The 115,343-nt window shown below is 40.7% G+C and carries 101 protein-coding genes and 2 tRNA genes (2 of these 103 running past the window's edge); 73 read left to right on the top strand and 30 right to left on the bottom strand.

Annotated elements, in window-relative coordinates; genetic code table 11:
* The 7 genes from NYF15_RS16645 to NYF15_RS16615 form a co-directional block, all read left to right on the top strand.
* Positions 1-1,341 carry the 3' portion of an alpha-amylase family glycosyl hydrolase gene (locus tag NYF15_RS16645; RefSeq protein ID WP_371354221.1) on the top strand. The gene continues 537 nt to the left of window position 1, outside the view, so the window shows 1,341 of its 1,878 coding nt (coding positions 538-1,878); the start codon falls outside the window, past its left edge; its stop codon occupies positions 1,339-1,341.
* On the top strand, positions 1,331-2,815 hold the full coding sequence (locus tag NYF15_RS16640; RefSeq protein ID WP_371354166.1) for an MFS transporter: 1,485 nt from the start codon (positions 1,331-1,333) through the stop codon (positions 2,813-2,815). Before NYF15_RS16645 ends, NYF15_RS16640 begins: the two co-directional genes overlap by 11 nt.
* A gap of 12 nt (positions 2,816-2,827) precedes the next feature.
* Positions 2,828-5,227 carry a glucan 1,4-alpha-glucosidase gene (locus NYF15_RS16635; protein ID WP_371354165.1) on the top strand — a complete coding sequence of 800 codons (2,400 nt, stop codon included), beginning with the start codon at positions 2,828-2,830 and terminating at the stop codon, positions 5,225-5,227.
* Positions 5,228-5,333: 106 nt separating this feature from the next.
* A complete protein-coding gene (locus NYF15_RS16630; RefSeq protein WP_237118672.1) occupies positions 5,334-5,774 on the top strand; it encodes a hypothetical protein in 441 nt (146 codons plus the stop codon).
* A 26-nt stretch (positions 5,775-5,800) separates the two neighbouring features.
* Positions 5,801-6,103, top strand: a complete 303-nt coding sequence (locus NYF15_RS16625) for a hypothetical protein (RefSeq protein ID WP_371354164.1) — start codon at positions 5,801-5,803, stop codon at positions 6,101-6,103.
* Positions 6,104-6,246: 143 nt separating this feature from the next.
* Positions 6,247-6,825 (top strand): DUF1287 domain-containing protein, encoded by a 579-nt coding sequence (locus NYF15_RS16620; RefSeq protein ID WP_237118670.1) that lies wholly within the window; start codon positions 6,247-6,249, stop codon positions 6,823-6,825.
* A 125-nt stretch (positions 6,826-6,950) separates the two neighbouring features.
* Complete coding sequence (locus NYF15_RS16615) at positions 6,951-7,871, top strand: hypothetical protein (RefSeq protein ID WP_371354163.1); 921 nt, start codon at positions 6,951-6,953, stop codon at positions 7,869-7,871.
* A 63-nt stretch (positions 7,872-7,934) separates the two neighbouring features.
* Here the strand turns inward: NYF15_RS16615 and NYF15_RS16610 are convergent, their stop codons facing one another.
* Both NYF15_RS16610 and NYF15_RS16605 read right to left on the bottom strand, forming a co-directional pair.
* A complete protein-coding gene (locus tag NYF15_RS16610; protein WP_371354162.1) occupies positions 7,935-10,121 on the bottom strand; it encodes an OsmC domain/YcaO domain-containing protein in 2,187 nt (728 codons plus the stop codon).
* 203 nt (positions 10,122-10,324) lie between these two features.
* Positions 10,325-11,344: a LacI family DNA-binding transcriptional regulator gene (locus tag NYF15_RS16605; protein ID WP_237118667.1), complete on the bottom strand. Its 1,020-nt coding sequence runs from the start codon at positions 11,342-11,344 to the stop codon at positions 10,325-10,327.
* A 427-nt stretch (positions 11,345-11,771) separates the two neighbouring features.
* Here NYF15_RS16605 and glk point away from each other — a divergent pair, with 427 nt between their 5' ends.
* The 9 genes from glk (at position 11,772) to NYF15_RS16560 (ending at position 20,322) form a co-directional block, all read left to right on the top strand.
* Complete coding sequence (glk, locus tag NYF15_RS16600; protein WP_371354161.1) at positions 11,772-12,770, top strand: glucokinase; 999 nt, start codon at positions 11,772-11,774, stop codon at positions 12,768-12,770.
* 25 nt (positions 12,771-12,795) lie between these two features.
* Entirely contained in the window at positions 12,796-13,809 is a 1,014-nt protein-coding gene (locus NYF15_RS16595) for a LacI family DNA-binding transcriptional regulator (RefSeq protein ID WP_371354160.1), read from the top strand.
* A 430-nt stretch (positions 13,810-14,239) separates the two neighbouring features.
* Positions 14,240-16,090 carry a phosphogluconate dehydratase gene (gene edd / locus NYF15_RS16590; RefSeq protein WP_130150092.1) on the top strand — a complete coding sequence of 617 codons (1,851 nt, stop codon included), beginning with the start codon at positions 14,240-14,242 and terminating at the stop codon, positions 16,088-16,090.
* Between the two features lie 34 nt (positions 16,091-16,124).
* A complete protein-coding gene (locus NYF15_RS16585) occupies positions 16,125-16,745 on the top strand; it encodes a bifunctional 4-hydroxy-2-oxoglutarate aldolase/2-dehydro-3-deoxy-phosphogluconate aldolase (RefSeq protein WP_371354159.1) in 621 nt (206 codons plus the stop codon).
* An 18-nt stretch (positions 16,746-16,763) separates the two neighbouring features.
* Positions 16,764-17,768, top strand: coding sequence for a type I glyceraldehyde-3-phosphate dehydrogenase (gene gap, locus NYF15_RS16580; RefSeq protein ID WP_062568934.1), 1,005 nt, complete (start codon positions 16,764-16,766; stop codon positions 17,766-17,768).
* A gap of 138 nt (positions 17,769-17,906) precedes the next feature.
* Positions 17,907-18,251, top strand: a complete 345-nt coding sequence (locus NYF15_RS16575) for a hypothetical protein (RefSeq protein ID WP_371354158.1) — start codon at positions 17,907-17,909, stop codon at positions 18,249-18,251.
* A gap of 21 nt (positions 18,252-18,272) precedes the next feature.
* Entirely contained in the window at positions 18,273-18,716 is a 444-nt protein-coding gene (locus NYF15_RS16570) for a hypothetical protein (protein ID WP_371354157.1), read from the top strand.
* Positions 18,717-18,754: 38 nt separating this feature from the next.
* Positions 18,755-19,114: a hypothetical protein gene (locus NYF15_RS16565; protein WP_371354156.1), complete on the top strand. Its 360-nt coding sequence runs from the start codon at positions 18,755-18,757 to the stop codon at positions 19,112-19,114.
* Between the two features lie 65 nt (positions 19,115-19,179).
* Positions 19,180-20,322, top strand: coding sequence for a sterol desaturase family protein (locus NYF15_RS16560; RefSeq protein ID WP_371354155.1), 1,143 nt, complete (start codon positions 19,180-19,182; stop codon positions 20,320-20,322).
* A gap of 26 nt (positions 20,323-20,348) precedes the next feature.
* Here NYF15_RS16560 and NYF15_RS16555 read toward each other — a convergent pair whose 3' ends face one another.
* Complete coding sequence (locus NYF15_RS16555) at positions 20,349-21,062, bottom strand: YebC/PmpR family DNA-binding transcriptional regulator (protein WP_054561631.1); 714 nt, start codon at positions 21,060-21,062, stop codon at positions 20,349-20,351.
* Between the two features lie 74 nt (positions 21,063-21,136).
* On the bottom strand, positions 21,137-22,879 hold the full coding sequence (locus NYF15_RS16550; RefSeq protein WP_371354220.1) for an ABC transporter ATP-binding protein/permease: 1,743 nt from the start codon (positions 22,877-22,879) through the stop codon (positions 21,137-21,139).
* 209 nt (positions 22,880-23,088) lie between these two features.
* Here NYF15_RS16550 and NYF15_RS16545 point away from each other — a divergent pair, with 209 nt between their 5' ends.
* From NYF15_RS16545 to NYF15_RS16505, 9 genes are all read left to right on the top strand, one after another.
* The gene (locus NYF15_RS16545; RefSeq protein ID WP_371354154.1) at positions 23,089-24,135 is read left to right on the top strand and encodes an NAD(P)-dependent alcohol dehydrogenase; all 1,047 of its coding nucleotides are present in this window, start codon (positions 23,089-23,091) and stop codon (positions 24,133-24,135) included.
* Positions 24,136-24,356: 221 nt separating this feature from the next.
* A complete protein-coding gene (locus tag NYF15_RS16540; protein WP_371354153.1) occupies positions 24,357-24,728 on the top strand; it encodes a hypothetical protein in 372 nt (123 codons plus the stop codon).
* A gap of 73 nt (positions 24,729-24,801) precedes the next feature.
* On the top strand, positions 24,802-26,613 hold the full coding sequence (gene secD / locus NYF15_RS16535) for a protein translocase subunit SecD (protein WP_371354152.1): 1,812 nt from the start codon (positions 24,802-24,804) through the stop codon (positions 26,611-26,613).
* Positions 26,610-27,530, top strand: a complete 921-nt coding sequence (secF, locus tag NYF15_RS16530) for a protein translocase subunit SecF (protein ID WP_371354151.1) — start codon at positions 26,610-26,612, stop codon at positions 27,528-27,530. The genes secD and secF overlap by 4 nt, the downstream gene beginning before the upstream one ends.
* Before the next feature lie 76 nt (positions 27,531-27,606).
* Positions 27,607-28,083, top strand: coding sequence for a transcription elongation factor GreAB (locus NYF15_RS16525; protein WP_371354150.1), 477 nt, complete (start codon positions 27,607-27,609; stop codon positions 28,081-28,083).
* A 361-nt stretch (positions 28,084-28,444) separates the two neighbouring features.
* Positions 28,445-29,839, top strand: coding sequence for a RimK family protein (locus NYF15_RS16520; protein ID WP_371354149.1), 1,395 nt, complete (start codon positions 28,445-28,447; stop codon positions 29,837-29,839).
* Positions 29,839-30,942, top strand: a complete 1,104-nt coding sequence (locus tag NYF15_RS16515) for a peptidase C39 family protein (protein WP_371354148.1) — start codon at positions 29,839-29,841, stop codon at positions 30,940-30,942. Before NYF15_RS16520 ends, NYF15_RS16515 begins: the two co-directional genes overlap by 1 nt.
* 18 nt (positions 30,943-30,960) lie before the next feature.
* Entirely contained in the window at positions 30,961-31,455 is a 495-nt protein-coding gene (locus tag NYF15_RS16510) for an MgtC/SapB family protein (protein ID WP_130149754.1), read from the top strand.
* 44 nt (positions 31,456-31,499) lie between these two features.
* Complete coding sequence (locus tag NYF15_RS16505; RefSeq protein WP_371354147.1) at positions 31,500-31,958, top strand: GNAT family N-acetyltransferase; 459 nt, start codon at positions 31,500-31,502, stop codon at positions 31,956-31,958.
* Here NYF15_RS16505 and NYF15_RS16500 read toward each other — a convergent pair.
* Together NYF15_RS16500 and NYF15_RS16495 are read right to left on the bottom strand one after the other, a co-directional pair.
* The gene (locus NYF15_RS16500) at positions 31,951-33,150 is read right to left on the bottom strand and encodes an ATP-binding protein (RefSeq protein ID WP_371354146.1); all 1,200 of its coding nucleotides are present in this window, start codon (positions 33,148-33,150) and stop codon (positions 31,951-31,953) included. The genes NYF15_RS16505 and NYF15_RS16500 overlap by 8 nt on opposite strands.
* 123 nt (positions 33,151-33,273) lie before the next feature.
* Complete coding sequence (locus NYF15_RS16495; protein WP_371354145.1) at positions 33,274-34,284, bottom strand: GlxA family transcriptional regulator; 1,011 nt, start codon at positions 34,282-34,284, stop codon at positions 33,274-33,276.
* 127 nt (positions 34,285-34,411) lie between these two features.
* Between NYF15_RS16495 and NYF15_RS16490 the strand changes: the two genes are divergently transcribed.
* On the top strand, positions 34,412-36,310 hold the full coding sequence (locus tag NYF15_RS16490; protein ID WP_371354144.1) for a beta-ketoacyl synthase: 1,899 nt from the start codon (positions 34,412-34,414) through the stop codon (positions 36,308-36,310).
* Between the two features lie 59 nt (positions 36,311-36,369).
* Here the strand turns inward: NYF15_RS16490 and NYF15_RS16485 are convergent, their stop codons facing one another.
* Positions 36,370-36,786: an MgtC/SapB family protein gene (locus tag NYF15_RS16485; protein WP_130149759.1), complete on the bottom strand. Its 417-nt coding sequence runs from the start codon at positions 36,784-36,786 to the stop codon at positions 36,370-36,372.
* Between the two features lie 220 nt (positions 36,787-37,006).
* Here NYF15_RS16485 and NYF15_RS16480 point away from each other — a divergent pair, with 220 nt between their 5' ends.
* The 3 genes from NYF15_RS16480 (at position 37,007) to NYF15_RS16470 (ending at position 39,229) form a co-directional block, all read left to right on the top strand.
* Positions 37,007-38,500 carry a BCCT family transporter gene (locus NYF15_RS16480; protein WP_371354143.1) on the top strand — a complete coding sequence of 498 codons (1,494 nt, stop codon included), beginning with the start codon at positions 37,007-37,009 and terminating at the stop codon, positions 38,498-38,500.
* Between the two features lie 74 nt (positions 38,501-38,574).
* Positions 38,575-38,916 (top strand): hypothetical protein, encoded by a 342-nt coding sequence (locus NYF15_RS16475; protein ID WP_371354142.1) that lies wholly within the window; start codon positions 38,575-38,577, stop codon positions 38,914-38,916.
* A complete protein-coding gene (locus NYF15_RS16470; RefSeq protein ID WP_371354141.1) occupies positions 38,909-39,229 on the top strand; it encodes a hypothetical protein in 321 nt (106 codons plus the stop codon). Before NYF15_RS16475 ends, NYF15_RS16470 begins: the two co-directional genes overlap by 8 nt.
* Here NYF15_RS16470 and fghA read toward each other — a convergent pair.
* Entirely contained in the window at positions 39,226-40,062 is an 837-nt protein-coding gene (fghA, locus tag NYF15_RS16465) for an S-formylglutathione hydrolase (RefSeq protein ID WP_341804244.1), read from the bottom strand. The two genes, NYF15_RS16470 and fghA, sit on opposite strands and share 4 nt — an antisense overlap.
* A gap of 55 nt (positions 40,063-40,117) precedes the next feature.
* Positions 40,118-41,239, bottom strand: coding sequence for an S-(hydroxymethyl)glutathione dehydrogenase/class III alcohol dehydrogenase (locus NYF15_RS16460; RefSeq protein ID WP_062568960.1), 1,122 nt, complete (start codon positions 41,237-41,239; stop codon positions 40,118-40,120).
* A 110-nt stretch (positions 41,240-41,349) separates the two neighbouring features.
* Here NYF15_RS16460 and NYF15_RS16455 point away from each other — a divergent pair, with 110 nt between their 5' ends.
* From NYF15_RS16455 to NYF15_RS16435, 5 genes are all read left to right on the top strand, one after another.
* Positions 41,350-42,231 carry a LysR family transcriptional regulator gene (locus NYF15_RS16455; protein WP_237118644.1) on the top strand — a complete coding sequence of 294 codons (882 nt, stop codon included), beginning with the start codon at positions 41,350-41,352 and terminating at the stop codon, positions 42,229-42,231.
* Between the two features lie 89 nt (positions 42,232-42,320).
* Entirely contained in the window at positions 42,321-43,538 is a 1,218-nt protein-coding gene (locus tag NYF15_RS16450) for a lipoprotein-releasing ABC transporter permease subunit (RefSeq protein WP_130149764.1), read from the top strand.
* Entirely contained in the window at positions 43,531-44,229 is a 699-nt protein-coding gene (lolD, locus tag NYF15_RS16445; RefSeq protein WP_371354140.1) for a lipoprotein-releasing ABC transporter ATP-binding protein LolD, read from the top strand. The genes NYF15_RS16450 and lolD overlap by 8 nt, the downstream gene beginning before the upstream one ends.
* Complete coding sequence (locus NYF15_RS16440) at positions 44,219-45,463, top strand: lipoprotein-releasing ABC transporter permease subunit (RefSeq protein WP_371354139.1); 1,245 nt, start codon at positions 44,219-44,221, stop codon at positions 45,461-45,463. The genes lolD and NYF15_RS16440 overlap by 11 nt, the downstream gene beginning before the upstream one ends.
* 91 nt (positions 45,464-45,554) lie before the next feature.
* Positions 45,555-46,001, top strand: a complete 447-nt coding sequence (locus tag NYF15_RS16435; RefSeq protein WP_062568965.1) for a DUF4826 family protein — start codon at positions 45,555-45,557, stop codon at positions 45,999-46,001.
* A 55-nt stretch (positions 46,002-46,056) separates the two neighbouring features.
* On the opposite strand, the gene NYF15_RS16430 is transcribed toward NYF15_RS16435, so the two are convergent.
* From NYF15_RS16430 to NYF15_RS16375, 12 genes are all read right to left on the bottom strand, one after another.
* Positions 46,057-46,515 (bottom strand): GNAT family N-acetyltransferase, encoded by a 459-nt coding sequence (locus tag NYF15_RS16430; RefSeq protein WP_130149767.1) that lies wholly within the window; start codon positions 46,513-46,515, stop codon positions 46,057-46,059.
* A gap of 12 nt (positions 46,516-46,527) precedes the next feature.
* Positions 46,528-47,673: a JmjC domain-containing protein gene (locus tag NYF15_RS16425; RefSeq protein ID WP_371354138.1), complete on the bottom strand. Its 1,146-nt coding sequence runs from the start codon at positions 47,671-47,673 to the stop codon at positions 46,528-46,530.
* Between the two features lie 73 nt (positions 47,674-47,746).
* On the bottom strand, positions 47,747-49,117 hold the full coding sequence (purB, locus tag NYF15_RS16420; protein ID WP_054561603.1) for an adenylosuccinate lyase: 1,371 nt from the start codon (positions 49,115-49,117) through the stop codon (positions 47,747-47,749).
* A 33-nt stretch (positions 49,118-49,150) separates the two neighbouring features.
* Positions 49,151-49,753: a high frequency lysogenization protein HflD gene (gene hflD / locus NYF15_RS16415; protein ID WP_371354137.1), complete on the bottom strand. Its 603-nt coding sequence runs from the start codon at positions 49,751-49,753 to the stop codon at positions 49,151-49,153.
* Entirely contained in the window at positions 49,753-50,853 is a 1,101-nt protein-coding gene (gene mnmA, locus NYF15_RS16410) for a tRNA 2-thiouridine(34) synthase MnmA (RefSeq protein ID WP_054551934.1), read from the bottom strand. Before mnmA ends, hflD begins: the two co-directional genes overlap by 1 nt.
* An 87-nt stretch (positions 50,854-50,940) precedes the next feature.
* Positions 50,941-51,375 carry an NUDIX hydrolase gene (locus NYF15_RS16405; protein ID WP_371354136.1) on the bottom strand — a complete coding sequence of 145 codons (435 nt, stop codon included), beginning with the start codon at positions 51,373-51,375 and terminating at the stop codon, positions 50,941-50,943.
* On the bottom strand, positions 51,368-52,015 hold the full coding sequence (locus NYF15_RS16400; protein WP_371354135.1) for an rRNA large subunit pseudouridine synthase E: 648 nt from the start codon (positions 52,013-52,015) through the stop codon (positions 51,368-51,370). Before NYF15_RS16400 ends, NYF15_RS16405 begins: the two co-directional genes overlap by 8 nt.
* Complete coding sequence (gene tusE / locus NYF15_RS16395) at positions 52,015-52,344, bottom strand: sulfurtransferase TusE (RefSeq protein ID WP_062568972.1); 330 nt, start codon at positions 52,342-52,344, stop codon at positions 52,015-52,017. Before tusE ends, NYF15_RS16400 begins: the two co-directional genes overlap by 1 nt.
* Positions 52,345-52,347: 3 nt before the next feature.
* A complete protein-coding gene (locus tag NYF15_RS16390) occupies positions 52,348-52,614 on the bottom strand; it encodes a DsrH/TusB family sulfur relay protein (protein WP_371354134.1) in 267 nt (88 codons plus the stop codon).
* Positions 52,611-52,967 (bottom strand): sulfurtransferase complex subunit TusC, encoded by a 357-nt coding sequence (tusC, locus tag NYF15_RS16385; RefSeq protein ID WP_371354133.1) that lies wholly within the window; start codon positions 52,965-52,967, stop codon positions 52,611-52,613. The genes NYF15_RS16390 and tusC overlap by 4 nt, the downstream gene beginning before the upstream one ends.
* Complete coding sequence (gene tusD, locus NYF15_RS16380) at positions 52,964-53,317, bottom strand: sulfurtransferase complex subunit TusD (protein ID WP_130149774.1); 354 nt, start codon at positions 53,315-53,317, stop codon at positions 52,964-52,966. Before tusD ends, tusC begins: the two co-directional genes overlap by 4 nt.
* 57 nt (positions 53,318-53,374) lie before the next feature.
* Positions 53,375-54,040, bottom strand: coding sequence for a Bax inhibitor-1/YccA family protein (locus NYF15_RS16375; RefSeq protein ID WP_130149775.1), 666 nt, complete (start codon positions 54,038-54,040; stop codon positions 53,375-53,377).
* A gap of 259 nt (positions 54,041-54,299) precedes the next feature.
* On the opposite strand from NYF15_RS16375, the gene NYF15_RS16370 reads away from it, so the two are divergent.
* The 21 genes from NYF15_RS16370 (at position 54,300) to NYF15_RS16270 (ending at position 83,302) form a co-directional block, all read left to right on the top strand.
* Positions 54,300-54,390 (top strand) — tRNA-Ser (locus tag NYF15_RS16370).
* A gap of 44 nt (positions 54,391-54,434) precedes the next feature.
* Positions 54,435-54,525: transfer RNA gene (locus NYF15_RS16365), tRNA-Ser, on the top strand.
* A 145-nt stretch (positions 54,526-54,670) separates the two neighbouring features.
* Positions 54,671-55,066, top strand: coding sequence for a hypothetical protein (locus NYF15_RS16360; RefSeq protein WP_371354132.1), 396 nt, complete (start codon positions 54,671-54,673; stop codon positions 55,064-55,066).
* Between the two features lie 125 nt (positions 55,067-55,191).
* On the top strand, positions 55,192-55,650 hold the full coding sequence (locus NYF15_RS16355) for a GAF domain-containing protein (protein WP_371354131.1): 459 nt from the start codon (positions 55,192-55,194) through the stop codon (positions 55,648-55,650).
* Positions 55,650-55,928, top strand: coding sequence for a hypothetical protein (locus NYF15_RS16350; RefSeq protein ID WP_130149778.1), 279 nt, complete (start codon positions 55,650-55,652; stop codon positions 55,926-55,928). Before NYF15_RS16355 ends, NYF15_RS16350 begins: the two co-directional genes overlap by 1 nt.
* A 14-nt stretch (positions 55,929-55,942) precedes the next feature.
* Positions 55,943-56,593 carry an RNA chaperone ProQ gene (gene proQ, locus NYF15_RS16345; RefSeq protein ID WP_130149779.1) on the top strand — a complete coding sequence of 217 codons (651 nt, stop codon included), beginning with the start codon at positions 55,943-55,945 and terminating at the stop codon, positions 56,591-56,593.
* 26 nt (positions 56,594-56,619) lie between these two features.
* Complete coding sequence (gene prc, locus NYF15_RS16340) at positions 56,620-58,644, top strand: carboxy terminal-processing peptidase (RefSeq protein ID WP_371354130.1); 2,025 nt, start codon at positions 56,620-56,622, stop codon at positions 58,642-58,644.
* Between the two features lie 169 nt (positions 58,645-58,813).
* A complete protein-coding gene (gene nhaC / locus NYF15_RS16335) occupies positions 58,814-60,292 on the top strand; it encodes a Na+/H+ antiporter NhaC (protein ID WP_371354129.1) in 1,479 nt (492 codons plus the stop codon).
* Between the two features lie 42 nt (positions 60,293-60,334).
* A complete protein-coding gene (gene pepN, locus NYF15_RS16330) occupies positions 60,335-62,929 on the top strand; it encodes an aminopeptidase N (RefSeq protein WP_371354128.1) in 2,595 nt (864 codons plus the stop codon).
* Entirely contained in the window at positions 62,929-63,150 is a 222-nt protein-coding gene (locus NYF15_RS16325) for a DUF2835 domain-containing protein (protein ID WP_062568984.1), read from the top strand. The genes pepN and NYF15_RS16325 overlap by 1 nt, the downstream gene beginning before the upstream one ends.
* Positions 63,151-63,460: 310 nt before the next feature.
* Entirely contained in the window at positions 63,461-65,545 is a 2,085-nt protein-coding gene (locus NYF15_RS16320; RefSeq protein ID WP_371354127.1) for a DUF1302 domain-containing protein, read from the top strand.
* Between the two features lie 12 nt (positions 65,546-65,557).
* Complete coding sequence (locus NYF15_RS16315) at positions 65,558-66,922, top strand: DUF1329 domain-containing protein (protein WP_193988957.1); 1,365 nt, start codon at positions 65,558-65,560, stop codon at positions 66,920-66,922.
* A gap of 120 nt (positions 66,923-67,042) precedes the next feature.
* Positions 67,043-68,050, top strand: a complete 1,008-nt coding sequence (locus tag NYF15_RS16310; RefSeq protein WP_371354126.1) for a YCF48-related protein — start codon at positions 67,043-67,045, stop codon at positions 68,048-68,050.
* Positions 68,050-70,374 (top strand): RND family transporter, encoded by a 2,325-nt coding sequence (locus NYF15_RS16305; RefSeq protein ID WP_371354125.1) that lies wholly within the window; start codon positions 68,050-68,052, stop codon positions 70,372-70,374. Before NYF15_RS16310 ends, NYF15_RS16305 begins: the two co-directional genes overlap by 1 nt.
* Positions 70,375-70,586: 212 nt before the next feature.
* Positions 70,587-75,425, top strand: coding sequence for an NAD-glutamate dehydrogenase (locus tag NYF15_RS16300; protein ID WP_371354124.1), 4,839 nt, complete (start codon positions 70,587-70,589; stop codon positions 75,423-75,425).
* Between the two features lie 116 nt (positions 75,426-75,541).
* Positions 75,542-76,552, top strand: a complete 1,011-nt coding sequence (pyrD, locus tag NYF15_RS16295) for a quinone-dependent dihydroorotate dehydrogenase (RefSeq protein WP_130149787.1) — start codon at positions 75,542-75,544, stop codon at positions 76,550-76,552.
* Between the two features lie 121 nt (positions 76,553-76,673).
* Positions 76,674-77,204: a cell division protein ZapC domain-containing protein gene (locus tag NYF15_RS16290; protein ID WP_371354123.1), complete on the top strand. Its 531-nt coding sequence runs from the start codon at positions 76,674-76,676 to the stop codon at positions 77,202-77,204.
* Between the two features lie 78 nt (positions 77,205-77,282).
* Positions 77,283-79,400, top strand: a complete 2,118-nt coding sequence (gene rlmKL, locus NYF15_RS16285; protein WP_371354122.1) for a bifunctional 23S rRNA (guanine(2069)-N(7))-methyltransferase RlmK/23S rRNA (guanine(2445)-N(2))-methyltransferase RlmL — start codon at positions 77,283-77,285, stop codon at positions 79,398-79,400.
* Positions 79,393-79,626, top strand: coding sequence for a glutaredoxin family protein (locus tag NYF15_RS16280; RefSeq protein WP_341804263.1), 234 nt, complete (start codon positions 79,393-79,395; stop codon positions 79,624-79,626). Before rlmKL ends, NYF15_RS16280 begins: the two co-directional genes overlap by 8 nt.
* Positions 79,627-79,640: 14 nt before the next feature.
* On the top strand, positions 79,641-81,551 hold the full coding sequence (locus NYF15_RS16275) for an ABC transporter ATP-binding protein (protein ID WP_371354121.1): 1,911 nt from the start codon (positions 79,641-79,643) through the stop codon (positions 81,549-81,551).
* A gap of 11 nt (positions 81,552-81,562) precedes the next feature.
* Entirely contained in the window at positions 81,563-83,302 is a 1,740-nt protein-coding gene (locus NYF15_RS16270) for a DUF3466 family protein (RefSeq protein WP_371354120.1), read from the top strand.
* A gap of 117 nt (positions 83,303-83,419) precedes the next feature.
* Here NYF15_RS16270 and NYF15_RS16265 read toward each other — a convergent pair whose 3' ends face one another.
* A complete protein-coding gene (locus tag NYF15_RS16265) occupies positions 83,420-83,926 on the bottom strand; it encodes a DUF2062 domain-containing protein (RefSeq protein WP_062568995.1) in 507 nt (168 codons plus the stop codon).
* Here NYF15_RS16265 and NYF15_RS16260 point away from each other — a divergent pair.
* Genes NYF15_RS16260 through tcdA form a run of 7 tightly spaced genes read left to right on the top strand, consistent with a single transcriptional unit; the run spans position 83,906 to position 91,363 of the window.
* Positions 83,906-86,176 carry a DNA internalization-related competence protein ComEC/Rec2 gene (locus tag NYF15_RS16260; protein ID WP_371354119.1) on the top strand — a complete coding sequence of 757 codons (2,271 nt, stop codon included), beginning with the start codon at positions 83,906-83,908 and terminating at the stop codon, positions 86,174-86,176. The two genes, NYF15_RS16265 and NYF15_RS16260, sit on opposite strands and share 21 nt — an antisense overlap.
* A gap of 59 nt (positions 86,177-86,235) precedes the next feature.
* Entirely contained in the window at positions 86,236-87,978 is a 1,743-nt protein-coding gene (gene msbA, locus NYF15_RS16255) for a lipid A export permease/ATP-binding protein MsbA (RefSeq protein WP_062568997.1), read from the top strand.
* Positions 87,978-88,955: a tetraacyldisaccharide 4'-kinase gene (gene lpxK, locus NYF15_RS16250; protein ID WP_237118622.1), complete on the top strand. Its 978-nt coding sequence runs from the start codon at positions 87,978-87,980 to the stop codon at positions 88,953-88,955. The genes msbA and lpxK overlap by 1 nt, the downstream gene beginning before the upstream one ends.
* Entirely contained in the window at positions 88,945-89,142 is a 198-nt protein-coding gene (locus NYF15_RS16245) for a Trm112 family protein (protein WP_036968654.1), read from the top strand. The genes lpxK and NYF15_RS16245 overlap by 11 nt, the downstream gene beginning before the upstream one ends.
* Positions 89,130-89,885, top strand: a complete 756-nt coding sequence (gene kdsB / locus NYF15_RS16240; protein WP_371354118.1) for a 3-deoxy-manno-octulosonate cytidylyltransferase — start codon at positions 89,130-89,132, stop codon at positions 89,883-89,885. Before NYF15_RS16245 ends, kdsB begins: the two co-directional genes overlap by 13 nt.
* 14 nt (positions 89,886-89,899) lie before the next feature.
* Positions 89,900-90,565 (top strand): TIGR01621 family pseudouridine synthase, encoded by a 666-nt coding sequence (locus NYF15_RS16235; protein WP_371354117.1) that lies wholly within the window; start codon positions 89,900-89,902, stop codon positions 90,563-90,565.
* Complete coding sequence (tcdA, locus tag NYF15_RS16230; RefSeq protein ID WP_371354116.1) at positions 90,566-91,363, top strand: tRNA cyclic N6-threonylcarbamoyladenosine(37) synthase TcdA; 798 nt, start codon at positions 90,566-90,568, stop codon at positions 91,361-91,363. It abuts the gene before it with no gap.
* A 6-nt stretch (positions 91,364-91,369) separates the two neighbouring features.
* Here tcdA and NYF15_RS16225 read toward each other — a convergent pair whose 3' ends face one another.
* The 3 genes from NYF15_RS16225 to NYF15_RS16215 all read right to left on the bottom strand — a co-directional run bounded on the left by NYF15_RS16225 (position 91,370) and on the right by NYF15_RS16215 (position 94,411).
* A complete protein-coding gene (locus NYF15_RS16225) occupies positions 91,370-91,783 on the bottom strand; it encodes a SufE family protein (protein ID WP_130149797.1) in 414 nt (137 codons plus the stop codon).
* Between the two features lie 13 nt (positions 91,784-91,796).
* Complete coding sequence (locus tag NYF15_RS16220) at positions 91,797-93,011, bottom strand: aminotransferase class V-fold PLP-dependent enzyme (RefSeq protein WP_371354115.1); 1,215 nt, start codon at positions 93,009-93,011, stop codon at positions 91,797-91,799.
* A gap of 113 nt (positions 93,012-93,124) precedes the next feature.
* Complete coding sequence (locus tag NYF15_RS16215) at positions 93,125-94,411, bottom strand: citrate synthase (RefSeq protein WP_062569004.1); 1,287 nt, start codon at positions 94,409-94,411, stop codon at positions 93,125-93,127.
* A 409-nt stretch (positions 94,412-94,820) separates the two neighbouring features.
* Between NYF15_RS16215 and sdhC the strand changes: the two genes are divergently transcribed.
* The 9 genes from sdhC to argA all read left to right on the top strand — a co-directional run bounded on the left by sdhC (position 94,821) and on the right by argA (position 106,216).
* Positions 94,821-95,198 carry a succinate dehydrogenase, cytochrome b556 subunit gene (sdhC, locus tag NYF15_RS16210; protein ID WP_082401567.1) on the top strand — a complete coding sequence of 126 codons (378 nt, stop codon included), beginning with the start codon at positions 94,821-94,823 and terminating at the stop codon, positions 95,196-95,198.
* Positions 95,189-95,536 carry a succinate dehydrogenase, hydrophobic membrane anchor protein gene (gene sdhD, locus NYF15_RS16205; RefSeq protein ID WP_062569005.1) on the top strand — a complete coding sequence of 116 codons (348 nt, stop codon included), beginning with the start codon at positions 95,189-95,191 and terminating at the stop codon, positions 95,534-95,536. The genes sdhC and sdhD overlap by 10 nt, the downstream gene beginning before the upstream one ends.
* Positions 95,537-97,309, top strand: a complete 1,773-nt coding sequence (gene sdhA, locus NYF15_RS16200) for a succinate dehydrogenase flavoprotein subunit (protein ID WP_130149799.1) — start codon at positions 95,537-95,539, stop codon at positions 97,307-97,309.
* 10 nt (positions 97,310-97,319) lie between these two features.
* On the top strand, positions 97,320-98,036 hold the full coding sequence (locus NYF15_RS16195) for a succinate dehydrogenase iron-sulfur subunit (RefSeq protein WP_062569007.1): 717 nt from the start codon (positions 97,320-97,322) through the stop codon (positions 98,034-98,036).
* A gap of 86 nt (positions 98,037-98,122) precedes the next feature.
* A complete protein-coding gene (locus tag NYF15_RS16190; protein ID WP_130149800.1) occupies positions 98,123-100,942 on the top strand; it encodes a 2-oxoglutarate dehydrogenase E1 component in 2,820 nt (939 codons plus the stop codon).
* A 3-nt stretch (positions 100,943-100,945) separates the two neighbouring features.
* Positions 100,946-102,466, top strand: coding sequence for a 2-oxoglutarate dehydrogenase complex dihydrolipoyllysine-residue succinyltransferase (gene odhB / locus NYF15_RS16185; RefSeq protein ID WP_371354114.1), 1,521 nt, complete (start codon positions 100,946-100,948; stop codon positions 102,464-102,466).
* Positions 102,467-102,643: 177 nt separating this feature from the next.
* Positions 102,644-103,810, top strand: a complete 1,167-nt coding sequence (sucC, locus tag NYF15_RS16180; protein ID WP_062569010.1) for an ADP-forming succinate--CoA ligase subunit beta — start codon at positions 102,644-102,646, stop codon at positions 103,808-103,810.
* The gene (gene sucD / locus NYF15_RS16175) at positions 103,810-104,682 is read left to right on the top strand and encodes a succinate--CoA ligase subunit alpha (protein WP_062569011.1); all 873 of its coding nucleotides are present in this window, start codon (positions 103,810-103,812) and stop codon (positions 104,680-104,682) included. Before sucC ends, sucD begins: the two co-directional genes overlap by 1 nt.
* 193 nt (positions 104,683-104,875) lie before the next feature.
* Positions 104,876-106,216 (top strand): amino-acid N-acetyltransferase, encoded by a 1,341-nt coding sequence (argA, locus tag NYF15_RS16170; RefSeq protein WP_371354113.1) that lies wholly within the window; start codon positions 104,876-104,878, stop codon positions 106,214-106,216.
* Positions 106,217-106,266: 50 nt separating this feature from the next.
* On the opposite strand, the gene NYF15_RS16165 is transcribed toward argA, so the two are convergent.
* The gene (locus tag NYF15_RS16165) at positions 106,267-107,337 is read right to left on the bottom strand and encodes a DUF3083 family protein (protein ID WP_371354112.1); all 1,071 of its coding nucleotides are present in this window, start codon (positions 107,335-107,337) and stop codon (positions 106,267-106,269) included.
* Between the two features lie 228 nt (positions 107,338-107,565).
* On the opposite strand from NYF15_RS16165, the gene glnS reads away from it, so the two are divergent.
* Positions 107,566-109,233, top strand: coding sequence for a glutamine--tRNA ligase (gene glnS / locus NYF15_RS16160; protein WP_371354111.1), 1,668 nt, complete (start codon positions 107,566-107,568; stop codon positions 109,231-109,233).
* Positions 109,234-109,331: 98 nt separating this feature from the next.
* On the opposite strand, the gene NYF15_RS16155 is transcribed toward glnS, so the two are convergent.
* Complete coding sequence (locus NYF15_RS16155; RefSeq protein WP_371354110.1) at positions 109,332-111,737, bottom strand: TonB-dependent receptor; 2,406 nt, start codon at positions 111,735-111,737, stop codon at positions 109,332-109,334.
* A 156-nt stretch (positions 111,738-111,893) separates the two neighbouring features.
* On the opposite strand from NYF15_RS16155, the gene NYF15_RS16150 reads away from it, so the two are divergent.
* Positions 111,894-112,421: a YaeQ family protein gene (locus tag NYF15_RS16150; protein WP_371354109.1), complete on the top strand. Its 528-nt coding sequence runs from the start codon at positions 111,894-111,896 to the stop codon at positions 112,419-112,421.
* Here the strand turns inward: NYF15_RS16150 and yfaE are convergent.
* The 3 genes from yfaE to nrdA all read right to left on the bottom strand — a co-directional run.
* Positions 112,418-112,690 carry a class I ribonucleotide reductase maintenance protein YfaE gene (gene yfaE / locus NYF15_RS16145; RefSeq protein WP_130149807.1) on the bottom strand — a complete coding sequence of 91 codons (273 nt, stop codon included), beginning with the start codon at positions 112,688-112,690 and terminating at the stop codon, positions 112,418-112,420. The genes NYF15_RS16150 and yfaE overlap by 4 nt on opposite strands.
* Complete coding sequence (gene nrdB / locus NYF15_RS16140) at positions 112,690-113,820, bottom strand: class Ia ribonucleoside-diphosphate reductase subunit beta (RefSeq protein WP_062569018.1); 1,131 nt, start codon at positions 113,818-113,820, stop codon at positions 112,690-112,692. Before nrdB ends, yfaE begins: the two co-directional genes overlap by 1 nt.
* 70 nt (positions 113,821-113,890) lie before the next feature.
* On the bottom strand, positions 113,891-115,343 hold the 3' portion of the coding sequence (gene nrdA / locus NYF15_RS16135; protein WP_371354108.1) for a class 1a ribonucleoside-diphosphate reductase subunit alpha. 833 nt of this gene lie beyond the right edge of the window; only the last 1,453 of its 2,286 coding nucleotides appear in the window; the start codon falls outside the window, past its right edge — the gene reads right to left on this strand; it ends in the stop codon at positions 113,891-113,893.

Genomic DNA, 115,343 nt, shown 5'->3' with positions numbered 1-115,343 from the left:
TACGAGTCGGTCGCAAAGCCTGAAGGTGTTAAAGATTTTGGCGCTGATGATGACACGACAAAAACCTATGCGCGCGATAATAATTTTTATTACGTAACAGGGCAGTCATTTCAAGTTCCCACCAGTGATAGCTATCAAGTGTTAGGTGGTAACCCGCATCCACTTGCTGATAATCAGTTTGCTGAAACACCAGCAAAATGGACGGGCAATGGGGCACGTGCTGCTAAACCTGACATCAATGATTGGTACGAAACAGTTAAAATCAATTACGGTGTGAAACCAGATGGTAGTTATGATTTCCCGACGCTACCTGCTGATTACGCTAATAAAGATTACCGTGCGCACTACGCATTTTGGCAAGATAAAGACCTGCCAAATAGCTGGTATAAGTTTCGCGACATCGCACTATATTGGTTAGATAAAGGTGTTGATGGTTTTCGTTATGATATGGCTGAAATGGTGCCTGTTGAGTTTTGGAGCTTTTTAAACTCATCAATCAAGATGCAAAAAAGCGATGCCTTTATTCTAGCCGAGGTTTATAACCCAACGCTTTACCGTCCTTATATCCAGCAAGGTAAGATGGATTATCTGTACGACAAAGTCGGTTTTTACGACACGGTTAAAGCTGTGATGCAAGGTAAGCAACCAGCGGATACTATTTTCGATATTCAAAGCCAAGTGGCTGATATTGAAGAGCACATGCTGCACTTTTTAGAAAACCATGATGAGCAACGCATTGCTAGCCCGGATTTCGCGGATAGCAGTGAAAAAGGCAAGCCAGCTATGGTGGTGTCTACCTTAATGTCGCGCTCGCCAACCTTACTCTATTTTGGTCAGGCAGTTGGTGAAGATGGTTCTGAAGATGGTGGTTTTGGCGACCCAACGCGTACCAGCATTTTCGATTATATGGGTGTACCTGCGCATCAAGCATGGATGAATAATGGTAAATTCGATGGCGGTGCGCTTTCAAAAGAGCAAGCTAATCTTCGCGCTTACTACACGAAGTTAATGTCCTTAAACACGCTTCCTGCCATTGTCGGCGGTGACATGCACGCTATTAAATTAACTGGCTCAGAGCAAGTCATTGCCTTTACGCGCAAGCTAGGTCAACAGCTGGTGCTTGTGGTAAGTAATTTTTCAGAAAACCCACAAAATGTTGAGCTTACTCTTAATCAAGCGTTGTTACCTAAGCTTAACCACAGTGATTTAACGTTAACTGATAACCTCGAAAATCATGCCGACATTGTGATTTCTGAGGCAACAACGAATGCGCCAATTCAATTACAACTGAATGGCTTGAGCAGTGCAGTATTTACCTTAAAGGCTGACAATGAACAATAACAAACCAACGCTAAGCTTTTGGCAAATATGGAATATGTGTTTTGGATTCCTTGGAATCCAATTTGGCTTTGCATTACAAAACGGTAATGTAAGCCGTATTTTTCAAACTCTAGGTGCGAATGTAGACGACATTCCAATCCTCTGGGTTGCTGCACCGCTGACAGGTCTTATCGTGCAACCGATAATCGGTTATTGGAGCGATAAAACATGGAATAAGTTGGGTCGTCGTCGTCCGTTCTTTTTCTATGGGGCTATTTTAACGACGTTATCGTTATTCATTATGCCTAACTCATCAAGCCTTTGGATTGCAGCGGGTATGTTATGGATTATGGATGCGTCAATTAACGTGACTATGGAGCCTTTCCGTGCCCTTGTGAGCGATAACCTGCCAAAAAAACAACGTGCAACTGGTTATGCAATGCAAAGCTTCTTCATTGGTGTTGGGGCGGTTGTCGCGTCTGCTTTGCCTTGGATGATGACTAACTGGTTCGATATTGCCAATACGGCACCTGCTGGGCAAATTCCTGACTCTGTGAAATTTTCGTTTTACTTTGGTGCCGTAGTGTTACTCGTTGCTGTTTTTTGGACGGTATTTACCACCAAAGAATATTCACCCCAAGAGCTTGAAAGCTTTCATGAACAAGAGCAGAGCGATGACTCAAAAGATGTTCAACAAAATGTGAATTTTAATAAGGGCGCTGTAATCTTTACGGTTCTTGGTCTTTTAGTGCTTGGTATTGTTACGGGTCTTTCTCTTGAAAAAGAGCTTTATTTGCTTGCTGGTGGTTTGATTAGCTTTGGTGTTATTCAATTTATTGCTGGTGCTTTAAAAGCTAAAAACGCAACCAGTGGTGGCTTTTATCAAGTTGTGAATGATGTATTCACAATGCCTGAGGCAATGAAGCAATTGGCTTGGGTACAATTTTTTAGCTGGTTCTCATTGTTTGCAATGTGGATTTATACCACCTCTGCGGTAACCAGTTTCCACTATGGCAGTAGTGACACAAGTTCACTTGCTTACAATAACGGTGCGGATTGGGTTGGCGTATTATTTGCCGCTTACAATGGTTTTGCTGCCATTGCTGCAATGTGTATCCCGATCATCGTAAAAAAAGTGGGGCTTAAAATGGCCCATGCTATCAATCTTGTGCTAGGTGCATTAGGGCTGCTCAGCTTTATTATTATCAAAGATCCAAGTTTACTTATCTGGCCGATGATTGGTGTCGGTTTCGCTTGGGCATCAATTCTATCTTTACCGTACGCAATGTTAAGTACCTCAGTACCGAGTAAGAAAATGGGTGTGTACATGGGTATCTTTAACTTTTTTATTGTTATTCCGCAGCTTTTAGCGGCAAGCGTATTAGGCCTAATTTTACGCCACTTTTTTGATAATCAACCGATTTATGCGTTAGTGCTAGGTGCAGTGTCATTCGTACTCGCAGCAATTGCTGTACTGCGCGTTAAGCAACAATAATAAGGACACACCATGAAAAAAATTAATCTTATTACAGCAAGCTTGTTAGCGTTAGGTTTAACTGCTTGTAGTTCAGAGCAATCAGTTAATACATCAGTTGAGCAGGTTTCTGCGCCAGGTGCGCCGGGTGTTGAGCCTTTTTGGGCATACTCTGGTAAAAAAGGTATTGGTACATCATATGAGCAATACCAAGACGGCCACTATAGCGATGCAGCTGCTACAGGCAAAGTATCAAAAGTTTGGTTTTCAATCGCGAAAGGCATGATCACAGAAACCATGTTTGGTTTAATTCACCAAGCGCAAATCAAAGATATGCAGTTTGTTGTAGTCGGTAAAGACTTTACCGTAACAGAAAGCGATGAGCTGGATGTGAGCATTGATTATTTATACAAAGACGACGCGGGTCGCCCATTATCGCTTGCTTACAAAGTAGTAAGTAAAGATAAACAAGGTCGTTTCACTTTAGAAAAACATATCTTTACAGATCCAAACGGCCAAACATTGTTTGTTCGTAGCGTATTTAATACTGATCTTGACGGTGTGAAAGCCTACGTTAATGTAAATCCTTATATTGATAACAATGGCTTAGATGATTTTGCAAAAGTGACCAACAAGGGTCTGGTTGCTTGGCAAGATGATAACTTTTTATCTTTACAAGCCGCTCAACCATTTAAGCAAGCAAGTGTTGGCTTTACGGGTGTAAGTGATGGCTTAAAAGAGTTAAAAGCATCACAATCATTATCAGCGACTTACCAAAATACCGGTAATCAGTCAGGTAATGTAAGCTTACTTGCAGAGCTTGGCGAAGTATCAAAAAACACCACCTTTGATTTAGCTTTAAGCTTTGGTAACTCTGAAGCTGCAAGCTTCAAAGAAGGTCAAGCAAGTTTAAACCAAGGCTACCAAAAAGTACTTGCGGCATATAACGGTGAGGGCGCTGCAATTGGTTGGCAAGACTACTTATCAAGCCTTGCGCCTTTGAGCACATTATCTAATAGCACCGCTGATAATGGTAAGTTGCTCTACACCAGTGCCATGGTGTTAAAAGCGCAAGAAGATAAAACTCATGCCGGTGCTTTAATTGCGTCACTTTCTAACCCTTGGGGTGAAACAGTATCAGCTAAAACAGGTTCTACCGGTTATAAAGCGGTTTGGGTACGTGATTTCTATCAAGTAGCAATGGCATTTATGGCCATGGGTGATACACGTACCGCTAAAACGGCGTTTGAATATCTAGAAAAAGTACAAGTAACAGATAACACACCAGGTAATGGTGGTGACACGGGTTGGTTCTTACAAAAGACGCATGTTGATGGTGAGCTTGAGTGGGTAGGTGTGCAGCTTGACCAAACAGCAATGCCAATTATGTTAGCGTGGAAACTACATCAAGCAGGCGTACTTAGCGATCAAGAACTGACAGATTGGTATGGCAAAATGTTAAAGTCAGCTGCTGATTTCTTGGTTGATGGTGGTCTTGCGAAAATTCTTTGGAACGACACACAAATTACACCACCCGCAACACAACAAGAGCGTTGGGAAGAACAAAGTGGCTTCTCACCGTCAACAACTGCAGCCGTTGTTGCAGGACTAGTGACAGCTGCTGATATTGCTAAAAAAGCTGGCGACACCAAAAATGCAGAGCGTTACCTAGCAACGGCTAAAACCTACAACAGTGAAATTGAAAGCACGATGTTTACGACTCAAGGTAACCTTAAGTCTGAAAATAGCGATGGCGAATATTTCATTCGTATTGGTCAAGACAAAGATCCAAACTCATCAACTACACTTAACGCTAATAATGGTCGTGAAGGCTTTGATAAAAAACAAATCCTTGATGGTGGTTTCTTAGAGCTTGTACGTTATGGTGTTCGTGATGCACTTGCGCCAAGCATTGTAAAAACATTACCAGAGTACGATGACGAAACCTTAATCGATAATCTGCAAGTGCGTTACACCTTTAATTTTGCTGATGGCTCAGGTTCATTCCCTGGTTACCGCCGCTATGGTAACGATGGTTACGGTGAAGATGAAGTGACAGGTAACAACTATGCCGAAGGTGGTAACAACACCCCTGGTCAACGTGGTCGTGTATGGCCGTTTTTCACAGGTGAGCGTGGTCACTATGAAATCGCCGCCGCAAACGCAAGCAATAGCCTTGATGCGATAAAGCAACAAGCTATTAAAGACACCTATGTAAAAGGCATGGAAGCATTTGCTAATGAAGGGATGATGTTACCTGAACAAGTTTGGGATGGTGTAGGTAACAATAAAGCAGGCTACCAATTAGGTGAGGGGACAAACTCAGCCACACCGCTTGCTTGGACTCATGCTGAATACATCAAGTTACTTCGCTCAGTGAGCGACAAACAAGTATGGGATCACTACCCAGTTATTGAAGATGCGTTAAAGTAGTTTTGCTAACGCAGTAACACAAAAGCCACGGCACTCGCCGTGGCTTTTGTTTTTTAACATTGTTAATCTCTAAGAGGAAGCATAAAGCATTTTATTGTTGTATGTTATGGCTGAAATATTCTACTTGGCGCTAAAGCTAGGTAAAAATAAATATTTTTGGTTTCGTGAGGTTACAAGGGTAATGACTGGACTAGATTTACTCGCTTTTTCTTTAAGCTTTATTTTCGTTGTGGGAATGTTCTTAATCATCCTGCCAATGCTTTTTTTTATTAAATCTAAAAAGTTGCCTATGGTAGAGGAAATTCTCGATGACGGTAAAACTTTTTATCTAATGAATAGTTTTACTGCTGGCGTAGGAATATTACATTATGCAACCATCTTCTTTTGGGGCTGGCATGCAAAGCGTTATGGCCTCTATGAGAAAAGAGAAAAGGTGCCTAAGAAAGTACGGTGCTGGTTTGTCGCTTATTACATTTTTTTTATGATTGTTTTTATTGCGTTTGTGCTACTTTGTTTTGTGATGCATTTTGGCTTTGGAGATAAATAAGGTTTTGGGTTGGTGGGATTTTCATTATGATATTCCCTATGTTATTTTTTCTGAAAGGTAAACGAATTTCAGAAGTCGAGGCTATATTAGAAGATGGGGTTCGATTTTATTCATTAAATATCTTTATGACAGGTTGGGGAGCATTGCATTATGCAACGATATTTTTTTCTGACTGGCATGCTAAACGTTATAAAATGTTAGATAAAAGAAATTTAGTCCCTAAACACTTAAAAGTCTGGTTTATAGTTTACTATGCCATATTCATGGCCTTATTTGCTGCATTTATGTCTAGTGCATTCATCTTTTATTTTTATTTAGAAAAAGATTAAATTTAGAGTGTTTAATTTTATTATAAAACAACTAAATTTAGATGTTTATGTGCTAGCTTAACTTATGGGTATTCTACTTATAACCAACTTAGCGCATTAACTCCTAAAATTAACTATGCTCGAACATTTAAGGGATTAAATAAATGATTAGAACGGCATTATTATCTACATTACTTGTGTTTAACGTCAAAGCAGATGACTTTTATAGTCAACTTGTTCAAGCCGCTAAGGAGCGAACAAATCACTCCGTTATTTATGACGGAAGCTATAAAAGAATTGCTTATCCAAATGGTGATGTACCTGCCACTATTGGTGTGTGTACTGATGTCATAATTCGCAGTTATAGGGCACTCGGAACCGATTTACAAGTACTCGTTCATGAGGACATGCGTGATAACTTTACTTTATATCCATCAAACAGAATATGGGGTTTAACAAAGCCTGATTCAAATATTGATCACCGGCGTGTTCCTAACTTACAGCATTTCTTTAAACGACATGGGCATAGTCTAAATATAAGTGAAGACGCGAGCAATTATAGGGGGGGAGATATTGTCACTTGGATGCTGCCTGGCAACTTACCTCATATTGGAATAGTGACTGACGAGCTATCAAGAGATAAAAAAAGGCCACTCATTGTGCATAACATAGGGGCAGGGCCTGTACTCGAAGATATGTTATTTAGTTATAAAATAACAGGCCATTATCGTTATAAACCTTAACCGTTATAAATCTTAAACCCTAATATTTACATTGGGCTTCAATTACTTACCATTTTAATATACATTTAAGGTAACTGTTTGAGCCTGTAATAGGTAAGCCTAATTTTAACTTCAAAGGGATTTATATGAAAACTGTTAGTATATTCATTGCCAGCTTTTTAGTGCTTCTTACGACGACTGTTTTTGCTTCACAGGGAGTTGTGATTGAGAAGTCTGATAAATTTACTGAACTGTCAAAAGGCTTTAAGGTAAGTATCAGAACTGGCCCTACAAAAAACGCTAAAATTTATGACTTTTCGACAAATAAAATAACCGTCGCTGATGAGCATGGTGCGCCTTTTCAACGTTACTATTTGCAACTTGCCAAAGCCGATAGAGAGTGGGCTAAGGAAATCGTTACGTTTGATGATAAAACGAATGTAATTGACTTAAATGCACTACTTTTTGGTCAATTGATAGAAACGTCGAAACTAAAAAAATTAGACTCAGCGCATGCTTTTTCTTTTTATAATCGTCTTGAACGTATTCTTTCGCAAGAATATGGCACATTTGAACAGGTGTACAAAGGTGGCCTTGCTGACTATCTCAATTATATGTCGATAGAGGCAGGTTTTGATAATTACATAGCAAGAACAGGTATAGCGGGAGATAAACTCACACAAGCACTCAAAGAAGTAAAAATGCCGCCTTTGGTTGAACATCAACAATTAATGACTGAGTTTATTAAAGCTGTAAATCAAAAGGACAAAACCTGGTTGTTGGCTCAACAACGGCCTAATTCTTCACAGCGAGACTCGGGAATTTATGCGCGCGGTTTAAACGTGCTATTTGAGTACTTTGATAGTATTGGTAACCCTACAAAGTTTAACATTACACGAGAAACCCAGGGCCGCTCTTTTGATCTTAATTCGAATAAATACTTTATTATTGAATTGCTTGAACATAAAGGCCGACGAGAAAAAATAGAGATGGAGTTTATGTTTGTGGATACTTATGGTGGCCGCTTTATCGCTGAATACGACATTACAGGTGTGCATTTTCGTTAAGTAACGTTTTTAAGTAAAGCAGAAAAGCCGCAGGTTACGAAAACGTGCGGCTTTGATATTTACTTACAGCCCCGCTTTTTTAGCGCGAGCAGCGTGTAGCTTTTTATAACTATCAATTAAACGCTGATGCCTATCTAAGCCCTCAAGCTTCATGCTGGTTTCTGTTAAACCATAAAACATCACATCGCCGTTGATTGAGCCAACAACTGCATCCATCGTTTCTTGACCAAACATACGGGTGAAGCTATGAATGTAATCTTCAATTTCAAGGTCATCGCTAAGTGCGACTTCCAACGTTGCGTGCATTGCTTGGTAGAATAGGCCGCGCTCAACAATGGTATTGTCGTTATACTGTAAGAATGCTTCAACTAGCTCCATCGCTGCTTCTAAATCACCAAGTGCTAGGTATATAAGTAGTTTTAGCTCAAGGATTGTTAATTGGCCCCACACTGTGTTTTCATCAAACTCAATGCCGATTAAAGTGATGATATCTATGTAGTTATCAAGCTCACTTTGTTCTAGACGCTCAACTAAATCAGCAAGTTGATCTTCTGATAAGCGATGCAGATTTAAGATATCTTCGCGGAAGTTTAGCGCTTTATTGGTATTGTCCCAGATTAAGTCTTCTACAGGGTACACTTCTGAGTAATCAGGCACTAAAATGCGACACGCTGTACCAAGATCTGAGAATTCAGCAATGTAAGCTTCTTTACCTAAGCTTTCTAATATACCGAATAAGCTCGCTGTTTCTTCTTCATTGCTGCCAGAGAAATCCCACTCAACAAAATCATAATCGTGTTTAGCGCTGAAAAAGCGCCATGAGATAACACCAGTTGAATCAATAAAGTGCTCTACAAAGTTTTCAGGCTCAGAGACCGCCATGCTATTGAACGTTGGCTTAGGTACATCGTTTAAACCTTCAAAGCTTCTGCCTTGCAACAGTTCAGTTAGGCTGCGCTCTAATGCAACTTCAAAACTTGGGTGCGCACCAAAAGAGGCAAATACACCGCCTGTTTTAGGGTTCATGAGTGTTACGCACATCACAGGGAACTGACCACCTAGCGAGGCATCTTTTACAACAACAGGGAAACCTTGTTCTTCAAGCCCTTTGATACCGGCTACGATGCTTGGGTACTTGTTTAATACCGCTTCAGGTACGTCAGGTAAAACAATTTCTTGCTCGATAATTTGGCGCTTAACTGCACGCTCAAAAATTTCAGATAAACATTGTACTTTTGCCTCGGCAAAGTTGTTACCTGCGCTCATACCATTACTTAAGAATAAGTTTTCGATAAGGTTTGAAGGGAAATAAACCGTTTCACCGTCTGACTGGCGTACATAAGGAATTGAGCAAATACCACGCTCTTTATTACCAGAGTTGGTATCGATTAAGTGTGAGCCACAAAGCTCACCATCTGGATTATAAATTTCACGGGTATAGTCATCTAAAATACCCTCAGGTAGAGAGTCATCGTCAGTCAGAGCAAACCACTTTTCATTTGGGTAATGAACAAACTCGCTATTGGCAATGTCTTCGCCTAAGAACTGATCGTTATAGAAGAAGTTACAGTTTAAGCGCTCAATAAATTCGCCCAAAGCCGAACATAGCGCGCTTTCTTTGGTTGCACCTTTACCATTGGTAAAACACATAGGCGAGGCTGCATCACGAATATGAAGTGACCATACATTTGGCACAATATTACGCCAAGAAGAGATTTCGATTTTCATCCCTAACTCTTCAAGGATAGCCGTCATATTAGCGATGGTTTCTTCAAGCGGTAAATCTTTACCTAAAATAAAGGTATTGTTTTCATCATCAGGTTTTGCCATTAGCATCGCTTGCGCGTCAGCTTCAATGCTTTCAACGGTATCGATCTTAAACTCAGGGCCTGTTTGAATAACGCGTTTTACTGTACAACGTTCAACAGAGCGTAAAATACCCGTGCGATCTTTCTCCGATAGGCTTTCTGGTAACTCAACCTGAATTTGAAAAATTTGGTTATAGCGGTCTTCAGGGTCAACAATGTTATTTTGCGCAACGCGAATACCATCAGTCGGGATATCACGTGAATTACAATACACTTTAATAAAGTAAGCCGCGCACAACGCAGAAGACGCCAAAAAGTAATCGAATGGGCTAGGCGCTGAGCCATCACCTTTGTAGCGAATAGGTTGGTCTGCAATGACAGAGAAGTCATCAAATTTGGCTTCAAGTCTGAGGTTGTCGAGAAAATTAACTTTAATTTCCATTAAAAAATTCCACCTTTGTGCGCGTTGCATGCAAAAGCCGTAAACGGCTTTGCACTGCGTTTTCATCATAATAGGTGCAATTATCTGCTTTTTCGAAGTAATAGTCTTGGGTAAATCGAAAAAAAAGCAATTTTATTAGCTTATTGCTTTTAAAAGCTGCAATTTAGGGTGTAAATGCAGAGGAGTTATCACTACATAATAACTTATACACTTGAGCCACGAATGATCAATCTTGGTGGGAGTAGGGTGCTCTCCACTTGTTCTCCGCGGATTAATTTAAGCAAGTTATCAACTAACATTTGCCCTGCTAAGGTTGTATCTTGCTGAATTGTGGTCAACGGAGGATTGACGAAATTTGCGATTGAAATGTTGTCAAAGCCAACCACGTGAACATCATCAGGCACTTTAATTTTTGCTTCTTTTAAAGCGCGAATAGCACCAATGGCAATCAGGTCACTGGCAGCAAATAGTGAGTTAAAGCGAATATTATTTGCTATAAGTGAGCGGGTAGCATGGTAGCCTGACTCTTCTGTAGAAATAGCATTAGCCATTTTTCGTTCGTTTAGTTTGATACCTTTATTCATAAAAGCATCTTTGAAACCTTGGTACCGAGCAAAAAATTCAGGGCTGTGATCAGAGGCATCACCGATAAACGCACAATCGGTTCTGCCTGTTGCAAGCAGATGCTCTGCGGCAAGTTTACCGCCACCATAATTATCACAGCTCACAGTTAAGTCTGGGCGGTTATCAACACTGGCACCCCAGCATACGAACTTAGTATTTTGTTCAATAAGGGTTCTAAACTTAGGCTGGTAATCTAAGTAGTCACCATAGCCTAATAAGATCAGACCATCTGCACGGTGGCTATCTTCGTAGTCAGCTTGCCAATCTGAGCTACTTGATTGAAAAGACACAAGCAGATCATAGCCTTCTTTTGCACAGGCCCGGGTAATACTACCAAGCATTGCTAAAAAGAATGGGTTTATTTGTGATTCGTCTGATGTAGGGTCTTCAAATAACAAAAGCGCGAGGGTACTACTTTGCTGTGTTCTGAGGTTACTAGCGTTTTTATCTACTTTGTAATTAAGTTGTTTGGCGACTTCATGAACACGTCGGCGCGTTTCTTCATTAACCAAAGGGCTATTTCGAAGTGCTCGTGACACAGTTGACTGAGAAACACCTGCATAATGTGCGATGTCAAAAGATGTCGCTTTACCTTTCATAGGGTATTAATTCCAAAGCAATAGTGATGATTTGTAATGGCCATTTTCGGCTATTTAATATTTTTTTCAAGCTATTTGTGATAAGTCATTTTTATCTGTAAATGATCAAGTTACAGAGTCATTTTTTGACGTAGCATCACAACGTTAAACGGGCTCAATAAGCAAGTACTTCGTTGTAAAATACGTATGCAAAGGCAAATATTTAAAATTTTTATTGATTCAATGCTGACACCGGTGTCATAATGTCGATGTTTTATCATTTTGTTGTCAAAACGTATTTGGCTGCCCATTCATTTGGGCAGCATTTTTTTAATACTAAAGATAGTTGCTTTGAGTTAATAACTCAAAGGTTATCTTGAACAGTGGCTTTGCCATTGAAAACTATAAAAATAAGCGGCAAACAGCTTAGACACATAGAGAAAACATAATGAACACACAGTCTAACACCGATTTTGATCCTATCCTTGTTGCCGATATTGGCGGCACAAATGCGCGCTTTGCTTTAATCACTGATTTTAATGAACATACAAATCAATTTGTCATTGAGCATAACCTTAAATTTCCAAGTGCAGATTTTGGTTCCCTAGAAAGTGCCATTGAGCACTATTTCAGTCAAATATCATATGCAAAGCCTAACAGAGCGTGCTTAGCCGTTGCAGGCCCAATTAAAGCAGGTCAAGTCCATTTAACTAATTTAGGTTGGCATTTTAGCGTTGAAAACCTAAAAACTAAATTTGCATTCACTCAGCTAGAAGTTATCAATGATTTTGCTGCATTTGCCTATGCAGCGCCATATTTAGATGATTCACAAAACGTAGCTGTTAAAGCAGGGCAAGCAGACAACAATGCCAATATTGCCGTGATGGGGCCTGGCACAGGCTTTGGTGCTGCATGCTTGGTGCGTACTTCGCAAGGCAGTGCAGTACTTAGTTGTGAAGCGGGGCATATTACCCTTGCAGCGGTTACAGAGTTAGATCGCCAGTTAATCACCGAGCTTAAAAAGCAATTAAATCATGTGTCTGTAGAAACTGTTTTTTCGGGCCCAGGTATAGCGCACTTATACAAAGCGATGGCAGCCGTTAAAGGCGTTGCAGCAAAAAACCTTGATGCAGCACAAATCAGTGAGCTTGCAACGACAGGACAATGTGATATCTGCGATGCAACCCTTAATCAATTTTGTGATTGGATTGGCAGTGTTGCAGGTGATTTATCCCTTACATTTGGTGCTCTAGGTGGTGTATTTATTGGCGGTGGTATTTTACCTCGTATGCAACAACGCTTACTATCTAGCCGATTTGTTGAGCGCTTTGCAGACAAAGGCATTATGTCGCAATATACTTCACAGATACCTGTAACCTTGGTAACACAAGATAATATTCCGCTAGTTGGTGCTGCTGCGTGTTTACACGTTAGTAGTCGAGCTTAATTGGAGCGGACTGGATGATTATCGTATGAAAAAAGTAACCATTAATAGCGTCGCAAGCTACGCCGGTGTATCTAAAAAAACAGTGTCTCGCGTGCTCAACAATGAGCCTAACGTGAGTGATGCTACCCGAGAAAAAGTACTAAAAGTATTTAAAGAGCTAGATTACACACCAAACCCAATCGCCCGTGGCTTAGCGCAAAACCGCAGTTTTATTATTGGTTGCTTGTATGATAACCCAAGTAAAAGCTATATCACTCGCGTACAAACTGGTGCGCTAGCAGCATGCCATGACCATAATTACAATTTATTGATCCACCCATGTGAACTTCGTGGGCAAGACCTAATTAACAATATTGAACAACTTCTTCAAACATCGCGCTTAGATGGCATTGTATTAACGCCGCCATTTTCTGATTTTCCTGAGCTTGTCACTTTTTTAAAATCGAAAAAAATCCCTTATGCGCGCGTTGCATCTGCAATTCTTGAAGATGATTCTATTTCTGTGCGCAGCAATGATGAGCAAGGTGCGTTTGAAATAACAGAGCATTTAATTAAATTAGGTCATAAAGAAATCGCTTTCATTAAAGGTCATCCAGATCATAGTGCGACAGAGCAGCGCTTTAAAGGTTATCGCCGTGCGCTTGCTTCTAATGGTATTGAATTTAATGAACGTTTAGTAGAAGAGGGTAACTTTAGTTATCACTCTGGTGTTGATAGTGCTCGTACAATTCTTGATTTAGAGCCGCGCCCAACGGCAGTCTTTGCATCAAACGATTATATGGCGGCTGCAGTACTTAAACTAGCAACACAAATGCAATTAAAAGTGCCTGATGATATCTCAATTGCCGGTTTTGATAACGCACCCATTGCACGTCATATTTGGCCTGGACTAACAACTATTGCGCAACCAGTTGAAGAAATGACCCACCAAGCGGTTACACAACTAATTAGTCATATTAGTGAGCCACAAGAAACACCTTATCAGGTAACGCTTGAAGCAAAACTAATTACTCGCGAGTCAACAGCTGCAATTAAATAAAATTCAATTTGTTTTTTTCACAGTAGCCCGAGATTGAGTGACGCTTTCTCGGGCTTTTTTTATGTAAATTCCTTCCTTGGTTGTTTTTATATAACCACCTGAATTTAAAGATCTATATTGCTGTTTATCAAAGTTAAAGTGGAACTTTAAACATAACTTGAGCATGAATTTTACTCATAGTTAGCTAAAATAGTGTTGTTCATTATTTGGTCATTTAAAAAAATTAAACTAAATTTAACAGATAAGGTTGACACCGGTGTCACAGTCATGAGTTAATACAGTGACACCGGTGTCAGGTTGGTTGTGAGAGACAGCCTGTCAGCGTACCTTTGAACGGGTAAATCAAAGATGCTCAGTGCAATTATTTTCGTGGAGTCTGTAATTGTCACTGAGCCTTTATCCTCTAACTATAGAGATGAGTCGAATTTATATGTTGCATCCTCGTATCCAAGAAGTCACCGAACGCGTTATTGAACGTAGTAAAGAGACCCGCCAAGCTTATTTAGATCGTATCGCGCACGCAAAAAAACAAACAAGAGTACGTGCCGGCTTAGGTTGCGGTAATATTGCACACGTTATGGCTGCTTGTAGCAGCGATGACAAAGCTCGTTTAAAAGCAGATGAGCAACCAAATTTAGCGATTATTAATGCTTACAACGATATGCTTTCTGCGCATGTGCCTTACAAAGAATATCCTGATTTAATAAAAACTATTGCTACCAAGTACGATGCAACAGCACAAGTTGCCGGTGGCGTGCCTGCAATGTGTGACGGTGTTACTCAAGGCCGTGACGGTATGGAGCTTTCATTGTTCTCACGTGATGTGATTGCAATGTCTACAGCGGTTTCTTTATCGCATGACGTGTTCGACGGTGTTTTCTGTTTAGGCGTATGCGACAAGATTGTCCCTGGACTGTTAATTGGTGCCTTATCATTTGGTCATTTACCAACGTATTTCTTACCTGCAGGTCCAATGCAATCGGGTATTCCAAATAAAGAAAAAGCCCGTGTTCGTCAAAAATTTGCACAAGGCTTAGTAAGTCGTGAAGAGTTATTAGAAGCTGAAAGCGCGTCTTACCACAGTGCTGGTACATGTACTTTCTACGGTACCGCAAACTCGAATCAAATGTTAATGGAAATCATGGGTCTACATTTACCAGGTAGCTCATTCATTAACCCTTACACAGAACTACGTGATGGTTTAACAGGTCATGCTGTCGAAACCATGTTAAAGCAGTTAATCGATACAAAAGACGCTAACTGTCTTGCTGATGTAGTGAGTGAAAAAACGATTATTAATGGTTTAGTTGGCTTGTTATCAACAGGCGGCTCAACGAACCACGCAATCCACTTAGTAGCAATTGCGAAAGCAGCGGGTGTAATTCTTACTTGGAAAGACATGGCTGACTTATCAGAAGTTGTGCCACTTCTTACGCGTATCTACCCGAATGGCTCAGCAGATGTGAACCATTTCCAAGCTGCCGGCGGTATGGGCTTCTTAATGAAGCAACTGCTTAGCAAAGGTTATTTACATAACGATGTGAAAACCATTGTGGGTGATGGCCTAGAAGCATACACCACAGAGCCAATGTTAGATAAAGACTCATCAGTGATCATGACAAACAGTACAGGCCCAAGCAAAGTTAAATGGGTGGCGTGCCCTGAAAAATCACATGACGAAGAAGTGTTACGTCCGATTGATAACCCGTTTAGCAAGCAGGGTGGTTTACAGCTTCTAACAGGTAACCTTGGCAAAGCCGTTATTAAGGTTTCTGCGGTGGCTGAGTCACATCAAATTGTATCTGCACCAGCTAAAGTATTTAGCTCACAAGGTGAGTTACAAGAAGCGTATAGCCGCGGTGAATTAAACACAGACTTTATTGCTGTAATTAAAGAGCAAGGTCCAAAAGCGAAAGGTATGCCTGAGCTTCACAAGTTAACGCCAGTAATGGCAACGCTGCAAGACCAAGGCTACAAAGTGGCGATTGTTACAGACGGTCGTATGTCGGGTGCATCAGGTAAAGTTCCTGCTGCTATTCACTTAGCACCAGAAGCGGTTGAAGGTGGTGTAATCGCAAAAATTCACGAAGGTGATTTAGTGACCCTTGATGCACCAGCGGGTGTATTGAAAGTACATGTAAGCGATGAAGAATTAGCAAAACGTGAATTACAACTTAGCCAGCCAAGCCAAACATACGGTACAGGCCGAGAGTTATTTGCAGGTTTCAGAAATATAGTAAGTAGTGCAGACCTTGGCGCAAGTGCCTTTGGTTTAGAATAATAATACGCCGTTACTGGGCTATGAGGAACATACAATGAGCATTGAGAAAATTTTATCATCGGCACCTGTGGTACCGGTTGTTGTTATCGAAAAACTTGAAGATGCAGCACCCCTTGCACGTGCGCTTTATAACGGTGGCTTAAAAGCACTAGAAATTACTTTACGTACGCCGATTGCGGCAGAAGCTGTAAAGCTAATGAAAGAAGCCGTACCAGAAGCATACGTTGGCACAGGTACCGTTGTTGATAAAGCGACATTTAATGCATCTGTTGAAGCCGGTGCTGACTTCATGGTTAGCCCAGGTGTAAACGACGAATTATTAGCACTGGCTAAAGAGACTGATATTCCATTTTTACCAGGTGCAGCAACACCAAGTGAAGTAATGAAATTAGCAAGCTATGGCTTTAAGTTCTTAAAGTTCTTCCCTGCAGAAGCGGCGGGTGGCACTGCAATGCTTAAATCAATTGGTGGTCCTTTACCACAAGTAACTTTTTGCCCTACGGGTGGCATTAGCCTTGAAACAGCGCCTAACTACCTCGCACTTAAAAACGTTATCTGCGTAGGTGGTACTTGGATGTTAGATAAACAACTTATTGAAAACAAAGACTGGCAAGCCATTGAAGCGCTTGCTCGCCAAGCAAGTGAAGTAAAATAATTAACGGGAGATATTAGAATGATTAATGTTGCAATTAATGGCTATGGACGTATCGGTCGTAACGTATTACGTGCTCTTTACGAGTCAGCTCAAAACAACGAAATCAAAATCGTTGCAATCAACGATTTAGCACCAGCAAATGTTAACGCGCATTTAACTCAATTTGACTCAGTACACGGTCAATTTTCTCAAAAAGTAACACTTGCTGAAAACACCATGCTAATTGGTAATGATGAAATTACCCTTACGCAAGAGCGTGATCCTGCAAACCTGCCTTGGAAAGCATTAAACGTAGATATCGTTTTAGAATGTACAGGTTTATTCACTTCACGTGACGCAGCGGCTAAACACATTGAAGCAGGTGCTAAAAAAGTAATCGTTTCTGCGCCTGGTACTGACATGGATGCAACCGTTGTTCATGGTGTTAACAGCGACGTATTAAACGCTGACAGCAACATCATTTCAAACGCATCGTGTACAACAAACTGTTTAGCGCCGATTGCAAAAGCAATCAACGACACAGTAGGTATTGAGCAAGGTAGCATGACGACAATTCATGCTTATACAAACGATCAAAACTTATCTGACGTTTATCACCCAGACTTATACCGTGCACGTAGCGCAACTCAGTCAATGATCCCAACGAAAACAGGTGCTGCTAAAGCGGTTGGCCTAGTGCTTCCTGAACTTGCGGGTAAACTTGACGGCATGGCAGTACGTGTACCAACAATCAACGTTTCTTTAGTAGACTTAACGTTCGTTGCTAAGCGTGAAACAACCGCAGCAGAAATCAACGAAGTAGTAAAAGCTGCATCAGAAGGTGCAATGCAAGGTATTCTTGAATACAACGAACTACCGCTTGTTTCTATCGACTTTAACCACAACCCAGCGTCTTCAATCTTCGATTCTACACAAACTAAAGTAGATGGTAAGCTAGTTAAAGTAATGGCTTGGTACGATAACGAGTGGGGTTTCTCAAACCGCATGTTAGACCAAGTTAAAGCGCTAGGTCAGTTCTTATAAGATTAGGTTCTTATAATAGATCAGTAAAAGTTTAAGCTTTATCCAACAAAGCCACGTTTATCGTGGCTTTTTTGGTTTTTACTGGATAAAAGCATTTATTCACAGTATCTTGTCTCTTAAATTTTTTAGGGACAGATAATGAATAAATTTTTAATACTCGTATGCTTATTTTTAGTGGCCTGCTCATCAACAGAACAGAGTAACTTACCAGGCTTTACTATTCCCAAAGACGTGATATCACAAGCAAAAGACGAATTTAGACGCTCAGATAATAAAATTTTATTCATGATGATGGTTAATCAAGCGGGTCATGTTGTGAAAGTCAGTGTGTTGGATAACAAATTACAAAACAAGCAATTCTTAAATATGTTTAAAAAGAATATGTACCAGCTTAAATATCCAAAGGCACAAAAAGGCGACCCAGAATTTAGAGAATTTATTTTACCATTCGGTGTACAAACTGAAGTAGAGTTTTATGGTTAACCCCAGTTTATGAGGAAAATAATGAAAAAAATCTTATTAACTACTTCACTCTTTGTAATGTCGTTACTGCCTAGTTATGTTTCAGCATCAGAAGAAGCGCAGCAACTTGCAGTGTGTTTAACTGATTCACTAAATGGCAAAGAACGAAAGAACCTCGCTAAGTGGATTTATCTAGGTATGTCGACGCATAGTATTATTAAACCTTTCTCGAATGTGACAGAGAAAGATCTGGATGACACTAATCGCTATGTTGGTGCGTTAGTTACGCGTTTATTAACTGAAGATTGTCCAAAGCAAGCTAAGGCGGCGACAGAAGTCGGCGGTCAGGGAGCAATGGAAAACGCATTCGGTATTGTCGGTGAAGTTGCAATGCAAGAGTTAATGGCTGAGCCAAGTGTTGGTAATGCTTTAGGTGCGTTTGATAAATACCTTGATCAAGATAAGTTTGATAAAGCATTTCAGTAATACATTATATAAGCCTAAATTGTTTCATAAGAATATGAATGTTCAATACAATTAAACAGTTATTCGCTAATAAGTTATATAGGTTAATTGCGCTAGTTTTACTCATTCTCATTGCTGGACCTGAGTTAATGATGGGATATGAGCTCATGGCGCTACTTGAGTTTTTAGGTCCATCGACATTTGTGCTTATTCATTTGGCTGGAATAAAGCTTTATCTGTTAAGGCTAAAAAACGCTTTCATGAACTTTGAAAAACATAGTTTGTGCAATAGGCCAAAAGCTTCACATATTATTGCAATGCCTGCGTTGATTATTCATTACCTACCTGAACGCAGTATCGTTTTGGGCTTTATTAGCTTAATATCAATTTGTTGTGTACACATGTTCGTGATGGCTTAGCGTATATTTGTTCCTAAATTCTTCTGTGTTATGCTGCAAAAAATTGATAAATGGATTTTTATATCATGACACGTCTTTATCATCGGCTATTTAGAGCTGATCAGTTTCAAGTGGGTGAAGGCAATATTAGTGGCTATATTGCGTGCTTTTTGGCTATTTTATCCTGTTTAGGGGTATTAGCTTTTCATTTCCCAGAGTACTTAACGACGCCAGAGCTCAGACAAAATTACAGTGTTGAGTTTTTACGTCAGCTAATGTTTGTGGCATTAATTATTTCGGGCAGTTTAGGGCTCTTGAATTTTGTTCGTAATACTAATAAACGGCTCGGTGCAACGGCTTGGTTTTTTATCGTTGTGGCAATTGCGTTTGGTGGGCCGAATGTTGAAGTGGGCGACTTCAGAGATAACACGCCGTATTTAGGGCTAGATTGGTTTATTCTTGATTTACTTGGCTCTACACTCATTTTTATCTTAATAGAAAAGCTTTTACCGCATCGTAAGGAGCAAAAGATCCTCCGCTCTGAGTGGCAAGGTGATTTGAACCATTTCTTTGTAAATCATTTAATTATCGGTTTTGTACTGCTTGCAACAAACCAGTTTGTGCATCATGCATTTGGCTGGGCGGTATCAGAGACTGTGCAAGGCTTTATTGTACAAATGCCGTTTCTTTTACAACTGTTTTTGATTATTTTAGTAGCCGATTTAATGCAGTATTTTGTGCATCGTGCTTATCATGAAGTGCCACTGCTTTGGCGTTTTAATGCTGTACATCACAGTGCAAAAGAAATGGATTGGTTGGCAGGCTCTCGACAGCATATTTTAGAAATTTTAGTCACCCGAAGTTTAGTGCTCACACCGATTTTTGTGTTAGGTTTTCCATCTGAAGTGATTAGCCTTTATGTGATTATTGTCGGTTTTCAGGCTGTGTTTAACCATGCTAACGTTAGAGTGAAGTTTGGCTGGTTAAGGTATGTGATTGTTACACCACAATTTCATCATTGGCACCATTCTTCAGATAAAGCAGCCATCGACAGAAACTATGCCGCGCACTTTTCGTTTTTAGATTATTTGTTAGGTACAGCTGTAAAAGGCCAAGCTGAATGGCCCGATAAATACGGGGGGGTTGGTGACTACATGCCTGAAGGCATGCTTAGGCAGCAGCTATTTCCTTTTAAAAAAAAAGTAATCGCTAGGTTATTTAACGGCTAAACTATTAGCCGTTAAATAATATGACATTAAAATTGTGCGTTGTGATAAACGTTTTGTACGTCGTCACAGTCTTCTAGCATGGCTAAAAAGCGCTCCATGACTTCAACGTCTTCACCTTCAATTGGTGCTTCTACTTGTGGCACAAAAGCAATTAGATCTTCGTGGAAATCAGTAATGCCCATTTCTTCAAGTGCTGTGCGGGTGTTGTTGTATTCTGTGTGTGGCGCGAATACGGTGACTTTACCGTCTTCAACTTCTACATCAGTTACATCTACATCAGCCATCATTAGTGCTTCTAAAACAGCTTCGTCATCATCACCATCAAATACAAAAATAGCGAGGTGATCAAATAAGTGTGATACTGAATTTTGTGCGCCAATTTTTGCATTTGCTTTTGTAAAACAAACACGTACGTCAGCGAAGGTACGTTTGTTATTGTCGGTTAAGCAGTCAACAATGATCATACAGTTGCCTGGGCCGTAACCTTCGTAGCGAGTTGCTACGTAATCTTCGCCGCCACCGCCTTTGGCTTTATCGATTGCACGCTCGATTACGTGCGTAGGTACTTGGTCTTTTTTAGCACGCTCAATTAAGCGTCGAAGCGCTAAGTTGCCATCGGGATCAACACCACCATTCTTAGCGCAGATATAAATTTCTTTTCCGTACTTTGAATAAACTTTGGTTTTTGCACCCGCAGTTTTTGCCATTGAGTCTTTTTTGTTTTGATAAGCTCTGCCCATCTGCGTGTTGCCTTTTTGTTATAGATAAAAATAAAGCGGTTATTCTAATCATTTAACCTACTAGTTAACAGTGTTTATTCTTCGCTTTGCTGTAACTGCCACATTCGTGCGTATTCACCATTCGCTGCAAGCAGTTGATGGTGCTGACCTTGTTCAACAACCTGTCCTTGTTTCATCACAATAATTTTGTCTGCGTCAGTAACTGTTGATAAACGATGTGCAATCACTAAGCTGGTGTGCCTTTGTGCGACTTCACGCATCGCATTAAGAATGGCTTGCTCTGAATGCGAATCTAGCGCCGATGTTGCTTCATCAAATAATAAAATCGGTGAACCTTTTAAAATGGCTCTGGCTATTGCAATGCGCTGTTTTTCACCGCCCGACACTTTTAAACCGCGCTCACCAACAAGGGTTTTATCGCCTTTATCTAGGCTTGCAATAAATCCATCTAAATGGGCAAGGCTTATGGCTTTATCAATTTCATCTTCGCTTGCTGTTGGATTTCCGTAGGCAATGTTTTCGCGAATGCTGGTATTAAATAGCACGGTATCTTGCGGTACGATGGCAATAGCTTGGCGCAAGCTCTCAAGTGTTACTGTGTTGATTGCTTGCTCATCGATATAAATTTTACCCTCATCAACATCATAAAAACGGTAGAGCAGGCGGCTTAGCGTGCTTTTACCTGCGCCACTGGCACCCACAATCGCCACTTTGCTGCCTGAAGTTACCTCAAAGCTTAAGTTATTTAAAATTGGCCGTTGTTTATCGTAACTAAACGACACACTTTCAAATCGAATAGCAGCTTTGGTTGCATTTAATGGTTTTGCATCTTTGTCATCGCTAATAGCGGCTTTTCGATTTAACAGCCCCAGCATATTTTCAAGATCAGTCAGCGCACGGCGTATCTCACGATAAACAAAGCCTAAAAAGTTAAGCGGCAAGAATAGCTGGATCATGTAAGCATTGATCATCACTAGTTCACCTATTGTCAGCTCTTTATTGACCACTGAGCTGGCACCTAGCCACATTAGCGCTGTAATAGCCGCGGCAATAATAAGCGCTTGCCCTGAATTAAGCGCCAGTAATGATAAACGATTTTTTAGCCTCGCTTGTTCCCACTTAGCTAAAAAGCCGTCGAAGGTGCTCGCTTCATAGTGTTCATTGTTGAAGTAGCTCACGGTTTCGTAATTTAGTAAGCTATCGATAGCACGGCTGTTTGAGTTATTATCGGCAGCATTTGCTTCACGAATAAATCGGTTACGCCACTGAGTTACAATCACAGTAAAAGCAATGTAAGTAGCGACTGCAATTAATGTGACAAGTGCAAACCAAGGTGAAAACAAGGTTGCAAAAATAATCGCTACTGTGATTATTTCAAATAAGGTTGGTACGATATTAAACATCAAAAAGCGCATTAAAAAACTGAGGCCACTTGTACCACGCTCTATATCGCGACTAATTCCACCGGTTTGCCTATCAAGATGAAAGGCAAGTTCTAAACTATGCAAGTGTTTAAATACTTTTAAGCCAATATGGCGCATAGCGTGCTCTGTAACACGACCAAATAATGCATCGCGTACTTCACCAAAAAATACACTGGCAAAGCGCAGTAAACCATAAGCGATCAGTAAGGCAATAGGAACGCTTAATAGCGGGTTGGTACTTGCATCAACCGCGTCAATTATTTCTTTTAGTGCCCAAGGCATCAGTAATGTGGCGCCTTTTGCAGCAATAAGCGCCAAGACGGCTAAAATAACGCGGCCTTTAAAGCTCATTAAATAGGGCCAGAGTGTTTTGATGCTTTGTGATAGGTTCATTGCATCAGGCGATCTCGTCACCTGTTCTTTGCGGCTCATTCCACGCATGGGGGTCTCTTAAAGTCAATTTGATAAAAATAGGCAAAAGCTTTCGTGTTTTAGGCAAGTGTAGTTTGCAGATTTACCTCTATACTGAATGCAGTATACACCAGCGCATTAGCAAATTAGTTAATGCATGAGTTAAACACGAAGAAAATTAAGGAGTAAGCATGAAAACTGTCGGTTATGCAGCACATGATTCTGAAAAACCATTAGAGCCGTATCATTTTGAACGCCGTGCACTTCGTGATGAAGATGTATCCATTGAAATTCTGTATTGTGGTGTGTGCCATTCTGACTTACACACAGCAGAAAACGATTGGGGCTGGACTCAGTATCCTGTCATACCAGGCCATGAAATTGTTGGCCGTGTCCTTGAAGTAGGCAGTGGCGTTACTAAATACAAAGTGGGCGATAATGTTGCAGTAGGGTGTATGGTTGATAGCTGTTTAAGCTGTGACCAATGTCATCATGGTGAAGAACAGTTTTGTCGCGAAGGTATGGTAGGGACCTACTCAGGACAAGACCGTATCAGTGGTGAACTCACTCAAGGTGGTTATTCAAAACACATTGTGGTGCGAGAAGAGTTTGTATTGAGCGTACCAGAAGGTTTAGACCTTGCTAAATGTGCGCCAATTCTATGTGCCGGTATCACAACGTATTCGCCACTACGCACGTGGAATGTCGGCCCAGGTAGTCGTGTTGGTGTGATTGGGCTAGGTGGTTTAGGCCACATGGCAATTAAAATCGCAGCAGCAATGGGCGCACATGTTACGGCAATCAGCCGTAGTGATAAGAAAAAACAACAGGTTTTATCTTATGGCGCAAAAGATTTATTGGTATCGAGTGATGAAGCTGCCATGCAAGCGCATGCTAATCAATTTGATGTGATCATTAATACCATTCCGGTAAAACACGACTTTACGCCGTACATTCCGCTTTTAGATATTGATGGTACGCAAGTATTGGTTGGTCAAGTAGGTGAGCTTGCTGAGTCTAACTCAGTGCCGTTATTAATGGGGCGTCGCCGTGTTGCTGGCTCATTAATTGGCGGTATTGCACAAACCCAAGAAATCCTCGATTTCTGTGCGTTACATAATATTTTGCCAGAAGTTGAAATGATCAAAATGGAAGAGATTAATGATGCATTTGATAAATTAAAGCAAGGTGATATGGCCTCACGCTTTGTTATCGACATGTCATCATTAGAAGTTTAACTCGTTTAACAAAGCTAAATGACTAAGCGGGCCTAATTAGGCCCGCTTTATTTTAGTTACTTTTATTTTGTCACTATTTGTTTAAGTAATGCCTTGTGTTTTATTTTTTTACCCTCATTATATCCCTGTTATCCACTTAATTTATTGGTCAGTTCTTGTTACGGTTTTTCTCAGTCATTATCTTGCTCTTTACTGTGTTCTTTAGTGCACAGAGCATGGCTATGCCTGATACGCACTCACACTTTGCTGCGACTAAATTGTTCCAAGTGGAGCTGACTAAAACCCCTGTTATTTCCCAAACTCATACAGTTGAACATCCTAAGCCGGTAGAACCATCGGGGTTTGATACCCTTGTACCGCGTTTAACTGCCAGTAATTCATCATTGTTTCTTTATCATAGTCAGGTTGATCCTGATTACGAGCTATTGATTGAATTCTTTGCTGAAGATTGGGGAAAAGAGCACTTTTTAGCGCCGCCAGGTGCTGTGTGTGTGATCCCATGGTTTGCGTTAGCCACTCAACGTAAATCCCGCATTAGTGGCTGGAAAGACGCTAATCTTTTATACAAAGCCAACACGACCTACCAAAACTAAACGACTTCCTTCGTTACTTTTGTATTTTTGGAATTAATTTTTACCGGCTGACAATGCCGGAAGGAAGTCATGTATGTCACATAAATCAAAGCCGGCGCTATGGCGTCGTCTAAAAATGAGTTATGTCGCTATGATAGCGGCGTGTATTTTATTAGCGGTTAGCGCACTACCTAACCTTTACCCTAACAAATCTTGGTTGCACATTAGCTTGCCAGATCAAACTGTGACGCTGCAAAGTGTGACAACGTCACTAAATCAACATGGTTTTGAAGTGACTGAAGCCAATGATAGCCAAGCACAACTGGCTATTTTATTAGCTGAGCCGACTCAAAGTGCTAATGCGTTGAGTTTTATCAAAACGCAATACCCACAGCTAGAGGCTAAAATTGTTGAGCATGCGACAAGTCCACAATGGCTTCAGCAGCTTGGCCTTTCACCGATTAAGTTGGGACTCGACTTAAATGGTGGGGTGTTATTCGTACTTGATGTTGACCTAGATAAAGCAATGCAAGAGCACTTAAACAGTGTGTATCAACAAACTAAATTGACGCTTCGCAAAGACAAAATTCGTGGGATTCGGGCAAGTGAAGTAAAAGGAGGGGTTGAGCTACAAATTTTACCAAGCGGTGAGGAGCAACTCGCAGGGCTTGTCTCAACGTTACAAAGTCAATTCAAAGGCCTGATGCAAACTAAATCAACAACGAATAACCTAACCACGGTATTACTGCATTTTAATGAGCAAAGCCAAAACGAATTCAATAAACAAGTTATGGCGCAAAGCTTAACAACCCTGCGTGGTCGTATTGAAGAGCTTGGTATCACTGAAGCAGTAACGCAAAGACAAGGTAAGCAGCGCATTCGCATTGAGTTACCCGGTGTGCAAGACCCATCAGAAGCGAAACGTATTATTGGTGCAACTGCGACCCTCGATTTTTATCAAGTCGTCGAAGTAGGTGGTAAAGCGTTTAATGTACAAGGCGGTGGCGTTGTTAATTTAAATCCGATGGCGATTTTTTCAGGTGATCACATTAATAATGCCAGTGTTGGCAAAGATGAATGGGGCAAGCCTTTAGTTCAGCTTAGCTTAGATTCGCAAGGTGGTGATGCGATGTCTGCTTTTTCGAAGCACAACATAGGTAAGCCAATGGCCACGGTATATTCTGAATACTCTCGGGATGCAAGTGGCGACGTTGTGAAAAAAAGCGAAGTGATCAATGTGGCAAACATTGCCCAGCATTTAAGTTCTCGTTTTAGTATTACTAATATGAAAAGCCCGCAAGCAGCCTACGATTTAGCGCTTTTACTACGCGCAGGGTCGCTCACAGCACCAGTGACCATTGTTCAAGAACAAACCATAGGTCCAAGCTTAGGCAGTGAAAACATTGAACACGGTTTAGCTGCGTTAATGCTGGGTATTGGTATTACCCTTGCCTTTATGGCGCTTTGGTATCGTCGTTTAGGTTTAATTGCCAATATTGCTTTACTGCTTAATTTAACGGCTTTAGTTGGTTTAATGTCGTTATTACCGGGGGTTGTGCTGACCTTACCGGGGATTGCAGGACTTGTACTGACGATAGGGATGGCAGTTGATACAAATGTGATTATCTTTGAGCGAATAAGAGAAGAGAAGCGTAAAGGTCGACCTACATATCAAGCGATTGAGCAAGGTTATAACCAAGCTTTTACGACTATTTTTGATGCCAATGTGACCACCATGATCACGGCAATTATTTTATACGCTATAGGTTATGGCCCTGTGAAAGGCTTTGCAATCACATTAGCGCTTGGACTATTAACTAGCGTTTTTACTGGCGTTTATATTTCGAAAGCCCTTAGCCAAACACTCTACATTAAACTAACTAATTTAACGGGGGCTAAAGCATGAATTGGTCAACATTAACTGCAGCGAGTAAAGCGCGCGTTTTAGGGTTATTGCTAAGTTGTATTTTAGTCATCGCGAGCTTAATTGTTTTATCTGTAAAAGGGCTAAACTTTGGCCTTGATTTTACAGGTGGCTACATCAGTGAAATTAACACAACGTCAGTGACGTCAATTGCTGATTTAAAAGCAAAGTTAAGCCCTGAGGTTGCGAGTAAATTAACCATTAGTAAAGCGGGTGAATATCACTTTGTTTTAAGAGAAGCACCAGAGGCTAGCAAAGCCAGTACTTGGCAAGCAGAGCTGAATGAGCAAGGTGTAGAGTATAGCGTATTATCTAGCTCATTTTTAGGTTCACAAGTGGGTGATGAGCTTTTTGAGCAAGGTTGTTTAGCTTTATTTGCGGCGCTGATTGCAATTATGGTTTATCTTGCCGTTCGCTTTGAATGGCGACTCGCGGTAGGTTCAGTGGTTGCACTGTTACATGATTTAATCTTAGTGCTTGGTTTATTTTCCTTGTTAGGGCTTGAATTTAATTTAACCGTGCTGGCGAGTTTACTGGCTATTATTGGTTATTCATTAAATGACTCAATTATTGTTGGCGACAGAGTCAGAGAGCTTTTACGTATTCAGCCAGACAATCAACGCATTAATACCCATGTTGTGATTAATGAGGCAATTGGTTCTACCCTAACGCGTACATTGATCACCTCAGGCACAACACTTGCGACCATAGCCTGTATTTGGCTGCTTGCAGGGGCTGCATTAACGGGTTTTGCTATCGCGTTATTTGTGGGCATTGTGGTGGGCACCTTCTCATCGATTTGTATCGCCGCGACCTTGCCGCAGCTATTGGGGTTAAGTTCAGAAAATTACACCCAAACACTGGATGATAAAACCAAAGCCTATATGGAGATGCCGTAAGTCAGTTTTATAACTTACTTTCATCAGCCGCTATTTTTCCATAGAATAGCGGCTTTTCTGTTTTAACTGCTTTGATATGAATAAAACACACGTAATTGAACATTTACGCTTTGCGCTTGAGGCACAACTGCAAAACGCCAAAGAAGCGGCAAAAGCGGCCCATGATGCAGCAACTCACGAAGAAAGTGTTGCTGAAACCCAATACGATACCTTGGGTTTAGAGGCCGCATACTTAGCGCAAGGGCAAGCTGAACGAGTTAATGAGTGCTACCGTGATATTCAAGCATTCAATACGGTGTTCAAAGAAAGCGAATTTAATAAGGTTCGTGAAGGTGCATTAGTGTGTCTTATCGATGAGCAAGATAACGCAAAGTGGTTTTTTATGGGCCCAAGTGCAGGTGGCTTAGTGGTAACCCTAAAAGAGCAGCCTATTTATGTTGTAACCCGAGTAGCGCCGTTAGGTAAGCAATTGATTGGCAAACAAATTGATGATGAAGTTGAACTCTCTATTGCTGGCAATAAACAGCTGTACACCATAGATCAGTTAATTTAGTTATTGGTATTTTTAATCAGTAAATTTCATCTTCAAGTAAAAAATATCTCGTTGGTAACAAAGCAAAAAAACCTCTATAAATCACTTCAAGCATAATGCTTATACCAATACGCTTAATTAAGTGAGCAGGTTTGAGGCAATCAAACCTCGTTGAAACCAAGGCAAAAATTTCGTTATTTAGTTGTTCTAAATTAGAAATTTTTAACGCAGGTAGCGACAGGTTTGGTCCCTCAAAATGATTATGTATTATTGCGTATTGGTATTCCAAGCACCCATCTAGTTAAGTGAAATTTAGCCTCATGCGTTCACTTAATTGGTTGGGTGTTTTTCATTTTATCTATGGCTTAATTTAGGAAAAGTCGTGTTTAAAACCTTGATTGTGGTTGATAACAATGAGCAACGTATTGCTCAAAATTTCGAAAATGTCATTACCTTTGACACCTACTTACGTGATTACCCAAAACATAATGAGCCAAAAACGCGCATTTTAAACTTGTGTGATACAGGGCAGTATTTAAGTAAAGGTTATTATTGTTCTTTACTTGCTGAAGCAAGAAAGCATCAGGTATTACCAAGTGTAAAAACAATTAATGCACTACGCAGTGATGAGCACAGTACGCGTCATAAAGAGCTTGCTGGTGGCACAGTATTTTTTGGTCACACAGATCATGAGCAGCAAAGCAAAGCAACTAAAGCGCTATTTACACAATACCCAGCGCCTATTTTAGTGTGTGATGAGCAAGGGGTTGTTAAGCAAGGTACGATTGCCTCATTAAATGACACCGCCTTTACGGAGTTTGTGAAACAACTCAGTAGCTTTACAGAATCCGTGTGGCGTATAAACGATAAAAAACGTCGTTATCGTTGGGATATGGCTATTTTGGTTGATCACCAAGAAAAAGTGCCGCCAAGTGATAAAGATGCTATTGCTAAATTTATTAAAGCAGCTGCTAAACATGGTATTTATGCCCAAGCACTGACATTTGATGAAATTACCAGCATCGCACAGTTTGATGCGTTATTTATTCGTCAAACAACGGCCATCGACCATCCAACCTATCGTTTAGCGAGTAAAGCACAAAGCTTAGGGCTGGTAGTAATTGACGATGCAGAGTCGATACTGCGCTGTTGTAATAAAGTGTATTTGCACGATGCCTTTAATTATCAAAAAGTGCCGAGTTTAAAAACTCATGTTGTGGCTGATACAAGTGAAGAGACAATTGATAGTTTAGAAGCACACTTTAGCTACCCACTGGTATTAAAAATGCCAGAAGGCTCTTTCTCAAAAGGCGTATTTAAAGTTGCTAATCGTGATGAGTTAGTTGCTAAGTTAACTGAGCTGTTTGAGTTCAGTGCGCTTGTGCTTGCACAAGAGTACATGTACACCGAATACGACTGGCGTGTCGGGGTATTAAATGGCCGTGCAATTTATGCGTGTCGTTATTTAATGGCGCGTAATCACTGGCAAATTTACAACCATGATGCAAAACGTTTCTTCTCAGGTGGCTTTGAAACCTTGCCAACATTTGAGCTACCAAAAGTGGTACTTGATGCGGCATTAAAAGCTTGTAAAACGGTGGGTAAAGGTTTGTATGGTGTTGATGTTAAAGAACACCAAGGCAAGGCATACGTGTTAGAAGTGAATGACAACCCAAGTATTGACCATAAAGTCGAAGATGCTTATTTAGGTGATGAGCTTTATATGATCATTATGGATGAGTTTAAACAACGCCTTGAAGCGCGGGGCCGCGGTTAATGAATGCATCTGTTTGTCAAATCCGTTTTGCTAAGGCTGCGGATTTGGCGGCCCTTGTTGCCATTGAAGAGCAAAGCTTTAGCCAAGATAGATTAAGTAGTCGTAGTTTAAAGCGCTGGATCAGCGCAAGCCACGGCTTGCTGATGGTGGCCGAGGTAGATAATCAACTGGTTGGTTATGGTTTGGTGTGGTGCCACAAGGGGACCCGCCTTGCTCGGTTATATTCATTGGCTGTTTTGCAATCTCAGCAAGGCAAAGGTATTGCCTCACAGCTACTGCTTGCGCTTGAAAATGAAACGGCTAAACGGGGCCGTTTATACATGCGTTTAGAAGTTGCGGTAAACAACCAATCAGCAATTCGCTTGTATGAAAAGCAGGGTTACCAGGTGTTTGGTCATTACAGTGATTATTATGACGACCATAGTGATGCCCATCGAATGCAAAAAAACATTCGTCGTAATATCGAATTTAATGCCGATAAACACACGCCTTGGTATCAGCAAACAACTGAGTTTACCTGTGGTCCCGCGGCATTATTAATGGCGATGTCGTCATTAAACGAAACACCTATGAGTCAGCTAAAAGAGCTGGATATATGGCGTGAAGCAACTACTATTTTTATGACATCAGGGCATGGCGGTTGTCATCCTCTAGGGTTAGCACTTGCTGCAATGAAACGTGGTTTCAAAGCCGATGTTATTTTAAATACCCGTGATTCGTTGTTTATTGATGGCGTAAGAAGCGAAAAGAAAAAAGCCATCTTACATACAGTACACAATCAGTTTGTAGCAGAGGCGATTACTGCAAAACTGCCGGTGCGGTATCAAGAGTTAACTTTGCTAGCTATTGAAGATTGGCTGGCTCAGGGCAAAGCAGTGGTGTTATTGATCAGTACCTATCGATTCGATGGTAAAAAATCACCGCATTGGGTGTGTGTAACGCATATTGATGAGCATTGTTTATACGTGCATGACCCGTTTTGTGAAAATGAAAAGCAATTGGCAATTGATTGTCAGCATGTGCCTATAGCGAAAGCTGATTTTACTAAAATGGCCAGCTTTGGTTCATCAAGGTTAAGTACTGCAATGGCCTTTTCTATTTAATATAATTTTGGAAGTACAGTGACGTTCAGTAGTCTATTAGATATTGCTCCATACTCTTGGCCAGCGATTGGCAGCGCTGCATTTTGCGGTGCTATTATTGGTATGGAGCGTCAATTACGTGGTAAGCCGGTGGGTATTCGCACATCAGCATTAATTGTATTAGGGACTTATTTGTTTTTAGCAACGGCTTTTATGTTGCATGGTGATGTGATTGATCACTCCCGTGTGGTTGGGCAAATAATTACCGGAATTGGCTTTTTAGGTGCAGGTGTTATGCTAGCGAAGGATGGCGCAGTGGTTGGCGTTACGTCTGCGGCGACCATTTGGGTACTGGCATCTATTGGCGTTGTCATTGCCACCGATAACTTACTCGCTGCGATAAAGCTTTCAGTGTTAGTCGTTGTTATTTTATATGGTGTTGATGTGCTTGAGGCTAAGTTTAAAAACTTAGGGCGCGGCGTGCACGCACGGGTAAAACGCTATTCAAAGTTGTACTATCGTAAAGAAAAGTGAGCAAAAGTTAGCTATTAAACAACACTAAACGGAAAATAAAATTAATGGCATCTTGTTACACAATAAAGCCTGCTAGTTTACAAGACGTATTGCTGGTTGATTGCCAAATTCCCGAATTTGATGGAAGAAATACGCTCAATAAATTACAAGCTAGGATAGCTAATTGTGAGCACCTTATTTTAGGTGCCTATATAAATAATGAGCCTGTGGCCTACAAACTGGGTTATGCGTTACATGCAAATACCTTCTATAGCTGGCTTGGTGCAGTGGCGCCAAAATGGCGAGGGAAGGGGATTGCACAGGCATTATTGAAAGCGCAGGAAGCATGGATTAAAGAACATGATTATGATGCTATTGATGTAAAATCGATGAATCGTTTTCCTGCAATGCTGAGTATGCTTATTAAAAATGACTATCAAATAGTGGGCTATGAAGACAAAGGCACACCACAAAGTAGTAAAATTTTATTTTCCAAAACATTTCTTCCAGATAAAACTACTTAGGTAAGTTTATTAAAAAGTGTGCGCCTGCTGAGCTCTCAAGCGCACATATATCACCTTGCAGTTGTTGGGTCACTATTTTCTTCGCGATACTCAGGCCAAGACCCATACCTGATTGATTATCTTTGCCTTTGTAAAATGGGGTAAAAATAAAGTGCTGTTCGTTGTTGTTAATGCCGATGCCATTATCTATGTAATGAACTTTTAAAACTTCGTCAAAATCATAAATATTAATCTCAATGACTGGGTTATCGGTTTTGCTAAATGCATGTTCAATGGAGTTTTGCAGTAAAATAAACAGGACTTGTTTGAGTAAATCAGCTGCTACTTCACATTGGCTATGTGGATCCTGATATTTCACTGTAAGTTTAATATTCTGATGCTTTATTTTTTCTTCTAAATGAACCGTTAGAGATTCAGCAAGTTCAGCTAAGGACATAATCGTTTTGTTTGATTGTGGGTTAGGGTAAAGCAAATCTTGTAAAATGCGGATTTTGTACGCACAAGTCGATAAGTTTCGATTTAACAATTCACTGGTGTTTATTATTGTGCTTAATGTGTTTTGTAATGCGAGTTCACTTAATCTTTTTTGTAGCAGTTTAGCTTGAGTCTCTTTTACAGCCAACTCTGTTACGTCTACTGCGGTGATGCAATTACCAAGAGGGGTATTAACTTCATGAGCAATCCCTCTGATTAAGGTAGCAAGCTCTGCAAATTGCTGTTGTTCAAACGCTTGCTTTTGCTGATACAGCAACTTGAGCTGTGTTTCAAAACTTTGCTTTATTGTTTCAAGAAGCTTGATTACAGGCTCGTCATACTTATGCGGTTTGCTATCGAGAATACAAATAGTGCCAAATGGGGTCGTATCTCCAGCACTAATTGGCAAGCCTAAATACGAAATCATATTAAGTTTGATGTCAGGGTTTTCCTTCCAGTCATCATCAATCAGTGCATTTGGAATATTAAGCAGTTTTTGGGTTTTTATTACATGTTCGCAATAAAGGCCTGAATCTTCTAATTCTTCGCTGTCACCAATCTTATAGGGATTTTCTTGATAATCATTTTTCGAAAATACGCTAATAATGTTGTTTTCGACTTTCATTACTAACGCAACAGGGACATTGGCAAACAGGGCTAAAACTTCAAGCGTTTTATTCCAACTCTGCACTAACTCATTATAATCAGGTTGATACATTTATTGGCTCAAAATAGTGAGATACAACTATTTAAAAGCTTAGTAATAATTTCTAAATCAGCAACTTGAATAAGCTATATTGATGTTAATTTTTTAACTTTATTTAATTCATGTGGCCTATGTTTAACCAAAAAGCTTTCGTCTTACTACAGTACGATACTCACTGGGCGTTTGTGATAACACTTTTTTAAAAACCCGGGTTAAATGACCTTGATCATTATAGCCAACTTCAAGTGCCACCTCTTGAATCGATAAATTTGATGAAGCTAGTAGCTCTTTTGCTGCTTGTACGCGTAATTGCTGCCAATACTCAACGGGCGTTTGGCTGGTGGCTTGGCGAAATCGCCGCGTGAAGGTGCGATAACTCAAGCTAAATTGCGCCGCAACCTCATGCAGTGTTAGCTCAGAGGCTAAATTGTTTTTTAACCAAAACTGGATCTGCGCGATAAGTTCATCAGGGTGTTTATCAACAGCACCTTCAAGGTAGCGTTGATCTTCATAAGGCTTACGAATTTCATGGGAAAAGTTGCGCTCAACATGTTGCGCTGCTTCTCGGCCATAATATTGGCTGATAATATGGACAATCACATCAGCAAGGGCATTTAAACTAGCAACGGTATACATGCGCTCAGATTGCGTGATGAAAAAGTCAGGTTTAAGCTGCACATTTGGGTAATCCCGCTTAAATTGCTCTGCATAATGCCAATGAGTAGTTGCGGGGTGACCGTCCAGCAACCCAGCCTCAGCTACTAAGCAGTTGCCGGTCCCCACACCAATAATATTGCTTCCTTGCTGCCAAGAATCGCTAAGCCAGTGTATTAATTGCTGTTGTTTACTCACTACCGGACGCGGGTTACGCCAAATACCAGGTACAATAATTAAGTCACTGGTGGGGGCAGTGTCAGCTTCGCAGTCTGGCACAATAGCAAGACCTGTACGATTGGGGATGGCATTTAAGTTACTTGCTACCAAGTTAATGTTTAAGGGCCTAAATTCTTCTGATTGCGAATGGCTTTTAGTAAAAGCTTCGCCTGCTCTGAGCATTTCGATGGGCAGAGTTAAACTGGTTATTAGCAAGTGAGGATAAACCAATATACTAATTTCTATCGCTTTTGCTTGTTGAAGATTCGTCACTCAAATTGCTCCGACCAGTTAGTTTTGGCTCATTGTGCAGGATATTTGGCTATTTAAGCACAAACTGTGCGGGTTAATCCATTTAAACTTGGTTTAATTCTCGTAACACGTTTTCTCAAGGTTAATTATGACAGCATTACCCGTTATTGTTGGTATGGGTGGTATTAATGCCGCTGGCCGCACTTCTTTTCATCAAGGTTATCGTCGTATCGTGTTAGACAGCTTGGACGCTAAAGCCCGCCAAGAAACATTTTTAGGGTTAGCGACACTCATGAATTTAGTCACGCTGACTGAAGGTGTTTTAAAAGATGCAGATGGAAACACTGTTAATGAAGCTGATATTGAAGCTCGATTCGGTGAGCAGGTTTTAGCTGGTACGCTTATTCGTAAGATTGAAAAAAATCATTTTGATGTTGACGCCACACCTTGGCAACAAAAAATGACGCTGACAGCATCAGATGAGCAACAGATTATATTTGAAACGCGTCGTCGTGATTTACCAACGCCAGTACCTGAAAGTTGGTTAGTTGAAGACCTTAGCGATAAAAAAGTAAAAGTAACTATAAGTGCTGATATTGCAGTTAAACATGACAGCACACGTGATAACCCTATTAAAGCAGCTGGTCAGTTACCAACAGGTTTTGAACCTGCAAATATGTACAACAGTCGTTATCAACCTAGAGGCCTTCAAGCCACTATTTTTGCCGCAACAGATGCAATTCGCTCAACAGGGCTTGATTGGCAGCATGTTATGAATAGCGTTGAACCTGATCAAATTGGCACTTATTCAGCATCTGTTGTTGGACAAGTAGATGGCGAAGGGTTAGGTGGTTTAATCCGCTCACGTCAGCAGGGCGACCGTGTAAGTACTAAACAATTAGCACTTGGCTTAAATACCATGTCGACTGACTTCATTAATGCGTATGTGACGGGTAATGTTGGGACAACGTTTACCACATCAGGTGCGTGTGCGACATTTTTATATAACCTACGTGCTGCGGTAAATGATATTCAAGCGGGTCGTACTCGTGTCGCGATTGTGGCATCGGTTGAGTGTGCAATCACACCTGAAATTGTTGAAGGTTTTGGCAATATGAGTGCGCTTGCTAATGAAGAAGGACTCAAGCGCTTAGATAATACAGAGGTGGTTGATCACCGCCGTACAAGCCGCCCATTTGGCGAGAACTGTGGCTTCACAATTGGTGAGGGAGCACAGGTTGTTATTTTGATGGATGATGCCCTTGCTTTAGAACTCGGTGCAGACATTCAAGGCTCCGTTGCTGATGTATTTGTTAATGCAGATGGTATTAAAAAATCAATCACCGCCCCTGGACCTGGTAATTATATTACTATGGCTAAATCCGTCGCGCTGGCTAGTCGTATTGTTGGCCAAGAAGCAGTGCAAAAACGTAGCTTTATTTTGGCGCATGGTTCAAGTACACCCCAAAACCGAGTTACAGAATCGCTTATCTACCATAAGGTAGCAGAGACCTTTTCTATTGATAACTGGAAAGTTGCTGCGCCTAAAGCGTATGTTGGCCATACGATTGCTCCAGCTAGTGGTGATCAGTTGGCTATGGCACTGGGCGTGTTTAGCCACAACATTATGCCAGGTATCACGACAATCGATAAAGTCGCTGAGGATGTATATAGCGATCATTTAGATATCCGCACTGAGCATTACCAGTGTGATGCAATGGATGTCGCATTTATTAACTCAAAAGGGTTTGGTGGTAATAATGCGACAGCAACAGTGCTTTCACCTGCAATGACATTAAAGATGTTAGCTAAGCGTCATGGCGATGCGGCCATGGCACAATATCAAGACCGTCATACTCAAGTTGCACTAGCACAAGCTGACTATCAACAAAAAGCTGATTTAGGTCATTATGAGCTAATTTACCGTTTTGGGGATGGTTTAATCGATGAAAATGAGATTGTAATGAGTGCTGACTCAATGACAATCCCAGGTTTTGATAAATCAATTGCGTTATCAAAATCGAACCCGTATCAGGATATGTTTTAAGATCAAGACATGTTTAAGCACATTCTTGACAGCAAGGCGCTTCTATAGCGCCTTTTTTCTTATTTAAAGCGCTTTACATATCGTAAGGTTACAAAATTGATCAACGCCATCAAAAAAGCTATTTCATAGCGACTAAACGCAACGGCAATGCCAATTAAACCCATATTCCAAATACTTGCAGCAGTCGCTGTACCATAGGTTGAATTTTTATTCTTTAAAATTGCGCCACCACCAATAAAGCCTATACCGGTGATAATTCCTTCAAGTACTTTTGATTCAGCCTCTGAGCTTGTTAAAACTGACATGCCAACCAATGCATAGCCACAGGACGCCACTGCAACCAGCGGAAAAGTTCTTAAGCCTGCTCCGTTACTTGTCTTTTCTCGGTCAAAGGCCATAGGTAAGGCAAGTAAATAGGCAATACCTAGGTGAATTAAATTATCAATGACTTCATGCCAGTCTAAATTAAAGTCCATTTATCAATTCCTTAAATATACACTCTGTTTAAATAGCAAGTTTAATACCTAGTTAATATTTATAGAAAAATAAAGTAATTAGGACATCTAGCCGAGTTTTAGTAGATCTTAATTGCTATAATTTTGCGAATTTTACCCAGTAGCGTGTCAAATTTTCAGACTTAGTTTATTTGCACACCGTCATGCACTTTTTAAAAGTGTTCACTATGTAGGCTATAATTTGAAACATTCAATCACCATGCTAGAAAAAACATCGCTGGCTATTTGTATTTTTATTGCGCTCATTGCTGCGGCTCAGCCTGAACTGATGACGAAACATATACAGCCTATGGTTCAATACATCCTCTCTTTTCTAGGAAGTGGCTTTTTCCTGTTCGTTAACTTCTTATTATTTGCCGTTATCATTCTTTCATTTAGCCCCTTGGGGAGCCGAAAAATAGGCGGTGAACATGCAAAAATTGAATATTCCAACTTTGGCTGGTTTGCTATGTTATTCGCAGCCGGAATGGGGTCAGGGCTGATCTTTTGGGGAGTTGCAGAGCCTGCAATGCATTTTATGAACCCTCCTTTAAAGCAAAGTCTATACCCTGATAGGTTAGCAAGTAGCCTTGCATTAACCCTTGTTAATTGGGGAGCTCATGCATGGGCCTTGTATGCCGTTTTTGGCTTAGTGCTAGGAGGGTTGACGCAATACAGTGGTAACTCTGGCGATATATGTGCGCCTGTTATGAGTGCGTTTGGAAATAAACTTAGCCTACGTAAGAAGCGAGGAGTGGACTTTACGATTAAACTACTTGCAGTTTTTGCTGTGTTCTTCGGCGTTGTTGGAACAATTGCAAACTCAACATTACTTATTAGTAAGGGCGTTGAGGTTGAACTGGGTATTACATCGCCTTTATTGATAGGCACTGTAATCGTAAGTGTATTATTTGTTATTTATACTTTATCAGCGAAATTAGGCCTTAGAAGAGGGGTGCAATCGTTAAGTATCTTTAATGTCCTTTTAGCATTTTCATTATTGATTTGGCTATTATTTATCGTGCCTGTTGCACCTATTATGAAGATTGCACTAGATGGAACAGGTTATTATTTACAATTACTAGCCACAGGAACATGGCAGTTTGATAGTCAATTAAACACATCCATTTGGGCAACGCACTGGACATATAACTATTATTTTTGGTGGTTAGCTTGGGGGCCATTTGTCGGTGTATTTCTAGCCAACATTAGTCAAGGCAGAAAAGTGTGGCAATTTATTTTGGCGGTTGTCGGTATTCCTACATGTGTCACGATTATTTGGTTTTCTGTATTCTCTGGCGCTGCAATTGAGTGGGACAAACTAAACCAAGCCGGTATTTTATCAGCGATTAAGCATGACTACACTCAAGGGTTGTTTGTATTTTTTAGTCAGTTAGGCTGGCAAGGAACCATTTTGATATGGAGTAGCTTGTTATTACTTTTAGTGTTTGTTGCAACCTCGGCGGACTCCGCTATTTTAGTGATAAGGCAGCTTGTTCAAAATCAGTTTAAAAATGAGAGCACACTGTATGCATGGTGTTTGGCGTTATTTATGTGCAGTTTTGCACTGCTTTTACAACAAGATGAGCCTTTAAATCGGAGTATAGCGATTTTAGGGGCTTTGCCATTTTTAGCTGTTTTTATTTTGCAATTAGCAGGGTTTTTGAAAGAGTTTGTTCGTGACTTGTGTGCATAATTCAAACATTTTTTTACAGTAAAATATAAGCAGAGCAATATACTTAATGAGTTATTATGAGTGTGAGGAAAAGGATGTCTAAACTTATTACATTAATTTTCGCCTTCGTAGTGCTTAGCGGCTGTACAGCGATCGGCTTTGTTGCAGATGGTATTGCAGGTAGAAGTAATCAAGCACAATCGGCAAGTGCTTATTCCGAGGTTAGGTCAAATCATCGCGTGAACTACGGTTTAACAATGACTATGTTAGGCTATGAAATAGATAAAGCGATTATTGGAGCGCTTGAAAAAGGAAGTAAAGATAAAAAAGTTAAACTTGAATGTCGCAAAATAAGTCGAGTTGTGAAAGAGTGTGTGGAGCTAACGGTAACACCTAAAATTCAATCTATTAAAAGGGAGAGCCGTAATAATGGTTAGTCGAATAAAATACATAGTTCTGATTGTGTTAATTTTTCAACTCACAGGTTGCACTCTTGCAGGGGTAATACTGGATGGTCAAGCTAACAACTCTCGCTCAAACAGTACTAAAAATGCGGCCGGTTCAGGTGTGTTTGTCAAAGATTCAGAGGCAAAATCTTTTGGAGAACTTGGCGAGCAAATAGATAAATCAATTATAAATTTTATTATTGATACTGCAGAGAAAAAGCCACAGTTAAAATGCAGACAAATAACAAGGACTATTAAAGAGTGTGAGGAAATTGATCCCCCACACTCATCAAATGGCAATTAAAGGTATTGCTCATGAAACACTAAGTGCTCATCGATAAAGCTACTAATAAAAAAGTAACTGTGATCATAGCCTGCGTGCATGTTTATCTCAGCGGGGTAATCTCTTTCATTCACTACTGCAAATAAGTTTTCTGTTTTAAGCTGCTCTGTTAAAAAGTTATCAGCTTCGCCTTGATCAACGCGTATTGGCAGGTAATTATCAGCTTCTGCCTGCTTCATTAGTTCACACGTATCGTATTTAAGCCAACTGCTTTTGTTACTACCTAAATAGTTAGTAAACGCCTTTTCACCCCATGGGCAGTTAACAGGGTTTACGATTGGGCTAAAGGCACTGGCACTTACATATTGCTCAGGGTTTCTAAGGGCAATCATCAATGCGCCGTGACCACCCATTGAGTGACCTGCAATGGCTTTTTTATCACTGACGGGGAAGTGTGCCTCAATAAGTGCCGGTAACTCAGAAACAACATAATCGTACATATTATAATGCACGTTATAAGGGGCCTCTGTAGCGTTCACATAAAAACCTGCACCTTGGCCAAAGTCGTAGTTTTCATCATCAGGCACATTATCACCACGAGGGCTCGTGTCTGGTGCAACGATTGCAATACCTAGCTCAGCCGCTTTTTTGAAGGCACCTGCTTTTTGCATAAAGTTTTCATCAGTACAGGTTAAACCTGATAACCAATACATGACGGGTACTTTGTTTGTTTCACTGGCACCAGGCGGTAAAAATATTGCAAAACGCATAGCACAATGGGTACTGCTTGCTTGGTGTGTGTATTGTTTATGCCAGCCACCGCTGACTTTTGTTGAGCTTATGTTTTCTAGCATAACCACATCCTTGAAACGAAGACGCTTGGGGTCAGCCAAGCGTCAGGTTTATAGATTAATAATGAATGACTGAGCGGATGCTCTTACCTTCGTGCATTAAGTCAAAGGCTTCATTGATATCTTCAAGTTTCATGGTGTGAGTGATGAAGTCGTTTAACGCAAACTCACCATTCATATAACGCTCAACAATTTCAGGTAACTCAGAACGACCTTTAACACCACCAAATGCACTACCACGCCATACACGGCCTGTTACAAGTTGGAATGGACGCGTTGAGATTTCTTGGCCAGCACCAGCTACACCAATGATGACTGATTCGCCCCAGCCTTTGTGACAACATTCAAGTGCAGAACGCATAACATCAACGTTACCAATACACTCAAATGAGAAATCAACACCACCGTCAGTCATTTCAACAATGACTTCTTGAATTGGTTTGTCGAAATCTTTCGGGTTTACTAGGTCTGTTGCCCCCAGTTTTGTAGCCAAATCAAATTTGCTAGTATTGATATCGATACCAATAATACGGCTTGCACCAGCCATTTTCGCACCAATAATCGCTGATAAACCAATACCACCTAGGCCAAAAATAGCCACAGTGTCGCCTTTTTGTACTTTAGCTGTTTTCGTTACAGCACCCATGCCTGTGGTAACACCACAGCCAAGTAAACAAATCTCTTCAAGTGGCGCTTCTTTGCTCACTTTAGCAAGTGAAATCTCAGGCAATACTGTGTACTCAGAGAAGGTTGAGCACCCCATATAATGATAAATCGGTTGACCATCTTTATAGAAACGAGTGGTGCCATCTGGCATTAAACCTTTACCTTGCGTTTCACGCACTGCAGAGCATAGGTTGGTTTTACCTGATTTACACATCTTACATTCACCACACTCGGCAGTGTAAAGAGGGATTACGTGATCGCCTACTTCTACATGTGTCACACCTTCACCCACAGCTTCAACAATACCACCACCTTCATGGCCAAGGATTGCTGGGAAAATACCTTCAGGGTCTTCACCAGATAAAGTAAATGCATCTGTGTGGCAAACACCAGTAGCAACAATCTTTACAAGCACTTCGCCTTTTTTTGGCATCATTACATCCACTTCTTCGATTGATAGTGGTTGATTTGGACCCCAAGCGATAGCCGCTTTTGATTTAATAAAATCAGTCATAACGTTCCCTTATAGTTGTTGGAAGTAAGTAATAAACCTAGTCTATTTTATTTATTTCTCAATGAATGATAATCTCAGTTTTATTAAAACACTTTTACAGTATGGTAATAATGAATCGTTGGCATGGAATCGATGAGTTTTTAGCAGTAGCAGAAACTGGCAGTTTTACTAGGGCTGGTAAAATGCTTGGTATGTCGGTGGCGCATGTGAGTCGGTATGTCAGTCAATTAGAGGAGCGTTTAAATACACAGCTGTTGACCAGAACAACCCGCAAAGTTGTGCTAACCAAAGAAGGTGAAATATTTGCTCATCAAACAAAGCAACTTCAGCATGCAATGGATGATGCAACGGCACTGCTTGCAGAACAGCAATTGACACCTAAAGGCACTATAAAGCTGACTGCTCCTGTAATGTATGGAGAAAGTTATATTATGCCAGCGGTGCATTCGTTTATGCAAAAGCACCCTGATATTGAAGTGATCAGCCATTTAAGTAATGAGCAAGTTAATCTACTCGAAGAAGGGTATGATTTGGCAATACGACTAGGGCATTTAAAAGATTCTTCTTTAAAAGCAAGGCGCATTAATCAGCGCAGGCTAGTTATTTGCTGTAGCCCTGAATATATAAACAACTATGGGCAACCACACAGTGTGAGTGAGTTACACCATCATCATTGCTTAATTGGTAATAACAGCTATTGGCGGGTAAAAGAGCAAAACCAAGATAAACACATAAAAGTAGCAGGGCGCTTACAATGTAACAGTGGTTGGGCATTGGTAGATGCTGCAATTAAAGGGTTAGGTATTGTGCAACTGCCAGACTATTATGTAAATGAGCACTTAAATACGGGGAACCTCGTTGCTGTGTTATCGAATGTTGCGCCTGCACCTGAAGGTGTATGGGGGGTGTATCCACCAAGACAGTTTATTGCAACGAATGTAAAAGCATTACTTGATCATCTTGTTGAGAGTGTTCAAGTATCGGATTTATAATTATTTTTTACAATTTCTCGCATCCCATCATGGCTAAATATATGCTAACATGAGCGCATATTTAGCCCTTGGATTACCCATAAATTATTATGTTTCAACCTGTTAGCCTTTTTATAGGGCTGAGATATAGTCGCTCTTCAAAGGGTAATGCCTTTATCTCATTTATTTCATTTTTTTCTATTGCAGGCATCGCTATTGGCCTGATGGCTCTTTTTACGGTTAGCTCGGTTATGAATGGTTTCGAGAATAATCTAAAAACCAATATGCTAGGGCTAATTCCTCATATTGAAGTAGAAGGGGATTCCCATTCAAAAGAGGCAATGGCGACGCTTAAAACTCAGCTTACAAACTCTCAAGATGTAAAACAAGTCAACCTATACCGTCATGGTGAAGCCATTTTACAAACAAATAAAGACTTACATGGTGTGTTGTTACAAGGGCTTTATGATGATGGAAACTCACTTTATCAGATTAAAGATAAAATTGTCGTGGGTGATTGGTCATTGGTGATGGATAAACAGTACCATATTGCCATAAGTCGTTATTTAAGTCGCAAGCTTGGTATCTCCATTGGTGATAAAGTGCGAGTTATTATGCCAAATGCAAGCGCGTATACCCCCTTGGGTAGGGTGCCGAGTCAACGCTTATTTACGGTCGCAGCTTTATATGAAACGCAATCTGAAATAGATACCTCTTTAGCCTTCACCAGTGGTTACTCATTACAGCGAGTTTTAAAAATAGCATCATCAGCAGCACCTAATTTAAGTGTATCCTTGTATGAGCCTTTTGCTGTTGAGGATGTTTTACAATCACACAGTCAGATGTTAGCTGGGTTTAAGTATTCAGATTGGCGAGACACGCAAGGAACCCTTTTTGCCGCTGTAGCAATGGAGAAAAGGATCATGTCAATGCTATTGGGACTGATTGTTTTAGTTGCTGTATTTAATATTGTCTCAGCGTTGACCATGATGGTGAGCGAAAAGCAAAGTGAAGTCGCAATTTTGCAAACGCTGGGTTTAACGCCCAAGCAAGTACAACATGTATTTATGATACAAGGCTTATATAACGGTCTTATCGGTACCAGTATCGGTGCTTTACTTGGGGTATTGTTAAGTAGCAATATCAATGAATTATTGAATATGTTAGGCATCAATTTATTAGCAGGTGTGAGCTTACCCGTTAAATTTGATGTTATGAGTTTGAGCCTAATTGCCGCAGGGAGTATTGCGATGAGCTTTTTAGCCACTTTGTATCCTGCCCGAAAAGCTGCAAAAGTGAATCCAGCAGAGGTATTACGTTATGAGTGATCTAGTCATCAATTGTCAGCAGCTGAACAAAGTTTATCAAGATGGCGATAACCAAGTTGAAGTATTAAAAGGGGTTGAACTGGCGCTTAAACAGGGTGAAATGTTGGCCATCGTTGGCAGCTCAGGATCGGGTAAAAGTACTTTATTGCACATTTTAGGAACCCTCGATAATGCAACAAACGGCACAGTCGAAATTAAAGGTAAGCAAGTAGGAAAGCTAAACCGCAAACAACAAGCTAACTTTCGCAACGAAAATCTTGGTTTTATTTACCAATTCCATCATTTGTTAATGGAATTCACTGCGATTGAAAATGTTGCTATGCCATTGCTTATAAAAGGCTTAAGTGCAATTGAAGCGAACAAAAAAGCATTAATTATGCTTGATAAAGTAGGTCTTTCTCATCGCAGTGAGCATAAACCTTCAGCGTTATCAGGCGGTGAGCGTCAACGTGTTGCCATTGCAAGGGCCTTAGTTACTGAGCCTGCGTTAGTACTTGCAGACGAACCAACAGGTAATTTAGACAAACAAAATGCAATAAAAATTTATGACTTAATTAAAGAGTTAAATAGCAGTCTCAAAACAAGCTTTGTTGTGGTCACGCATGATTTAGAGCTTGCAGATAAGCTGGGAAAAATTGCTTATTTAGATGATGGTAAGCTTGCAATTAAAGAGTCTCAAAATGTTGCTTAGTGCCTTTATTTCAAAACGTTTTCGCGCACACAGTGGTCATAAAGATGGTCAAAATGGTTTTGTGAGTTTTATAGCAAAGGCTTCGACCATAGGTATTCTATTAGGTGTTGCTGTTCTTATTGTTGCGCTATCGGTTATTAATGGCTTTGAGCAGCAATTGGTGCACAGATTATTGTCTGTTGTGCCACAAGTTGAATATGTAGCCCCTAATAAACCGATCAATGATTGGCAAAATAAAGTCAAATTACTAGGTGAGCAAAATGGCGTTGCTGGCGCAGCGCCTTTTATCAGTGTAAGTGGTATGGCACAGTTTAAAAATGAACTGAAAGCGGTTGAGGTACGCGGAGTTGAAGCCGATTTAGAGAACCAAGTTTCTGCGCTTAATCAGTTTACTCAGGGCCGTTTAGTAAGCCAACTACAGCAAGAAGATGTCATCTTAGGTCAACAAATCGTCAATAAGCTTGGTCTAGAAATTGGCGACCCCGTTACGTTATTGATCCCACAGATTAATCAACAAACGAGTAAGTTACTCTCACCAAAGCGGGTGAGTGTAAAGCTCGTGGGCATTGTTAATATGGGCGGGCCTATAGATGAAACAGCTGCGTATATAAGATTAGATAAAGCACAAGCTGTGCTGGGTTTTACTAAAAACCAAGTAACAGGGCTTAGGTTAAAAGTGGATGATGTTTTTGCTGCACATCAAACGGCGATGCGGGTCGGGCAAGTTATCCCCGACTATGTGTATGTGTCTAGTTGGTTTAGAACACAAGGCAGTTTGTATCAGGATATTCAAATGGTTCGCACGATTGTTTATATCGTGGTGTTTTTAATTATTGCTGTTGCCAGCTTTAATATTGTTTCATCCTTGGTGATGGAAGTACGCGAGAAACAGGCAAACATTGCTATCTTAAAAACCATGGGTGCACAAGATAGTACAATCTTGGCAACTTTTGTTATGCAAGGCTTTACTCAAGCCCTAATTGGTGTGCTGTTAGGTACTGTTATTGGTGTTATGGTGGCACTTAATATAAGTGAGCTGTTTACTTGGTTAAGCAACCTAGCTGGTGATAACCCGTTACAAGGTGTTTATTTTGTTGAGTTTCTACCGAGTAAGTTAGTTTGGCAAGATATTGTTGTTACAGTTTTTGTTACTTTTATTTTGGCTATACTAGCAACACTTTATCCAGCATGGCAGGCAACAAGAATTGACCCTGCAAAGGTGTTAGGTAACTAAAAGTGTGAATAAAGCTTAAATGCTCGCAAACACTTGCACCCTAGTATATTAAGCCTTAAAGTGTCCTAAATGTAGTAAAAGAGTAACCAATATGGAACAAAAACAAGCTAAGCCACTGACAGAAGAAGAGCAAGCACAAGCACACAAACAAAGTATTATGTGGCAACGAGAATGTTTCCAGAACGCGCAAAAGCATTTAGCTGAAAAAGGTGTGATCCCGCAAACTGTCATTGAAAAAGAAAGCCGCTTTATTGCGCCACTAGTTGCTGTTTGGAAATTCAAAGCTCAAAATGGTAAAAGCTACTGGGTGGTGACGGGCCGTTTACCAACGGACCACGCCGAAGCGAGCGCAGCGAAAGATGCACGTGAAGCTTTACGCTTCTTTTCGATGCAATGGCAGCTTAAAGCAGACCAACTTATGCAATCAGGTGCAGTCGATAAAACAAAAGTTGATTTTGCAAATCTGTTGATAAATCGTGCACACGGTTTGTATGAGTTATTTGAAAAAGATGATATGTGGCAAAACGAGCCAGCATAGTCTGAGTTTACTGTAAAAAGCTGAATAGAACTATTCAGCTTTTTATTTTGTATCGTTAATGCACCAAGGTGAATGGTCGCGTATCAAATTGTTTGATGGGGCAAAGCATTCGTTGTCTTGGAATACCAGCCTCCATAAATACTAAGCCATCTGCTGCAAAACCATTTCGTTTAAACCTGTCAACTTCGTTCAAAATGCAATTAATACTCACACAGTCGCACCCTTGTTTTTCAGCCATTTTAACTAAATAGGTTAGTAGCGATTTATAGACAGAGCGATTGCGATGCTCAGGCAAGACAGCAATACGGCCTATGAGCCCATCATTACATAAACGCCCTGTAGCGACAGGGCATTTACCATCTTTTGTAACCAATACATGGTGTGCTGTTTGATCAAGATGATCAAATTCTACGTGTTTAGGGATGTGTAATTCATATACAAACACACGCTCCCTGATTTGCTGCAAGAGTTCCTTGTCGATACTCCATTCAACTTCATCGATATGATAGCCCATAAACACACGCTCCTAACAAAACCAAATACCCTCATTTAAAAGTGTAGTAAAGGTTTTCAAGAAAATGTGATTATTTTTTGAACTATTTATGTCGGTAGCTGTCAGGTAAGTTTGATCGGTGAGCTTTTTGATTAGCTCAAGTTCATCTAAATCATGCATATAGTTAACACCATTGATGCTTAATAGAACCTGTTCATCAATTATTTGGTAAATTGCACGAGTACCGCCTAAACGCTCAAAAACAACGTCTTCATCATTGAGTAAGTCATTTACATCATCTAATGTGTAGGGCTCTTCTAAAGGCGCTAAATCCATTTCATGCTTTGGCTGGCTCATACTATTGCCTAGCCAAGTCTTAAACACTGCGTCATCATTAATCGCAGCAATCATTAATTGTTTTACTTTCTCGGCTTCAGTTTGGTTAAGTTCACCTTTTGATGAGCGTAATTTAAGCTCTGCATCACCGTATCGTTGATTGCCAAGTTCAGTATCAATGAGGTGATCAGCAAATTGTGATAATAAATCACGCTGATTAGGCGCTCTAAAACCAACAGAGTAATTAAGTGCATTTTCAACTGCGTAACCTTCATGTGGGCAGCCAGGCGGGATATACAGAATATCTCCAGGCTCTAACACACAATCGATAACCGCAGGGAATTGCTCAACTTGCAACAGACTTTTATTTTGCGCAAATTGTTTTAAATTCGCATCAGGCATACCAACTCGCCAGTGGCGTTTACCTTCACCCTGTATAATAAACACATCGTACTGGTCTAAATGCGGGCCTACACCACCACCTGGGGTTGAGTAGCTGATCATCAAGTCATCGATACGCCAGTTTGGAATAAAGCGAAATGGTTCTAGCAGTTGCGCTGCATCGTTATGCCAATGGTCAACTGCTTGCACTAAGAGTGTTGAATGTTGCTCTGTCAGTAAGCTAAAGTCTTCAAACGGGCCATGATATGCTTGCCAATCATCTGAGTGATTGGTCACTATACGTGATTCAATGCTTTCTTCCATTGCTAGACCGGCTAATTCTTCGGGCTCTATAGGATCAGCAAAATCTTTGAAGCCTTGTTTAATAAGTAATGGTTTTTTCTGCCAATACTCAGCTAAAAATTGCTCTTGGGTTAATGAATTGATGGTTAATTGATACATAACATGACCTAAGCGAATTGATATAAAAAAAGCGAAAGGAAGGCCTTTCGCTTTTTTAAGTCTTAATTTGAATTTAAGCTAAGTTGTCGATGAACTCAACAGCACGACCAATGTAATTAGCCGGTGTTAATTTTTTCATTTCTACTTTTGCTTCTTCAGGTAACTCGAGACCATCGATGAAATCAGCCATGATTTCTTGGTTTACGCGCTTACCACGAGTAAGGTCTTTAAGTTTTTCATATGGCTTTTCGATACCATATTTACGCATAACCGTTTGGATTGGCTCTGCTAGTAATTCCCAGTTTTGGTCTAGTTCTGCTAATAAACGCTCTTCGTTTACTTCAAGCTTGCTAACACCTTTTAATGTCGCTTGGTAAGCGATAAGTGTGTAACCCATACCAACACCCAGGTTACGTAACACTGTTGAGTCAGTTAAGTCACGTTGCCAGCGAGATACCGGTAGTTTTTGTGCAAGGTGAGTAAAGATAGCGTTAGCAATACCTAAGTTGCCTTCAGAGTTTTCAAAATCAATCGGGTTTACTTTGTGAGGCATAGTTGAAGAACCAATCTCACCTGCGATTGTTTTTTGTTTGAAGTGGTTAAGTGCAATGTAGCCCCAAACGTCACGGTCAAAATCAAGTAATACAGTGTTGAAACGTGCAACTGCATCGAATAACTCAGCAATGTAATCGTGCGGCTCGATTTGTGTTGTGAATGGGTTAAATGTTAAACCTAGGCTCGTTACGAACTGCTCAGCGTGGCTGTGCCAATCGTAATCTGGGTACGCGCTAAGGTGAGCGTTGTAGTTACCTACAGCGCCGTTGATTTTACCTAACATTTCGACGTTAGCAATTTGATCACGTTGACGCTTTAAGCGCATGTATACGTTTGCAAACTCTTTACCCATTGTAGAAGGGGTAGCTGGTTGACCATGTGTACGCGTCATCATCGCTACTGATTTGTACTCAACCGCTTTTTCTTTTAATGCATTTAGAAGTTGGTCACAGTATGGAAGTAATACTTTGTCACGCGCTTCTGTCAGCATTAAACCGTGAGACAGGTTATTGATGTCTTCTGAAGTACATGCAAAGTGAATGAATTCGTTTACTGCGTTAAGCTCTGCGTTGTCTGCTACTTTTTCTTTAAGTAGGTATTCAACCGCTTTTACGTCATGGTTCGTTGTGCGCTCGATTTCTTTAACGCGTGCTGCATCAGCTTCGCTAAAGTTATCAACAATGGCATTAAGTAAAGCATTAGCCTCGTCGCTAAATGCCGGTACTTCTTTGATTGCGCTAGCTGCAGATAAAGCTTGTAACCAACGAACTTCAACAGTTACACGGTATTTGATTAAACCAAATTCGCTGAAAATGCTGCGTAGTTCCGTGGTCTTGCTGCCGTAGCGACCATCTACCGGAGAGATAGCGGTTAACGCTGAAAGCTCCATAATGACTCCTAAATTGTCTAGTTTGAACGATAATTAAATATACTGTTTAGCAATGGCAAGGATTTTTCTCTTCGAAAAGAAAAAGTGACGGCGTTTACCGCCCATTTGTCGCCATAACACGGCACTACGAATTCCGGCCAATAATAGGGCGCGGATTTTGTTTTGCGTGAGTTGCTGCTTTAATAACTCTGGCTTGCCGTACACTTGAATACGATGCCCAAGGGGGCTTAGCACCGATGAGTAAATATCGGCAAGCGCTGCGACCACAGTATCATCTGTGATAGCAAAATGGTCGAGGCGACGCTTAACATCATCAATGCGACGACCTAATTCATTTAAACTGTTTTGTTTTGCACTTAATGCGCGCTCTAACTGCATTAAGCCACCCACATATTTTACGATTTCAACGTCTTTGTCAGAGCCTGCTGAAAGCTGGGCGATTAAGACACGGTAACCGTCACGTAAATTATGTTTACCCTGATATACATCTTCAGGGCTATTAGGTGATGTCTCGACAATACAGCTTAGTAATTTTTCTAATTCGTGATCACTGCCTTGGCCATATTGCGCAACTTTTTGTACTTGTTTGGCAACTTGGCACATGGCGGCTAAAGCCATGACTTGGTGTTCTGTCATTATTTGATCACCGAATCAATAATACCACCACCTAAACAGACTTCGTCAGCATAGAATACGGCTGATTGACCTGGTGTAACTGCTTTTTGTGGCTCATCAAATAATACGCGTGCCATACCATCTTCACCAACGAGTAAAGTACAGCTGATGTCTTCTTGGCGATAACGGGTTTTAACAGTACAGCGTGTGGTACCTTTGGGGCCTTCGCGATCAACCCAGTGAAGTTGATTTGCATTTAAGCCATTACTGTATAGGCGAGGGTGGTCTTTACCTTGACCAACCACTAATACGTTACGGTCAACGTCTTTATCAACCACATACCAAGGTTCACCTGAACCTTCTTTCATGCCACCAATTAATAAACCTTTACGTTGACCAAGGGTGTGGTACATCAAGCCTTCGTGCTCACCCACTTCGTTGCCATCGGTATCTTCAATTTTACCTGGCTGTGCTGGTAAGAATTTTTGTAAGAAGTCTTTAAATTTACGCTCACCAATAAAACAGATACCGGTACTGTCTTTTTTATCGTGAGTGATTAAGTCTTGTTCTTCAGCGATGCGGCGAACTTCAGGTTTAGCAATATCGCCAACAGGGAAAAGTGTTTGCGCAATATGTTCATGGCTTAAAGTGTATAAGAAATAACTTTGATCTTTGTTGTCATCAAGACCACGACACATAACAAATTTATCACCACGCTTTTCGCGGCGTACATAGTGGCCTGTGGCAATGTAATCAGCACCCAAAGCCTGTGCTGCAAATTCTAAAAATGCTTTGAATTTGATTTCTTTATTACACATGATGTCTGGGTTTGGCGTACGGCCTGCCTTGTACTCAGCTAAAAAGTACTCAAACACATTGTCCCAGTATTCGGCTGCGAAATTTACAGTGTGAAGCTCAATGCCTAGTTTGTCGCACACAGCTTGCGCGTCTTTAAGGTCTTCAGCTGCAGCACAATATTCATCATTATCGTCTTCTTCCCAGTTTTTCATGAACAGGCCTTCAACTTGATAGCCTTGTTGCTTTAATAAATACGCTGATACAGAAGAATCCACACCGCCGGACATACCCACGATGACTTTAATGTGACTATTTTCGCTCATAATATTCGCTGTCATTTTTTAACTGCTATGGAAAGACTGGCATTATAGCATGCTTTTAGACGCCCAAACCAGCCAAAATCACAGCCGTTATTGGTAAATCAAACTCAGTGGGTAGGCTTTGCCAGCTAAATGATCTTCAATGCATTTTAAAACTAGAGGGCTTCTCAGCGGCAGGCTTTTAATTTGCTCAAGGCTAAACCAATCTGCGCCTAGAATGTCATCATCTTGGGGGGAGGGTACAAATAGCTCAGCGCAACTAAAAGCAAAGCTAAAACGCATATAGTGAACGCCATTCGCGGCATGCAAATTATAAATGCCAACAAGGTGGCTGGGGTTAAGGCTAATGCCCGTTTCCTCTATAAGTTCACGATGTGCAGCATCTGCTAAGGTTTCATTTGCCTCCAAATGGCCGGCTGGTTGGTTATAACAGATTTCACCAGTGTGTTTGTCACGCTCTTTAACAAGTAAAAATTTCTCTTGGCACGTGACAATAGCGGCCACTGTGACATTGGGTTTATGCATCTGGGTTGTTCACTACTTTAAATTGGCCGTTATCTAAACCATCGAGAGTATAGTTACCAATGCTGTAACGAATTAATCGCAAAGTAGGGAAGCCAACATGAGCAGTCATCCGGCGAACTTGGCGATTACGTCCTTCAGTGATAGAGATTTCTAACCAACTGGTTGGAATGTTTTTCCGCTCGCGAACGGGTGGTGTACGCGGCCAAATTGATGGCTCGTCAATACGTCTGACCTTAGCGGGCTTGGTCATGCCATCTTTAAGTTCTACGCCTTTGTTAAGGGCAAAGAGTGCCTCATCACTCACATCACCTTCTACTTGCACCCAATATGTTTTAGCTGTTTTTTTATTGGGTTCAGTAAGTGTGTGTTGTAACTTACCGCAGTTTGTAAGAAGCAAGAGTCCTTCGCTGTCTCTGTCTAGGCGTCCTGCCGCATACACGTCTTTAATAGTAATAAAGTCGGCTAGGGTTTTACGGTTTTGGTCATCAGTAAATTGGCAAAGCACATCAAATGGTTTGTTAAACAGCACCACTTTGCGTTGCTCTGGGCTAATTGCTTTTTTTACTTCTCGTTTTTGCGTAGGTCTAGAGTATGTTCGGCCACTGCTGCGACGCGGTTTATTTTTTGGTTTATTTACCATTAAATGCACCTAGCCGGTTTAGGTAAACCTGCAATTTTAGTTGCTTGCTTAGCGGGGCCTTTTGGAAACAGTTTGTATAAATACATACTGTTACCTTTTTCTTCACCTAGCTTTTGAGCCATTGCTTTTACCAGCATACGAATAGCGGGGCTGGTGTTGTATTCAAGATAAAAATCACGCACAAAATGCACAACTTCCCAGTGCTGTTCACTTAAAGTAATGTTTTCTTGCTCGGCAATAATAGGCGCAAGTTCTTCGCTCCAATCATTTGTATCAAGCAAATAGCCTTGTTTGTCTGTTTCAATCTGTTTGTTATTAAATTCAAGCATGATTTACCAAGTAATCGTGTTTTGAGCTGATAATGTGAGTTCTACAAACTCAGCATAGCTAATGTTAATATCACTTTCGGTTAGTGAGATGGCGCGTGCCGTGGCATCTTCTTCCAACAAGTGCAGGGTAGCAGAAAATTGTTTAAATTGGTTGATGTTATAACAAGCATCACCAACCAAAAGTAAAGCGTGGTTGCTATCAATCAAATTCTCAAGTGTATTAAGGCAGTAATGCGATAAAGGTTTTGAAAAAATATGTAAGGTACTCATAGAGTCACCACTTGATGCTGTTGAGCTATTAAAGCACGCTGCTGTTCAAAGTTAGCAACTTTAACGTCAATAATGAGATTTTCCTTAGTTAACTTAAAATCCATAAGTGACTTCTCGCACACATATATGTTTTCAACATCATATAACTCAAGCGTTTTTATCGTTTTAAAATAATTTTTAATACCTAACAGTTCAGGTTGTTGGTTTTTTTTAAGTGCTAGCACTGCATCCGCACTTAATAACCAACTGATATTCTGATCAATAGCTGCGAAGATAAGTGCCATGTCGAGCGATTCCCGAATGTGTTGGTCGTCAAATGGAGCATGTTGACTTATTACTAAAACATTTTTCATTTAAATTGCACCCATTTATCTGCTTCACTGGCTAGCATTGCAAACTCAGCAAGCCCTGCAACCTTGAAAACACCCGTATTCTGTGTATCCAAACCACGTTTTTCGGCTGCTGTAACGCATAACAATAGAGGAACTTCTTTTGCCGATAACTTTTGCCAAAGTTGCTTTATAGGTAGTTCATCGCTAGCAAGATCTAAATGATTGCTCGCATGGAAAATTCCTGCTTGGTATAAGAAAATAGCTGAAATGGTGTGGCCGCCTGCAATACAAGCTTCAGCAAACTTAATTAAGCGCTGTGTTGTATCATGATCAGTCGGTGCGGTATGAAGAGATAGTACAAATTGTGCCAAAACGCATCCAATAAAAAAGCCCCTAGAAAGGGGCTATTTTATCAGATAAATATCTATTTAGTCATCACTTGCGCCAAGTAGGTGTAGAAGTGATGTAAATAAGTTATATACATTCAAGTAAAGGGCGACAGTTGCACGAATGTAGTTAGTTTCACCACCGTTAATAATGCGGCTTGTGTCAAATAAGATTAAGCCAGACATGATTAAAACTACAGCAGCATTGATAACCATGAAAGTAATAGAGCTACCGATGAATAGGTTTACTAAACTGGCAATGATAACAACGATTAGGCCAACTGTTAAAAAGCCACCCATGAATGAGAAGTCTTTTTTAGTCGTCAGTGCATAGGCCGATAAACCAAAGAAAATTAACGCGGTCGAACCAAGAGCCTGCATAATGAGTAATGGGCCGTTTGGCATTGCTGCATAGTAATTTAAAATAGGACCAAGGCCTGCGCCCATAAGCCCTGTAAATACAAATACCCAAGCGACACCAGAGGCTGAGTCAGCTTTTTTGTTGACTACAAAAAGTACACCAAATGCAATAAGGCTGAATACCAGACCCATGAAGTAAGGTAAATTCATCGCCATTGAAATACCGGCTGTCACTGCGCTGAATGCTAATGTCATGGCCAGTAAGAAATAAGTATTTTTAAGTACTTTGTTTGTTTCAATGGTCGACATAACCGGTTTAGCGGTATTGTACGAGTGATTAAACGCCATTGTAGAGCTCCTTTAAATGAACTATTTAGTTCGTTAGTTCCAATTATTAAACTAGAACTAAGACTACCAAGAGTTATATATTTGGGCAAACCTTTGTAGTTCAATAGACACGATAAATAATTGAAAAGTTCAATGTTGCGCATAATCTAAACGCTGCTGTACTAATGCTGAGCAAATTAATTGTTTTTTAATCACTTAAACAGTTTTTTGAAAAAAAAGCTTCACAAAGCTCATTGGCTTATCTATTATGCACGCCGTCGGAGAGATGGCAGAGTGGTCGAATGCACCGGTCTTGAAAACCGGCAGGGGTTTGTAGCCCCTCTAGGGTTCAAATCCCTATCTCTCCACCATTATTACTAAGCTATTTGCGCAAGCGAGTAGTTATTTCGCATTCGGAGAGATGGCAGAGTGGTCGAATGCACCGGTCTTGAAAACCGGCAGGGGTTTGTAGCCCCTCTAGGGTTCAAATCCCTATCTCTCCACCATCATCAGAGCCGCTGATTAGTTCAGCGGCTTTTTTGTGTCTAATCCTTTCTCATCTCTAGTACGACTATTGTCGATATTTCGGATTTTTTCTAGTTAGTCCATGCTTATTACTTCTCGTATTATCTTTGTTAAAGTAGGGAATTTATGAAACATCGTATAGCAAAGAGTGTAGGACTATCTTTATTATCGCCTGTGATCATTGGTTGTGTCTTAGGCCTGTATTATGCGTTTACCTTAGAAGGAAATGGCTTAAGTATTTTCTTTAACCTCTTAGTGAGCGCCATTTCTAATGCCCATATTGTTGGCTTAACAATGGCGGCCTTTGTCGTGCCTGGTTACTTATTAATGTTTAAGTACGCGAAAGTGAACTACTCGGGTGTTTTAACACTGGGTTTATTAGGAGGCGCTATTTTTAGTTATTTGCTGAGTGCAACGGCGGGTACCGCATTTATTGTGAATGCGCTTATGTCTGCATTGGCTGCAGGTTTATTCTTATTTGGATTGAGACAGGGCTTGGCAGTTCAAACTCCCCATCAATAGCAGAATATTTAATCAAGCTGACTGAAATTGAGGGCAAAATGTTTTTTTTTGCCCTTAAAAGGTTTCATTTGTCGCCCACAAAGAGTACCTTTAGCTACTGTATGTTTAATAAGAAGTAGTTTGGTATGTCGAAGCAAAAATTTTACCAGTCATTAGTTAAACAAACTGAATCGCTGATTAATGGTGAGTCAAATGTTATAGCAAATATGGCAAATATTAGTGCGCTTTTGTTTACCTCATTAGAGGATATTAACTGGGCGGGTTTTTATTTAATGGATTCGCCAGATGAGCTAGTACTTGGTCCGTTTCAAGGCAATCCGGCCTGTATCCGTATTCCTGTAGGTAAAGGAGTATGTGGCACGGCTGCTAAGACACAAGAAACACAATTAGTGGAAGATGTTCATGCATTTGCCGGTCATATAGCCTGTGACGCTGCATCTAACTCTGAAATTGTGGTACCCATTTTTAAAGATGGTAAAGTTTTTGCCGTACTTGATATTGATAGTCCAAATATCGGACGTTTCGATGTTGACGACCGCACAGGTCTAGAAGCACTTGTAAAATGCTTTGAGGCAAACCTGTAATGAAAGATCTGCTAAACGTGCAAGATTACCTTTTTTCCATTCAAGATGTTGGTGATTGGGAAGGAGAAGAAGAAGTTGTAGCCGAAAGGCTCAATGAGTTGATTCACATGGCTTGGGATCGTCTCCCTGACGACCTTGACTGTGAATCGATTGATGAAATTATAAATGGTATTTGGGAACACCTTCGAGGGGAGCTTGCACTTTTAGAGGCCGAATTCGAAGAGTTGACCGACTGGGTAACACACTATGTCGATTCATCACTTGATGAAAAGATGTAATAAAAGGTTCTAACATGGAAACCACAAACAAGCTAAAAGATATTAATGAAGTACTGGATTTCTTATATCAAGAATTTCCGCAATGTTTTAAACAAAAAGACGGCATTCAGCCGCTTAAAGTCGGTATCTTTAAAGATATCGCTGAGCGCATTGAAGGTTCTGAGAAAGTAAGTAAAACTCAGGTTCGTCAAGCACTTAGAAAGTATACCTCAAATTGGCGCTATTTAGAGGCAGTGACTAAATCTGAGTTCCGCATCGATCTTGATGGTAATCAAGATGAAAAAGTGGAACAAGAACACATTGAGCACGCCCAAAAAGCACTTGAAGAAAGCCGCGCCAAAATGGCTAAGCGTAAAAAGCAGCAACGTCCACGTAGAGATTCAGACACAAAATCTTACAAAAAGAACGGTGCTCAAAATGCCAAATCTGGTGATAAAGGCGCTAGAGTAGGTAATAAGCCTGCAAAAGCTGCACCAGCTAAACGTTCAGGAAAAGTTGAACCTTTACCTGCCTCTGAGGTCAAGGTTAATAGCAAAGTGAAAGTTAAACTTGGCCAAGCTCTTGTAAATGCTGTTATAACAGAAGTGAACAAAGATGAAGTTCATGTTGAGTTAGTAACAGGGATGCAAGTTAAGACCAAAGCAGACAGCCTGTATATCATTTAATAGCTGTAAAAAGAAAGGAGTTGTGTATGAGTAAAAAGTTTACGCTCATTCCGTTAGTCGCTGCCCTGTTTTCAGGCTCATTATTGGCCGCTGCAGATAATTTAACTGAAGATGATTTGCCAGTACTCAAGCAAGAAAGCCAGCATAGTACAGCAAGCAAACGGGTGACAAACTTATTTACTCGTGCACACTATAAACCAATACGTTTTAACGATAGCTTATCTGAAAAAGTTTTCGAACGTTATATTGAGTCTCTTGACTACAATAAGAGTGTCTTTTTAGCCTCAGACATTGCTTCTTTTGAGCAATATAAAGATCAGTTCGACAATGCATTGTCGACAGGCAAACTTGGTTTTGCATTTGATATTTTTAACCTGAGCCTAAAACGTCGCTTTGAACGTTATGACTATTCTTTATCGCTCCTAGAAAAGGAAATGAAGTTTGATAAAGAAGATGAGTACGTGTTTGACCGTGAAGAAGCTAATTGGGCTACAAGCCAAGCTGAGCTCGATGAACTTTGGCGTCAACGCGTTAAATATGATGCGTTACGTTTAAAAATGACGGGTAAAGATTGGCAAGGAATTAAAGACGTTCTTACCAAGCGCTACCACAATGCGCAAAAACGTTTAGTGCAAACAAACAGTGAAGATGCTTTCCAAATCGTGATGAATTCATTTGCACGTAGCATCGAAGCACATACTTCTTACTTATCGCCACGTCGTGCTGAACAGTTTAAGATGGATATGGACCTTGAGCTGGAAGGTATAGGTGCCGTTCTTAGCTATGATGAAGATTACACGGTTATTCGTAGTTTAGTGCCAGGTGGCCCTGCGGATAAATCAGAACAAATCAAAGCCGATGACCGAATTATTGGTGTAGCTCAAGATGGCGAAGAGTTTGTTGATGTGATTGGTTGGCGTCTTGATGACGTGGTTGACTTAATCAAAGGTCCTAAAGGCACTAAAGTTCGTTTGCAATATTTAAAAGGTGCAGACGCCCATGGTACACCTAAAGTCGTTGAGATTACGCGTGATAAAATTCGCCTTGAAGACCGCGCAGCCAAATCAGAAGTATTTGAAGCTAAATATTCAGACCTAACCAGTAAAATTGGTGTGATTGAAATACCAGGTTTCTACAATAACTTATCGCAAGACGTTAAAGTTGAAATAGCTAAGTTAAAAGAAGCTAAGGTTGATGGTATTATTATCGATTTGCGTCAAAACGGTGGTGGTTCTTTATACGAAGCAACTCAGTTGTCAGGTTTATTTATTGATCAAGGACCCGTGGTACAAATCCACACTTTAAATAATCGAATTGAAGAGCAAAAAGACCGCGATGGTGTCACTTTTTATGATGGTCCATTAACCGTTTTAGTTGATCGATACAGTGCTTCAGCATCTGAAATATTCGCAGCTGCAATGCAAGACTATGGTCGTGCAATTGTCATTGGTGAGCAAACCTTTGGTAAAGGTACAGTACAACAGCATAAACCACTTGGTCGTGCTTATGACTTATATGATCACCCATTAGGTAGCGTACAGTACACAATTGCTAAATTCTATCGTATTAATGGTGGTAGTACTCAGCATAAAGGTGTGATACCAGATGTATCATTCCCATCGGCAGTCGATCCAGCGGATTGGGGCGAAAGCCAACAAGACAACGCGTTACCGTGGGATAGTATCATTCGTGCTAAATACAACTCTGTTGATAACCTAGAGCCTGCAATTGCGTATGTGAATAAGTTACATGATACACGTATTGCGAGCGAGCCAGAGTTTGGTTACGTATTTGATGACATTAAGCGTTATCAACAAGAGAAAGATCGTAAAACAATTTCACTGGTTGAAGCCGCTCGTATTAAAGAGAAAGATGAAGGTGAAGAACGAGCACTTGAGCGTGCCAATGAACGCTTAGTTCGCCTAGGTGAAAAGCCGGTAGAGAACTTAGACGATTTACCTGACACCTTAGATGATCTTGACCCATTTTTGGAAGAAGCGGCATTAATCACGCAAGATTACATCAAGTACGGCCGTATCGCGAAAAAATAAATACTTACTTATGATTAATAAAAAGGCGCTTAGGCGCCTTTTTTGCTACCTAAAACAGGTCAGCTTGTTATAATTGGACAATCTGGCTGTCAAAAAAGCCACTGAAGTTTTGCGTCAAGCTTACAATAATAATTAAACACGCCACATAAGACGTGTAGGAGACTATCTTTTGAATTCTATTGAAGAAAAGCCGATCAAGCAGGCTAGTTTTTTAGATGCTTTGATCCCAATTACTGTGCTTGTGTGCCTTTTAGGTGCTGCTGTTTATTTGTTTGGTGATAATTCGTCATCAGGTCCTAACCAAATTGCATTATTGTTCGCCACTTTTACAGCGGCGTTAATTGGTTTAAAAAATGGCTATACATGGAAAAAACTTGAACAAGCCATGATTGAAGGGATCACTTTATCCCTTGGTGCAATTATTATCTTGCTTATGGTTGGTGCTTTAATTGGTACTTGGTTATTATCCGGTACTGTACCCACCCTTATTTACTATGGCCTTCAAATCATTAATCCAAGTTGGTTTTATGCTGCCAGTTGTTTAATCTGTGGCATTGTAGCTATGAGTATTGGTAGTTCATGGACCACAGCTGCAACTATTGGTGTGGCGTTATTAGGTGTTGCAACTGGTCTTGGTCTTGAGCAAGTTGTTACTGCTGGTGCTGTTATTTCTGGTGCATACTTTGGTGATAAGTTAAGCCCTCTTTCAGAAACCACAAACTTAGCACCTGCAGTAGCCGGTGCCGATTTATTTGACCATATTCATCATATGCTTTGGACAACGGTACCAAGCTTTATCATCGCTTTAATTATTTTTATCTTTATGGGCTTTAATGCCGGTGGCTCAGCTGAGGCAGGGCGTATTGAAGTAATTGTCAATTTACTGGAACAAAACTTCAACATTGGTTTTGAAATGCTAGTGCCCTTAGCTGTGCTGCTATTTTTAGCTATTCGTAAAATGCCAGCTTTTCCTGCTATATCAATCGGTGCTGTGCTTGGTGCTATTTGGGCAATGCTATTTCAATCAGATTTAATTAGCAGCCAAATTGATGCATCACAAGGTGAAATTATTGGCTATTTTAAACTAGTATGGACCACTTTTTTCGATGGGTTTAGTATCGATACTGGTGATGAAAAAATGGATTCATTGCTCAGTGGTGGTGGTATGGCTGGCATGTTAACGACTACATGGTTAATTATGACTGCGCTTATGTTTGGTGCCATTATGGAAAAAACGGGCTTACTTGATATGTTCGTAAAGAGCATCTTAAAAATAGCGAAGAGTACCGGCTCGCTTATTACCGCAACGATTGCTACGTGTATCGGTACAAATGCGGTAGCGGCTGATCAATATATTGCCATTGTCGTGCCTGGCCGCATGTTTAAAGAAGAATATGAAAAACGTGGTTTAAAGCCGGTTAACTTATCACGCACCTTAGAAGATGGCGGAACGATAACTAGTCCATTGATCCCCTGGAATACTTGTGGTGCGTATATGCAAAGTGTTTTATTAATCAATCCATTTGATTATGCACTGTATGCTTTCTTTAATTTAATTAATCCGTTCCTAGCGGTTATTTATGCTTATTTGGGAATTAAGATTTTACGCATTACCCCAAAACATGCGAAACCAAGCACTGTTGAATAATAACGTAAGGCCCTACAGAAGTGGGGCCATTTGGAGCCTTTTATGTCTGTAACGAATAAACCTCAAGCTCAATATCTAAAAGATTACCAAGCCCCACAATTTTCAATTCACCATATCGATTTACGCTTCGAATTAGCACCATTAAAAACCACAGTGCAATCGACAATGACGGTGAGTCGTACGGATAATACCGAGGCCGATCTAATATTAGATGGTGTGGATTTAGTGCTTATTTCATTATCTGTAAATAATGAACAATACGATGATTATACACTTGAAGATGAAAAGCTGATTATCCATCATTTACCTGACAGCTTTACACTTAAAATAGAAAATCATATTGATCCACAAACAAATACATCACTTGAAGGGTTGTATTTATCTGGCGGTGCGTATTGCACGCAATGTGAAGCGCAAGGTTTTAGAAAAATCACGTATTACATGGATCGCCCTGATATTTTAGCCAGCTTTGATGTCACCATTATCGCGGACCAGAAATACACTCATTTATTATCAAATGGTAATCAAATTGACGCTGGCACATTGGATGACGGTCGTCATTTTGTAAAATGGCAAGACCCATTCAAAAAACCAAGTTACTTGTTCGCTTTAGTAGCAGGGGATTTTGATGTTTTGCGTGATCAGTACACAACTAAGTCTGGTCGTAACGTAGAGCTGGCATTATTTGTCGATAAAGGAAATTTAGCTAAAACCCCGCATGCAATGTCTTCACTTAAAAAGTCAATGCAGTGGGATGAAGAGCGTTTTAATCTTGAGTATGACCTAGATATTTACATGATTGTTGCTGTCGACTTTTTTAATATGGGTGCGATGGAAAATAAAGGGCTAAATATCTTTAATAGCAAATGCGTACTAGCCAACCAAGAGACGGCCACAGATAAAGATTACCATACCATTGAGTCTATCGTTGGCCATGAGTATTTTCATAACTGGACCGGTAACCGTGTAACGTGTCGAGATTGGTTCCAGCTATCATTAAAAGAAGGCTTAACGGTCTTTCGTGACCAAGAATTTAGTAGTGATTTAGGCTCACGAGCACTTAACCGAATCGACGCGGTTAAGGTTATGCGTACTCACCAGTTTAGCGAAGATGCTGGGCCTATGGCGCACCCAATTCGCCCTGAAAAAGTGATTGAAATGAATAATTTCTACACTGTTACAGTCTATGACAAAGGCGCTGAAGTTATTCGTATGATGCACACTTTATTGGGCGAAGAGAAGTTCCAGCAAGGCATGTCACTCTATTTCGAGCGTCATGATGGACAAGCTGTGACCTGTGATGACTTTGTCGCTGCTATGAATGATGCGTCAGGCATTGATTTAAGCCAATTTAAACGTTGGTATAGTCAAGCTGGCACTCCAAAACTGAATGTTGAGCAACAGTACAATGGCGAAAAACAAACGTTTACTTTAACAATTGAGCAGTTCGCACCAGACAATCAACCTGAGAATGATCTGTTGCATATTCCATTTGCTATTGAATTATTGAATCCGGCGGGGGAGTCATTACCACTGGTAGTTAATGATCAAGCCCATGATTCAGTATTGAATGTAACTAAACAGAAGCAACAATTTGTTTTTGAAGGACTCGCAGAGCGACCTGTTGCTGTTTTATTGGAAGACTTCTCGGCCCCTTGTGTTGTCAATCAATCAAGTTCGGCTGAGGATTTACTGCATATAATGCGTTTTGCTCGTAGTGACTTCTCCCGCTGGGATGCGCAACAACGTCTTTTGACCAATGAAATTAAAACAGCGATTTCGTCGGGTAATAACGAGTTATCGCCGTCGGTTATTAATACATTCGATACGCTTATTACTAAGCGTGAAGGTGATTTAGCATTGATTGCTGAATTACTTAAGTTACCAAGCTACGATACCCTGGCTGCTGAATACAAAGTCATTCCTGTTGATAATATTATTGATGTATTAAATGCGTTTGAAAAACAAATTGCATCGAGTCTTTCAGAGTCCTTAACGAATTGTTATCAATCACTCGAAGATGATGGGTCAACGTCTGCTGACGCTGTTGCGGTGCGAGCATTAAAACAAGTTTGTTTGCATTACTTAGCTAAAACACCTGATCCAGCTATCAATGAGCTAATCATTGAAGCTGCAAATAGCGCGAATATGACAAATGTGCTCGCGTCACTGGGTGCTGTGGTGAAAGCAAATCATTCTCTTGGCGAGCGTTTATTGAGTGAATTTGATGCCAAGTGGCGTCATGATGTACTGGTAATGGATAAGTGGTTTGCCTTACAGGCGATGAATGATACTGATACCTGTATCGATGAAATTAAAGGTTTATATGAGCACCCAAGTTTTGATTTTGGCAACCCTAACCGTGTTCGAGCATTAGTGGGTAGTTTTAGTCATTTTAATATTACGCAATTTCATCGTGCAGATGGCAAGGGCTATCAGTTATTGGGTGATCTATTGGTTAAGCTTAATGAAATAAACCCACAGAATGCGTCAAGAATGTTGACACCTTTCATGTCATGGCGTCGCTATGACGACAATCGCTCAGCGGCGATGAAGGCACAACTTACTCGGCTAGCGTCATTGGATGGTTTAAGTGACGACTTATATGAAAAAGTAGAGAAGGCACTTGCTAGTTAATGAACGAATACTATTTTTCGCTCTACCTGAGTTACTCTAAATGTTTAGATTATTATCATGGTAAATATAAATCAGTCCAAGTGACGGAAGATGGTGGTAAAACAGTTCGTTTCGATGCTGAACATTTGCGTCCTTTTATTTCTTCGATAGGAATAAGAGGGCGCTTTAGGCTGATACTCACTGAGCAAAACAGATTCCTTAAACTTGAGAAAGTCAGCTAAAAGCATGAAATCTAATTTATAACTCTTCTTCAAAGTACGGTATTTTGTTCTAAAATTAACCGTACTTTGCTGTCCCCAATTAACTAAATTTATTATATTTTTGTTAATTCGGTTTGTTCTATTGTTAATTTACGTGTATAAATTATCTGGTATGACGTCTTACCAATACGTAAACGTCACATAATTAAATAAATATTAACCGATTGAACGCGTTCTATATTGTATTTTTACTATTTCGCTTCTATCGTTAGAAAGATACTAAAAACAACAATTTGATCACAAAACAACCCGTTACAGGGGGATGAACACAATGATAAAACGCTCGCTTTTTGTTAAAAACAAAATAGCACTGGGGCTTGCGGCAGCAACCCTTGGGCTTTCAAGCACTGCTTTGCACGCGGCAACTTTTGAGTTAGGGGATTTTGACGTCCGTTTTGACTCTAGTTTTTCTTATGGACAGAGCATTCGTGTTGAAGACCGCGACTTTCAGCATATAGGTAAAAGTAATAACCCGTCATTCGATTGGACCGGCTATCACTCAGCTTTACATCCTATCTACTCGTCTGCGGATGTTTGGAACCAGCCAGGTGCATATTCAAATAACGGTGATGCTGGTAACTTAAACTTCGATAGTGGCGATTCGTTTTCAAAGCTATTAAAAGGCAACCATGAGTTATCAATTAGCAAAGATAACTATGGCTTCTTCACACGCTTCATGTACTTCTATGATTTTGCTTTGATGGATGGCGACTTCGCTTATAACAATCCAACTTCTGGGCAAAAAGTCGATCCATGTGATGATGACGATACTAAAGAACAAGTGTGTGCGGACCTGCGACTTTTAGATGCCTACGTTTGGGCTAACTTCGATTTAAATGAAGGGCGTAACCCGCTATCTATCCGTTTAGGTCAACAAGTCGTAAACTGGGGTGAAAGTACACTGATCTCTCATGGTATTAATGTCAACCCGGTTGATATTGACCGCCTTAAAGCACCTGGTGCTGAGCTTAAAGAAGCGTTCATCCCTGTGGGTATGCTTTGGGCATCGCTCGGTATTACCGATAACCTTACTTTAGAAGGGTTTTATCAGTACGAGTGGCACGAGACACGTCTTCCTGCTGCGGGTACTTACTTCTCAACCAATGATTTTGCATCAGAGAATGGTTACCAACAAAATATCCAACTTGGTTTTACCTCAAACCCTGACATTGATTTAGCATTCTTAACAGAAAGCTTAAATAGTTTAGATGACATTGTGCGCTCGCAAGGAGTCGATCCTACATCAGCGCAAGGCCAAGCGATGATGGCACAGCTGTACTTAGCTTACCCAACTAAAGTGGCGTTAAAAGGTAAGGGCAACGCAGGTAAGAGTGAGCCTGATGATGGTGGTCAATATGGTTTACGTTTAGGTATGTTTTTACCTGAGCTAAATGATACTGAAGTTGCGCTATATCACATCAACTATCATAGCCGTCGTCCGGTAATATCAGGTCAAGTTTCTAATTTTACAAGCGCAGCAATTGCGTCTGATATTGGTATGTTACTTAGCACTGAAATTACTGAAGATAATGTAACTGGATTACAAGCGTTTACTAAGGGCCAATTAGAATACCCTGAAGATATTAAGCTTTACGGTTTAAGCTTTAATACTTCGTTAGGCGAAACCGCATTTGCGGGTGAGTTTGCCTTCCGTCAAGATGAGCCTTTGCAAATTGATGACGTAGAGTTACTTTATGCTGGTATGCCTGAGCAATTAGCTGTTGCAGGTATCCGCCCTGATTTTGCCGGTATCTCACAAATGAGCCCAGGTGATGCAACAAGCGTTGTCGGTCCTGGTGAATTAGCACAAGGCTTTATTTTACGTAATACTGCGCAATTGCAATTCACGGCGACTCATTTATTTGGGCCATCTTTAGGTGCTGATAGCTGGGCTGTGGTCGGTGAAATTGGTGGTGTACGAATTAATAATATGCCGGAATATGATGAGCTTCGTTTAAACGTGGCAGGTACAGGGCGTAGTGGCGTTATCCAAGGTCCATTGGCTGACGATTATTCTACACTGCACTTAGGTCTTTCTAATGGCCCAGAGACAAACCCTTTCCCAACTGCATCAGCGTGGGGCTACCGTTTAATCGCAAAGGGTGATTATTTCAATATCTTTAACGGTGTGAACTTTTCCCCTCGTTTTGTATTTTCACATGACGTGAATGGTATTACACCAGACCCAATGTTCTTATTTGTTGAAGACCGTAAATCACTCGGTGTAACTATGAACTTCAACTATCAAAATGCGTGGTCGTTCGACTTTAGCTACAACTCATTCTGGGGTGGTGGCGCGACGAATACATTCTCTGACCGCGATTATGTTTCTTTCAATATCAAATATTCAATTTAAGGGTAAATTATGATTATTAGAAAACCTACCCTCATTGCTGCAGCTTTTTGCAGTGTTTTCGCAAGCTCAAGTGTACTTGCAAAAATTACCGCTGATGAAGCAGCACGTTTAGGTAATGATTTAACACCAATCGGTGCAGAGAAAGCGGCGAATAAAGATGGTTCTATTCCAGCTTGGACAGGGGGAATTACAACACCTCCTGCTAGTTATAAAGCGGGAATGCACCACCCAGACCCATACGCTGAAGATAAAGTTTTATTTACCATTGATAAGTCAAACGTAGATAAATACAAAGAATACCTAAGCCCTGGTCAAATTGAACTATTCAAAACATATCCTGATACGTTCAAAATGAATATTTATCAAACTCGCCGTAGCGCTTCTTATCCTCAGTTTGTTTATGATGCAACTAAAAAATATGCAACGACAGCTGAGTTGGTTGAAGGTGGTAATGGTATTAAAAACACGGCGGTTGGTGTACCGTTTCCTATTCCTAAGGATGGCTTAGAGGCTATCTGGAATCATCTATTACGTTTTAGAGGTTTATCTATTGAACGTTTTGGTGGACAAGCTGCACCAACAGCATCAGGCTCATATAATTATGTTGGCTTTGATGAGCAACTATTAGTTGAGTATTCAGATCCAAAAGCGACACCTGAAAAACTTCAAGAATCAAACATTCTATTCAAGTTTAAGCAAAAAGTAACAGAACCTGCGCGTCTTGCTGGTACTGCATTACTTGTCCATGAAACCATGGACCAAATTTTAACACCTCGTCAAGCGTGGACTTATAACTCTGGTCAGCGTCGTGTTCGTCGTGCGCCAAACGTGGCATATGATGCACCAGGTACTGCAGCAGATAGTTTACGTACTACCGATGACTTCGATATGTTTAATGGTTCACCAAACCGTTATAACTGGACGTTAAAAGGTAAGCAGGAGCTTTATATTCCATATAACAGCTACAAACTGCACAGCGATAAGCTTGAATACGATGATATCTTGCAAGCAGGTCATATCAACCCTGAATACGTTCGTTATGAGAAGCACCGTGTTTGGGTTGTTGAAGCTAACTTAAAAGAGGGCACTCGTCACATTTATAAAAAACGTGTGTTCTATATTGATGAAGACAGCTGGCAAGTTCACGTAGCAGATATATATGATAATCGTGACCAAATGTATCGTGTGGCGATGGCCCATGGCCTAAACTACTATGAAGTACCAACTCACTGGAGTACCTTAGAAGTTTACCATGATCTTAATTCACGTCGTTATTTGGCTATTGGTTTAGATAACCAAGAGAAGATGTATGACTTCTCACAATCATTTAACGATAACGAGTTTACGTCAAGCGCACTTCGCCGCGAAGGCCGTTAATCCAAATAGGCACCTGTTTTATCAGGTGCCTTTGCAATTCATATTAGTCAATTAGGCACAATTGGTTTAACACGTGACTTATGGCTTACTCATTTATCTTTTCGAAGGCGATTTACCCTTATGAAGTATTTGCTTTATGCTTGTCTTGCTTATAGTGCTTCATGTTTTTCTCAGGACATGCCCCAACTAGAACATGCTATTAGTGCTGTTAATGCAGACAAAACACTCCTCACAGATATTGAACTAATTGATGATCAATTAGTGGCTGTTGGAAAACACGGCGTCGTAATCACCAGTAACGATGCACAATCATGGCAGCAAGCCAGTGTTCCAACGCAAGTTTTACTCACCGCAGTCGATTTCTATAATAAGCACCTAGGATGGGCATGTGGTCATGATGCCACTATTATTAATACTACGGATGCGGGCAAAACATGGCAGCTTCAGCAAGCACTTCCAGATATGGATAAGCCTTGCTTAGATATACTTTTCACCTCAGAAAAGCATGGCTATGCTGTGGGTGCATACGGCATGTTTTTTGAAACGCAGGATGGTGGCCAGAAATGGCAAAAACGATTTTTAGATAGCTTACTTTTTGAAGAAGACCGTGCATACCTTAATGAACTAAAAAAGAGTGACCCAGAAGGGTATGAGTATGAGACAGCTTCGATTCTTCCACATTTTAACCGCATTGTGAAAACCAATGATCGTTTAATATTGGTTGGTGAAATGGGGTTGATGGCTGAAAGTTTTGATAACGGTGGCACGTGGCAACGTCTAGAAGAAATATATATGGGGTCTTTCTTTACGTTTGCGTCAACTGCAGATCAATCTCAAGGAGAAGACTTAGTTGCAGGTTTAAGAGGGAATATTTTTACTCGTCAAGCAGGCAGTGAACAATGGCAACAAATCCACACAGACAATTTCGCAACAGTAAACAGTGCAATTAACTACAATAACGAATGGCTGCTGTTTGCCAATAGCGGTGTCATTTTTCATATTAAAAATGATGAACTAACTGAAGAACAAATGGATGATGGCAAGTCTCTACTTGATGGTGTTGTATTTCAAAATAAACTCATTATGGCTTCAGAAGATGGTATTAAAGTGAAGGAGTTGAATCCGTAATGCGTGGTTTTTTAGATTTTTTAGAAAAGGCGGTATTCCGTCACCGTTTATTTGCGATTATCTCTTTTGCATTAATTACTTGTTTTTTACTTTTTAAAGCAACGCAGATTCAATTAGATGCGTCATTTAATAAAAATATTCCACTTAATCATGACTACATGAAGGTCTACACCAAGCATGAAAAACAGTTTGGTGGAGCTAACAGCATTTTGATCTCTGTCTGTGATGCAGATGGTGATATTTTTAATGAAGAATTTTTCACCCAGCTTAAAGCTGTTCATGACCAGCTTTACTTTATTCCTGGTGTAAATCGTCCGTTAGTTAATTCAATTTTTGCCCCCAGTGCCCGTTTCGTCGAAGTCGTTGAAGATGGTTTTGCCGGGGGGCCAATCATACCGGCAAACTTTACCGCGGATAAACGTGGACTTGCCGTTGTAAAAGAGAACATTGAAAAAGCCAAAGTCGTTGGCCGTATGATTGCCAGCGACTATTCATGCGCCATGGTAACAGCTCAGTTATTGGAAACTGATCCACAAACACAAGAAAAGCTCGATACTTTAGCGTTTGCAGAAAAGCTAGAAACGCAAGTACGTGAACCTCTAAGCACGGATAAAGTCAGTATTCATATTATTGGTTTTGCGAAAATGGCGGGAGATGTCGCAGAGGGTGCCAAAGGCGTACTGTTATTCTTTGCAATTGCAATAGCCTTTACGTTTGTAATGGTTTGGCTATTCTGCCATAGCTTAAAACTCACTATTTTACCGATCGCTTGCTCTATTATTGCGGTGGTTTGGCAGCTTGGCTTACTGTCATCGCTTGGTTTTGGTTTAGATCCTATGTCTATTCTGGTGCCATTTTTAGTGTTTGCAATTGGTGTGAGCCATGGTGTGCAAATGATTAACGATATTGGCAAGAAAGTATGCGGTGGCAGCAGCACGCGAGTTTGTTGCCAAGCAAGTTTTAGGGCTTTATTAATTCCTGGTGGTATTGCACTGTTATCAGATACAGTTGGTTTCTTAACGTTACTCACTATTGATATCGGTATTATTCGTGAACTTGCGATCACGGCGAGCTTAGGGGTGGCGGTGATTATTTTCACGAACTTAATTTTGCTTCCAGTCTGGGCATCATACATGCAGTTTGAAGGCTCAGTGCGTATCCAATCTGGCACACACTCAGATAAGCCAAATGTTCTTGATAATTTACGCGAGATACTGGTTAAAGCAACAGACCCTAAAACGGCACGGCTAATCATCGGACTTACAGTGATACTGTTTGCTTTTGGTTACTGGCAAGCAGATAAAATGCGTATTGGTGACTTACACGCTGGTGCGCCATCGCTTCATCAAGATGCACGATATAACCAAGACACTTTCTTGATTTCAGATAAATACACCATTTCATCCGATATTTTAAAAGTTATTGTTGAAGCCTATCCTGCTGCGTGTACAGAACATGATGTGATGGAACGTATCAGCCGTTTCCAATGGCAAATGGAAAATGTGCCTGGTGTGCAATCAGCAGTTAGTTTAAGTTCTGTCGCGCAGTCAGTGAATGCTGGCTTTAATGAAGGTAATTTAAAGTGGCAAAGCTTACCGCGTAATACAGCAAGCTTGGTACAATCAACAGCAAGAGTTGAAACAAGCTCAGGCTTACTTGATGGTAACTGCTCTGTTATGCCTGTGATTTTCTTCTTAGAAGACCACAAAGCCGAAACTATTGATCATGTGGTTGCTAAAGTAAAAGAGTTTGCGGCTAAAGAGGAAACCGATAAATTGAAGTTCAAGCTTGCCTCAGGCCCAGTGGGTGTGATGGCAGCTACCAATGAATCAGTTTCAGCGGCACAACTTCCCATGATGCTTTACGTTTACGGTGCCGTCATCATGCTATGCTTAATTAGCTTTAGAAGTGTGAAAGCCACTGTTGCTGTGGTACTACCTTTGTATATCGTATCGACCCTAGCACAAGCGTTGATGGTGCAGCTTGAAATTGGTTTAACAGTGTCAACATTGCCAGTTATTGCTTTAGGTGTAGGTATTGGTGTTGACTATGGCATTTATATTCTTTCATCAATGATGGGGCAGCTAAAACAAGGTGTTGCACTTGAGGTTGCTTATCGTAATGCGTTAGTAGAGCGAGGCAGTGCGGTGTTATTCACAGGTATCACCTTAGCCATTGGTGTGAGTACATGGATTTTCTCTGATTTGAAGTTCCAAGTTGATATGGGGATCCTACTGACCTTTATGTTCTTAGTGAATATGTTGGGTGCCGTATTACTTTTACCTGCAATAGGTAGTTTCCTCTGGACTGACCAGAAAAAATAATGTGAATAATTGTGCTCCAATATGGCCAGTAATGGCCATTTATATCTATATTTTGTGAATAGATGACCAAATAGCTGAAAAGCTTAAAATGATTTCATCGAAAAGGCTGTTTATTAGCTGTAAAAGAGTTAGAATTTACCTGACTCCACGCTAATAAATGGCTGTACAAATATTCTACTAATCAATAAGTAGTATAGATTAAGGAACATACAATGACACGAAATGAAGGGCAAGCCTCGGTTATCTTAGATAATGTCTGTAAGCTGATCCAGAAAAAAGTTCACGCTGATAATGTGTTACTCGTTGAGAAATTCGCCAAAGCCTTGTACAGCAATATGTCTAAAGAGGATTTGGCACATCGCAACGATAGTGACTTATATGGCGCTGCACTAAGCCTATGGAACTCGCTAGAAAAAAATAATTCTGATGACGCGGTTGTCCGTGTCTTCAATCCTGAAGTTGCAAAAGATGGCTGGCAGTCATCGCACACAATTGTCGAAATTATCGCTAAAGATATGCCTTTCTTAGTTGATTCTGTGCGTATGGCGATGACTCGCGAAAATATCGCTTCTCACCTGCTACTTCACTCTCCGCTTAAAATTCAACGTGATAAGAATGAAAAAATCACGGGTATTTCTAGTTTAAAAGCTGAGCAGGAATCAACCTCGACTAAAACGGTTTTCTTCATTGAAATAGACCGCCAAACTGATGCTAAAGTAATCGAGTCTTTCAAAAAAGAGCTTGAGTCTGTCCTTGTTGATGTATCTATTGCTGTTGAAGACTGGCAGCCAATTCGCGAAAAGCTAGTTGCTGTAACTAAGGACTTACCAAACCGTCACCATAATAATAACAAAGACGAAGTTGCTGAAACGGTTGAGTTTCTAGACTGGTTAGCAAAAGATAACTTTACACTAATGGGGTACCGTGAATATGAGCTTTCTCCTGTTCAAGGTGACTATCAGTTAAAAGGTAAAAAAGGCACAAGCCTTGGTCTAATGAAAAACACTGATGAAGAGCACAGTCGTCTTTTATCTGAATTACCTGAAGTTGCTCGCCAAGAAGCACGCAGCAGTAATTTACTTATTTTGACTAAAACAAACTCTGTTTCTCGTGTTCATCGTCCAGCATACATTGATTATGTAGGTATAAAACGTTTTGATGATGAAGGCAATGTGATTGGTGAAGACCGTTTCCTTGGTTTATTCTCATCTAGCTTTTATAACAACAGCGCAACCGATGTGCCTGTTCTGAAAAGCAAAATCAATCGCATCATGGAAATGTGTGACTTTGCAAAAGGCACCCATGCCTACAAAGCGGTATTAAATATTTTAGAGACCTACCCACGTGATGAACTTGTTCAAGCACGTGAAACAGAGCTACTCGAAGTAGCTATGGGTGTTTTACAAGTACAAGAACGCGATATGTGTCGTATTTTTGTTCGTAAAGATGCCTATGGTCGTTTCTTCTCATGTATGGTGTATGTGCCACGTGAGCGTTATAACACCGCACTACGTCGTGAAACACAACGTATTTTAGCAAACGCATTTAATTCTGACGATAAAGTCGAATTTACTACTTTCTTCTCTGAGTCAACATTAGCCCGTACACATTACACGGTGCGTGTGACTGACAATAATATTGAATATAACGTGAAAGACATCGAAAACAACTTAATTGAAGCTGCCCGTACTTGGGAAGATAGACTACAATCTGCGTTACTTGAAAGTGCAGGTGAAGCCCGCGGTAAAGAGCTTAACCGTAAATATGCACAAGCTTTTGCCAGCTCGTATAAAGATCAAGTTCTGCCAAGCGCTGCGGTTGTTGATATTGAAAAGCTTGAACTTCTTAACGACGAAAACAAATTAGAAATGTTGTTCTACCGTCCACAAGAAGAAGCGAATACAAATGTTGTTCGTTTAAGCTTATTCCACAAAGATGAGCCAATTCACTTATCTGACGTTATGCCAATGCTTGAAAACTTTGGTTTACGTGTAGTGGGTGAAACGCCTTACTCAGTTAAAACGACAGATGGCAAGGTTAATTGGATCATGGATTTCACCATGCTAATTGACAACAAAGGTATTGCTGACTTTGATAAAGTGTCTGCGCGTTTCCGTGCTGCACTAACAAATGTGTGGAATAACCGCCTAGAGAACGATGGTTTTAATCGTTTAGTATTAATGGGCGGTTTAACAGGTCGTGAAGCATCTATTCTGCGCGCTTATGCTAAATACATGCGTCAAATTGGTGTGACTTTCTCGCAAACTTATATTGAAAGCACATTTGCAAATTATCCACATATCGCATCGCAAATCGTTAACTTATTCACTAAAAAGTTCTCAGTTAAGAACCCAGGAAGTGAAAAGGCGCTTGAGAAGCTTGTAAGCCAAGTTTACCTAGAGCTTGAAAACGTAGCGAACCTTGATGATGACCGTATCATCCGTTTATACGTTGATATGATCAATGCAACCTTAAGAACGAACTTCTTCCAAAAAGAAGCGGATGGCCAATTTAAGTCATATGTATCGTTCAAAGTTCAGCCTTCAATGATCCCAGAAATGCCATTACCACTGCCTGCGTTCGAGATTTTCGTATACTCGCCGCGCGTTGAGGGTGTGCATTTACGTGGTGGTAAAGTAGCACGTGGTGGCTTACGTTGGTCTGACCGTCGTGAAGACTTCCGTACTGAGGTACTGGGCCTTGTTAAAGCACAACAAGTTAAAAATACCGTTATTGTACCAGTGGGTTCAAAAGGTGGTTTCGTATGTAAACAACTACCGACTGACCGTGAAGCGTTCTTCAAAGAAGGCCAAGAGTGTTACAAAATTTTCATCCGTGGTTTATTAGATATCACAGATAACATCGAACGCGGTGAGATTGTTCCACCAGTTGATGTTGTTCGTCACGATGAAGATGACCCATATTTAGTTGTTGCTGCCGATAAAGGGACTGCAACCTTCTCTGATATCGCAAACGGTATCGCAAATGAGTATAACTTCTGGCTAGGTGATGCATTCGCATCAGGTGGCTCAGTAGGTTATGACCATAAGAAAATGGGGATCACAGCTAAAGGTGCGTGGGAATCTGTTAAACGCCACTTCCGTGAGATGGATATTGACTGTCAAACGACTGATTTCACAGTTGTTGCTATCGGTGACATGGCGGGTGACGTATTTGGTAACGGCATGTTGCTTTCTAAGCATATTCGCTTACAAGTGGCATTCAACCACATGCACATCTTCGTTGATCCGAATCCAGATGCAGCAACATCTTACCCTGAGCGTGAGCGTTTATTTAACTTACCGCGTTCTTCATGGGAAGATTACAATAAAGAGCTAATTTCGCAAGGTGGTGGCGTATTCTCTCGTGCGGCTAAATCAATTAGCTTAAGCCCAGAAATGAAGAAAATGCTTGGCACTAAAAAAGCGAGCATGACACCTAACGAGTTAATCAAAGCAGCGTTAATGATGGAGTTTGATTTACTGTGGAATGGTGGTATCGGTACTTACATCAAGAACTCTAAAGAAACGGATGCAGATGTGGGTGACCGCGCAAATGATGCATTACGTATCAATGGCGCAGAGCTTGGTGCGAAGATCTTAGGTGAGGGTGGTAACTTAGGTGCAACTCAACTGGGTCGTATTGAGTTTGCTGCCAAAGGTGGTCGCGTAAATACGGACTTCATCGATAACGTAGGTGGTGTTGCGTGTTCAGATAACGAAGTAAATATTAAGATCTTACTAAACGGCTTAGTGGCTGAAGGTGACTTAACACGTAAACAACGTGATGAGCTGCTTTATTCGATGACTGATGAAGTATCGCAATTGGTATTGAAAGATTGTTACCGTCAAACACATACTTTGTCGATTACACAATCTAAAGGCGCATCAACGCTTAAAGAGAAAGTACGCTTTATTCACGCTCTTGAAAAAGAGGGTAAACTAAACCGTGCAATCGAGTTTATTCCAACAGATGAAGAGCTTGCAGAGCGCGCAGCGGCGGGTAAAGATTTAACTCGACCAGAGTTATCTGTACTTGTTTCTTATGCGAAGATGGTTCTTAAAGAGTCGCTTGTTGTTGATGAAATTACTGAGAACCCATATTACCGTCAGCTGTTGGTTAACTCATTCCCAGTACCACTTCGTGAGAAGTTCAACGATGCGATGGATAACCACCCACTTCGTAAAGAAATTATCGCAACGAAACTTGCTAATAATATCGTTAATGATATGGGCCTTAACTTCATGGTTCGTATGCACGAAGAAACAGGTGCAAACGAAGCTGAAATCGCACTTTGCTACTCAATTGCGAAAGAAGTGTTCCAAATGCCAGAAACGTGGTCATCAATTGTTGCATTAGATAATAAGATCCCAGCAGCTGTACAAACAGAAATGCTTTATCAGCTTCGCCGTACGGTTCGTCGTGCAACACGTTGGTTCTTACGTCATCGCAACAAAGCACAAACCATTGAGCAAGCAATTGAATTCTTTGCACCAACATTTGCTGATTTAAGTGATAACTTAAACAACTACATGGTTGACAAAGAAAGTGAGCGTCTAGTTAAAGCTGCTGATAAATTAATTGAAAGCGGTGTTCCAAAAGCGCTTGCAACTCGTGTTGTGTCACTTTCTAGCTTATTCTCTGTAATGGATTTAGCAGAAATTGCCAATAACTCAAATCGCGATATTGATATGGTATCTAATACCTACTTCAAGCTTGGTGCACGTATGGGCTTACATTGGTTCTTGGATCAAATTACTAATCAACCGGTTGCGAACCATTGGCAAGCACTTGCCCGTGCGTCATACCGTGAAGAGCTTGATTGGCAACAACGTACATTATCAGCTGTAGTACTTAATAGCTTTGCAGCAGACAGCAAAGATATTGATGCACAAATCGATGAGTGGATGGACAACCAAGATCTACTATTACAACGTTGGAAACAAATGTTATCTGAGTTTAAAACATCGCAAAGTCACGATTTTGCTAAGTTCTCAGTAGCACTTCGTGAACTAATGTTGTTAAGCCACAACTGTGACACTTCCAAATAAATGAAAAGTCGTTAAAATACATACCCCAGCTCGCTGGGGTATTTTTTTGCCCTTAATTTGCAATGGTCCGTTTTAAGCGGCTACCTTGTTTATTTTTACCTAAGGAACAACAAGCCATGTTTTATGATTTAGCTCGCCGTTTTATGTTTACTCGTGATGCGGAGTGGGCTCATGAATTTGCACTTAATAACTTACGCCGATTTGCTGATACGCCATTGAGTGCTGCGTGGTCACAAACTGTCCCTAATAAACCCGTTAACTTCTTAGGACTGGAGTTTAAAAATCCAGTAGGTTTAGCCGCGGGCTTAGATAAAAATGCAGAGTGTATTGATGCCTTTGCGCAAATGGGCTTTGGTTTTGTCGAAGTTGGTACTGTTACACCACGCCCACAAGCAGGTAACGACAAGCCTCGTATTTTCCGCTTACCTGAATCAAATGCGATTATCAATCGTATGGGTTTTAACAATAAGGGTGTTGATAACCTAGTTAACAATGTTAAAGCGGCGAAATATGACGGTATTCTAGGTATTAATATTGGTAAAAATAAAGATACACCAAACGAGCAGGGTAAAGATGATTACATTCACTGTATGCGAAAAGTATTTGAGCATGCATCGTATATCACAGTAAATATTTCATCACCAAATACGCCAGGTCTTCGTGATTTACAATATGGTGAAGCGCTAGATGACTTATTGCAAAGTTTAAAAAATGAGCAGCTTGATTTAGTTGCTAAACATAACAAACAAGTGCCAATGCTGGTTAAGATCGCTCCAGATCTGGATGAAGTTCAAATTGCGCAAGTAAGTGAGTCTTTGATCAATAATAAGATCGACGGCGTTATTGCGACAAACACAACACTTGAGCGCGCTATGGTACAAGGTCAACAATACGCAAATGAAGCGGGCGGCCTTTCTGGTCAGCCAGTGCGTGAGCGCTCAACCCACGTGGTTAGTGAGCTTAAGCGCTTAACCGAAGGCAAGCTACCTATCATCGGTGTGGGTGGTATCGATGATGCTGACTCTGCAAAAGAAAAGTTTGCAGCAGGAGCAGACCTTGTTCAAGTTTATACTGGCTTTATTTATAAAGGCCCAGAATTGGTAAAAACGATCCTTAACGGCTTATAAGGATCGGTTATCTAAGCGATTGATCATTAATAAAATGTTCTAAAAAATCATTTTATTAATGGTCTACTTTCGTTATAATAGTGTGCTAAGTAAAGAGGAATTTTTAGTTTAAGGAGGAGTCATGTTACAAGCATCAAAGCAATGGAAGTGGCTTGCTTGTTCTAAAAATAATCGCCTTTTGGTCGACCTTGACCAAGGCATGCAACTCTGCACGCCCTATAAACTTCGTCAGCTTACCGATGCTGTTCTTGAAGAGCCTAATTTCAGCCTTGAAGATGCTGCATTTTATCAGCAAGTCTATCAGTATCTTGAAACCTTTTCGTTATGGAATCCTGCAGAGCTTTGCCAAATTTCACTCAACGCGACAGCTGTTAAGTTTCATTTAAAGCCTGTGCTAGCTAAAAGCTGGTTTTTCCATGAATATATGGGTAGCGAGCCAAGTGTTGAGGCTGTAGTAAAGTTGTGCTCACAAGCACAAGAAGGCGAGTTTCTGATTGTTGACCATTCATCAGATGCGTCTGTATGTATCAACTTAAGTGAGCACTTTCAGTTAGATGAAAACTTGTCATTGCAACAGTTTGAAGCTATTAAAGTTCTTAACAATCGTATCCATCCTGTTTATATCCAGCAAAAACACTTCAAAACAGCATAATATCCCTTTAATTGATGGCGTTTTTGTTCGCTAAGCTATGCTATAATCCTGCGCAATTAGCATTTAAGGGTTTTTACTTTGCAATTTATCGCACTTACTTCTATCGGAATTGAAAATTTACTTGTTGATGAACTTACCGAACTCGGTGCAGAAGTCTCTAAACAAACCGTGGGCTCTGTACGTTTTGAAGCAGATAGTTTATTAGCACAAAAGATCTGTTTATCGAGTCGTTTTGCGACGCGTATCATGATGCTGATAGAAGAAAAAGAAGGTGTTAAGGACAAAGAAAGCCTTTACAATTTTGCGCGATTACAACCTTGGCAAGAATGGTTTGGTCCAAAGCAAACATTCGCAGTGGATTTTACAGGTACGAATCACGATCTAAAAAACACGCAGTTTTCTGGGCTGGTTGTAAAAGATGCTATCGTTGATTATTTTGCAGATCTTTATGAACAACGACCAAATGTCGATAAATTTAATGCAAACGTAAGAGTGGTCGCACGGCTAAATCGTCATGGTGTTGCTCTTTATATTGATTATTCAGGCCCGCGTTTATCTGAGCGTGGCTATCGTCAAGATCAAGGTAAAGCACCAATCAAAGAACATTTGGCTGCTGCTCTAGTAAAACGAAGTGGTTGGCTTGAGAACGTACAACAACCATTATTTGACCCATGTTGTGGTTCAGGCACTATTTTGATTGAAGCGGCCAGCATGGCACGCAATGAAGCGCCAGGGCTATTCCGTGAGGGGTTTGCTTTTGAGCGCTTACCTAGTTTCCGCTTACAGAAATACAAAGAATTAAAAGCGGAGTTAACGGCTCAAATTACTGATCCTAAATTATGGCTTATTGGTCATGACATTGATGGCAGTGTAATCGCAAAGGCGCAAGAAAATGCTGAGCGTGCAGACCTTGGCACTATTATTAAGTTTAAGCAAAGTGATGCGACCAAGCTAACGTCCGTGGCTAAACTACCAGGCGTGGTGATTTCTAACCTACCTTATGGTGAACGTTTAGGCTCGATGGCAGAGTTAGTTAACTTACACCGAGGTTTAGGTGTGGGTTTCAAAAAGCACTTTAATCATTGGAAGCTAGCCTTGCTTGGGACTGACGAAAGCCTATTTAAATTGTTAAAGTTAGTAAAACTTAAACGTTATAAATTTAAAAATGGCCCGTTAGATGTTGTTCTAAATCTCTATCAACTTGACGATAAACAAGTCGAGTTAAGCAAAGAAGACAAGCCAGCGCTTAATTATGAAGGCTCAACAGCATTTGCAAACCGCTTAAAGAAAAATAAACAAAACTTAAAGAACTGGTTAAAGCAAAATGAAGTGAGCTGTTATCGTGTTTACGATGCAGATATTCCTGAATATAACGTAGCTGTTGATATTTACGATGATTCAGCAGTTATTTTTGAATATGCTGCTCCAAAAGAGATTGATGACAATACAGCACAAAAACGTCTGCAAGATGTAATCAGTCTAACCGCAGAACAGTTAGAAGTCGCGTCTGAGAATATCGCTGTTAAAGTGCGTAAAAAACAAAAAGGCGAAGAGCAATATACCAAGGTATCAAAACAAAACCGTACGCAAGTGGTTGAAGAGTTTGGCGCTAAATTCAAAGTTAACCTATTTGATTATCTAGATACAGGATTGTTTTTAGACCACCGTTTGGCACGACGTTATATTCAGCAAAATGCACACGGTAAACGTTTTTTAAACTTGTTTGCGTATACTGGCAGTGCTTCGGTTCACGCAGCTATTGGCGGTGCAAAAGCGATTACTACAGTAGATATGTCTAAAACCTACTTAAAGTGGGCGCAAGAAAACTTTGACCTCAATGGTATTAGCAATACTCGTTATCGTTTTGAACAAGCTGATTGTTTAAAATGGTTAGAGCATGCGCAGGGCCAATACGATCTCATCTTTTTAGACCCTCCGACGTTTTCGAATTCAAAACGTATGAAAGATGCATTTGATGTACAGCGCGATCATATTAAGTTACTCACATGGGTTAAGAAAATTTTAAGTCCGAATGGCACGTTGATTTTTTCTAACAATAAACGAGGCTTTAACTTAGACGAAGTCGGGCTGATGGGCTTAGGTTTAAAAGCTGAAAATATTTCAGCGAAAACACTGTCGCCAGACTTTAAGCGTAATAAGCAAATTCATAATAGTTGGCTTATCACCCATGGCTAATTTTACTTTGTATCACACCGATGGTTGTCATTTATGTGAGCTGGCAGATGAGTTATTAAGTGCTGCAAATATACCGTTTGCAGCAAAAGATATTATGGATAATGAACAATTAATTGAGCTTTATCAAACAAGTATTCCGGTTGTTGAAAGCAGCCAAGGCAATAAATTATTTTGGCCTTTTGATACTGTCGCATTGGCGCAGTTTATTGCTGATAACAAAGAATAAGAGTAGTAATCACGATGGATTTAATCAGAATAGCCAAAGCACAACTTGCTTATGGTACACACCCACTGCTTGATGATGCTGATGCAGTCATTGAGTCGGGTGAACGTGTTTGTATTGTTGGTAGAAATGGCGCGGGTAAGTCGACCTTACTGAAAGTGCTCGATGGCCAAGTAACATTAGATGATGGTGAAATAAACCAATTAGGCGGTATCCGTATTTCGCGTTTAGAGCAAGATCCACCTAAAGGAGCCGAAGGGACTGTTTTTGATTATGTTGCTCAAGGCATGCCTGATATAGCGAACTTACTGATTGAATATCACCAAGTTAGCAATCAAATGCAGACAGATTATAACGATAAACTGCTGAATAAATTAGAACGTTTATCTAATCAACTAGAAACGGTTGATGGTTGGCGGTTTGATACGCGCATTCAACTGGTTTTATCTCGCTTAGAATTAAGCCCAGAAGCAAAGCTGGAATCGCTATCTGGCGGTTGGTTGCGTAAGGTCGCTCTAGCCAGAGCACTTGTTAGTGAGCCTGATTTACTCCTTCTTGATGAGCCGACTAACCACTTAGATATGAGTAGTGTTATTTGGCTTGAGCAATTCTTAAAAGAGTTTAAAGGCGGTATCGTTTTTATTTCTCATGACCGTGCTTTTATTCGTGCTGTTGCAACCCGTATTCTTGATTTAGATCGCGGTAAGCTCGTTTCATACCCTGGTAACTATGCCGCTTACCTTGAGCAAAAAGCGCATGATTTAAAAGTTGCAGAAACACAGAATGCGTTATTTGATAAACGTCTAGCAGAGGAAGAAGCGTGGATACGCCAAGGGATCAAAGCACGAAGAACCCGCAACGAGGGACGAGTCCGTGCTCTTAAAGCCTTACGTAAAGAGCGTAAACAGCGTGTTGATCAAGTTGGTAAAACAGATTTCAATATAGAAACGGCTGATCGTTCAGGAAAGCTGGTATTTGAGGCAAAACATATTGCCCATGCATTTAAGGATAAAGTGATTGCGAAAGATTTCTCGACACTTGTTATGCGTGGCGACCGTATTGGCCTTGTCGGTCCGAATGGTATTGGCAAAACCACTTTATTAAAAATCTTATTTGGTGATTTAGCACCTGATAGTGGAAGTGTGAAGCAAGGCGTAAACCTCGAGTTTGCGTATTTTGATCAGTACCGTCAAAAACTTGATGAAGAAGCAACCGTGCAAGATAATGTTGCTGAAGGCAAACAAGAGGTGATGATGGGCGGGCGCTCTCGTCATGTATTAGGTTACCTTCAGGACTTTCTATTTCCACCGGCAAGAGCGCGTACGCCTGTTAAAGCGCTTTCAGGTGGTGAGAAAAATCGTTTGTTGTTAGCAAAGTTATTTTTAAAACCGTCTAATATTCTGGTACTTGATGAACCAACCAATGATTTAGACATTGAAACCCTAGAATTACTTGAAGATATTATTAATCAATATCAGGGCACGGTATTAATTGTTAGCCATGACCGTGAGTTTATCGATAATACCTGTAGTTCTGTGTGGGCATTTGAAGGCCAAGGAAAAATTTCAGATATCGTAGGCGGCTATAGTGATTACGAGGCCTACGCTGCTTATTTAGCAGAACAAGAAAAGCAACTACAGCAGATAAAACAGGAAAAGCCTGAAACGAGTAGTCAGCAAGAAAAACCACAAAAGAAAAGTAATAAACTCTCTTACAAATTAAAACTTGAATTAGAAGAATTACCCAGTAAAGTGGAGCAACTAGAAAAAGCACTCGAAGCTCAGCAAATTGTCGTTAATGACCCTGACTTTTTTAAGCAAGACGCTGCTATTACAACAGACGCATTGAACCAATTAGCCCAGTTAGAGTCTGAGCTTGAAGCCGCATTTGAGCGCTGGGAAGAACTCGAAGAATTAAAGAATCAGTAGTAAGGATTAAAATGAAATATAAATTACTCGCTGCCAGTATATTAGCGACTCTTAGCACCTCAGCAATGAGCGCAACTTATCAATTGACTGAGCTAGGTCGATTAGACGGTGCAAAACACAGCTATATTACCGATGCCAGTGAAAACGGTCATATTATTGGTTTAGCGAATGGTGTCTATCGACTACCTATTGATATCTCTTATATCGATTTTGAAGATAGCGCGATTAGAAATGCATACGATGCAACCAAAGCTAGCTATGAACTTATCGACAAAGAGATCACATTTACACTCGATGATATTGAAAATAACGATGCTGTAAATACCAATGCAGATGCACATGCGTTTATGATCTCCTTTGTAACAGATGCTCGATCTGGTCGTTTAACTAATTCTGAGTATCAAAAAATATCAAGTGCGCTTACTACGGTATACACAGCTGAAGGCGCTTCTGAGCAAGTTCTTTTTGATGAACAGTCACTTGATTATGACGGTTTGACTCGCTCGACGACTAATTTATTAAACGCAGTCACTGATGATGGCGTAATGGTTGGTTGGGGCAGTGCGCCTTACGAAAAAACAGCCTTTACGCAAACGGATGAAGACGAAGAAGAAACGCACTTTTTACGTGAGTTTATCAGCCGTGGTATTGTAATAAGCCCTGACGGTGTAAAAGTGCCATTAGTACCCGAGTTTAATGAGTATGGTGGTACAAGTATCGCGACTGATATCGTGCAAAGCAATAATGGTTACATTGTAGTTGGTAGCGTATCGACTGGCATACCCGTTGACCGCCAAGAAGACATTGACGATAACTGTGACGGTGAAGATGAACCAGTATCGGACTGTATTGAAAGTTTAGATAGAAACATATCAACAGGCTTATTTGATAAACGTGCAGTTAAATGGACACTTGATAATAGCTTGAACATTACTAACACTGAGGTTTTTGGCTTAGCAATTACACCTGAAGATGACGAAGATTTTGCCTTTAGAAGTAATGCCTTAGCTGTAAATGAAAATGGTCTGATTGCCGGCACATCCGATGTACGTTACGACGATAGACGTTATTCGATGCCTGTTTACTTTGAAAATGGTGAAGTAAAACAGTTTATTAACCAAGATGACGACTGGGTAGGCGGTAAAGCGCTCGCAATTAATAATGATAATATCATTGTTGGCTATGCCAATAAGCGTATAGAAAATAGAACTCGTACTAAGTTCTTTTATTTCGATAAGAATAGTAATAGCGTTGTTTTTCCGACAGACTTTTTCACAAGCTCTAGTTCTTTAGCAAACGACATTAACGACAACGGTGTGATTGTTGGTGAAGGTGAAACTGATATTTTCAATTCAACAAGTCGTCGTCGAGAAGGCTTTATGTACACAATTGGTGAAGACAAAATTGTTAACATAAATAGCTTACTACCTTGTTACGAAGCTGATGGTGAGACCCGTTTTAAGTATACTGTTGCTGAGGCGAAAGCAATTAACAACAACAATGAGATTTTTGGTGTTGCAACTAAAACGGTTGAGAAGACAGACTCATTTGGTAATGTTGTGTTAGACGTTGATGGTAATATTGAATATGAAAGTGTTGCTGTTGCCGTTAAATTAACACCTACCAGCGGTAGTGTTGAAGAATGCCCTGCGCAAGAGATTGAAGAATACGAGCGTCAATCATCAAGCTTCCCTTGGTACACTTTATTATTACTGCCCCTTGCTGCAGTACGCCGCGCGTTCAGAAAGTAATAATCTGATACCAACATGCGATAATACTTAAATATGTTGGTATAAAATGAGTGACCATTAAAAACCCAGCTTTCGCTGGGTTTTTTTGTCTATACATTCGTTGTTAATTTGGGTACTTTATTTATGGCGATGTAGCCAAGCTTTGCGCACCGAGCGTTTCCACAGCATATCGATTCCAAAATAACCAATAATAGCTGCAGCTGTGGCGCAGATGAGTGAACCTACAAGAAATGCCGGTCCAATTGTTGTCAGGCTGTCTAAAAACCATTGCCAGCTAGGTTCAAACTGAAAATGTTGTGGTGGTTGCGCAAGTGCAATAGTGCCAACGATATATGAGCAATAAAAAATAGGTGGCATAGTCAGCGGGTTTGTTATCCAAACCGTCGCAACCGAGATGGGTAAATTAACGCGTAAAGGGATAGCAAGTGCGGCAGCTAAAACCATTTGAAAAGGAACGGGGATGAAAGCAAAAAACAAACCGACTGCAAATGCTCCGCGGGCTGAGCGTCGATTAAGATGCCACAAATTTGCATCATGCAACAAACGACCAAAAATTCTTAAATATTTATGATCTCTTACCTTGTTATGATCGGGTAAAAACCGTTGGATCGTTTTTTTAGCCATTTAAAGCAACCATTTACATCTATTTGGTTATGCAGTGGGTTTATATTCGGTTGTTTTATAACCGTTTATACCTTGCACACTGCGGCGTTTTATATACTCAGTTTTGCTATTGTTTTAGCTGGTGCCTATTTTAAGCCTTTTTCGTCAGTTTTGTTAGGATTTATTTGCGCTATTTTGGTTGTACTTCTTAACTACCACTATTTTTATAGTCTTCCTTACAAGGACTTGAAAAGAAATAAGGTCGTAGATGCAAAAATTGAAATCGTATCCATTCACTCAAGCCAATCTCCATTTTACGTAAAAGCGAAGATTATTGATTTATCAGAACAGGATAAAAACTTCAAAGCGACGCCTTTTGCTATGTTGAGTGTCATTAGTGATAATGAGCTTTACGTAGGGGATGTGTTAACCAGCAAATTAAAGCTAAAGCCATTTAGGAGTGTAAAGAACTTTGATGTATTTGATGCAGAGCGCTTTGCACTGTCCGAACGTGTATTATATGAGGGCCGCTCTGTAGGTCAAAGCGTGCTAGTCTCAGCTCAGAAAAAATCTACTACCCGTGAGTCATACCGTGGTTTTATATTTTCTATCACAGACAATATGAAGATGCAGTGGCTGTATTATGCATTATTGACCGGTGACAGAAGTAAAATCAAAGACGCTGATAAAGTTCACTTAAAAGAACTTGGTTTAAGTCACTTACTGGCTATTTCTGGTTTACACATTGGTCTAATATTCGCGATTGGTTTTTATACCAGCAAGTTATTGTTTGGTCTATTTTCTGTAAAGCATAATCAACAAAATAACCTTAATAAGTTATTTGTAGTTATTGGGTTATTGCTTGCATTTTTTTATGTCTACCTTAGTGGTTTTATTGTCTCTGCAACGCGAGCACTGTTGATGTTAGCTTGCTATTTAATAATTTATAGCTTTGCAAAGCAGCCTCTAAGGTGGCGAGCCATTCTGTATGCTTTAACTATTTTATTATTTTTTGATCCTTTTTCTTTATTAAATCCAGGGCTCTACTTTAGTTTTATTGCAGTAATAATTATTTTTTTAACATTGAACTACCGCTCTTACCCAAAATTCAAGCTAGCAAGGGGGGTGGTACAGTTAGTCATAGTTCAATGTGGTTTGTTCTTAGGGTTGTTACCGATCACGCTTTATTATTTTGGCGGGATTAGCGTCATTGGTTTGCTCATAAACCTCATTGCGGTGCCGTTACTAGGTATAATATTAATGCCACTATTAGTAGCATACTGCTTTTTATCAATACTGGTAGATTTGGGCTTTTTATGGCAATTTTTTGATGAATTTTTGTATCACGGCTACCAATATCTAACCTCAATACCTTCAGATTGGCGATGGCTAAACTTTTATTTACCTAGCTTTAATCTACTCTTATTGTTCTATGTCATTTTAGTAATACTCTTTTTCTCACCTTATAAGCGACTGGTTTTTCTTCCATTAACGTTAGCACTGATTGATTGGCATTTAACACCTAAAGGTGAATTTAAGTTAGATGTGTTTGATGTTGGTCATGGGCTTATGATTATGGTTAGTGCAAATCAAAAAGCACTTATCTACGATTTAGGACCGCGCTACTTTGGACGGTTTGATTACATAAACTCAGTACTGCGTTCTTATATTTTACGTCATAATATTGAGATTATAGCTACGGTTGTTAGCCATCAAGATAATGATCATGCAGGAGGTCTTGAAAGTTGGCAAGCTGCTGGTTTTGGTAAAACGCTTAGTACATTTCATCCAAATGGCCTTGATCAGGCCTGTGAAAAGGTGTTTTTTCAGATTGAAAATCTAAGTGTCAGAACTATCAATCATTCCACGTTGTCGACCAACAAAAATGATCAGTCCTGTATAATCATGGTGGAGAGTAAAAATCATCAATTATTATTAACTGGCGATATTTCTAAATTGGTAGAGCAAGCATTAGTTGATAGTAATGCGCGTATACAAAGCACTGTTTTGGTAAGTCCACATCATGGTAGTAATACGTCTTCAAGTTCTGAGTTTATAGAGCGAGTCGCGCCTGATATTGTGATTCACTCTGCTGCTTATCAAGGGCAGTGGAATTTTCCTCATCCAGAGGTTGTAAAGCGTTATCAGCAGCACCATATACCTCAATTTACAACGGCCAACCTAGGTCATATACGAATCACCTTTTATCAAAATGATTACCAGCTAGAATTTGCTCGTAAGTCACAAAGTTATTGGTTCGAAGAAGATTGACGTTTTGTTTTTACCCCCATAAGGCTACAATAGTCGAAGTCTATGAATAAGAGAGTGTTATGGATCAAACTACATCCCAAATTTATAAGCGCTTAATTAGTTATGTGAGTGATTATAAGCTTATTGCATTTTTTGCTATTGTCGGCATGATTGGTTACTCAGCAATGGATGCATTGTTTATCAATTTGATGAAACCATTTATTGATGAAGGTTTGAATGCCCGTAACACGCAAGTTCTAACTTATGCACCATTCGTGGTTATTGCATTGGTGTTAGGTCGTGGCATGTTTAATTATATGTCATCGTATTGCTTAAGCTATGTAGGCTCACAAGTTGTTAGAAGCTTACGTCAGCAATTGTTTGAGCATATCTTACATCTGCCTGTTTCTTTTCATGATAAAAACTCAAACGGTGATCTAATTTCAAAAATCACCTTTGATACTGAGCAAGTTCAACAGGCAATTACAAAAGCATTGCTTATTGTTGTTAGGGAAGGCGCCTTCGTGGTCTTTTTACTATTCAACATGTTTTATACCAGCTGGAAATTATCGCTAATATTCTTAGTTATTATCCCCTTAGTTGCAGTGATTGTTGCGTTCGTATCAAAACGTTTTCGCAAAATTTCAAAAAAAATTCAATCAGCTATGGGGCAAGTTACACGTAGCTCAGAGCAAATGCTATCGGGTCACAAAGTGATCCATGGTTTTGGTGGTCAAAAACAAGAAATTTCTCAATTCTCGGCAATCAATAACCATAACCGTCAGCAGCGCATAAAAATGGATGCCACTAAAGCGCTCAGTGTTTCTGTTATTCAGATCCTCGCTGCGAGCGCGATGGCAGTGATTTTATGGGTTGTGTCTATGCCTTCGATGATTGACACCATTAGCTCAGGTGATTTCGTATTACTAATTTCATCAATGATGATGCTACTACGCCCATTAAAGCAGTTGTCTAATGTCAACAGTGACTTGCAACGTGGTATTTCTGCCGCGCAAAGTATCTTTTTAGTACTTGATGAAGAAGTAGAAAAAGACACAGGAACGCATAAAGCCGATAAAGTGACAGGGCACATTGACGTTCAAAACGTAACCTTTCGTTATCCTACAAAAGATGAACCTGTTTTAAAAAACTTATCACTTGAAATTAAAGCAGGAGAAAGCATTGCATTAGTAGGGCGCTCTGGCTCAGGAAAGTCAACAATTTCGAACCTTTTACCCCGTTATTATGAGCTCGAAGGAGAGAGTAAAATATTATTAGATGGGGTGCCATTGTCTGATTATAAACTAACTGATTTGCGCAAACAGTTTGCTTTAGTGTCGCAACAGGTTGTTCTGTTCAATGACACAATTGCTAATAATATTTGCTATGGTTTAGATCGTGTTTTATCAGATGATGAATTAATGGCCGTTGCTAAACAAGCGCATGTTTGGGAGTTCGTTAAGGATTTACCAGAAGGTTTAAATACCATGGTTGGCGAGAACGGTGTGATGCTATCAGGGGGTCAGCGTCAACGCATTGCCATCGCGCGTGCTATCTTAAAAGATGCGCCTATTCTCATTCTAGATGAGGCTACATCTGCACTGGATACTGAATCCGAAAAACTAATTCAACAAGCACTTGATACTTTGATGAAGCAGAAAACATCGATAGTGATTGCACACCGCTTATCGACTATAGAAAACAGTGATTGTATTTATGTAATTGATCATGGTCAGGTTATCGAAAAAGGCACGCATTCTGAGCTTTTAAGTAAAGACGGTACTTATTCGGCCTTATGTAAAATGCAATTTGGTGAGCAGTAGTGAGTGTCATTGAAAAAAGCTGGTATAAAAAACCAAGCCTATTAACTGTTTTACTCTTGCCGCTAAGTGTTATTTTTTGGTTGATTTCAACGCTGCGAAAATACCTTTATAAAATTAATATACTCAAAGCGTTTAAAGCCCATGTGCCAGTAATTGTTGTTGGTAACATTAGTGTGGGGGGGAATGGTAAAACGCCGTTTGTTATTTGGTTAGCGCAGTATTTGCAACAACAGGGACTGAAGGTCGCAGTGATCAGTCGCGGTTATGGTGGTAAGTCAGCAAGTTATCCGCTTTTAGTCACTGATGATACAGCCACAAGTGAAGCGGGTGATGAGCCGGTTCTTATTAAACGTCGTTTAGGCTGTGTTGTGATGGTTGGCCCCGATCGCCAAGCAAGTATCGAGCAGTTACAAAACCACGACATCGATATCATTATTTCAGATGACGGTATGCAACATTATAAAATGGCGCGTGATATAGAGTGCTGTATTGTAGATAGTGAACGTCAATTTGGTAATGGACTTTTAATGCCGGCAGGCCCACTTCGAGAAGCGAAAGCACGCTTAAAGTCAGTTGATTTAGTTGTCGAAAATGGTGGCGAAACAGCATACCGTTATGATTTGAATGCAAGTCAATTTAGATTAGTATCGTCGTCTGAACAAGTTACAGAAACGCCAACAAACGGACACGCTATTAGCGCCATTGGCAATCCGGTACGCTTTGAGTTGAGCCTTGAAAAACAAGGTATAAATTTATTATCGACACATCATTTTCGGGACCATTATAATTATCAAGCAACTGACTTTTTAGCATTTGGAAATGAGCCCGTGTTTATGACTGAAAAAGACGCCGTAAAATGCTTTAGTTTTGCTAAGTCAAATTGGTATTATTTACCCGTAGACGCTAGGCCAACAGCCGCTGTTATTGAAAAATTAAATTCATTATTAAAACAAAAAGGGATCCTCCATGGCCTTTGATACAAAATTACTTGAAATTATTGCTTGCCCAGTGTGTAAGGGTAAGTTGCGCCTTGATAAAGAAAATCAAGAGCTTATTAGTACAGCTGCGAAATTAGCTTATCCGATTAAAGATGATATTCCAGTACTTCTTGAAAACGAAGCGCGTGAACTAAGCCAAGAAGAGGTTGATAAGTGGAATTCGTAGTAGTCATCCCTGCACGTTACGCTTCTAGCCGTTTACCTGGTAAACCTTTAGCGGATATATGTGGTAAACCGATGATCCAGCATGTTTATGAAAAAGCGGCTGCATCGGGTGCCAGTGCGGTGTATATTGCTACCGATCATCAAGCCGTGTTTGATGTTGTAAAGGGCTTTACAGATAACGTATTAATGACACGAGAAGATCATCAATCTGGTACAGAACGTCTTGCCGAAGTTGTTGAAAAGCTCAATCTTACAAGTGACACTATTGTTGTTAATGTACAAGGTGATGAGCCATTACTTGCCAGTGAAAACGTAAGTCAAGTTGCAAAATTACTGGCAGAGTCAGATGCACCCATGGCAACGTTAAGTGCAAACATTAATGACATAGATGACATTTTCAATCCTAATTGTGTCAAAGTTGTCAGTGATACAGAAAAAAATGCCCTGTATTTTTCGCGTTCACCCATTCCTTACCATCGTGAAGTAATGATGAACGATGATAATAGTAAACTAAATCTTGCTGACTATGCGCGTCATATTGGTATTTACGCTTATCGCGCAGGCTTTATTCAACAATATATTGCGCTACCTGAGTCGCGTCTAGAACAGCTTGAGTCACTTGAGCAATTACGTGTTTTATACCATGGTTATAAAATTAAAATTGCAGGAGCTGTGTGTGAGCCTCAAGCCGGTGTGGATACACCTGAAGATCTCAAACGTGTCATAGCCGCTTTGAGCAACTAGTAACAATGACTGAAATGAATAGGGTTCATCTTCATGCACGTGAAGATGACTTTTTTGTTTTTTACAAACCAGCAGGTGTTAGCTTTCACAGTGAAGAATGTGCTGGCTTTGTCGTGCTTGCGGAGCAACTAGTGAACGAAAAGTTATTTCCTGTTCATCGCCTCGATAAAGTGACTTCAGGGTTAATTATTTTAGCTAGAAACAAACAGGCCGCAGCGGAGTTTACAACGCTTTTCACAGCGCATCTGGTTAATAAGTTTTATATAGCCGTTAGCGATACTAAGCCTAAAAAAAAGCAAGGCTGGATTAAAGGCGATATGCAAAAAAGTCGCCGAGGGTCATTTAAGTTACTAAAAAGCCAAGAAAACCCAGCGGTTACTCGCTTTTACTCTAAAAGTATTCGCCCAAGCTTGCGTGCATATTTATTAAAACCATTTTCTGGTAAGACACATCAATTAAGAGTGGCAATGAAAAGTATTGGTGCCCCTATACTCGGTGATGCCACTTATGCAGGGAGCTTGGATGAGCGAACTAATTTGCATGCCTATGCATTGCAGTTTAGCTATAAAGGGCAGCTTAAAGAATATCGGTATGCGCATACAACAGGCGCATATCTCAATGAAGTTTTTAACGCAGACGAATTCAAAGAGTGGCAGACTCCTTGGACGTTGGATTGGTAAATGAAAGAAACAACACAAGACATTCGCTTTGGCGGTATTAAGCGTTTATATGGTCATCAACAATTTGATTGGCTGCAACAAGCACATTTTTGTGTCATAGGTATTGGTGGCGTAGGCAGTTGGGCTGCTGAGGCGTTAGCACGTACGGGGGTTGGTCAACTGACATTGATAGACCTAGATGATATATGCGCAACCAATGTTAATCGTCAAATACACGCTTTGACTGGCACCGTAGGTGAAGCAAAAGTCGAAGCAATGAAAACACGTTGTGAGTTGATTAACCCAGATATTAAAATTAATGTTATTGATGACTTTATAACGCTAGATAATATTCGTGAGCATATTCAAGGTTTTGATTATGTGATTGATTGTATTGATGCCGTAAAAGAAAAAGCGGCGCTAATTGCCCATTGTAAACGTATAAAATTACCCGTTATCACAACCGGTGGTGCCGGTGGACAAACCGATCCAAGTCAAATCAGTTTTGGTGATGTTGCTAAGACAACGCATGATCCACTTCTTGCAAAAGTCCGTTATATCTTACGAAAACAGTACAACTTTAGTAGCAATCCTAAGCGTAAGTTTAATGTCGATTGCGTTTATTCGACCGAGCAACTTGTCTATCCAACCTCAGAAGGTGACGTTTGCCAAGCAAAACAAGGTGCAGATGGTTCAATGAATATGGACTGTAACAACGGTTTTGGGTCTGCAACCATGGTTACAGGCAGCTTTGGCTTTTTTATTGCAGCCAAAGCGATTAGAAAGTACTTAGATAAAAAACAGCGTAGTTTAAAGTAACGTTTTTTATCGCTTTTGCTCGGCCATGGTTTGAATTTTATCGACCATGGCTTTTATGCCATTACCACGAGAAGGGCTTAAATGGCTAATTAGACCAAGTCGTTCAAATTCATCATACGCATTTATTTGAGTTGCTTGCTGTGGTGTTAGACCATTGTATAAGGCTAAAATTAATGCCAGTAACCCTTTAACAATTCGAGTATCGGAATCTCCAGCCAACACTAGGCTATTCTCCGTGTGATCAAACTCAATATATAACCAAACTTTACTTTCACAGCCTTTAACTAACGCATCATCTACCTTTAGCGCTTCAGGCATAACGGGTAGCTGTTTACCTAATAGCATTATTTGGCGGTACTTTTGTTGCCAGCCTGCTGCATTTTCAATGTCTTTTGTTACGGCTTGAAAAGGTGAATTCATGTTTTATCCAAGTTTAATCTAATAATTCAATACTATTTTTAAGGGCGGTGACAAGTGCATCAACGTCCTCTTTAGTATTGTATAAAGCGAAGCTGGCTCTAACAGTCCCCGAAATTGATAATTGGCTCATAATCGGTTGGGTACAGTGATGACCACTTCGTACAGCAACACCAAAACCATCTAACAAAGTCGCTAAATCGAAAGGGTGCTCATTTTTGTAATTAAAGCTGATGTTACCAATGTTATTGTGATGTTGAGAGTAAATGGTAATACCATCAATTGCTGATAATTGTTTTATCGCATAACTGAAAACTGTATGCTCATGTTGACGCATCTGCTGAAAATTTAACGAAGTTAAATATTCAATTGCCTCATTAAAGGCTATGACACCCGCAATATTTGGGGTTCCTGCTTCAAATTTTCCTGGTGCCTCTCGAAAAGTACTTTGTGTTAAGCTCACTGTTTCAATCATTTCGCCACCTGTTTGGTAAGCATCAAGTGAATTTAACAATTCAAAGCGGCCGTATAAGCCACCTAAGCCTGTTGGGCCAAGCATTTTATGTGCGGAAAACACATAAAAATCACAATCAATTTCTCGTAAGTTGGGGCGTAAGTGCATTGCAGCCTGTGCACCATCGATGACTGAAATAGCATTAATATTTTTACATGCTTTGATGATAGGGGCTAAGTCTGTGATATTCCCCAGCGTGTTTGATGCATGTGTGATAGCAACGACTTTGGGCTTATGTTGTTCGATAAACTCTGCGCAATGTAGAGCGTCAATGACCAAATCACTCGTAATTGGTAAAACAATTAATTCAGCGCCAATGCGCTTCACAAGTTGTTGCCAAGGCACAATATTCGCATGATGTTCAATAGATGAAATAGCGACTTTATCACCCGTTTTCAGTTTAGATGTTAAGCCGTTCGCAATTAAATTAATCGACTCAGTCGCCCCTTTCGTCCAGACTAGCTCATTACTTTCTACCTGAAAATAGTCGGCAAGGCTTGTACGGGCTTGTTCATACTTACGAGTTGCGTTGTCACTAAGAGTATGACGACCACGGTGTACATTAGCGTTTTCCGCACTGTAAAAATGCGAGAGTGCATCAATGACCGTTTGAGGCTTGTGTGATGTGGCTGCTGAATCTAAGTAGACTAATGGCTGCCCATTAATTTGTTGCTTAAGCAGAGGAAAGTCAGCACGTATTTTTGCAATATCAAACATGGAAGCCCTTTTACAGCGTGAATGCGACGATTTTAATTATTTTGTATAAATAGACAAGTCTAGGGCAATAAAAAAGGCCGCTGTGCGGCCTTTTTTAAGCATTTAAGCAAAAATTAACGCTTGTCCGTTGATACGTAGTCGCGCTTTGTTTCACCAGTATAAAGCTGGCGAGGGCGGCTGATCTTGTGACCAGGTTGAGAAAGCATCTCATCCCAGTGAGAGATCCAACCAACAGTACGTGACATTGCAAAGATTACAGTGAACATGCTTGTTGGAATACCGATTGCTTTTAAGATGATACCTGAGTAGAAATCTACGTTAGGGTAAAGTTTCTTCTCAACAAAGTATGGGTCTTCTAGCGCAATTTGCTCAAGCTTCATTGCGATATCAAGAAGTGGATCTTGAATGTTTAGCTCAGCAAGTACTTCGTGACACGTTTGACGCATTACTGTTGCGCGTGGATCGAAGTTTTTGTATACGCGGTGACCAAAGCCCATAAGACGGAAAGGATCTGACTTATCTTTAGCTTTAGCAACATACTCGTCGATACGGTCAACAGAGCCAATTTCTTCTAACATGTTAAGACATGCTTCGTTAGCACCACCGTGCGCAGGGCCCCATAAAGATGCGATACCCGCAGCGATACACGCGTAAGGGTTTGCACCTGAAGAACCTGCTAAACGTACTGTTGACGTTGATGCGTTTTGCTCGTGGTCAGCGTGAAGCATGAAGATTTTATCCATTGCTTTAGCAAGCACTGGATTAACTTTGTACTCTTCAGCTGGTACTGAGAACATCATGTGTAAGAAGTTTTCAGCAAAGCTTAAATCGTTACGTGGGTAAACAAATGGCTGACCTACATTGTATTTGTAAGCCATTGCTGCGATTGTCGGTAGCTTAGCAACTAGTTTGATAGCACTTGTTTTACGCTGTGTTGCATCAGTGATGTCTAAGTCTTCATGGTAGAACGATGAAAGCGCACCTACAACACCACATAGCATCGCCATTGGGTGAGCATCAAAGCGGAAGCCTTGGAAGAAGTTAGCAATCTTAGTATCTAGCATTGTGTTGTGCGTGATTTCTTGCGCAAATGCTTCGTACTGTTCTTTCGTTGGTAACTCACCGTTTAATAGTAAGTAGCAAAGCTCAACGTAGTTAGACTCGTCAGCAAGTTGTTCGATTGGGTAGCCGCGGTGTAATAAAACACCTTTACCGCCATCGATGTAAGTGATTGAAGATTCACAAGAACCGGTCGACATGAAACCTGGGTCGTAAGTAAAGTGACCGTGAGAACCTAGCGTACGTACGTCGATTACGTCTTGGCCAGCAGTGCCTTGGTAAATTGGAAGTTCGATTGGATCAAGACCATCAATATGGACCGTGGCTTTCTTATCCGCCATCTATTTATCTCCTATTAAGATAACAACTCTGATTGTTATGTTCTGAATCTGTTTAAGCACATTCTTTTCATTTTAACGTGAAAGAGGGGGTTAAAGTCAATTTTTATAAACATTATGCACAAATGGATAATAAATATTCTGTCAGGATTAAATATTATACCATTGGCTAATTCGCAAACGACTCTTACTAAACAAGAATTGTAAAAAGACCTCTGGCTATATATACTATCCAAGGTTTTATACCGTATTGTCTGTAGGTAAACTTTATTTTTACATTTGAGTTTTGCATAAGTGTGAACTTTTTGTGTATCAACACGGTTTACTTAGATAGTTCCATCGAAATTCATTTTGATGGGTTTTAGAAAAACAAGTAGATGAGCCCCTATGTGGGCAAGATGGGCAAGTAACTGTGAAAAAGCAAAGACCTGTAAATCTAGATCTAACAACTATATCTATGCCGGCAACGGCTAAAGCATCAATTTTTCACCGCGTCACCGGTGTTGCATTATTTTTTGCTTTAACGTTTGTCATTTGGGCGTGGTCTGAGTCTCTTTCTTCTGCAGAAGGTTTTGAATTCGTCAAGGGTCTGTTCAGCGGATTCATTGCCAAATTCATAGCATGGGGCACTATTTCTGTATTGGCGTATCACTTAATCGGTGGTATCCGTCATATCATTATGGATATGGGTCACTGGGAAGAACTTGAGTCAGGAAACTTCAGCGCTAAAGTTGCATTAGCTTTAGGCGTTGTAGCTGCAATTCTAGCAGGAGTGTGGATATGGTTTTAAATCAAGCAACTCTTAAACGTGATGGTGTACAAGATTACGTATCGCTTCGTGCGACAGCCTTAATAATCAGCGCTTACGCGATTTTTATTATCGGCTATTTCTTATGCACGCCTGAAGTCACTTTCGAAGCCTGGCAAGGCCTTTTTTCAAACCTAGCAATGAAAGGGTTTACGCTAATTACCCTAGTTTGCATTATGGTTCACACCCGTATCGGCCTTTGGCAAGTTCTTACTGACTATGTTAAATGCGCTAAATTACGTGCTGTTTTAGGCTTTGTATTAAACCTTATGGCTGTTGCTTACGTAGCAATTGGTCTAATCGTTTTATGGGGTGTTTAAGTGAATTATTCTGTTCGTGAATTTGACGCTGTAGTGATTGGTGCAGGTGGTGCGGGTATGCGCGCAGCTCTTGCTATCACTGAATCAGGCAAAACCTGTGCACTTATCTCAAAAGTTTTCCCTACACGTTCTCACACTGTGTCTGCACAGGGTGGTATTACGGTAGCTTTGGGTAACTCGCATGAAGATAACTGGGAATGGCACATGTACGATACGGTTAAAGGTTCCGATTTTATCGGTGACCAAGACGCTATCGAATATATGTGTAAAACAGGCCCAGAAGCTATTACTGAATTAGAAAACATGGGCTTACCATTTTCTCGTTTTGAAAATGGCCGTGTTTACCAACGTCCTTTCGGCGGTCAGTCGAAAAACTTTGGTGGTGAACAGGCTGCACGTACTGCAGCAGCAGCTGACCGTACTGGTCACGCGTTATTACACTGTCTTTACCAACAAAACGTTAAAAACAAAACAAACGTATTCTCTGAGTGGTATGCACTAGATTTAGTTAAAAACAGCGACGGTCACGTTGTTGGTTGTACAGCAATCGACATCGAGTCTGGCGAAGTTGTTTACTTCAAATCTAAAGCTGTTGTATTAGCAACAGGTGGTGCAGGCCGTATCTACGCATCGACAACGAATGCTCACATCAATACTGGTGACGGTGTTGGTATGGCTACACGTGCTGGCGTTGCAATGCAAGATATGGAAATGTGGCAGTTCCACCCAACAGGTATCGCCGGTGCTGGTGTACTTGTAACTGAAGGTTGTCGTGGTGAAGGTGGTTACCTTCTAAATAAAGACGGCGAACGCTTCATGGAACGTTACGCGCCAAATGCGAAAGACTTAGCGTCTCGTGACGTTGTTGCGCGTTCAATGATGACTGAGATCCGTGAAGGTCGTGGTTGTGAGGGTCCTTACGGTCCACATATCAAGCTTAAGCTTGACCACTTAGGTGAAGAAACACTTAACTTACGTCTTCCGGGCGTATGTGACCTTGCGAAAACATTCGCACACGTTGATCCAGCTAAAGAACCAATTCCAGTTATCCCAACATGTCACTACATGATGGGTGGTGTTCCAACTAACGTAAATGGTCAAGCATTACAAATTGATGCAAACGGCCAAGAGAAAGTAGTTGAAGGTTTATTCGCTGTTGGTGAGATTGCATGTGTATCTGTACACGGTGCTAACCGCCTCGGTGGTAACTCGCTACTTGACTTAGTTGTATTCGGCCGCGCTGCTGGTAACTTCTTAGGTAAGTACCTTAACGGTGTTGAAGCAGGTAAAGATGCGTCTGAATCAGACCTTGAAGCATCACTTGCACGCTTTAACCGTTGGGAAAATTCTAAAGCTGGCCAAGGTGAAGACCCAGTACAAATCAAGAAAGATCTACAAATGTGTATGCAACTTAACTTCTCGGTATTCCGTGAAGGTGATGCAATGGCAACAGGTCTTAAAGAGCTTAAAGAAATTCGTGAACGTCTTCAGTATGCGCGTCTTGACGACAAGTCAACAGAGTTCAATACTGCACGTATCGAATGTTTAGAGCTAGATAACTTGATGGAAACAGCTTACTCAACTGCAGTAGCTGCAAACTTCCGTACAGAAAGCCGTGGTGCACACTCTCGTTTTGACTACCCAGATCGCGATGACGAAAACTGGTTATGTCACTCAATCTACGATCCTAAGAGCGAAGAAATGAGCAAACGTGATGTAAACTACGCGCCGAAACTGCGTGAAGCTTTCCCACCTAAAGCACGTACATACTAGGAGCGAGACGATGGCACAAGTACAATTTTCGGTTTATCGTTACAATCCAGATGTTGATAATGCACCACGTATGCAGGACTTCTCGTTAGAAACGCAAGAAGGCCAAGATATGATGGTATTGGATGCGCTTATGCAATTAAAAGAGCAAGATCCAACATTATCATTCCGTCGTTCATGCCGTGAAGGTGTGTGTGGTTCAGACGGTATCAACATGAATGGTAAAAACGGTTTAGCGTGTATTACACCTTTATCAACGCTACTAAAAGGTGGCAAAGGTAAAATCGTAATTCGTCCTTTACCAGGCTTACCAGTGGTACGTGACCTTGTTATTGACATGAGTCAGTTCTACACTCAATACGAAAAGGTAAAACCTTATCTAATTAATGACACGCCTGCGGCGGGTGAGCGTCTTCAATCAATTGAAGAGCGTGATAAGTTAGATGGCTTGTATGAGTGTATTTTATGTGCATGTTGTTCAACATCGTGTCCTTCGTTCTGGTGGAATCCAGACAAGTTCATTGGTCCTGCAGGCCTTCTTCATGCGTATCGTTTCTTGGCAGATAGCCGCGATACAGCAACTGAAGAGCGTTTAGCAGACCTTGACGATGCGTTCAGCGTGTTCCGTTGTCACAGTATCATGAACTGTGTTAGCGTGTGTCCAAAAGGTCTTAATCCGACCAAAGCGATTGGACAAATCAAATCAATGCTTTTAAACCGCTCGGTTTAAGGATATTGAATATGTAAGGTGGTTAATTTATTAACCACCTTGTTTTTATAACAATTAATTTCTGCGCTAAAGAAAAGGGCTTATAAATGCACGAAGGTGTGATGAAGGCATGGCTAGAATCTTCTCACTTAAACGGCGGTAACGTTGCTTACGTAGAAGAGCTTTATGAAGCGTACTTAGATGATGCGACTTCTGTGCCAGAAGAATGGCGAGAAGTGTTCGAACAATTACCAAAAGTTGATGGTGTGGATGTTGACGTTAAACATTCAGAAGTTCGTGCACAATTTGCGGAGCTTGCTAAAAACAAGCATAGAGAAGTAGTGGTAGCAGAGGGTGGCTCTGGCGATCCTAAACAGGTCAAAGTGCTGCAACTTATTAATGCTTTCCGTTTCCGTGGTCACCAAAATGCCAACCTAGATCCATTAGGTATTTGGCAACGCGAACGTGTTCGTGATCTTGAATTGGAATATCACGAATTATCAGAAGCTGATTTTGACCGTGAATTCAATGTGGGTTCGTTTGCCGTAGGTCGCGAAACCATGCCTCTTGGTGAGTTATACCAAGCACTAAAAACGACCTATTGTGGGTCAGTTGGTGCTGAGTACATGCACATCACTTCAACTGAAGAAAAACGTTGGTTACAACAGCGTTTGGAATCAGTGCAATCACGTCCTACTTTTTCAAAAGATGAGAAGCTGCGTATCCTTAAAGGTTTAACTGCTGCTGATGGTCTTGAAAAGTATTTAGGCGCAAAATTCCCTGGTGCTAAACGTTTCTCACTTGAAGGTGGTGATGCATTAGTACCTATGCTTAAAGAGCTAATTCATCGTGCCGGCGAAAGCGGGCAAAAAGAAGCCGTTATTGGTATGGCTCACCGCGGTCGTTTGAACGTACTAGTAAACGTATTAGGTAAAAATCCTTCTGATTTATTTGATGAGTTCGCTGGTAAACACAAAGACACATTAAGCTCAGGTGATGTTAAGTATCACATGGGTTATTCATCTGACTTTGCAACTAAGGGTGGCAATGTGCATATGGCACTTGCGTTTAACCCATCTCACCTTGAAATCGTAAACCCAGTAGTTATGGGCTCGGTTCGTGCGCGTTTAGACCGCTTAGGTGATAAGTCAGGTATCAAAGCATTACCAATTACTATTCACGGTGATTCTGCGATTGCAGGTCAAGGTGTTGTTCAAGAGACATTTAACTTATCGCAAACTAATGCATTTAGTTGTGGTGGTAGTATCCGTATCGTTGTTAATAACCAAGTTGGTTTTACAACATCGAAACAGTCGGATGTACGTTCTACACCATACTGTACTGATATTGCGAAAATGGTTCAGGCACCAATTTTCCACGTTAACTCTGACGATCCTGAAGCAGTTGCATTTGTTACACAAATCGCCCTTGATTTCAGAAATCAATTTAAACGTGACGTAGTGATTGATTTAGTATGTTATCGCCGCCACGGCCATAACGAAGCGGATGAGCCAAATGCGACTCAGCCTCTTATGTACCAAAAAATCAAAAAGCACCCAGTACCGCGTCTTATCTATGCAGACCAACTCGTGTCTGAAGGCTCATTCTCAGAAGAAGAAATAAAAGCACTTGCTGATGAATACCGTAATGGCCTTGACGGTGGTAATTGTGTTGTTGAAGAAATTCAACCAGAAACATCACACTCTTCTGATTGGGCTAAATTTGTTGGTCACGATTGGAATGTAGAGTATGACGCAAAAGTCTCAGTAGAAAAGCTTAAAGAACTTGGCAATATCGTTGCTAGCTACCCTGAAGGCCACAAAGCGCAATCACGTGTTAAGAAAATCTACGATGATCGTAAACAAATGGCTGCCGGTGAAAAACCACTTGATTGGGGTATGGCAGAAACACTTGCTTACGCAACCCTTGTTGATGCGGGTACTGACATTCGCTTAACAGGCCAAGATTCTGGTCGCGGTACGTTCTTCCATCGTCATGCTGTTGTTCATAATCAACAAGATGCATCTACCTACTTACCACTGCAAAACATCAGTGAGAATCAAGGTGCATTTGAAGTATACGATTCTGTATTATCTGAAGAAGCAGTCCTTGCATTTGAATACGGTTATGCAACCGCTGAGCCTACATCACTTGTTATGTGGGAAGCACAGTTTGGTGACTTTGCTAATGGTGCGCAAGTTGTATTTGACCAATTCTTAAGCTCAGGTGAGCAAAAGTGGGGCCGTTTATGTGGTCTTACATGTTTACTTCCTCATGGTTATGAAGGTCAAGGTCCTGAGCACAGTTCAGCACGTCTTGAGCGTTTCTTGCAATTGTGTGCTGATCACAATATGCAAGTGTGTGTACCTTCAACACCTGCGCAAGTATATGCAATGCTGCGTCGTCAATCGGTACGCCCACTTCGTCGTCCATTGATTGTTATGACACCTAAGTCGTTACTTCGTCACCCGCTGGCAACATCAACACTGGAAGAGTTATCTGAAGGTGTGTTCCACAATATGATCGATGAAATCGATGATATTGCCGCTGATAAAGTGGAACGCGTTGTATTTTGTAGTGGTAAAGTTTACTACGAGCTACTACAAGAGCGTCGTAAGCAAGAATTAGATAACATCGCTATTGTTCGCGTTGAGCAGCTATATCCATTCCCTCATGATGAGATGGATACAATCATGCAGCGTTACCAGCATGTTAAAGACTTTGTATGGTGCCAAGAAGAGCCGCAAAACCAAGGTGCGTGGTATTGTTCACAACACCATTTTGTTGATGCAATCCCGCAAGGTGCTAAATTGACTTACGCTGGTCGTAAAGCTTCGGCATCGCCTGCATGTGGTTACATGTCAGTGCATACAAAAGAACAACAAGCGCTCGTTGCAGATGCGCTTACTATTGAAAAGAAAGGATAAGCAATGAGCACAGAAATTAAAGTTCCTGTACTTCCTGAGTCGGTTGCTGATGCTACCGTAGCGACTTGGCACGTAAGTGTTGGCGATAAAGTAAGCCGTGACCAGAACTTGGTAGATATTGAAACAGACAAAGTTGTTTTAGAAGTTGTTGCACCAAATGACGGTGTAATTACTGAAATTTCACAAGAAGAAGGTGCAACTGTTCTTGGCGAGCAAGTAATTGCTTTACTTGGTGATGCAGATGCAGCACCAGCAAGTGATGACACTGCTAAAGAATCAGCACCAGCTAAATCAGAAGAAGACGCGCCGGCTGCGGCGCAATCAGCACCAGCATCAGAAGGTAAAGAAGTGGACATTAAAGTACCTGTACTTCCAGAATCAGTCGCAGACGCGACAATTGCTACATGGCATGTACAACCAGGCGAAGCGGTAACTCGCGACCAAAACTTAGTTGACATCGAAACTGATAAAGTTGTTCTTGAAGTTGTTGCTCAAGATGACGGTATCATGGGAGAGCACATTCACGCAGAAGGTGAAACTGTGCTAGGTGAGCAAGTAATCGGTACTGTTAAAGCCGGTGCTGCGCCAGCTAAATCTGCTGCTAAAGAAGAAGCGCCAGCTGCTTCTAGCGACGCAAGTGACAGCTCTGACGTATTAACACCGTCAGTACGTCGTTTAATCGCTGAGAAAGGCCTTGATGCATCTAAAATCAAAGGTACTGGTAAAAATGGCCGTGTAACTAAAGAAGATGTAGATAAATTCTTAAAAGCACCTGCTGCTGCACCAAAAGCAGAAGCATCTGCACCAGCTGCGCCTATGGGTGACCGTACACAAAAACGTGTGCCTATGACACGTTTACGTAAAACAATTGCTAATCGTCTACTTGAAGCTAAAAACTCTACTGCGATGTTAACGACGTTCAACGAAGTTAATATGAAGCCAATCATGGACCTTCGTAAGCAGTACCAAGAAGTATTCGAAAAGCGTCATGGTATCCGTTTAGGTTTCATGTCTTTCTATGTGAAAGCAGTAACAGAAGCACTTAAGCGTTTCCCTGAAGTTAATGCATCTATCGATGGTGATGATATCGTTTATCACAACTACTTCGATATCAGCATCGCGGTTTCTACACCACGTGGTCTTGTAACACCAGTTCTTAAAGACTGTGACAAGCTATCAGTTGCTGAAATTGAGAAGGGCATCCGCGAGTTAGCACTTAAAGGTCGTGATGGTAAATTATCTCTAGATGATATGACTGGTGGTAACTTCACTATCACTAACGGTGGTGTATTCGGTTCATTACTATCTACACCAATCATCAACTTACCACAGTCTTCAATCTTAGGTATGCACAAAATCCAAGATCGTCCTATGGCTGTTAACGGTAAAGTTGAAATCTTACCAATGATGTATTTAGCGTTATCTTACGATCACCGCCAAATTGATGGTAAAGAATCTGTAGGCTTCTTAGTGACAATTAAAGAGTTACTAGAAGATCCAACTCGATTATTACTAGATGTTTAATCTAGTTGTATAAAAACTAAGCTGTGGACCATGTTCGCAGCTTTTTTTTTTGCGCCTTTGGTCTAACTGGGGTTTTCATGTCGAGCCTTGGGATTTATACTAGGTGCGCAATTTGGGATAGCTGTTTATTTGCATAAATATTCAGCTCTTTTAGTATAAAAAATTGGATAAAGCATCATGAATTTGCATGAGTATCAGGCAAAACAACTTTTTGCCGAATATGGTTTACCAGTTTCTCACGGTTACGCTTGCGATACACCTGAAGAAGCTGCAGCAGCTGCTGAGAAAATTGGCGGTGATATGTGGGTTGTTAAAACACAGGTTCACGCAGGTGGCCGTGGTAAAGCTGGCGGTGTTAAGCTAGTTAAAACAATCGACGAAGTGAAAGAGTTCGCTGCGAACTGGTTAGGTAAAAACTTAGTTACTTACCAAACAGACGAAAATGGTCAGCCAGTAGCTAAAATCCTTGTAGAAAGCTGCACTGACATCGCTAACGAATTATACCTTGGCGCTGTAGTAGATCGTGCTTCTCGTAAAGTTGTTTTCATGGCATCTACTGAAGGTGGTGTGGAAATCGAGCAAGTTGCAGAAGAAACTCCAGAATTAATTCACAAAGCTGAGATCGATCCACTAGTTGGCCCTCAAGCTTATCAAGCTCGTGAATTAGGTTTCAAACTTGGTTTAAACCCAACTCAAATGAAACAGTTCGTTAAGATCTTCATGGGTCTTGCTAACATGTTCAACGATTTCGATTTCGCTCTTTTAGAAATCAACCCGCTAGTAATCACAGACGAAGGTAACCTTCACTGTCTAGACGGTAAAATCGGTGTAGATGGTAACGCGCTTTACCGTCAACCTAAAATCCGCGAAATGCACGATCCTTCACAAGAAGATGCGCGTGAAGCTCACGCTGCTAGCTTCGAGCTTAACTACGTTGCACTAGACGGTAACGTTGGTTGTATGGTTAACGGTGCAGGCCTAGCAATGGGTACAATGGACATCGTAAACCTACACGGTGGTAAGCCAGCTAACTTCCTAGATGTTGGTGGCGGTGCGACTAAAGAGCGTGTATCTGAAGCATTCAAGATCATCCTATCTGACGACAACGTTAAAGCTGTTTTAGTTAACATCTTTGGTGGTATCGTACGTTGTGACATGATCGCAGAAGGTATCATTGGCGCAGTTAAAGAAGTAGGTGTAAATGTTCCTGTAGTAGTACGTTTAGAAGGTACTAACGCTGAACTAGGTCGTGAAGTTCTTGCAAGTTCTGACCTTAACATCATCGCTGCTGAGTCACTAACAGACGCAGCTGAAAAAGTTGTTGCTGCTGCGGAGGGCAAATAATGTCTGTATTAATCAATAAAGATACAAAAGTTATCTGTCAAGGTTTCACAGGTGGCCAAGGTACTTTCCACTCAGAGCAAGCGCTTGAGTATGGTACACAAATGGTTGGTGGTGTAAGCCCAGGTAAAGGCGGTCAAACGCACCTAGGTCTTCCAGTATTCAACACAGTACGTGACGCTGTAGAAGCAACAGGTGCAACTGCATCTGTTATTTACGTACCAGCTCCTTTCTGTAAAGATGCTATCTTAGAAGCTATTGATGCAGGCATCGAGCTTATCGTTTGTATCACTGAAGGTATCCCAACACTAGACATGGTTGACGTTAAAGTTAAGCTTGACCAAACTGGTGTTCGTATGATCGGTCCTAACTGCCCTGGTGTTATCACTCCGGGTGAAACTAAGATTGGTATCATGCCTGGTCATATCCACAAGCCTGGTAAAGTAGGTATCGTATCACGTTCTGGTACACTTACTTACGAAGCGGTTAAACAAACGACTGATGCTGGTTTCGGCCAATCAACATGTGTTGGTATCGGTGGTGACCCAATCCCAGGCACTAACTTCATCGACGTTTTAGAAATGTTCGAAAAAGACGAGCAAACTGAAGCAATCGTTATGATCGGTGAAATCGGTGGTACTGCAGAAGAAGAAGCTGCTGAGTATATCAAGCACAACGTGACTAAACCTGTTGTTTCTTACATTGCGGGTGTTACTGCACCTCCAGGTAAACGTATGGGTCACGCTGGTGCAATCATCGCAGGCGGTAAAGGTACTGCTGATGAGAAATTTGCTGCATTAGAAGCTGCGGGCGTAAAAACTGTACGTTCATTAGCTGATATAGGTAATGCACTTAAAGAGAAAACAGGCTGGTAATCAGTTTTAATCTCTTAAAAAGGCTCGCTTATGCGAGCCTTTTTTGTATCTGGTATATTGTTACCTATCGATGTCAAAATTTATTCATGAAATGAGAATAATAATGCTTTATTTGTGAATATAAATTCTTTAGACTGGTGCCTTGTTTATTCGTTTTTATTAAAAACATCCGATATTACAAGGTAAATATTACGTGCGTACCACTGAATTGGTCGATGGATTTCGTCAGTCAACTCCTTATGTTAATGCCCACAGAGGCAAAACTTTTGTTGTAATGCTTGGTGGAGAGGCAATAGATCAGCCTGGTTGTCGCAGCATTATCAACGATGTTGCATTACTTACCAGCCTAGGTATTAAAATTGTTTTAGTGTTTGGCGCACGACCACAATTTAATGCAGCACTTGAGCAAGTTGGCATAATTAGTCAGTTCCACAATGAGATACGCGTAACGGATAACGCCACCTTTGATGTCATTAAAAAAGTCGCAGGTGCGATGCAATTTGATATTACGGCACGACTATCAACGTCTCTTAGTAGTACACCTATGTCAGGCTCATTTTTAAATGTGGTAAGTGGCAACTTTGTCATAGCACAGCCACTAGGTGTGGATGAAGGGGTTGATTATCATCACTCAGGAAGAGTGAGGCGCATCGACGTAGAGGGTATTCGCCATCAGTTAAATAATAACGGTATTGTACTATTAGGGCCGATTGCGGCATCGGTTACCGGTGAAAGTTTTAATTTAACCGCAGAAGAAATTGCTACTCAAGTTGCGTTAAAACTGCGTGCCGATAAAATGCTAGGCTTCTGCGAAGAGGCCGGTATTTTAGATGAAAATGGCGAAGCAATCGCTGAGCTGATGCCAAACGAAGCGGAGCGTGTTTTAGCGAATTACCGCAAGCAAGCTGATTCCTGTTTAAGTGCGACTGTTTTCTTACAAGCAGCAATTGATGCTTGCCGAGGCGGTGTGCATCGCTGCCACCTAGTGAGTTACAAAGAAGATGGCGCGTTACTACAAGAATTGTTCTCTTTAGATGGTATTGGTACACAAATCGCACCACAAAGTTCAGAGCAACTTCGTAGCGCGACTATCTCTGATATAACTGGTATCATTAACCTTATTAGACCCCTTGAGCAGCAAGGCTATTTAGTGCGTCGCTCACGAGAGCAGCTTGAAATTGAAATTGAGCAATTTACAGTGATCGAACGTGATGGACTTATCATTGCCTGTGCAGCTTTGTATCCGTTTGCAGATGAACAAGTAGGGGAGTTCGCAAGCTTGGCTGTTCATCCTCAGTACCGAGATGCAGATCGTGGCAGTTACCTACTGAGGTTTATTATTAATAAAGCTAAACGTGCGGGTTACTCGCATTTATTCGCACTGACTACACGGAGTATTCACTGGTTTTTAGAGCAGAGTTTTGAATTGGTAACAGTCGATGAGTTGCCAGCTAAGAAAAAAGCGCTCTATAACCATGAACGCCGGTCTAAGGTTTTGCGCTTGGACCTCACTAAGCTGAGTAAAAACAGGTAACCAAAAGGTGACGCATGCGCGTCACCTTTCATTTTCAATACTGTATTTATCTAATATTGATAGTTAATGTGCTGATAAAAACGCACTCGTAAATCTTGTCGAGTTGGGTTGAACGCCAGCTCATCGGTCACTTCATTAATTGCACTTTGAACTTGGTTCATAAACCGTCCATAACCAATATCATGCTTATCTTTATCTGCGGCTGCAATCACAAAATGTAGCACGTCAACTAAACTATTGGCATCCCAGTAATGCTGTAGTTGGGGTTCCTTGGTGTTGCAATCAAAGGTCAATTTTTGTAGTTCACTGTTGCTTTGCGCATTATCGATATGACTATTGCGCACTATAGGGCGGGTACCATTAGCGATAAAAGCCCCGAGTGTTAATTGGCGTTTTTCACATGCGCGTTTAAACGCATCAAAAATATATTGATAAAATTGTGTGTAGTTTGCTTCGTTAAGCATATGCTGGAACTGCGTTTTAATCGCACGCGTGACTGGAATTGAGAATCCCGCATAGGTCATTTCACTGTGCTCACTTGGTAAGTGACATTGACGAGACTGATAACGAGGGTAGAGGCTTCTTAATTTATAACCGTAGCTTTCTTTATGGCCTTTTGCTTTTGCAAACATGTCATAAGTAAGATGTTGGTGATCGCGAATTTTTAGCGAAGATTGGTTACTTAACAGCTTATCTTGTAAGCTGCTAATGACGCGCTGTACTTTGTGATGAAACTGGGCTGCATTTGCTCTGATTTCTTCACCTGTTGCCAAGAATAAGAAGCGAATCTTTTTACATTTTTCATCATCCGAAGCAAATATAGTGTGTGCTTCGTGGTATTGAGGATTGTAAAAAAACAGAATTTGTTTGGCGGTTTCTAAGCTATATGCCTCATCGTGATAACGAACCACGGGTAGTTTATCATTTGCGATTAGATGAACATTGTGAAGTTCGTATTCGTCGCATAGTGCAAATAATTCCCTTGCAAGACGCTTATAACTGCAGTTAACTGAGCTAAACTGCGCGAAAAACTCATCGTTTGGTTTAAATTCAACTAGCACATATTGGTTTGCACGTGCTGAGCTTGGAATATAGACTCGATGTTGATTGAGCGAAGCCATCTTTTTTCCTTATAAAAAGTAAAACTGTCGGGACTATATCGCTACTGGATGATCATTTTATTGCGTTAGAACAATTTTTTTACCGATTTTGTCGAGTCTGTGAACTATGTATTCAACGATCGGCTTAATATCTTCAATAAACATGATTCAACTACTGTATGTTAAGGTTTGTTTTTGTAATAATGCATTAGTTTTGTCACCATGCAATATTCAGAGGATTATGCTCCTATGGCGGAAATTGAGAATCGCCCAAGTAACTTTATTAGAACGCGTATTGATGAAGATCTCGCAAGCGGTAAGCATGCGACTACGCACACGCGTTTTCCACCAGAACCAAACGGTTTTTTACACATTGGTCATGCAAAGTCGATTTGCTTAAACTTTGGTATTGCCAAAGATTATCAAGGTCTTTGTAATTTACGTTTTGATGATACGAATCCAGAAAAAGAAGACATCAATTACGTAAATTCGATTAAAGAAGATGTGCAGTGGTTAGGTTTTAAGTGGGATGGTGAAATCAAGTATTCATCTAACTATTTCGACGCGCTATACGGCTATGCTGTTGAGCTTATCGAAAAAGGCCTTGCATATGTGTGTTTCTTATCGCCCGATCAAGCGCGTGAATACCGTGGTACGTTAAAAGAGCCAGGTAAAAATAGCCCATACCGTGATACATCGATTGAAGAAAACCGAGCGTTATTTGAAAAAATGCGTAATGGCGAATTCAAAGAAGGCGAGTGTGTACTTCGTGCAAAAATCGATATGGCAAGCTCATTCATGGTATTACGTGACCCGATTATATATCGTGTCCGTTTTGCTCATCACCACCAAACAGGTGACAAGTGGTGCATTTACCCAATGTACGACTTTACGCATTGTATTTCTGATGCGCTAGAAGGCATTACACATTCATTATGTACGCTTGAGTTCCAAGACAACCGTCGTTTATACGATTGGGTATTGGATAATATCAGCCTTGACTGTCATCCGCAGCAAATCGAGTTCTCACGATTAAATCTTGAGTACACCATTATGTCTAAGCGTAAATTAAACGACTTAGTGGTTAATGGTCATGTTGAAGGGTGGGACGATCCACGTATGCCAACAATTGCTGGTTTACGTCGTCGTGGTTATACACCTGCATCAGTACGTGAGTTCTGTTCTCGTATCGGTATCACTAAACAAGAAAACATGGTTGAAATGGGTATGCTAGAAGCTTGTATCCGTGAAGACTTAAATGAACATGCACCGCGTGCAATGGCTGTTCTTGATCCGGTGAAGATTGTTATCGAAAACTATGATGCAGATAAAGTAGAAACATTATCTGTTGCAAATCACCCGAATAAAGAAGAGATGGGGCGTCGTGATGTGCCTTTCACTCGTGAACTTTATATCGAGCGTGAAGACTTCCGTGAAGAAGCAAATAACAAGTTCAAGCGTTTAGTTCTTGATAAAGAAGTACGTTTACGTGGTGCTTATGTCATTAAAGCTGAGCGCGTTGAAAAAGACGAAAACGGCGAAATTACAACTATCTTCTGTTCTTACGATCCTGAAACTCTGGGTAAAAACCCAAGTGATGGCCGTAAGGTTAAAGGTGTAATTCACTGGGTATCAGCAAGTGAATCAATCACAGCTGAAGTACGTTTGTACGACCGCTTATTTAACGTACCAAACCCAGCCGCTGCAGAAGACTTTAACGCAACTTTGAACCCAGAGTCACTCGTAGTGCTTGCGAACGCTAAAGTTGAGCCGTCACTTGCCAACGCACAAGCCGAGCAGGGCTTCCAGTTTGAGCGTACGGGTTACTTCTGTCGTGATAGCAAAGCTGAAACATTAGTATTCAATCAAACTGTGGGTCTTCGTGATTCATGGGCGAAGATTGAACAAAAGGGCTGAACCCTTTAACTAATTTTTTAAGTTTCTAAGCTTAATAAAAAACCCTTTCACTTTTAAAGTGAAAGGGTTTTTTTATAACGATTAAAAGTTAAGTCAAGTTAGAAATAACCGCGAATACCCAAGCTGAAATTACGACCTGGTAGTGGTGCTTTCTCTTTAATAAATGAGCTGTGTACGAAACCTAGCTCATCGGTTAAGTTATCAATATTAATGTAAAGCTGTGTATCTACAGGGCCTAAATCAAGTTGATAGTTAGCAGATGCATCAAACAAAGTATAGCCATCAGTTTTTGTTTCATAGGCTGTGATATCTGACTGCTCAAAGTAATGTGTACCTGTTAAGCTAAACTGCCAATCTGCAAATGTATATTGTAATTCAGAGCCAAGTTTATTGGCTGGCACACGCGGCAAATAGCCTTCACCATCTTTTAATTTTGCGGTTGTTGAATCACCAAATACTTTTACCAACGCACTCGGTGTAACTTGGTAATGAACATCAAACTCAACACCGTAAAGTTTTGCATCTTTACTCGCGAATTGATAAACCGCCATTGCATCTTCATCAGCATCAGCTGCTGATTCTAACCCGTGCTCTTCATCAAATACTAAGCCTGTATTTTGTTGGTAGTAATAGTTTTCAATATCGTTATAGAAGAAATTAACTGTGTAACCAAAATCGCCAATAAAACGGCGGAAGCTTAAATCAAAATTGGTGGCAGTTTCTTGAGCAATATTTTCCGGTTCAAAATGAATTTCACCATCTTCAATGTGATAACCAAGGCCTAATTCATAGGTACTAGTAGCAATGTGCACACCATTTGATAGTAGCTCAGCACTGAGTGGTGCACGCTCTGAACGTGACACACTTAGAGCAACACTTTGACCTTCTTGATATTGCCAAATCGCACCTGCAGATAAGCTAAGGTTAGTGAAATCTTCGCTGTAGCTGATAATTTCAGCTTCTTCGTGTGTTTCTTCCTCGTGGTCATCTTCATGATCGTGATGGTGTTCACTCATGGTGACATCAGAGTCAATTTTGTAATCTTCGATTCGTGCACCGAGCTCAACCGTAACGTCACCAAATTGACTTTCTTCGAGTAAAAATAATGCGTTTGAAGTTGTGGTACTGGCAGGGGTAAAGGCTTCTTCACCGTCTGCATCATAATCTGACTCATAAAAGTGATAGCCTGCTATGCCATGCCATTGTCCTAATGTATGCTCAACGGTTGCACGTGCTTCTGTTGTTTCGTTATGAAAAACAGTGCCGATTTCTCCACCTTCAATTTCAGCATGTTGATAATCAGTGTAACCGACACGAAGCGTAATATTTTCGATCCAGTTATCGTGCAATGCATAGCTCATGTAACCTTGCCAACGGTCTTGTTCTAAGCGTGCAAATACTGATTCTTCGTGCTCTTCTTCACCTTCATGATGCTCACCTTCTTCATGCTCGTCATGTTCATGATGATGGTGTTCATGAGCTGGAATACCATAGTCAGTTTCAATACGACCATAGGACATGCCTACCGTTAAATGTTCACCTACATAGCTAGTACCAAAATTTAGAGTTTCGCTGTCGATAAATGTGTTTTCTACGCTGTTAGCTGTTTCGTGCTCTTCATGCTCTTCACCTTCATGTTCTTCGTGCTCTTCAGGAAGCTCGAAAGTAGGTGTTTCATAATCGTGGCCTTTACGCTTAGTTCCGTCAAAATGGAAATTAAATCCGTTATTACCCGTTTCTAACTTAGCGGCGTAGGTATTGGTATTTGATACTGTATCGTGAGTGTATTGAGCAGCACCGGTTAAAGACTCGATGTTATCGGTAGGAATACGGTTATCAACAACGTTCACCACACCACCAATCGCGCCTGAGCCATAAAGTAGGGTAGCAGGGCCACGAAGTACTTCGATTTGTTCAGCAGCTAAGCTGTCGTTAGATGTGGCGTGATCTGGGCCAATACGTGAGGCATCGCTGCTATCAAGACCATTTTGAGTGATTTTTACACGTGGACCATCTAAGCCACGAATAATTGGGCTTGATGAAACTGGGCCAAAATAGCTCGCATTCACACCAGGTAAGCCTTTTAGTGTTTCACCTAAAGTTGGCTTGGCTTTGTTTTTTAAATTATCACCAGCAAGTACATTAACCGGTGAGATCATCTCTAAACTATTTTTATGTAGGGCTGACGCATAAACAACAACAGTTTCAACTGACGTCGGTGTTAGATTGACGACAACTGATTGGCTGTCACCAGAAACTTCTATACGTTTATCAATGTAGTTGTCTTTACTTATGTGGAGTTGGCCTTTGTTATCTACATCAATTTTAAATTGACCTGATTTGTCCGTTACCACTGTTTGTGATTTACCGTGAACATGAATTTCGGCATTTGCAATGGGTTGTTGCTTATCGTCTAGAACTTGACCTGAGATAACAGCTGCAAAGCTTGAATGTGAAAATAAAGCTGCTGCAACGGCACTTGAAAGTACTGTAAGTTTATTCATCGTTCCTACTTCTGAGTTTATTATTAATAATCTTGATATAATATAACACCTCATTTATGGTAAAACAATGACGTTATAGTATAACTTTTGTTTTGTCGCTATTTACCATACATCCGCTATACTCAATACACCTTACTCGTGTAAAGGTTTATAGCTATGTCTGATAAAAATAGGGTATTCAAGGCACAATTTAGTATTGCTGACTTACGCCAGCACCGTAATCATTCTACGGTATTTACTACTGCGTGCGAGCGCTCAGAAAGCTACCAGCACTTTGTTCTTAAATTATTAAGTTATTGTGTATTTTCATATAATGAGGATGCTGTGCTTAATGCAAAATCAGATCGTTCAGAGCCTGATGTTGCTATCAAAGCATTAGATGAGCACTATATAACTTGGTTAGCCGTTGATGAACCCGATTTTCCCACTCTCAGTAAAATGGCGAAAAGGGTGGATGAATTATGGGTAGTGACAACATTGGATGGTGATTGGCTGAATGAATATCAGCATTCACTTGACCTGATCAGCAATGGACATTTGATTGCCTTCGATCATCAATTTATCGATGATTTAGCGTCGCACCTAACTAAAAACCTACAGTGGGATGTCACTATTGATGAGCATGCAATCAGTGTTGCAGATAAGCTTGGTTTTTATCAGAGTAAGCAATTAGTGTGGCATTAAAGCTCAATGGTTATCTTACCATTGGGCTTACTGCAACATAGTAAAACTTCGCCTTCTCGCACAAAAGCAAGCGGCTCTTGATTATACTTGACGCTCCCTTCAACTAATTTCGCACGGCATGCACCGCAGTAACCTTCTCGGCATTGGTAGGGGACATCTATTTTTTGTTGTTCTAGGCATTCAAGGAGAGATGAACAGCCAGAATCAAACTCTACATTCTGGCTGTCTGTTCCTGCAAGGATAACCTGTGCAGTGGTGTTAGTGCTCATTACAGGTCGAAGTCACCAAAGTCAGATGCATCAACTTGAGAGTCGATTTGACCAACTAAATAAGAGCTAATTTCAGCTTCTTGAGGGGCAACTTGTACATTGTCTGATACCAACCAAGAGTTGATCCAAGGGATAGGATTGCTCTTACTTTCAAACTGAGCAGGTAAGCCTACCGCAGTCATACGTGCATTAGTAATGTATTCAACGTATTGGCATAGGATATCTTTGTTAAGACCAATCATAGAACCATCTTTGAACAGGTATTCTGCCCAATCTTTTTCTTGCTCAGCAGCTTCGACAAACATTTGGATCGCTTCTTCGCGGCATTGTGCAGCAACGATCGCCATTTCTGGGTCGTCCTTACCATCTTGCATAATGTTCAGAATGTGCTGCGTGCCAGACAAGTGCAGTGCTTCATCACGGGCGATTAGCTTGATGATTTTCGCATTACCTTCCATTAATTCACGCTCAGCAAAAGCAAATGAACACGCAAAACTTACGTAAAAACGAATGGCTTCTAAGATGTTTACCGACATCATAGCAAGATAAAGCTGCTTTTTAAGATCAAATAAGCTTACTTTAATTTCTTTCCCATTAATAACATGCTTACCTTCACCATATAAATTATATAGCGATACCATGTTGATTAAGTCATCATAGTATTTAGTAACCGCATCAGCACGCTCACTGATTTTTTCATTGCTTACAATATCATCGAAGATAAGCTCAGGAGATTGCGTTACGTTACGAATAATATGCGTATAAGAACGGCTGTGAATAGTCTCGCTGAATGCCCATGTTTCGATCCATGTTTCAAGCTCAGGGATTGATACAATCGGCAGTAAGGCAACATTTGGAGAGCGACCTTGCACACTATCAAGTAGTGTTTGATATTTTAGGTTACTCAAGAAAATGTGCTTTTCATGATCAGGAAGCGCTTGGAAATCTAAGCGATCTTTACTTACGTCAACCTCTTCTGGGCGCCAGAAAAACGATAATTGTTTTTCGATTAGCTTTTCGAAAATAGGGTACTTTTGTTGATCGTAACGTGACACGTTTACCGTTTGGCCGAAAAACATCGGTTCTTGTAATTGGTTATTATGGTTTCGACTAAAAGTTGTATATGACATAGTGATTTCTCAAAAAACAGTCAGGACAAAGCGGGCTAATGAGCCCGCCTTTGTTATGTTATTAATTTAATTAGATTTTACAAGCGCCGCCTGCACAACTGTCATCTTCAACCTCAGGTGTCAACTCATCTTGAGAGTCAGATGCACCGTCACGGGTGTTGTGATAGTACAGGGTTTTAACACCGAGTTTATACGCAGTTAGTAAATCTTTTAATAGCACCTTCATAGGTACTTTACCGCCTTCGTACTTAGATGGATCATAGTTCGTGTTTGCAGAGATCGTTTGGTCAACGAATTTTTGCATAATACCAACAAGTTGTAAGTAACCATCGTTTGAAGGAATATCCCACAGTAGCTCGTAGTTATCTTTCAGATTTTCATAATCAGGAACAACTTGCTTTAAGATACCATCTTTACTTGCTTTAACACTGATATGACCACGTGGTGGTTCAATACCATTTGTTGCATTAGAGATTTGCGATGATGTCTCTGAAGGCATTAGTGCAGACAGCGTCGAGTTACGCATACCATGCTCTTTAATGCTGGCACGTAATGAATCCCAGTCTAAGTGAAGTGGCTCTTCACAGAACTGATCTAAGTCACGCTTATAAGTATCTGTTGGCATAATGCCTTGAGAATACGTAGTCTCGTTAAATTTCGGACATGCACCACGTTCTTTCGCTAATTCATTTGACGCTTTCATTAGGTAATATTGAATTGCTTCAAATGTTTTGTGAGTCAGCGCATTTGCACTGCCGTCTGAGTAACGCTTGCCATTTTTCGCTAAGTAGTAAGCAAAGTTAATTACACCGATACCTAACGTACGACGACCCATAGTCGCGTTTTTTGCTGCTGGAACAGGGTAGTCTTGGAAATCAAGTAAGTTATCAAGCGCACGAACCGCAAGTTCAGCAAGCTCTTCTAATTCATCAAGTGATTCAATTGCACCTAAGTTAAACGCAGACAAGGTACACAGTGCAATTTCACCTTCTTCATCCATTACATTGCTAAGTGGCTTAGTTGGTAATGCAATTTCTAAACATAGGTTAGATTGACGAATTGGTGCCACAGTCGAAATGAACGGGCTGTGTGTATTACAGTGGTCAACATTTTGTAAGTAGATACGACCTGTGCTTGCACGCTCTTGTGCAAACATTGAGAATAACTCAATCGCTTTAATACGTTTTTTGCGAATTGACTCATCTTGCTCGTACTTGATGTATAGCTCATCAAACTTCGTTTGATCTTCAAAGAATGCGTCATATAGACCAGGTACATCTGATGGGCTAAATAAAGTGATGTAATCATCTTTAATTAAACGGCTGTACATTAATTTGTTGAACTGTACACCGTAGTCAAGGTGACGAACACGGTTATCGTCAACACCACGGTTGTTCTTAAGAACTAATAAGTTTTCAACTTCTAAGTGCCATAATGGGTAGAATAGGGTTGCTGCACCGCCGCGTACACCACCTTGTGAACAGCTTTTAACCGCTGTTTGGAAATGCTTATAAAACGGGATA

Origin of the sequence: Pseudoalteromonas sp. 68 DY56-GL68, from assembly GCF_041414825.1 — a bacterium.
Lineage (GTDB): Bacteria > Pseudomonadota > Gammaproteobacteria > Enterobacterales > Alteromonadaceae > Pseudoalteromonas.
This window is presented reverse-complemented; position numbering and strand designations above follow the sequence as displayed.

Coding starts and splice junctions, on each gene's coding strand:
- NYF15_RS16640 (WP_371354166.1), top strand. CDS start 1,331: ATGAACAATAACAAACCAACGCTAAGCTTTTGGCAAATATGGAATATG.
- NYF15_RS16635 (WP_371354165.1), top strand. CDS start 2,828: ATGAAAAAAATTAATCTTATTACAGCAAGCTTGTTAGCGTTAGGTTTA.
- NYF15_RS16630 (WP_237118672.1), top strand. CDS start 5,334: ATGGCTGAAATATTCTACTTGGCGCTAAAGCTAGGTAAAAATAAATAT.
- NYF15_RS16625 (WP_371354164.1), top strand. CDS start 5,801: ATGATATTCCCTATGTTATTTTTTCTGAAAGGTAAACGAATTTCAGAA.
- NYF15_RS16620 (WP_237118670.1), top strand. CDS start 6,247: ATGATTAGAACGGCATTATTATCTACATTACTTGTGTTTAACGTCAAA.
- NYF15_RS16615 (WP_371354163.1), top strand. CDS start 6,951: ATGAAAACTGTTAGTATATTCATTGCCAGCTTTTTAGTGCTTCTTACG.
- NYF15_RS16610 (WP_371354162.1), bottom strand. CDS start 10,121: ATGGAAATTAAAGTTAATTTTCTCGACAACCTCAGACTTGAAGCCAAA.
- NYF15_RS16605 (WP_237118667.1), bottom strand. CDS start 11,344: ATGAAAGGTAAAGCGACATCTTTTGACATCGCACATTATGCAGGTGTT.
- glk (WP_371354161.1), top strand. CDS start 11,772: ATGAACACACAGTCTAACACCGATTTTGATCCTATCCTTGTTGCCGAT.
- NYF15_RS16595 (WP_371354160.1), top strand. CDS start 12,796: ATGAAAAAAGTAACCATTAATAGCGTCGCAAGCTACGCCGGTGTATCT.
- edd (WP_130150092.1), top strand. CDS start 14,240: ATGTTGCATCCTCGTATCCAAGAAGTCACCGAACGCGTTATTGAACGT.
- NYF15_RS16585 (WP_371354159.1), top strand. CDS start 16,125: ATGAGCATTGAGAAAATTTTATCATCGGCACCTGTGGTACCGGTTGTT.
- gap (WP_062568934.1), top strand. CDS start 16,764: ATGATTAATGTTGCAATTAATGGCTATGGACGTATCGGTCGTAACGTA.
- NYF15_RS16575 (WP_371354158.1), top strand. CDS start 17,907: ATGAATAAATTTTTAATACTCGTATGCTTATTTTTAGTGGCCTGCTCA.
- NYF15_RS16570 (WP_371354157.1), top strand. CDS start 18,273: ATGAAAAAAATCTTATTAACTACTTCACTCTTTGTAATGTCGTTACTG.
- NYF15_RS16565 (WP_371354156.1), top strand. CDS start 18,755: ATGTTCAATACAATTAAACAGTTATTCGCTAATAAGTTATATAGGTTA.
- NYF15_RS16560 (WP_371354155.1), top strand. CDS start 19,180: ATGACACGTCTTTATCATCGGCTATTTAGAGCTGATCAGTTTCAAGTG.
- NYF15_RS16555 (WP_054561631.1), bottom strand. CDS start 21,062: ATGGGCAGAGCTTATCAAAACAAAAAAGACTCAATGGCAAAAACTGCG.
- NYF15_RS16550 (WP_371354220.1), bottom strand. CDS start 22,879: ATGAACCTATCACAAAGCATCAAAACACTCTGGCCCTATTTAATGAGC.
- NYF15_RS16545 (WP_371354154.1), top strand. CDS start 23,089: ATGAAAACTGTCGGTTATGCAGCACATGATTCTGAAAAACCATTAGAG.
- NYF15_RS16540 (WP_371354153.1), top strand. CDS start 24,357: ATGCCTGATACGCACTCACACTTTGCTGCGACTAAATTGTTCCAAGTG.
- secD (WP_371354152.1), top strand. CDS start 24,802: ATGTCACATAAATCAAAGCCGGCGCTATGGCGTCGTCTAAAAATGAGT.
- secF (WP_371354151.1), top strand. CDS start 26,610: ATGAATTGGTCAACATTAACTGCAGCGAGTAAAGCGCGCGTTTTAGGG.
- NYF15_RS16525 (WP_371354150.1), top strand. CDS start 27,607: ATGAATAAAACACACGTAATTGAACATTTACGCTTTGCGCTTGAGGCA.
- NYF15_RS16515 (WP_371354148.1), top strand. CDS start 29,839: ATGAATGCATCTGTTTGTCAAATCCGTTTTGCTAAGGCTGCGGATTTG.
- NYF15_RS16505 (WP_371354147.1), top strand. CDS start 31,500: ATGGCATCTTGTTACACAATAAAGCCTGCTAGTTTACAAGACGTATTG.
- NYF15_RS16500 (WP_371354146.1), bottom strand. CDS start 33,150: ATGTATCAACCTGATTATAATGAGTTAGTGCAGAGTTGGAATAAAACG.
- NYF15_RS16490 (WP_371354144.1), top strand. CDS start 34,412: ATGACAGCATTACCCGTTATTGTTGGTATGGGTGGTATTAATGCCGCT.
- NYF15_RS16485 (WP_130149759.1), bottom strand. CDS start 36,786: ATGGACTTTAATTTAGACTGGCATGAAGTCATTGATAATTTAATTCAC.
- NYF15_RS16475 (WP_371354142.1), top strand. CDS start 38,575: ATGTCTAAACTTATTACATTAATTTTCGCCTTCGTAGTGCTTAGCGGC.
- NYF15_RS16470 (WP_371354141.1), top strand. CDS start 38,909: ATGGTTAGTCGAATAAAATACATAGTTCTGATTGTGTTAATTTTTCAA.
- fghA (WP_341804244.1), bottom strand. CDS start 40,062: ATGCTAGAAAACATAAGCTCAACAAAAGTCAGCGGTGGCTGGCATAAA.
- NYF15_RS16460 (WP_062568960.1), bottom strand. CDS start 41,239: ATGACTGATTTTATTAAATCAAAAGCGGCTATCGCTTGGGGTCCAAAT.
- NYF15_RS16455 (WP_237118644.1), top strand. CDS start 41,350: ATGAATCGTTGGCATGGAATCGATGAGTTTTTAGCAGTAGCAGAAACT.
- NYF15_RS16450 (WP_130149764.1), top strand. CDS start 42,321: ATGTTTCAACCTGTTAGCCTTTTTATAGGGCTGAGATATAGTCGCTCT.
- lolD (WP_371354140.1), top strand. CDS start 43,531: ATGAGTGATCTAGTCATCAATTGTCAGCAGCTGAACAAAGTTTATCAA.
- NYF15_RS16440 (WP_371354139.1), top strand. CDS start 44,219: ATGTTGCTTAGTGCCTTTATTTCAAAACGTTTTCGCGCACACAGTGGT.
- NYF15_RS16435 (WP_062568965.1), top strand. CDS start 45,555: ATGGAACAAAAACAAGCTAAGCCACTGACAGAAGAAGAGCAAGCACAA.
- NYF15_RS16430 (WP_130149767.1), bottom strand. CDS start 46,515: ATGGGCTATCATATCGATGAAGTTGAATGGAGTATCGACAAGGAACTC.
- NYF15_RS16425 (WP_371354138.1), bottom strand. CDS start 47,673: ATGTATCAATTAACCATCAATTCATTAACCCAAGAGCAATTTTTAGCT.
- purB (WP_054561603.1), bottom strand. CDS start 49,117: ATGGAGCTTTCAGCGTTAACCGCTATCTCTCCGGTAGATGGTCGCTAC.
- hflD (WP_371354137.1), bottom strand. CDS start 49,753: ATGACAGAACACCAAGTCATGGCTTTAGCCGCCATGTGCCAAGTTGCC.
- mnmA (WP_054551934.1), bottom strand. CDS start 50,853: ATGAGCGAAAATAGTCACATTAAAGTCATCGTGGGTATGTCCGGCGGT.
- NYF15_RS16405 (WP_371354136.1), bottom strand. CDS start 51,375: ATGCATAAACCCAATGTCACAGTGGCCGCTATTGTCACGTGCCAAGAG.
- NYF15_RS16400 (WP_371354135.1), bottom strand. CDS start 52,015: ATGGTAAATAAACCAAAAAATAAACCGCGTCGCAGCAGTGGCCGAACA.
- tusE (WP_062568972.1), bottom strand. CDS start 52,344: ATGCTTGAATTTAATAACAAACAGATTGAAACAGACAAACAAGGCTAT.
- NYF15_RS16390 (WP_371354134.1), bottom strand. CDS start 52,614: ATGAGTACCTTACATATTTTTTCAAAACCTTTATCGCATTACTGCCTT.
- tusC (WP_371354133.1), bottom strand. CDS start 52,967: ATGAAAAATGTTTTAGTAATAAGTCAACATGCTCCATTTGACGACCAA.
- NYF15_RS16375 (WP_130149775.1), bottom strand. CDS start 54,040: ATGGCGTTTAATCACTCGTACAATACCGCTAAACCGGTTATGTCGACC.
- NYF15_RS16360 (WP_371354132.1), top strand. CDS start 54,671: ATGAAACATCGTATAGCAAAGAGTGTAGGACTATCTTTATTATCGCCT.
- NYF15_RS16355 (WP_371354131.1), top strand. CDS start 55,192: ATGTCGAAGCAAAAATTTTACCAGTCATTAGTTAAACAAACTGAATCG.
- NYF15_RS16350 (WP_130149778.1), top strand. CDS start 55,650: ATGAAAGATCTGCTAAACGTGCAAGATTACCTTTTTTCCATTCAAGAT.
- proQ (WP_130149779.1), top strand. CDS start 55,943: ATGGAAACCACAAACAAGCTAAAAGATATTAATGAAGTACTGGATTTC.
- prc (WP_371354130.1), top strand. CDS start 56,620: ATGAGTAAAAAGTTTACGCTCATTCCGTTAGTCGCTGCCCTGTTTTCA.
- pepN (WP_371354128.1), top strand. CDS start 60,335: ATGTCTGTAACGAATAAACCTCAAGCTCAATATCTAAAAGATTACCAA.
- NYF15_RS16325 (WP_062568984.1), top strand. CDS start 62,929: ATGAACGAATACTATTTTTCGCTCTACCTGAGTTACTCTAAATGTTTA.
- NYF15_RS16320 (WP_371354127.1), top strand. CDS start 63,461: ATGATAAAACGCTCGCTTTTTGTTAAAAACAAAATAGCACTGGGGCTT.
- NYF15_RS16310 (WP_371354126.1), top strand. CDS start 67,043: ATGAAGTATTTGCTTTATGCTTGTCTTGCTTATAGTGCTTCATGTTTT.
- NYF15_RS16305 (WP_371354125.1), top strand. CDS start 68,050: ATGCGTGGTTTTTTAGATTTTTTAGAAAAGGCGGTATTCCGTCACCGT.
- NYF15_RS16300 (WP_371354124.1), top strand. CDS start 70,587: ATGACACGAAATGAAGGGCAAGCCTCGGTTATCTTAGATAATGTCTGT.
- pyrD (WP_130149787.1), top strand. CDS start 75,542: ATGTTTTATGATTTAGCTCGCCGTTTTATGTTTACTCGTGATGCGGAG.
- NYF15_RS16290 (WP_371354123.1), top strand. CDS start 76,674: ATGTTACAAGCATCAAAGCAATGGAAGTGGCTTGCTTGTTCTAAAAAT.
- NYF15_RS16280 (WP_341804263.1), top strand. CDS start 79,393: ATGGCTAATTTTACTTTGTATCACACCGATGGTTGTCATTTATGTGAG.
- NYF15_RS16275 (WP_371354121.1), top strand. CDS start 79,641: ATGGATTTAATCAGAATAGCCAAAGCACAACTTGCTTATGGTACACAC.
- NYF15_RS16270 (WP_371354120.1), top strand. CDS start 81,563: ATGAAATATAAATTACTCGCTGCCAGTATATTAGCGACTCTTAGCACC.
- NYF15_RS16265 (WP_062568995.1), bottom strand. CDS start 83,926: ATGGCTAAAAAAACGATCCAACGGTTTTTACCCGATCATAACAAGGTA.
- msbA (WP_062568997.1), top strand. CDS start 86,236: ATGGATCAAACTACATCCCAAATTTATAAGCGCTTAATTAGTTATGTG.
- NYF15_RS16245 (WP_036968654.1), top strand. CDS start 88,945: ATGGCCTTTGATACAAAATTACTTGAAATTATTGCTTGCCCAGTGTGT.
- NYF15_RS16235 (WP_371354117.1), top strand. CDS start 89,900: ATGAATAGGGTTCATCTTCATGCACGTGAAGATGACTTTTTTGTTTTT.
- tcdA (WP_371354116.1), top strand. CDS start 90,566: ATGAAAGAAACAACACAAGACATTCGCTTTGGCGGTATTAAGCGTTTA.
- NYF15_RS16225 (WP_130149797.1), bottom strand. CDS start 91,783: ATGAATTCACCTTTTCAAGCCGTAACAAAAGACATTGAAAATGCAGCA.
- NYF15_RS16220 (WP_371354115.1), bottom strand. CDS start 93,011: ATGTTTGATATTGCAAAAATACGTGCTGACTTTCCTCTGCTTAAGCAA.
- NYF15_RS16215 (WP_062569004.1), bottom strand. CDS start 94,411: ATGGCGGATAAGAAAGCCACGGTCCATATTGATGGTCTTGATCCAATC.
- sdhD (WP_062569005.1), top strand. CDS start 95,189: ATGGTTTTAAATCAAGCAACTCTTAAACGTGATGGTGTACAAGATTAC.
- NYF15_RS16195 (WP_062569007.1), top strand. CDS start 97,320: ATGGCACAAGTACAATTTTCGGTTTATCGTTACAATCCAGATGTTGAT.
- NYF15_RS16190 (WP_130149800.1), top strand. CDS start 98,123: ATGCACGAAGGTGTGATGAAGGCATGGCTAGAATCTTCTCACTTAAAC.
- odhB (WP_371354114.1), top strand. CDS start 100,946: ATGAGCACAGAAATTAAAGTTCCTGTACTTCCTGAGTCGGTTGCTGAT.
- sucC (WP_062569010.1), top strand. CDS start 102,644: ATGAATTTGCATGAGTATCAGGCAAAACAACTTTTTGCCGAATATGGT.
- sucD (WP_062569011.1), top strand. CDS start 103,810: ATGTCTGTATTAATCAATAAAGATACAAAAGTTATCTGTCAAGGTTTC.
- NYF15_RS16165 (WP_371354112.1), bottom strand. CDS start 107,337: ATGGCTTCGCTCAATCAACATCGAGTCTATATTCCAAGCTCAGCACGT.
- glnS (WP_371354111.1), top strand. CDS start 107,566: ATGGCGGAAATTGAGAATCGCCCAAGTAACTTTATTAGAACGCGTATT.
- NYF15_RS16155 (WP_371354110.1), bottom strand. CDS start 111,737: ATGAATAAACTTACAGTACTTTCAAGTGCCGTTGCAGCAGCTTTATTT.
- NYF15_RS16150 (WP_371354109.1), top strand. CDS start 111,894: ATGTCTGATAAAAATAGGGTATTCAAGGCACAATTTAGTATTGCTGAC.
- yfaE (WP_130149807.1), bottom strand. CDS start 112,690: ATGAGCACTAACACCACTGCACAGGTTATCCTTGCAGGAACAGACAGC.
- nrdB (WP_062569018.1), bottom strand. CDS start 113,820: ATGTCATATACAACTTTTAGTCGAAACCATAATAACCAATTACAAGAA.